Origin of the sequence: Sphingomonas sp. TDK1 (assembly GCF_001650735.1) — a bacterium.
Taxonomy (GTDB): Bacteria; Pseudomonadota; Alphaproteobacteria; order Sphingomonadales; family Sphingomonadaceae; genus Sphingomonas.
The window spans coordinates 54,633-166,182 of sequence record NZ_LXVY01000009.1 but is presented as its reverse complement, the minus strand read 5'-3'; the positions used below and the strand labels follow the sequence as shown (position 1 = coordinate 166,182).

Here is a 111,550-nt window from a genome sequence, read left to right as displayed (position 1 = left end):
CCGCATCTTGCCCGTCGCACGGTCCATCTCCCGCATGTCCTCAAGCATCGCGGCGGAAGGCGACCCGGCTCCGACCGGTCCGGCGGTCGTCTTCCAACCGCGCAGATACTTGTGCATCGACGCATTGTCCTTGCGCTGGTCGGTGACGTCCTGCGCCGCCATCTTGCGCAGCTCGGCATGCTTGCCCAGCCGCGCCTGCGCCTCGGACATCTGGATGCCGGCATCGTGATGCGGGATCATCATGGTCATGAAGTCGCGATCGACGTCACCAGTGGGTCGCGTCTTAGCGGTGACGGGGATCATGCTGCGCATCGCACCCATCATCGCACGGTCACCCGCGGACGGCGCGGGCGGACGGTTCTGGGCGGACGCGCCCGCGGACACGAGCAGGGAAGCGGATACAAGGGCGAGAACCCCCGCTTTCAACGTAGTCATTTCGAATCTCCTTAACAATTTGAAGTTGTGATGCCGGCCGGAACAGGGGGGAAACCGGCCGGCACCACGCGCTGGCTCATTTTTGGGCGGTCTTGGCCAGCGCAGCTCGGTAGGCACGGAGATGCGTGCCCTCATCCTCGGCGATCTGCCGGAACATCGCGGCGACCTTCACGTCGCCGCTCGCCTCCGCCTGCTTGGCGAAGTCGATGTACATCTTCGTGTTCTCGTAATGCTCGCCCGCGATGGCATCCTCAAGATTGACCTTGGCGGTGCTGCCAAGTTCGAGTGCCTGGGCTTCGCGATCGAAATGCTCGTTCGCCTCGACATTGGCCGAGTTGCGGAAAAGCGTGGCGAGCTCGGGATTGCCCGCCGCCTCGGCCTGATCGGCATAGCGCAGATATTTGAGGTTGGCATAGGCTTCGCCCTTCATGGCGGCCTCAAGGTTCTGCCTGGTCTGCGCGGCGAGCGGTTTGCCATCGGGTGCGGCGGTCGCCACGGCGGGAACGAGAGCGGCGAACAAGAGAGCAGCGGATGTGATCGTGCGAATATTCATGATGATATCTCCAGCCGGGTTAATGGAAACGACAATCGGCTTCTGGCCCCTCGAACTGACAAGGTCCTGACCGAAGCAAAGAATCTTTTCTGGGAGAGGCGGAAATATTTTTCCGACCGCCGTCAGCTTCACGTCAGAACGTCGCGCCATCCTTGGGCTTGTCCGACGCCTCGGACCGCACAAGGAGACAGATCATGAAACCGCTCGTTATTAAGACCGCGCTTGCCGCCGTAGCGATCTCGCTCGCCTCCGCAGCGTCGGCCGCGCCCGTTTGCACCACTGCGCCCAAGGCCAAATGGATGTCCCCCGCCCAAATGAAGGCTCGTGTCGCCAAGATGGGCTACAGCAAGGTCAAGGTCTTCCAGCAGGCAGGAAGCTGCTACGAGATCTATGCGCAAACCAAGGACGGTCGCCGCGCAGAGGTCTATTTCAACCCGGTGAACGGCAAGATCGTTCAGAACAACGTCGATTGATCGATGATACCGTCCCGATCGCCCCGCGACGCAGCCGACACGCCTCCTCCTTTGAAAGGCAGGGTCAAGGTCTGGGACCCAGTCGTCCGGCTGTTCCACTGGACGGTCGCGGGCGGCGTGGTCGCGAACCTGACCTTTCTCGAACATTCGCGCACACCACATCGCTATGTCGGCTATGTCGTGGTGGGGGCGGTCGCCGTCCGCATCCTGTGGGGAATAGTCGCGAAGGGTCATGCGCGCCTGGCCAGTTTTGTCCCAGGGCCGCGTGCATTCGCAACCTATGCCCGCTCGCTAGTCGCGCGGCGGGACGCGCGCTACCTCGGCCACAACCCTGCTGGTGCTGCCATGGCGATCCTGCTCGTCCTGCTAATCATCGTTCTTGGTGCCACAGGATACATGATGGGAACCGATCGCTTCTGGGGGGTCGGCTGGGTGGAGCAGGTGCATGAAACCGCCGCGAACGCGGTGCTTGTCGCATCGCTGGTCCATGTCGCGGGGGCGCTCATCGAAAGCGTCCGCCACCGCGAGAACCTCGTGCTGGCGATGATTACGGGCACCAAGCGCGCCGCAACCGGAACGGACATCGATCATGCGCCTACTTCTCGTCGAGGATAATGGGCGGCTCGCCGGACTGATCCGCGAAGGTCTCGACCGGCAGGGCTTCGCCGTCGATTGGTGCGAGACGGCCGAGGGCGCGGAGGCCGCGCGGCAGGTGAGCGGCTATGACCTCGTGCTGCTTGACCTCGGACTGCCCGACGCGGACGGGCTCGATCTGATCCGCGGAATGCGCCGGGCCAGGGATGCGACGCCGATCCTAGTGTTGACCGCGCGCGGCGGGCTCGACGACCGCGTCGCGGGACTCGACGCGGGCGCGGACGATTATCTCGTTAAGCCGTTCCAGATTCCCGAACTCGCGGCGCGCTGCCGCGCGCTGCTGCGGCGGCCTGGCGCGACGCTTGGAACGACGCTGGCGGTCGGCAATGTCGTGATGCACCCGGCGGAACGTACCGTCAGTGTTTGCGGTCGCGTTATCGACGCTACCCCGCGCGAGGTCGATCTGCTCGAACATCTGCTCCGCCGCGCGGGCCGCGTCGTACCCAAGCCGGCGCTCGAAAGCGCGCTGTACTCGATGGACGCCGAAGTCACCGCCAATGCGCTCGAAGCCACCGTGTCGCGGCTGCGCAAGCGCCTGACGCAGGCAGAGGCTGATGTTCTGATCCGTACCGTCCACGGTGTCGGCTACGCACTGTTCGGGCCGCCGGCATGACGAACCCGCGCCGTCTGCCGGTTACCGGCCCGACGCTGTTCAGCCAGATAGCTGTGCGGCTGGGGCTGTTCGCACTCATCTTCGCGCTGCTCGACATAGCCATCGTCGTCGCGACCTATGCGCGCCAGCCCGAAGCGCTGGCGCAGGAGCTGCTGACGCTGGAGGCGGCGCGCATTGCCAATTCGCCCGATAAGACGCCAGGGGCGTTCGCCGGCCCTCCTGGCGCGCGGCAGTGGTCTGCGGGCTATATCAACGCGGCGTCGGCGAGCATTCGAGGTGCCGGTGGCGGTCCCACTACATTGCGCCCGGCAGCATTGGTCGACTGGACACAGCGCGAGCGGGTCGGCGCAGGCTACCGCGTCACCGGGGTGAGGTCGATCCGGGAAGGCGAGGAGACGCGCTGGCTGCTTATGCGTTTCGAAGGCGAGGGACTGCGCCCCTACGTGCCCGTCATCTTGAACGAACTCACCCAGCATGTCGCGCTTCCGCTGATTCCGCTCTCGCTGCTGCTGTTTGCGTTCAACATCGTCGCGGTAAGACGAGTGCTGCAGCCTTTGAAGCGCGCGGAGGACGAGATCGACGCGCTAGAAGCCGAGCATATGAGCGTGCGCGTGTCCGAGCCGCGCGCTCCGCGCGAGGTAGGGACGCTGGTCCGCGCGGTCAATCGCGCGCTCGACCGGCTCGACGAGTCGATGGCGGTGTTGCGGGGCTTCACCGCCAACGCCGCGCACGAGCTGCGCACCCCCTTGTCGATCATGCAGCTATCACTCGACCGCCTGCCGCCGGGCCAAGTCCGGCAGGATCTCGAAGCCGACACCGCCTACATGACGCGCCTGGTCGGGCAGATGCTCGACCTTGCTCAGGCGGACGCGATGTCGATCGATACAGGCGCGACCGTCGATCTCGCCGATATAGGCCGGGCGGTCGTCGCGATGCTCGCGCCCAAGGCATTTGAGGCGAACCGCGAGCTTCGCTTCGAGGATCGCGGCGACACGCGAGTTCGGGGCCATGAGGAAGCGATCTTCCGCGTCGTGCGCAACCTGATCGACAACGCGCTGATACACGCGCCTGGGGACACTCCAATCGAAGTCGCCGCGGGTCCAGGCTCGCAGATCAGCGTCCGCGACCGCGGCCCTGGCGTCCCTCCGGAGGATCGCGAACACATCTTCGAACGCTTCTGGCGCGCCGACCGCCGCGCCAGTGACGGCGCGGGGCTCGGGCTTGGCATCGTCAAGCGTCTCGTGGAGGCCCACGGCGGCAACATCGCGGTCGAGGATGCACCCGGCGGCGGCGCCCTTTTCCGCATTCGGTTCGCGACGGCGGAACCTGTTCATACCGATTGATGACGGCCCACCGCCATAGCGTGCCTGAAACGGAGTATAGAATGACGATCGAAGCGACCCGAGCGGGCGTGGTTTCTCCATTCCCCTCGGAAAGCGCAGCCACCGCTGCTGCCCGCCAGCGCATCCGGCCGGGCTGGTTCGGGGCCTTCGCCTTCGACCGCGGGCGTGTCATCCTGCGAAAGACCGGCAATTCCGCTCCGCTTGACATCACGCTAGCCGACGAAGTGGCGAGATGGCTGCTTTTCCAGATCGTTCTCCAGGTTCTGGCAGCGCTACGCCGCGCAATCAGGCCGGCAGGGCCGGCGATCTGGTTCACCCCGGACCGGCCCGGACCCTGGTACATGGTCCGCGCTGCGGCCGCCTGGGCCGGCGTCCGCATCGCGGCATCCCCCGATCAGGCCGATGCCAGCTTCTTCTTCGAGGATGCGACAACCAGCCGCCCGCAGCGTCTCCAGCACCAACGCAGCTACAATTTCGGCTGTACCGACATTTCCAAGAGCCACGTCGCCGCTGTTTTCGCCGAGGTGTTCGGTTATCCACTCGCGCTCGACCCGCTGGCGGCGACGGGCCGCGCTGTGGAGAAAGGCGAAGTTAACGGTGCCCATGACGGTCGCATCGTCCAGTGTCCCACGCCGCCCCTGGCCGGCAAGACGTACCAGCGCCTGATCGACACGGTCGAGGAGGACGGCTGCGCCCGCGACCTTCGGACGCACTGCATCGACGGCAGGCCCGTGATCGTCTGGGTCAAGCGCCGCGCGGCCGACCAGCGTTTCCTGCCGCCTAACCTGTCGGTCACGATGCATGAACCGGCCAACATCTTCTCGCCCGAAGAGATCGCGTCAATCGGACGCTTCGCGGTTGCGATGCGGCTAGACTGGGGAGGCCTCGACATCCTGCGCGACCGGGCTGACGGCCGCATCTACGTCGTCGACGTCAATAAAACCGACGCGGGGCCGATCACTTCGCTGTCGCTCCGTGACAAGCTCCGCTCGACTGCTGTCCTCGCGAACGCTCTCTTAGCAATGGTGGCAACCCCGACACGGTCGAGGCGCAGGACGACCAAAATGCGCACCACAGAGGGGCAGGCCGAACCGTTGTGACAGGTAAAAACGGCGAAGCGATCTTGGTAACACAGTTAACGCGCCCGCCAACGCCCCGGACTCGTTATAATGATCTGCTATCAGCACAGGACCTGATCATGGCGACAACACAAACCGGCCCTCAATCGTATGACGTGCCGCAGAAAGCGTTTCACTGGCTCACCGCCGCGTTGACCGCGGCGCAGTTCGTGATCGCTTGGACGATGACGGACCCGCCCGAGGGCTCACCCCCGATTGGATTGATGAACCTGCACCTGTCCGTCGGCTCGACGATACTGATGCTCACCATCATGCGCCTGCTGTGGCGGCTTACCCATGCGGTGCCCGCACCACCGCGCGACATCCCGCGATGGCAGCAAGCGGCGTCGCGTGCGACGCACTTGAGCTTCTATGTTATCCTGATTGCGATGCCGATCGCCGGCTGGACCTGGGCCTCGGCCAAGGGGTGGCCCGTGACGCTGTTCGGCATTGTGCGCCTCCCCGCGCTCACGACGCCCGGCAACGGCCTTGGCGAAATTGCGGGTGAGATACACGAACTTCTCGGCATCGCGCTCCTTGCCCTACTGGCCCTGCACGTCGCGGCCGCTCTCCGCCATCACTTCCTCAAGGACGGCATTCTTGCGCGTATGCTGCCCGGCTCATCCACAAGAACGAATGCTGCATGAGGCGCGGGGAGCCTTAAGGCGGCTGCGCTGCCGACGTTCTAGAGTTCGGCCGCGACGGTAGCCATAGCGATAGTTCGGCGCTTCAATTTCGAACACCGGAACACGCGGCCGCGCTTCTCGGCCACTAGGGGGAGGTTGCATTGTTCTCCAAGCAATCGAGCATGGCGGCGGATCAAGCTCCGGCACCGTTGCCGGAAACGAACACCGGGAACGCGAGAGGAGGGTTGTCATGGGCAAGCAGCCATGATCGCGCCTGATCCTCGTCGAAGAAAAACTGTGCTCCTCGACCATGGGCGGCGAGTTGGGCCTGCATGCTCGCCAGATTTGTCACGATGAGGAAGGCGAGGCGCAGCGCGCGCGGTTCGCGCTGCAACAGTAGCTGGCCGAACGCAGCGAAGCCGCTTAACCCTTGAGGCGTCATTTGCCGTATGTCCACGAGCGCGAGGTGGCGATTCTGCTCTGAGGTCAAGGCGTGGAATGCTCGGTCGCGCTCGACGATCAACCGTTCAACGTCCGCGGCCGCGAAAGTGCCGGCAAGTCGGAAGCAGGCGAGATGGAGATCGGGTTCGACATCGATCGTGAAACAGCAGCTCGCCACTTTCGCCCCCGTTGCTTAAGCGTCATGCAAGAGGTCAACGATCGCAGGACCGAACTCAAGAGCGAGTTGGGAGCCTCCCCCGACCGGGCGGGCGTTGAGTCGCACAGGTTCGTGCTTTCGGGTGCGGAACCTACGCGATCTCCCGTCGGGCCGGTTAGAACGATCACCGCATTTTTGCGCGTAGGCGCGCCGCTTGAGAGGAGATCCGTCAACACGCGCGCCTCAGGCTTGGCTGTCCGATTGTCGGCATTCCAAGGCTGTCCGCGACTCCTTGAGCCGGACGAAAGCGATTTCGCCTGCAGCCCTCTCCTTCACGATCGTCGAACCCATCGATCCCGCCGAAAAATGCCGGCGTTGATGTGGTCGAGCAACTTGGTTGTCTCACAAGCGGCAGCCACTATGATTGCATACGATCAACCGGAGAATGCCTCGTATGAACACGTCCGACCTCGCGAAGAAGATCGCTGCCATAACCGACTTCACCGAGGCGCAGGCGAAGGCGACGATACAGGCCGTCTTTATCGAGATCGCTGAGGCGGCCGGACGCGGGGAGGAAGTATCGATTCCTGGCTTCGGCAAGTTCTCGGTGAAGGACCGCCCGGCACGCCAGGGCCGTAACCCCGCGACCGGGAAGCCGATGGACATCGCTGCCTCCAAGAAAGTATCATTTGCGGCTGCCAAAGCCCTTAAAGACAAGCTCTGAGCCTTGTTGGCAGTAGTGGATGTGCCGATACCGCCGAATGGCGATCAACTTAGCTAGTCTTTCGCCACTATCGTCTACACCTTTGCGATCAGATTCGTCAGCCCGCGTGCGCGATCGACTGCTCCGACTTAAAACATCGGTGAGGACGCTGGTGCATCCATCGTGGGGGAACACTGCGTTAGTTTGACCGCAGCGGGGTTAATCGGCACCATGACTGAAGAGGCCGGCGGAGGCGCCGAGGACGGGTCGGTCACCTTGGCATGTGACGGCGACGACGCGTGCAACGCGTCGATCTCACGCTGCCGTTTCCGAAGATAAAAATCGCGACGCGCAACATAGGGATCTGCGCTCGCACGAATGCGCTGCAGGTCTTCATCGAACTCAGCCCGTCGGTCGAGCACGCCCAGCCCTGTTGCTGGCACGACATACGCAGGCTGATTAAATGGCGGTCCGCCGATACCCGGTACGACCGCGCGGTCGATCAACCCGCCGATGGCATCACGCACCGTGGTCGGACCAAAAAAAGGCAAGAATATGAAAGGCCCAGGTTTTACCCCATAATAGCCCAGGGTGTATGCAAATCCGTTCGGCCGCCGAGGTAGATTAAATGGTTTGCGCTTCGCCATATCGACGAAGCCTGCCACGCCGATCGTCGTGTTCACCGCGAAGCGACCAGCAGTCTCGGCGGCCTTGCCGGGTTTAAGCTGCAGAACGTAGTTCACGAAAACGACTGGCTCGCGCAGGTTTTTGAAGAAGTTGCGCAGGCCGCTTCGAACAGGGCTCGGCATGGCCCGCTTGTATGCCAAAGCGACAGGACCGAACACGGCCTTGTCGACGGCCTGCGTCGCCTCAAAGGACCTCGCGTTGATCGCCTCAAGCGGGTCACCTGCCGACCGACGACGACCAGTCACGACAATCTCCCCGGTCGCGTCGGGCTGGGAGGGCCCCGTCGGCACGGTCTGCGCGATGTCGGTCGCGGCGGTCGGCGGCGATGCCGGAGGCAGCGCGGAAGCGGACTGGTCAGTTGCCACGTCCGGGGATAGCGGACCGACAGGCTGAACCATCGCAGAAAGCGGCATCGTTATCAGCATACGGTCGTTCTCCGGCGAGGTGCGCAAGGTATCGCCCGTCGGTTGGCGAACGTCTCCTTCCATGACCTCGCAGCCGGACGGCACGGTGAGTGCCTTGCCGCAGTCGCCCGGTCGAAAAAACGTTCGCAACCGGGTTGTCGGTAGAAACTTTGGCCCATGCTTCGGATGAGGCCCCGACTAATCGAGCCGCGGCCGCCACGTCCAACCTGCTGTGAGACCTAACGGGGCGGACTGCGGTAGCGCCGCACAGCATCGTCTTGCCTTTATGGACCGTTCCTTCATCGCATTCGGGGACAGCGGCGACGTCCGCCAGCTCATCAGAATCATCCGGGCGTTCGCCCTTGCGGGCAAGCTAGGCGAGCGGCTGACGATCGTCGGTTGCGCGCATAAGCGGCGCAAAATGGCGAAATGGGTCGAGGCGCTTCGGGTCGACGGTGTCACCTCGTTCGCCGATGCAGACGACAGAGATTATTGGATTGGCGATCCTCGCGCCGTATTTATTTTCGCGCGGTTGCATGACGGGTATGAACACCGGTTGCTCGATGCCTTGGCTCACGGGGTTCCCATCGTCGCGCTACGTTGCGATCGCCGATCAAATCTTTTCGGAAGTTATGGCCCGATGATCGACGTACCGTCGTCGGACGATGTCATTGGGCTTTCCAATAGCATGTTGACCGTGCGTCGCGACGAACGTCATTTCCTTGTAGCAGGCGCGCCACAAGCGGCGGGTCGGCAAGCATCCACTCAGGTGATCGGATTGCCGTGACACAGCGGAACCGATCGGTCGAACAGCGCCCGTGGATCATCGGGGGTCTGTCCCTTGCCGGTCAATGGTACAAACATCGCCCAACCAAGCGAGCAGCGGCTTAGCGAACCATCGAGTTGCTTCGTAATGACCAGGAGCTGCTCGAAGACCTGCGACTTTCCAATCGGCATGACGAGCCGACCGCCAGGCTTGAGTTGGTCGATCAACGGCTGCGGTACGGTTGCAGAGCCTGCAGCAACGATGATCCCGTCGAAAGGCGCGCTCTCAGGCCATCCGGCGAACCCGTCACCGCTTCTGACGGCGACGTTGCGATAGCCCATTCGTTTCAGGCGTTTCGCCGCTGCCTTGGCGAGTGGATCCACGATCTCGATCGACCAGACCTTGGCAGCCAAGCTCGAAAGGACAGCCGCCTGGTATCCCGAACCGGTCCCAACATCGAGGACATTGGCAGCCGGCGGAAGGTCGAGCGCCGCGGTCATGATCGCGACCACATAGGGGTCGGAGATCGTCTGCTCATATCCGATCTGCTGCGGTGTATCGACATAGGCGAAGCGGCGACCCTCGGGCGCCACGAAGTCCTCGCGGGGCAGCTTACCGATTATTTCCAGCGCGCGGTCAAGCGCGGGCGTGGCGGCGCTTGGGGCGCTCTTACGTACATCGGTGCGGATCCGCTCGACCATTAGCCGGCGTTGCTCGGGAAGCGGGAGCGCGAGGCGCTGCTGAAGCGTCGGTGCCTGGGCCAGCGCCGCGGCAAGGAGGAAGGCGATCATGGGGCGGTGACGGCACCGTTCTTGCGCGACCGCAGTGCAAGGAGCGCCGCCGGCAGGAACAACAGGACGAGCGGTACGGCCGCCGTCAGTCCGAAGATGATCGCGGTCGCGAGCGGCTGCTGAAGACCGGCGCCACGGCTGAGACCCAGCGCCAGCGGGCTGAGTGTCAGGATCGCGATGAGCGCCGACATGACGATCGGTCGAAGCCGTTTGCCGGCGGCTTCACGCAAGCCGGCGGCGTCTAGCGGGTTTGAGGGATCGAGTTCGGCCAAGAGGAAGATCACGAGTTCTGTCACCATCCCGACCACCATCGTGAGGCCCATCAGCGCCGAGATGTTTAGTTCGATCCCGGTAACCCACAGGCCGATCAGGACTGCCGCAGCCGACAGCAACACGGTTCCGACCGCCGCGATCGTCCACATCGGCTGCTCGAACAAGAAGGTGATCAGCAACGCCACGAGCAGCAACGCGGCGACGAACACCAACGTCAGGTCGGCGAAGCTCTGCTTCTGCTGCGTGTAGAGACCGCCATAATCGACCCGAACGTCGGCGGGCAGCTTGAGATTGGCGACGGTCTTGCGGACTTCGGTCATCGCGGAGCCGAGGTCGCGCCCTTCGAGCCGGGCCGTCACCGCTACGAACGGCGCCAGATCCTCGCGCGTCAATTGCTTCTGGCCGCCGACGATGGAAACCGTTGCGACCTGGCCGACGCGAACGAGATGACCATCTGGTGCGACGAGCGGCAGCCGGGCGATCTCGTCTGCGCGCGACCGCAGGGCTTGAGGAGCGCGCACGCGCACCGTCACCAGCTGTTCGCCGATCCGGACCTGCGTCGCCTGCGTGCCGCCGATCAGCGTTTCCAACTGCCCCGCGACGCCGGTCGGGTCGAGACCCTGTTGCAGGGCAAGCTGCGGATTTACCGCGATCGACACGGTGTCGCCGGCGACCCGAAGCCCGTCGACGACTTCAACCACCCCGCTGATGCGGCCGATGGCGTCACCGACCTGCTTTGCCGCCGTCGCCAGCACCGCGGGATCATCCCCGAACAGCTTGACCTCGATCGGCTGCGGAACCGCGGTGAGATCACCGATCAGGTCTTCCATGAGCTGCGCGGTCTCGACCTGGAGACCGGGGACGTCGGTGTCGATCTTCTGGCGGATATCGGCCATCACCGCGTCGATCGGACGCCGCGACCCGCCCTTCAAGCGAACGAAATAGTCTCCTTCGTCGGCTTCGCTGAGCCCGCCGCCCAGCTGGGCGCCGGTTCGCCGCGAGTAACTCGCCACTTCCGGCGTGGCCACGATAATCCGCTCAACCTGGCGCAACAGCCGGTCGGTGTCGCTCAGCGCCGCGCCGGGCTGTGCTTTGTAGTCGAGAATGAAGCCGCCCTCGTCCATTGCAGGCATGAAACCCGACGGAACATGCCGCCAGGCCAGCCAGCCGGCCGCCACGAACACCAGTGCTACGACGGCCGCGAACATCGCCGGACGCCCGAACGCTCGGTCGGCTGACCATTCATAGCTGCGGCCGAGCCGGGCGAGGACGCCACCGGCCCGCTCGGCCGCCTCCGCCTCTCGTGCACCAACCCATCGGGCCGCCGCAATCGGGAGGACGAAGCGCGTGAACAGCAGCGAGAGGCCAAGCGCGGCCACCATCGTCAGCGCGAGGGCCTTGAAAAATCCTCCTGTGACGCCCGTCACGAACGCCAAGGGCAGGAAAACGACCATGGTAGCGGTCGTTGATCCAACGAGCGGGCGAGTCATCTCTGCGGCTGCGTCAAGGATGCTGCGCCGGTCCGAGGCCTGGCCTTCCTGAAGCCGGCGCATGATGTGTTCGAGCATCACCACGGCATCATCGACGACGAGACCGACCGCCGCGGCCAACCCGCCGAGCGTCATCATGTTGAAGCTCATGCCGAGCGCGAGCAGAACGAGGCACGTTCCCGCAAGGACGGCCGGCAGCATCAGCCCCGTGATGAGCATGAGGCGAGCCGAGCGGAGGAAGACGAACAGCACCACTCCGGCGAGCACGGCACCGAGCAGGATCGCATCGCGCACCGCATTGGCAGCCCCCGTCACCAGTTCCGACTGATCATAGAAGGGCGTGACCGTGACGCTCGGCGGAAGCCCCAGCGTCTTGAGCCGGGCCGCGGTTTCCCGAACGATCCCGACCGTGTCCCCCGTCAGAGACTGGCGCACGTTGACCAGCACCGCACTTTTCCCATCCGCGGTGATCCGCGTGTAGCTGGGGGCGACCGATGGCGTGATCGTTGCGATCTGGCCAAGCGTGACGATCCCTGCAGCTGCCGTCTGACCAGCCTTGACCGGCGTGGCGGCGAGGTCGGCGATCGACCCAAGCCGGTTCTCTGCTAGCACCAGATAAAGCCTGTGGCGATCCTCGAGCCGCCCGACGCCTTGAACCGCATTGTCCTTGCCGATCGCGGTCGCCACGTCGGCGAGGCTGAGCCCGAGTGCGGTGGCGTGTGCGGGATCGACATCGACCGCGAACTCGCGCGCGCTTCCGCCCAAAACATCGACCCCGGCCACGCCCGACACGGCGAGCAGGGCGGGGCGAACCTTCAAATCGGCAAGCTGACGCAACGCCTGGGGATCAAGCGAGGATGAAGTGAGTGCGACGCCCAGGACGGGAAACAAAGTCGGATCTGATCGGCGCACTTCGAAGCGCGCGCCCGCCGGAAGATCGGGCAAGACCGTTGCGAGTGCACCCTGGGTCGCCATCGTGGCGCCGGCCATATCCTGACCCCAAGGGAAAGAGAGCGCAACCTCCGCCGAGCCACGACTAGTTGTTGATCGCACATGCGTCACGCCCGGCACGCCGCGCAGTGCGATCTCGATCGGGCGGGTGATCTGCGCCGCCATCTGCGCGGGGTCGCGTTCGCCGGCGTCGACCGCCACCACCACCCGAGGATAGTTGATGAAGGGGAACAGGCTGACCGGGATGCGCAACGCAGCTGCGGCACCCCCGGCAACGATGATGAGGGCAGCCAAAATAAGCGCGTTCGCGTGGCGGGACAGGACGCTCATCGGGTGCGAACCTTCATGCCATCCTCGATCGCCGTGCCGCCTTCGACCACGACCCGCTCGCCGGCCTTGACACCCTCAACAATCGCAACGGTCCGGCGGTCACTCGCCCCGGTCCGCACGTTGCGCCGGTGCGCCGTGCCGTTCGTGACGACAAAGACATAGGGCTGGCCGCCGTCGTCCATCAGTGCGGCATAGGGAATGCTCGGGAGGCCCGAGCCAGCGCTAGTCGTGACGGCGCCTGTGAGGATCTCGCCGGTGCCGATCCGCGCGCCGACCGGAAGTCGCGCAAAAACGGCGGCAAGCCGGGTTTGCGGATCAACGACAGGATCGACCGCATCGATCGGCACCGTGAGCTGGCCGCGGGTTCCGTTACCCTCGATCCTGATTGGCTGCCCGGGTCTCAACGATCGCGCGATCGCCGGGTCGATCCCGAAGCGAGCGCGAACATCGCCATCCCGGACGATGGTTGCAATCGACGCGCCGGGCTGAACGAGATCGCCCGGCGACCCGGTGACCGCTTGGACAATGCCGGCTGATGGGGCGGTCAGGGCGAGCGATGCGGTGCGCTGTGCAAGACTGGACCGGGTTGCGCCGGCGGTCGCGGCGGCTGCGCGAGCCTGTTCGACCTCGGCATTGCCGACCAGGCCGTCCTGGCGCAGGCGTCCAGCCCGCGCATAGGCGGCCTCGGCCGCGCGTGCATCACTGTTCGCCTTGACAAGATCGAGGCTCGCGGTCGGCCCGGGCGCGAGTTGCACGACGAGCTGGCCACCCGAGACCCGCGTCCCAACCGGCGCCACGATCCTGACTATCCGCGCCTCCTCCGAAGCCACCAGCGTTGCGGTGGCACCGGCTCCTGGCTCCGCCGCGCCATAGACCGCGGTCTGTTCTGACACCGCGGCGCTCGTCACGGGTGCGAGCTTGACCAGCGCCACTGGATCCGCGGCCTTCTGGGTGTCAGTGCCAGAACCACTGCAGGAGGCGAGCGCCGTGCCCACCAGCACGATCGCAATCCGGCCGCTCACTTCAGCCACTCCGCGCGGGGCGTGCCAGTCAGGAGTTCGAGTGCGATCATCTGTTCCCCCAGGTCCTGGCTTGTCTGTGTCACCACGAGTTCGCGGTCCCGCGAAGCTTGTTCGGCTGTCTCGGCAGTGGCTGCGGCGAGGTCGCCTCGGTTCGCGGCGCGGCGACTGGCGGCCGCGAAGCGGGTCAGTGCCGGGAGGTCAGCAATTGCCGGGGCGCGCTGACGTTCGGCGACCGCGATGCCGCCGACTGCTGCGGCGATATCCGCCCGCGCCTGGACCAAGCGCGCCTCATATTCCGCCTTCAGCGCCTCGCGCGTCGTGCGCTCAATGGCGATGTTGCCACGGTTGCGATTCCACAGCGGCAGTGTGAAGGCGACTGCGGGACCGGTCAGGACATTGCCAGCGGAATCCCGGTTGGCGTTAACCGTCAAGTCCAACGTCGGGAATTGTTGGATGATGGCGAGCCGGACCGCAGCCTCCTGCGCGGAATAGCCTTGCCGCAGGGCGGCGAGGTCGGTGCGCGCGCTCCGCGCGAGGGCGAAAAGCCGATCGGCGTCCGGCGGAGCGCCAGCATCGCTGGTGATCGCCAGACGAAGGATTGAAGCCGGCGGCAGCCCGAGCAGCTTCGTCAGGGCGAACCGCGCAACGTTCAGGTCGCGTTCGGTGGTTCTTGCCTGCTGCTCGGCGGTGAATGCCGCGACCCGGGCGGCCTGGATCTGATCGCCAGACAGGTCGCCGCGGCCTGCTGCGCGCAGGGTGCGCGTCAGAAGCGACCGCGATGCGTCCCGTGACGCCGCCGTGATCACTTGTGCACGCTGCAGTCCGACAACCCGTACCGCCTGAAGGCGGGCCTCACCGGCGGTCTGCCACTCAGCCCAGGCAAGATCGAGCCGGACCTGACGGGCTTGCGCCTCGGCTTGAGCGATCCGTGCGCCGCGGGTGCGAAGTGACTGGATATCGAACCCGAGCGCGGAAGCAAGGTCAAGCAGGACATCGGGTCCCGACAAGACCTTGTTGGCGCCGATGTTAAAGGTCGGGTCGGGCAGCAGCCGGGCGGCAAATGCCTGCGCATCCGCAACGCCAGCGCGAACCCGCTGCGCCTTCAGATCCGGGTTGGCGATGACGGCGATCGTCGCGATCGCGTTCAAATCCAACGGCTGTGACAGGTCGATCGTCGTCGGCTGGAGATAGGGGCGTTTGAGCTCCGCTGCCGCTGCCGTCAGTCCTTCCGAGGAAGGGACGGAAAGCGGGACGTCCACGCCGTTCTCGAGCGGCAGCGGCGTGTAGTGCGCGCACCCTGTCAGAGCACCTGCGAGGCACAGGAGCGAAAAGCCGGTCTTCATCGAATCAGCTCCGGAAAGACGAGAGTAGCGGCCAGTCCCGGATGCGCATCTTCTAGAACGAGGTGCCCGCCATGCGATTTTGCGACGGCAGCGACGAGGTTCAGTCCGAGTCCGTGACCCGCCGAAGATCGTGCGGGATCGAGGCGCACGAACCGGCGAGTTACCCGCTCGCGATCCTGTTCCATGATACCTGGCCCGTTGTCGGCAACGCGGACGCAGACTTTTCCGCCCGCGCTAGATGCCGTGATGGTGATCGCCGTTCCTACCGGCGTGTGCGCCTGCGCATTGTCGAGGAGGTTGATGATTGCCTGTGCCAGAAGCTCGCGGTCTCCCTTCACGGTCATGCCCGGGGCGGCCTGGCACGACAGCGAGCGGTGGCCATCGTCAACCGCTGGCGTGCATGCCTCGCCGATATCGTCCACCAAGGCGGTCACGTCGACCGGCTCGAACGCTATAAAGGTCGATCCCTCAACCTCGGCGATGCGAAGGATGCCGCCGAACAACGACAGCATCGCATCCCCCTGCGTGACAGCCTCGTCGATCGCCTTTCTCTGGCCGACCGGATCCTTCTCGCGCGCCGCCTCCAGTGTCGTTCGTAGCCTCGACAGAGGCGTGCGGAGATCGTGCGCAATATCCGAGGACACCTGACGGAGGTTCTCCATCAGTTGCTCGATCCGGTCGAGCATCGCGTTGAGCGTCGCGCCAAGCGCGTCAAACTCGTCGCCTCGCTCGGATACCGCCACGCGCCGCGTCAGGTCACCGCCGACTATCGCACGCGCAGCCGCCTCGATTCGCGAAAGACGCCGGCGCAAATAGGCGCCCAATATCAGCGCACCGGCAATGCCGACCATGACCACGATCCCGAATGCGCCTATGAAAAGGCCAAGGATGGTGCGGTCGATCTGCTCCAGTCCCTCGGTATCGATCGCGACGACCAACCGCTCGCCGGAAGGCAGGATAGTGGTCATGGCGCGTGCGGCGTCCTGACCCTCCTCGGGATCGCGAAAGTGGATGTCGTGAAGGCCCGGCGGTGGTGGTCGGGTGTCGAGATCACCGGCGATGCGCCGGCCATCACGATCGAACATGGCGTATCCGAACGCGGCAATGCCCTTGGCGTCGCTACGGGCCGCCAGCGCATCCAGCAGGTCGGACACCCCTTCTGCGCGATAGGCCAACACGAGCTGCTTTGTCTCGTCGGCCAGCGCGACGTCCTGCTGATGTCGGAAGGCGGCATCCGCCGCTACGAACACGATGGCGCCGAGCACCGCGATCGCCAACGCGAATGCGGCCGAATAGATGAAGGCGATACGATAGGCGGCGCTTCGCCAGAGCTCACCCATCCCGGCGCATCCGGTAACCAACCCCGCGCAGCGTCTCGATCGGATCGACAGCGAAACCAGCGTTAAGCTTGGATCTCATCCGGCTCAGATGGCTCTCGACGATGTTGGTCTGCGGATCGAAGTGGAAACCCCAGATCGTCTCCAGCAGCATCGTGCGGGTCACCACTTGCCCCGCGTGCCGCATGAGTTGTTCCAGGATTGCAAACTCGCGCGGCTGAAGGCGGACTTCCCGACCGTCGCGTCTGACATCGCGGGAGAGGAGGTCGAGCATGACGTCTCCTACCTGGAAGCGCGTCGGCTGAGTGGCGAGAGGCGGCCGGCGAAGCAGCGCATCGATCCGGGCGGCCAGTTCCGCCAACGCGAAGGGCTTGACCAGATAATCGTCCGCGCCGGCACCGAGACCAGTCACCCGGTCCGCGATGCCGCCGAGCGCCGTAAGCATCAGCACCGGCAAGCGGATACCCGCAGCTCGCCAAGCACGGACGATTTCGACGCCATCGAGCGACGGTAGCATCCGATCGACGATCGCGATGTCGAACGGCTCCTCGATCGCATAGCTGCGCGCGCTGTCGCCATCGGCGACCATCGTCACGTCATAGCCCCGGCCGGCGAGGTCACCGGCGATGAGCCGTGCAGTGTCGATATCGTCTTCGGCGAGCAGCACGCGCATCATGCAACTCAGTCCTTGTCGCCCAGAGCTTCGAACTTGTCCTCGACGATCTTGCCGGTGTGCCCATCGACACCGATCTCGTGGATGCGGTTGCCCTGGCGGATGTCGAACGAATAGCGCCAGCCGCCGCCTTCCTTCTCATATTCCGCCTTCTGGACGCGGCCAGGCGCTGCCTTCAGCGCGATCGCCCGCGCCTTCGCCATTCCGAGCTTCGCGGTCGGCATGGCGGCGTTGACCGAGACGGTGGCGAGCGCAGCGGTAGCGGCAGCGATCAATGTCTTCCTGATCATGACTTCATCTCCTGCGTGCCGGATCGGGCACGCTTTTCTCTCTACGCCACCCTAGTTTGCATCAAAGTTGGGCGGCAGTTTAGAAATCCCAATGTAGATGAACGAGCGTTCGCCGCTAGCACTATACCTTGAGCGCTGTTCGTGCCTTTCCCTTCGCGAGGTAGAGGAGAGGACTGACGAGCTGACGATCGATCAATCGATCTACGAAGCCTGGTCCGGATCTGATTTCGAACCGCCAGAGTAGACCGGCTGCTCCGCCGCTCAGCAACATCAGCACGCCGCTGGCGAGGACCGGTCGCTGCAACGAAGAGCTTTCTACGAAAGACGCCGCGCGGACGAATCCGACGATCATCAGGATACCCAAGACGAGTCCTGCCCCGGACCTTCCGCGCATGGGCGGTGCTCCCAGTGCGATGCCAAGGATGGGAACGACGAGGGCCATGAGGCTGTAGGTCAGCCGTGACGCGATCGAGGCGAGCGCCGGCATTGAGGTTTGGGATTTCGAGGTCTCGCGCATCGCCAATTCGACGATTTCGTCCAGAGGAAGACGATCGAGCGCGGGCAGACTTACGGTAGACGTCTTCTCGTTTGTGGTTGCGATGCGAACCGTTAGATTTCGAAAGGACAGGACGTTGAACCCGTCACGTCTGCGTGTCAGTCCTCGACCATTCTCCAGCCTAAGCACGATTGTGCCGAACCCATCGTGGGTGGCGCGTGCCCGCGGAGCCGTGAGCGTTACCTCGGGCATGGCAACGAATACCCCGGTCAACATACCCGTCGCGCGATCATGGCCGTCGATCGTGACCGTCACGCCGTTCGGAAAGCTGACGATCGAGCGGATCGCCGCACCGACGCCGTGCCGACCGAGCCGAACCTCGTCCAACAATTGATCGAGCCTGCGCTCTCCGACGGGTCTATAGTGAAAGTTGATGGCGGTCTCTGCGGTCGCGCCGACCGCCCCGAACATCATTGGTATCAGGAGAAGCCGGGTCGGCGACACGCCGGTCGCAGCGAGAATCTGCCATTCTCCCGCGAGGCTCAGCGATCGAACGGCGAGCGCCGTCGAGAGGAATATCGCTACCAGGATGCCAAGCCCAAGATATTCCGGCACGAGCGCGAGCAGGAACTGCAGCAGAAGCGAGATGGGTTCTTCCACGTTCTCCAGCAGATGCAGGAGTCGGGAGAGGTTTTCGAGTAACAAAAAGGCGACGATGATCCCGCATATTGCGGCAAAGTTGCGCCAGGTCTGCGCGAAGATGTATCGGTCGATCAGCTTCACGTCGCTAGGTCGTAATCGAACCACGACATCGTCAGGCGGCCTGCTGCAGGATCGGCGCGCCGCGTCGCGTGGCGCGATAGGTCGCGAGCAACGCATCGAAGTGCGCTTGCATGTCTGTCACGCTGTCAGCGGCGGAGGAGGCGCGCCTCAACATTGTCTCGCCTGCGTCAATCTGCCGCACTATGGCGTCGGCAAGCGATGCAGCCGAGCGCGCCACGTATTTTTCGCCGAAGCCGGGGCGCAGCTGATCCGCAGCCCCGCCAAGATCGGGTACGATAATCGGGATGCCGCTGGCACGAGCTTCCGCGGCTGCCATGCAGAACGTTTCCGCTTCGCAACCATGGACCAGTGCGTCTGCGCTGGCGAGGATCGTGGCGAGGCGCGGTCGGTCAAACACCGGGGCACCGAGGTGAACATGCGGATTGCCCTTCGCCGCACGGACGACGGTCGCCTCGTCCCGTCCGTGCCCTAACAGGAGTAGCCCCACCGGCCGACGGCTCCCGGCGGCCGCGACGGCCTCGATAACCATCGGCCAGCGCTTTTCGGACGCATGTCGGCCCAGGCCGATGAGAAGGGTCGCATCCTCGGGCAAATCGCACCGGGCGAGCAGATGCGCGCGGAGCGCCGGATTGCGCAGGGAGGGAGAGAACAGACCAGGAGTCACGCCCATCGGGATCGTCGTCGCTTTGCTGACCCCGCCCTGGATCATGCGTTCAGTCAGTCCCTCACTGGCGCACACCACCAGATCGAACGCCTCGTTGAGCCTCCGAAGATGGCGCCAGAACATCTCGAAGCGTCGATCGATCGTATCGCGCGCTGCGATCGATCCGAACCACCTGTACGCATAGGCGGAGAGTGGATCCGCATGCATCACCAGCGATCGCAGCGCCGTGCCGCGCCACCGGGCGACCATCGCGGGACTTCCCCAAGGCGACGACACCTCGACGACGTCCGGCATCAGGTCGTCGAGGACGCGATGCATCGCCTCCTCGTCGTTGAAGTAACGGTATCTGGTGTCGAGGGGAAAACGCGGACCCGGTATAGATACGATCGTGCCGCCGTCCGTGACCGCCGTCTCGAGGCGCTCGCCCGGAACGACGACCACGATCTCGTCACCCCTGTGACGGGTCGCTCGCATCTTGCCTTCTATATAGGTCCGGACACCGCCGCCATGAGGAGTCCAGAACGCACAGACATCGACGATGCGCATGGTCAGTCCTTTATAGGTCCGAAGGAGACGAGCCCGCGGCGGTAGTTCATGATGATCCGGATATGCACCGGGCCGTTGCCGACGCTCGCGCTCGCGGTATCCGCGCGAGGCTTCGACCAGCCCAGCTTGGGATTGCCGGCAAAGCCCACGCCATCCTTCGACAATGCGAAGCGTCGGTCCCCGTCGCGGTCGTGAAGAATGCTGATCGCATAGCGACCGGGTCCTGGCGCGCGGATACACATCGCCACCGGACCCGAGCTTGGCACCGGGATTTCCACCCGTCTGAAGGCCTTGCCCGCAGCGAGCAATACATTGTCGTCGGCAAGAAAGTCGCCGTCGCGATCCGGATAAAGCTCGAGTTTCAGCAAGCCCCGGCGATCTTTCAGACCAACGACCTCCACCATAAACGCAGAACCATCTTCCACGGGGCGGCAGCGACCCGCGCTCTTTCCCAAGTCAGGACTTGAGCCCATAGCCTGCGCGGCGAGCAGCAGGAGCACGCTCATCGGGCGAGCGTCCTAGCGAGGCTACTGGTGCCGAGCAGTAGTCCACACAGGATCAACCCGGCGAGCGACGTAGCGGCCACCAGGGTAACGGCGTCGGCGATGGGCGAGGTCGCACCGACCAGAAACGTCGCCACGCCGGCAAAGACGACATCGTGGTTGGGCATGAACGGTAGCCGCGACAGTAGCAGTCGCGTGGCGGCAAGGACGATCCACCATTCGAGCGCGACTGCGGGCAGGAGCAGATGCCACAGCGTTGCCGCAAGAAGTGTCGTGGTCACGATCCGCGCGGTATGGACAAATATCACGAACCGCAGATCGGGCCGGGAAAGGCTGAACAGTCGCCGGCGCAGTACGAGGATAACTGTCGAAGAAGCGATGACGACCGCAATTGAGGCGGCCAGGTGACGTCCATCGGTGCCGAGGGACAGGCCTCGGAACAGCGGCGCGGCAGCAAGCACGAGGATTATCGTGACGACGTTACCGACCAGCGCGCTCAACATGGCGACGTCCTTGATGGCCGCAAACGGCGACGTGGCGAGCTTCAGGTGCCGCCTGGCCCAATCATAGAAGTAAACCTCGCCGGAATAGCTCAGCAGCATCTCGTTGCTGATCAGTTTGCGAAGGAGAGCGGGGAAGCCGATCGCCGGCAAACTCCACAGCCGCCGGTAGATGCACCACTCCAATGCCGGCCCGGCGAGGAAATAGCAGGTGAAGGTCAGCCAGAACGCGCCACTGCTCGGCAGCATCGCGGCCAGATCGGGCAGATTGATCGTGCGCAGCTGCCACGCGACCGCACAAAAGATCAGCAACGACAAGGCGCCCCCGAGAGTCGCGGACCATTGTCGACGTCCTTCCAGGAGAGGCTTGGGTTCGAGCTGCAGAATGGTGCGAGCATCGATGCTCGCGGCAGGGCTCAGGGCGGATACGACCGGTGGCATATTGCTCTCAGGTTGGAGGCTGATCGTCAGGCGATCGTGGGGGCGGTGCCGGTCGGGGCCAGCGTCGTCGCGCCCGCGGACCGTGTCGCTCGCTGGAAGCTGGCGGCGTATAGCTCGGCGGACCGCTCGATCGTGAAGCGCCGCGCCTGATCGAGACTGAGCTGCTCGTTCCGGGGCGGCCATTCGGCGCTAATGGCAGCGGCGAGTGCCGCGGTGTCACCGGTCGGCACCAGGAATCCGAGACGGCCATCAGCGAGTAGTGTCGCCATGCTCCGGCTGCAATCGGTCGCAATCACCGTCAAGTTGGCGGCGAGCGCTTCGAGGACGACCGCCGGCACGCCTTCGTAGTTCGACGAAAGCAGGAGGGCGTCGAAATGGCTGAAGAGGCTCGTCGGATCTGCGACGTAACCGGTAAACGTCACCGCCCGATCGACACCGAGCCGTGCAGCCAGAATTTCGAGCTTCGGACGTTCCGGGCCATCACCGACGATGGTGAGGTGATCGCCGACCTGTGCGCCCCGCTGGAACGCGCGCAGCATGAGCGCGACGTTCTTTTGGGGAACGAGGCGTCCGACGGCGAGAAATCGACGACCTTGCGTGACCGCAGGCGTGCGCGCACACTTTTTGCGCAAATCCCGGATCATGGCGTCGGAGAGGGCTGGATCGGGGACTATGTCGATGCGTGTTCTAGCGATGCGAAGGTATTCTGCGATCTCGCCAACCATCGGTTCGGCCATGGCGACAGCCCGATCGATGAACATCCCCTGGAAGCGGAGCCACAGGCGGTAGCCCATACGACCGGCTCGGGGCTGATCGGCTCGGTCGAGGTCGTTGCTGATCTTCGCGACGATGCGAGGACAGGCGCGGCCCAGCAGCAGTTTCATCGCGACCGCGACCACGACATAGGTGTTGCCCGCACAGAACAGTGCGTCGGGTCGTGTCCGTCGAATGAAGCCGGGTAGCGTGACGATCATCCAGATCGTTTCCCACCACCCCGAACCGATCCGCGGCTGTCGCGGGCTATGATAAGCAAGATCAGCCCCGACATCGTCGCGCATCGCGCCGTCGGTCCGGCCCATGAAGAGCGGCGCGTCATAGCCTGACGCGCGCCACTCGCGCACGAGCCGCAGCGCGATGCGTTCGACGCCACCAGGTTCGAAACTGTGCAGGAAGGTCAGAATCTTCATGGCTCAAGCCTTCACGAGATCGGCGTAGCGCGCGGGTTCATGGGTTCGGGCGAGCCCGGCGACAGCGCGTTCGATGCTGGTCATGATCGCCGGGACACGCGCATCTCCTGGATGCACGCCGATGCGCGCGGTCGGCAGGAAGCGCATTGCCAAGGGAAGGGTGCGCGCCGCCGCCAAGGACGACAGGATGCGGGACCGGCTGCGGCTCGCCCAAGTCAAAACCGGGTCACGCGCCAGCGTCCGGCCCGTGCCGGGTTGCCACACCCTGAAATGGTTCTCCGCGAGGGCAAAATTCATTTGGGTGAGCGCGGCCGAGGTGCCGGGACCATAAAGCCATGCTGGGGCGATGAAGCCTGCGACCGGTGTTCCCGCGATATCTTCCAGCAAGCTCTTGCCCGCCTGCATTTTGGTACGCGCAGCGGTCTCGTCGATGCCTAGGAACTCGCCCTCTCCCGCGGTCATCTGCGTTGCTTTCAGGCGGGCGAGACGACCTTCGTGCTTGCTGTCGTCCTGATGGAAATAGCCGTGCAGGAACAATTCTGCGCCGCGGTGCGCGAGATCGCGTAATTTGGTCGCGAAGGGGCTGCCCGGTGTGATCGGTGACGTGCCCCAGTGGTTCGGGACGACGAGCAGCGCGATGCGATCGACGGGTGCGTAGCGGCTCAACAGGTCGTGCAGGCGGTCGACCTGGGACTCGAAGCGCGGGCTGACGTCATGGATCGAGAGAAGCAGGCGCTTCGATGGTGCGCTCGGCGTCATTCATGCACCGCCGCGCAAGAGGAGGGCGCCAAAGGCGTCATGCGACGCATTCGTCTATAGTTTCGCCCAGCTTTCATCGACCGCCCGTCCCTCGTTGACGGGGTTAAACGGCACCACAGCGGCCCACCGCAGTCAGCGGATCAAAAATTCTTCGGCAATGGTCGACTGCGGCTGCTGCTGCTGCGTGCCGTCCTTCGCTCAGCTGGAGGCAGAAGGCATGATCGGGCGTTTGGGTGCAGCAGCACTGGTCATCACAGCGGCAGTCGCGCTCGCCGGCGCTGCCGGTGGTCGGGCCAGCCCAGCGGCGCGGATACCATCGCGCGCGCCGCGCATCGCTCACGGCGTTTCCCTTTTGACCTACAATGTGAAAGGGTTGCCGTGGCCTGTCGCAGGGGGCCGTGTCGCTGCGCTGCAAAGCATCGCCGCTACCCTGCGATCAATGCACCTGCGCGGAGATGCGCCGGATATCGCTGTCGTCCAAGAGGCATTCACTGAAGGCGCACGCGAGATGATCCGCGCGTCAGGCTATCGATATGCCGCGCTGGGGCCGGGAACCGATTCAACGACGGAAGGCCGGCCATCTACCGACGAGCGGGTTTTCGCCGATGCCGCGCGGTGGTCGGTTGGTGAGACTGAGGGCAAATTTGTCGGCAGTGGACTTGCCATAATGTCGGACTACCCGATCCTCCGCGTCCGTAGCATGACATTCCCGCATTATGACTGCGCCGGCTACGACTGTCTCGCGGCAAAGGGCGCGATGATCGCGACGATCGCAACACCGGACGCCCCCGGCGGGATCGACGTTTTGACCACGCATCTGAACAGCCGCGGTGCGTCGGGCGTGCCAGCCGAACGGGCCGACGCTGCCTGGAAGCGGCAGTTCGCTTACCTGACCGCGTTTATCGCCAGAACGCATGATGAACGCCGCCCCCTGATCGTCGCCGGAGACCTCAACGTCGGGTCGGTGCCGGCTCGCCGGCTCCCGATGCAGGCCGCTGTACAGCGCTGGACGGCACAACCCGTGGTGCGCGATGCCCTGCGGCAGGTGGCGGCAACAGGGGGTGCTCTCGACCGCGATGCACGCTGGTCGCTGCGGCGGGCCCGTGATTGGCAGCTTCACTTCGACGGTGCCGACATGGCGCTCGACGCGGTCCGCATCACGACCCCGTTCGGCCGGGACGCGTCGGGCAGCATGCTGTCGGATCACGTCGGTTACGTTGCGACCTACCGACTGCGTCCGATTACCAGGAGCGTGACACCGACAGCGTGACGGTCCGGGGTCGCAGGGGTGTGAACTGGCGTTCCTTCAAAAACGGATTGCCGAATGCGAACGTATCTGCGGTCGTGTCGAGCAGATTGTCTATTCGGCCAGTGACAGTCCATTGGTCTCTGCTCATCTGCGCGTTGGCCGACAGCAGAGCATATCCTCCCATCGTGCGATCGGCGGCGGGATCGAAGGTCAGATGGGCATGGCCGACGTAATTCGCTTGTCCTCCCAGGGATCCCGACCAGTGTCCGACGTTGATACGCCAGGCGGCGACGAGCCGGGCGCTGAGATCCGGCGTGATCGGCAGCCGACGATCATCGACTTCCACGCCGTCATCGCTTCGCGTCAGCCTGGCGTCGACATAGCTTGCGCCTGCCGAAATGCGCAGCCTTGCGGATGCGTCCCAATCCACGCTGATCTCTGCGCCGAGCACGGCTGCGCTGCCGGCATTGCGTGTCGATACCAGCCCGCTCGGAAGCAGATAATCGCTCTGGATGCCGGACCAGCTCGTATGAAAGGCGCCGACGTCGAAGCGAAGCGTGTCGCCGTGCAGATATCCCCGATAACCCAGTTCGGCAGATCCCAACTCGTCGGCGTCGAAGCGCGTCGCTTGCGTGGTCGCATTGGGCGCGAGGCCGCCTGGGCGCACCGCGCGGGCGTAACGCAGATAGACCAGTCCCCTGCCGGGCGGGCGCCACGATACGGCGAGGCTGGGGGAGAGCGTCGTTTTCCCGATCCGACTGACGGTAGCGCCAGCTTCCTCCGCAGTTTCGTCCTCGTCGCCCGTGTGGGAGACGCGGGCGCCGACAGTCGCCTGAACGCGCGGCGCGACGTTGAGGGTCGCATTACCAAACCCGGCAATCTCCACCACTCGCCGCAACCGGCTTTGCACCTGAGCCGAATTGGCATCGCGGCTGATTGATTCAATCGTTCCGGTTTCATCGCTAACAGCGCGCATGTACGAGGCGCCGATCAACCAGGCGCCCGGCGTCGCCGACGACAGTCGCGCTTCGTGATTGCGGACGGAGTAGCGTCGCGTGTCGCTGAAGCGAAGGGGGCCGACACGGCCGAACGCCGGCGCGGCATCGGTCGCGTCCTGGACATAGTCGACCGCGTGATCGACGTAGCTGGAAGAGACCAGAAGTCTTGCATCCCCGATACGACCTGCGAGCGATCCACTGAGCGCCGAAAAGTCGTTGTCACTGGGTTCGGTGATACCGGCCGGGCGGCGGACCACGTCCTCCTGGACGACATAACGGCTGTCCCGCGTATTCACATTCTGCAGGGTGCCGGCGACGTCCAGTCTCCAGACCGGATCGGGCTGCCAGCGCACCGCCAGCCGTCCCCCGGTCGTTTCTGCGCGATTGGCGTTCCGCTTCTGTCCAACGCGGTCTATCCAACCCGCCTCGCGCGACGCATATCCCACGCCGCGTATGGCCAGGCGATCGTCGGCTAGCGGCAGGTTGACTATTCCCTCGATGCCGGCGCCTACCCCGCCGCTCTGCACGATCTCGGTCGAGACACTCGTGTGGAACTGATGTGCGGCGAGGTCGGGTTTCCTCGTCACCATGTGATAGACGCCGCCCAGCGCACCCGAGCCGTAGAGCGGTCCTTGAGGCCCTTTCAGCAGCTCGATCCGCTCCATATCGACCAGTCGCAAATCGGGGTCGGGCGCGTCGAAGGTGATGCGCGCCTCGTCGAGGACGACCGCGACGGTCGATTGGCTAGGGCCATTGAACGGACTGTCGGCGACCCCGCGGATAAATTGCCGGTTCCGGCCAGGTCCCAGATTCGTCAGTGACAGCCCCTCCAGCCCGAGGGCGACGTCGGTCGACGCGAAACCGAGGCGGCCGCCCGGAAGCCTGGCGCCTTGCAGGACGGCAATCCCGCCCGGAACGCCGCTGACCGGCTCGATGATCTTTCGCGCCGTGACGACGATTTCCTGTTGCTGCAGCTCTTCCGGGACCGCGATGGGCGGCGCAGCGCGGGGCGTGCGCGGCACCGGTTGCGTCCGGGGTCGCAGATTCCCGCGGGATTCGATGCGATATGTTCTCGGCCCCACCTGCGTGACCGTCAGTTTTGTACCGACCAGCAATCGCCGCAGGGCAGCCAGCGGTGTCAGCCGCGCGCGGAGGCGCGAGACCATGGCTTTCGGAAGCGGACTGAGCCACGCGACCGCGATGCCCGCCTGCTGCGCGAGCAGTGCGACGCTTGCTTCAAGCGTGCCTTCCGGCAGGTCAATGATGACGGCGGTAGATTTTCCGGGTCGGACCGATGCTTGTGCAACCGCTTCAGCGCTCGCCGACAGGAACGAAGCGGACACCAGCACCATCAGGGCGGCTTGAGATAGACATGAGCTCTGCAAGATCGCGAAACATCCCCGGACCGTTGGCAATCGCTAGCACTCCCGAGAATTTGCGGTTTCTCAGCCTTGGATCGACGCTCACCCCCTTGCCCGTATAACGAGAGAGGTCGGCAACGACGACATCGAGCGGCGCGTCGGCATATACGAGCCGGCCGCGTCGCCAACTGGCGACGTCGGATGCAACCACCGTCGAAAGACGAGCGCGGCCGCGCCTGCGCTCGGCGAGAAGCTGTTTGCCGGCCGGAACGGCCGCGGAGTTGCCCGTCTGCGGCTGGACGGACACATTCCCCTCCGCCACGGCAACGGTCAGGAAAGACGGCGTGAGATTGACCGAGAATTTCGTACCTATGTCACGAACGTCATAATCACCCGCCCGGATCGACAAGGTGCGACCGGCGACATGAGGCACGGCAAAATAGGCCTCGCCCGCTGCAAGCCGCAGTTTCGTCGGATCGCCAGCCTGAACGACAAGGCTCGAGCGCGGAGCGAGCGTCACGCGGGTGTCGCCGGCGAGCGTGATGCTCCGAGATTGTGCGGCGGCGTGATATACCACGTCGGCCGGGGTCTTCGTCAGCATGGGCAAGGCGATCGCTGCCGCGAGCGCTGCGGCGATCGAGCCTCCGATCCAGAGGGGCTTGCGCGTGTTTCGTGGGGCACGATCGGCGAGGCCCGCGTCCTCTTCGCGCTGCAGCGAAGGAGCATGATCCTCGATCATGCGGTCCAGCAATGCGACCTCATCGAAGGCGACCCGGTGAGCTGGATCCTGGTCGAGCCATGACATGTATGCGTCCCAATCGGCGTCGTCACGCGCGAGGGCGCCGTGCCAGGCAACGGCTTGCTCGAAGACGTCATCGTCACTTTGACGGGGCGCGCTCATTGCGCGGTAACCTTTCCGGAAAATCCTAAGCGCTCAAAGACGACACGCATATCGTTCGCCCTCAGTCGGCCAGCGCGCGACGAAGATATTTCATCGCAACCGCCATGTGCTTTTCGACACCGCTGTGGGAGATCCCCAGCCGGGCGGCAACCTCCGCGTGCGACAGTCCTTTCAACTTGTGCAGATCAAAGACCCGACGCGCCCCGTCGGGAACCGTCTCAATCGCCTGCGACAAGCGAGCGAGCTCCTCGCGGTCGATCAGCGCTTTCTCGGCATCGCGCGAGGGGTCGGCGCGTTCCTCGCCCGCGGCACTGGGTGGCGCCCCGTCGTCGATCCACAGCCGCTCACGCCGCATTCGGCGTTGCCGTTCGCGTGCGCGATCGACGATCAGGTTTTGCGCCATACGGAACAGATAGGCCCGGCCGTTCGCAGTCGGACCAGCACTGCCGCGGCTTGCCTTGAGCCAAAGGTCTTGCACCAGATCCTCCGCTTCGGACGGGTCGCCCGTGCGCGAGATGAGAAAGCGCAGCAGCTCGGCGCGATGAACCCCGTAAAGGACGTCGAGCGGCAGGTCTTCGACGGGCTCGATCATCTCCACCTAACTCGCGCCTCCCGCCGCCGAAAATGGAAAACTTCGAGGACGATGACAATCGAACACTTGGCCACATTGGGGAATCGTAATTTTGGCGGTGATTCTACCATCGCCCTGGTCCGTCAGGCAGGTTTCAGACCGACCTCGACGGTCGGGAAAGTGAGGATCACCGCAAAGCCCGATCCGCTATCGATCCGGGCGTTACCTCCCATCGCGGAAATGATCGCAGCCACCAGTGCCAACCCCAGGCCGTTGCCGGGGGAGGCCCTGGCGTGCTCGACCCTTACGAACCGGCGGAACAACGTGCTGGGGTCTGCGACCGCCGCGCCTGGTCCGTCGTCCCGCACGGTGATGCTCGCAGTCCGGCCGTCGGTTTCGCCGACAAGCCGCACCAGGGTTCCTGCTGGCGTGTGACGCAAGGCATTGTCGAGCAGGTTGGCCACCGCCTGACTGAGGAGCCGCTGATCCCCGTGGATAACGGCGCCGGGGCCTGCATCGACTTCGAAGCGATGTCCGCTCGCCTCAAAATCGGGCGCGTAGGTTTCGCCCATCTGCTCGACCAAGGCCGTCAGGTCCACTGGCTGTCGTCGGGATCGATCCTGCATTCCTTCGATCTCGGCGATGCGCAGCAGCGCCGCAAAAATCTCCAACAATTCGGCCGCTTCGCTCCTCGCCGCCTCGATTGCAGCCCGCTGCGGCTCCGCCTCATGACCCGAGAGCGCGTCACCCAGACGATTGTAGAGGCGCGTGAGCGGCGTCCGCAGGTCGTGTGCGACGTCGCTCGATACCTGCCGCAGATTGTCGAGCAGGGTATTGATCCGCTCGAGCATCGAATTGATGGTCCGGGCGAGGCGATCGAACTCGCTCCCCGAGCCGTCGACCGGCACCCGGCGCGTGAAATCGCCTGCGATGATCGCCTTTGCGGTCGCGTCGATCCGCGCAAGCCGCCGCCGCGTAATCCAGCCGACGAGCAGCGCGGAAACGCTCCCCATGAGCAGCGTCACCGCCAGAGCGCCGGCGAACAGCTGCATGAGCGTTCGATCAATCTCGTCGAGCCCGCTGCGATCCGCCGCGACGATCAACGTGCCGGCCCCAAGAGATGTCGTCAGCGCTTGGGCGACCCCGACGGCCTCTCCGCGTCGATAGTGCAGGAACTCTTCGTATCCGGGAGCGGCGGGATGATCGGTCACGATCGTCGCGGCGATTGCATTCCCCTCGCGATCGAGGAGGGTATAGTCGAGACTGGAGGTCGAATGTGCCGCGCTTCTGCGCTCGATCGCGGCGGTGAGGCCCGGCATCGTACCGCGGCTTTCCGCAATCAGCGAGCGCATCTCCGCCTCGATCCGGTGATCGAGCTGCTGCTCCAGCGCCTCGTGCGTCACTTCGTAGGCGACCGTACCGATGACAGCCGTCGCCATGCCCAGAAGGAGCGCAACGAGGGTGACGAGGCCGGAGGTCGAGCGCCTGAAGCGGTTCAGCATCATTCGGCCCGCAGCACGTAGCCGGCGCCGCGAACGGTCTCGATCGCGTCCCTCTCGAAACCGGCATTCAGCTTCGATCGCAGGCGGGAGAGATGGGTTTCGACGATATTGGTTTGCGGGTCGAAATCGAAATCCCAGACCCGCTCGAGCAGCATGGTACGGGTCATGACGCGGCCAGGGTTGCGCATCAGCTCGGCGAGCAAGGCGAACTCGCGGGGCTGCAGGACGATCCGACGACCGTCGCGCTCGACGGTCCGCCGATGCAGATCAAGCGCGATTCCGCTGACGGTGAGAGTAGGTGACTCCACCCGCGCGGCAGGCCGCCTGCCCAGCGCGTTCAGCCGCGCCGCAAGCTCCGAGAAGGCGAAAGGTTTTACGAGATAGTCGTCGGCGCCGCCCTCAAGCCCCTCCACCCGGTCGGCAATGCCGCCGACCGCGGTCAGCATGATGACCGGCGTCGCGTCGCCGGCTGCCCGCAGCGCCTTGACGACTGCCAGGCCGTCGAGGCCGGGCAGCATCCGGTCAAGCACGATCGCGTCGAAGTCGCCGCCGGTGGCCTGAAACAGTCCATCTCGCCCATCGGCGCACGTACTCACCTGATGGCCGGCCTGGCTCAGACCTTTGGCGACGAATTGATTGGTTTCGAGATCGTCCTCGATGATCAGGATGCGCATGACCATATTCTACTCGGAAGCGGTTCCCGTTCGCCACCCGCCGCCGAGCGCGCGAAACAAGGCGACCTCGCCCTGCGAAACTGCCAGGTCGGACTGAGCCTGCTGGAGCGTGGCGGCCGCGGTCGCGCGCTGCGCGTCGACCTGGAGCAGGCCCGGTGCGTCGCCGAGGCGGACGCGAGCCGCGGCCCGGCGGGCATAGGCCTGTGCTTCGCGTGCGGCCGTTTCCAGATCGCGATTGCGCCGCGTCTCAGCGTCATAGGCGGCCAGCGCTGTCTCCACTTCGCGCAGGGATCGTAGCACGGCGACGTCCCAACCGGCGAGCGCGGCGCGTTCGGTCGCACGGGCCTGCTCGAGCCGGGCACGCGCCGGCGCCTGATTGGGAAAAGCCCATGTCACGAGCGGCGAGGCGACCGCCTTGATCCCACCGGAGAGCAGCCCCAACGCGCCGCCGAGATTGACGCGCGGGTAGAGGTCCGCGCGGGCGACACCGACCCGCGCCGCCGCGGCGGCAAGGCGGCGCTCCGCCTCGCGCACGTCGGGGCGACGCAGCAGCAGGGCAGTCCCATCGCCGACCGGCGCGGCGGTGCGCAAGCGGGGCGCGGCGGTACAGGCGAAGCTGTAGTCGCGTGCTTCAGCGGGTGGCCGCCCCTGAAGCGTTGCGAGGCGGTAGAGCGCGTTGGCACGCTGCGCCTCGAACGGCGCGATTGCGGCGCGGGTCGCGGCGGCGATCGTCGCGACCTGCGACACCTCCAGCGGTGACACCTCACCGGCGCGGAGCTGTTCGCGCACGAGACCGACGGAGCGATCCTGCGCGGTTGCGACCGCGCGCGCGGCGGCGATCGCGCGGGTCGACCCGCACAGGTCGACATAGGCGAGCACCGTATCGGCCACCACTGCGACACGCAGCCCGTCGACGACGGCGGCCTGTGCCCCGGCATCCGCACCCGCCGCGGTCGCGGCCGATCGCAGCCGGCCGAACAGGTCGAGATCCCAGCTTGCCGTCGCGGCGATATCGTAATCGGTCGTCGGCACGTTGCCCGACGCGCTCGGCTGCGAAGCGGGGTTGTCCACCCCCAGCGCGCTCTCGATCGTGGTCTGCGGGAGTCGCGCGGCCCGTGCCTGCCGCAGCGCAGCGCGCGCGGCGTCGAGATTGGCGTAGGCGACGCGCAGATCGGCATTTGCGGCCAGTGCCGATCGCACAAGCCCGTCCAGCACCGGATCGTCGTAGAGCCGCCACCAGTCGTCCGGAACCGGCGCGATGGACGCGACGGGGAGCGTCGCGAACCCGCCCGTGGCGCTCCCCGGTGCGACCATGGGCGGCGACCTCGGCACGCTCATGCACGCCGAAGCGAGCAGTGCGAGGATCGGCGTCAGGCAGCGATGCGTCATGCCAGCGCCTCCTTGCGCTCGGGCGAGGGCGAGGCCGCGCGTTCCTCTCCGTAGCGGGCGTAGAGCGCCGGCAGCAGCAGCAGGTTAAGCGCGGTAGACGAGATGAGGCCGCCGAGGATCACGATCGCCATCGGGTGCTCGATCTCGTGCCCAGGCGCGTTGCCTGCGACGATCAAGGGCACGAGCGCCAGACCGGCGCATGCGGCGGTCATCAGGATCGGCACCAGCCGCTCCTCCGCACCGCGCAGCACCAGTTCGCGCCCGAACGCCACGCCTTCGTGACGTTCCAGATGCTGATAATGCGAGAGCAGCATGATGCCGTTGCGCGCCGCGATGCCGATCACGGTGACGAACCCGACGAGCGAGCCTAGCGACAGCACACCGCCGGTGAGCGCCACCGCCGCCACGCCCCCGACCAGCGCGAACGGCAGGCTGACGCCGACGAGCGCGGTGATGCGGCGTGAGCGGAACTCGATCCACACGAGGAGCAGGATGCCGATCAGGCAGAACCCGCCGGTGGACCAGAGCCGCTGACGCGAATCCTTCAGCGCGGCATATTCGCCCAGCACCTGGGGGTGATAGCCGGTGGCGAACGGCACCTTGGCGACCTCGGCGTCGACCGCCTGCGCCGCCGTTCCCAGGTCTGCGCCCGCGACGTTCATCGTCACGTCCAGCCGGCGCTGGCCGTTCTCGCGCTTCACCTCGTTGGGGGCGGGGACGATCTCAACATCGGCGATATCGCCGAGCCGTACCGGCGCACCGGCGCCCGACCCACTGCCGCTACTCGGCAGCGCGCCACCAAGCGTCGGAGCCTGGATCATCAGATCGCGCAATGCGTGAATGTTGTTGCGGACGGCCGGCTCGCCCCAAACCGCGACGTCGAACGCTTTCTGGTCGCGATAGATTTCGCCGACCTTCTGCTGCGCCACGAGAATCTGAGCTTGCCGCCGGACCTCGCCGGCCGACAGTCCGAGCCGCGCCAGTTCGGCCGGTTTCGGGCGGACACGAATTTGTGGTACGAGCACCTGGCTTTCGAGCTTCAGGTCAGAAATGCCTTGTATGCCCGCGATGGCCGACCGGACCCGCGCGCCCGCCGCGCGCAGCTCGTCCTGATCTGGACCGTAGATGCGAACCACGATCGTGGCCCCGGCGCCGGTCAGCACCTCCTTGATGCGCTCGCGCAGATAGGTCAGCACGTCGCGGAAGAGACCCGGATAGCCCTCGACCACGTCCTTGATGCGCTTCACCGAAGCGTCATAGTCGGCGTTCTCGTCAAGGCTGATCCACAATTCGGTAAAGTTGGGGCCGACTACCTCGTCGGCCTGTTCGGCGCGGCCGATGTGCGCGCCGAAATTGCGCACGCCAGGGATCGCGCGCAGTTCCTTAGAGGCTCGGATCGTGATCCGGTCCATCGCCTCGATCGAGGTGCCGGGCTTCTCGACGAAGTGCATCAGGAAGTCCGTTTCGCGGAAATCCGGGAGAAACTGATCCTTGAACGTCGCATAGCCGACCCCGGCGAGCAGTAGCCCGCCTGCGACGATGCCGACCGCGAGCGACGGCCGCCCGACGACGCGCGGCAGGAAGCCGACGTAGCGACGCTTAAGAGCGGCAACGAACCGGGTGTCGCGCTCCTCCTTGAGCGGCGCATTCGGGAGAAGGAGCAGGCACATCGCCGGCGTGACGGTCAGCGCGACGAGCAGCGACGTGCCGATCGCCAGCACATAGGCGACGGCGAGCGGCTGGAAGAAGGTGCCGGCGACGCCGCCGAGAAAGAAGATCGGCACGAAGACCAGCATCACGATCAGCGAGGCGAACACCACAGCCGAACGCACCTCCAAAGAGGCGGCGAGCACCACGTCGAACGCAGGCTTCGGATCGGCGGATTCGCGGTTCAGCCGCAGGCGGCGCGCGATGTTCTCGACATCGATGATCGCGTCATCGACCACTTCGCCCAGCGCGATGACGAGCCCGGCGATGATCATCACGTTGATCGTCGCTCCAGACCACAGCAATGCTAGGCCCGCGCCGAGCAGCGACAGCGGAATCGCGACGAGGCTGATCGTCGCCTGCCGCCAGTCGCGAGTGAACAGGAACAGCACCACCGCGACCAGCACACAGCCGATCAGGAGGGCGCGGGTGAGGTTGTCGATCGACCGTTCGATGAAGGTCGCGGGGCGGAAGATCGTGGTATCGACCTTCACGTCCTTCAGGCCAGGCTTCAGCTCCGCGAAGGCGACCTCCACCGCGCGGGTCAGTTCCAGCGTGTTCGCGGTCGGCTGCTTCTCGACGATCAGCATGATGCCGGGGCCGTCGTCGATGATGGCGTTGCCGATCGGCGCGGCGAAACCGTCGACCACGCGAGCGACGTCGCCGATGCGGACCGGCGCTTCGCCCGCCTGCTTGACGATCGCCTGCCTCAGGTCGGCCGCAGTCTGGACCGTGCCCGCCTGCTGGACCGCGAGGCGCTGGTTGGGCGTATCGACGAACCCGCCGCCGCCGACCAGCACCGCGTCGCCCACTGCGGCGCGGACCTCGGCCAGCGTCACGCCGGCGGCGCGCAGGCGGTCGGGATCGACCAGCACCTGAAGCTGGCGATCGCGCTGGCCCCATACCGCGACGTTGGCGACGCCGGGGACGGCCATCAGCCGCGGCCGGATCGTCCAGCGCACCAGCTCGGATATCTGCATCTGGTCGAGCTTCTTCGAGGACAGCCCGACCTTCATCGCGCGGCTGGTCGAGGACAGCGGCGGCATCAGCACCGGCTGACGCGCCGCGAGCGGCAGGCGCGGCTGGACCTGCGTGATCCGCTCACCGACCATCTGGCGCGCGCGGACCACGTCGGACCCGCGCTCGAATAATATCTGTACCGACGATAGTCCCAGCACCGACTTGGAGCGCAGCGTCATAAGGCCGGGCACGCCGTTGACCGCCGTCTCGATCGGCACCGTCACCAGGCTCTCGACCTCCTCGGTCGACAGGCCCGGCGCCTCGGTCTGGATTTCGACCATCGGCGGGGCGAATTCGGGGAACACGTCGAGCGGCACGTCTCGCCCGGCGCGGACGCCAAGCACGACCAGCAAGGCGGCGAGCGCGAGGACGAGGACGCGCTGCGCAAGCGCGAAATGGACGAACCGGCCGAGCATCAGTGCGCCGCCCCGAATTCGGTCCCGAACAACTCCGCCGCGCCATCGGTCACGACCTCCGCGCCCGACGCCAGCCCGCGCGCGAGTAACGCCCAACCGCCACTCTCCGATGCGACCTCGACGCGCTGACGGACGAAGGTGTCGGGCGCGGTCTTCCGATAGACCCACTCGCCGCCATAGATATCGCGCAGGATCGCGGCCGACGGCACCGAAAGTCCCTCGATCTGCCCGGCGAGCGGCAAGTCGACCGCAACACGCTGACCGACCCGGAACGCCCGGTCGCGATTGTCGACCGCATAGTAGAGATCGACGGTGCCTGCGTTGGTGTTGGCCGATGGCGGAGCCTGCACCGGTCGTGCGGATCGCGGCGCACCGCCTTCACCCAGGTTGCGAACGGTTGCGGCGCCGTCACGGCGGACATTGCCCACGTCGCTGCCAAACACCGATGCGCGCACCCACAGGGTTGCCTGGGACCCTATCGACGCGACCGCCGGTCCGAGGAGCTGTCGCTGCTGGCGTGCGGCGCCGAGCGCGGCCTGGGCGGCAGCCAGCGCCGCGGCGGCCTCGTCGCGACCGCGCACGCTGCCCGCTTCCTCGCGCACCAGGCTGGCGGCGCGGTCGAGGGCGATCCGCGCCAGCCGCGCCTGTGCGGTCGCGCGCGCCAGTTCGGCGTCCGCCGCGGCCTGCTGGCTGCCGATCTGCTGAAGATTGGTGGTCGAGTTGACGGGCACGCCGTTAGCGCTGGTCGGCGGTACCACGATCTCGCCGGCCACCTGTCGCGCGGCGCTGACCGAACCGCTCGCGACGCGGACGAGAGCGATCCCGAGTCGCTGCTGGGCCTGCGGCGTCAGGGTCAGCTTCAGCAGTTCGGCCTCGTGCGCGACCGGCTCGGCATGGGCCGGCGGACCTGCGGGCGACTTGGACGGTTCGGTGCCGCAGCCGGCGATGATTAACGGGACGAGAAGAAAGGGTGTGCGCATGGCGCCGGCATAGGTGCAGTCGATTGGCTCCGACTTGCCGGAACTATACAATCTCCCAATACACGCCGCAAAAACCGGCACTCGGCCCCTAAGATTGGGAAATCACAATCCTGCGGCCATTCCCTGGCCGCGCCATCGGTCTAATTGGTGAACGATGGACAGCTGGATCCAAGACCTGATCGCGCAGCTCGGATACCTCGGTATCGCGGCTTTGATGTTTGCAGAAACGGTGTTCCCGCCACTGCCTTCCGAGGTGATCATGCCATTTGCGGGCATGGAGGCCGGTCGCGGCGTGATGGCGCTGCCGGGAGTGATCGCCGCAGGAACCGCGGGTGCGATGGCAGGAAACATCGCCTGGTATCTCGTCGCACGCGCGCTTGGCATTACGCGGTTCGACGGTTTGATCGAACGGTATGGCCGATGGCTCACTATAAGCCGGAACGACGTCGACCGCGGGCAACGCCTCTTTGCCAACGGGGGAGCGCTCTTCGTTTGCGTGGGACGTCTCGTGCCGACGATCCGCTCGATCGTATCGATCCCGGCAGGACTTCTGGCGATGCCATTCGGCCAGTTCGTTTTCTGGTCTCTCCTTGGTACCACCGCCTGGACGTCGATCTTAGCCGTCGCCGGCTCTGCCTTGGGGCAGGGCTATGGCGCGGTCGAGCGTTTCGTCGGACCGATCTCGCTTGGAATCATCGTCCTGCTCGTGGTTGCCTATGTCTGGCGGGTAGCGACATGGCGACGTTAACGATGGGGTGGGACCGTTTGCGGCGCCGGCCTGAGCTCCTGTTGATGGTCACGTTGGCCGTGGCTGCGATCGTCGGCTTCGTTGTCTGGAAACTCGGCTCCGAGATCCGGGAAGGCGAAACAAATGCCTTCGATCGTTCAGCCCTTTATTGGGTGCGAGACCATCTGGGTGGCATCGCACCCCTACGTGCCGCGATGCTTGATCTCACCGCATTGGGGGATACCGCAACCCTGACCCTCGTCGTGATGCTCACCGCCGGTTTCGCCGCCGCCAGTAGAAAAACGGCTCTGGGTGCCTTCGTTGTAGCCGAGGCAGGTGTTGGGACGTCGATCACAGCGCTCGTGAAACCCTGGTTCGGCCGGGCGCGTCCCGATGTGGTGGAGCACTGGGCGCCTTTCAGTTCCGCGAGCTTTCCAAGCGGCCATTCGGCGAACTCGGCGATCGTCTATCTATCGATCGCCCTGCTAGCCGCGCAATGGGCACCGACCCGTGGTGGCCGCGTGTTCCTTGTCGGCGCATCGATCGCATTGATCATGGGCATTGGCTTTTCGCGCGTGTTCCTCGGTGTTCATTGGCCAACGGACGTGCTTGCAGGCTGGGCAGTGGGATCGGGTTGGGCACTTGTCTGCCTGACGATCCTCTACGTGTACGGTCAGAAACGCGCTTCAAGGTCGGTCGAGGACGGGTCGCGCTAACTCATTGCTATCAAATACAGGGCCAATCGACGGCTACCGCTGCTTTGCGTGTCTTGGCTGGAGGCTCGGGGAGGCTTAGCGCGGTCCGCGGTCATGCTCCGGGATCGTCAAAATGCACCACATTCAGTTCACGGACCTTGGCCTACATCCGGTAGCGCTTTCGCTCGGAAGCTTGGATCTGCGATGGTATTCGCTTGCCTATATCGCGGGCATCGTTCTTGGTTGGTGGTATTTGCTGAAGCTATTGAAGCAACCTGCGGCACCAATGGTCCGAACCCAAGCGGACGATCTTGTATTCTACGCGACATTGGGTGTCATCCTTGGCGGACGAATCGGCTATGTAATCTTCTACGGTCCAGAGATGGTCCTTCATCCCCTGCAGATATTTAAGCTGTGGGATGGCGGCATGTCATTCCACGGGGGCGCCGCTGGTGTTTCTCTCGCATTGATCCTGTTTGCGCGCCGGCACGGCTTGGCTTGGCTTCGCGTCCACGATTACGTCGCTTGCACAGTGCCGATCGGCCTCTTCTTCGGCCGCCTCGCCAACTTCGTGAACGGCGAATTATGGGGAAAGCCGTCCGATCTGCCGTGGGCAATCGTGTTTCCAGGTAGCCATGACGGCCTCGCGCGTCATCCAAGCCAACTCTATGAGGCCGGGCTTGAAGGCCTCGCGCTGTTCGCGTTGCTCGCGCTCCTGTTCTGGTTCACGGACGCCCGGCGTCGACCTGGTATGCTCGTTGGCGTATTCCTCATCGGCTATGGCCTCGCCCGTTTCACGGTAGAGTTCTTCCGCGAGCCAGATGCCCAGCTTGTCGGCTTCGCGATGCGGACCGGCCTCCACATGGGGCAGTGGCTTACCATACCGATGTTCGTCGGCGGACTCTTCCTGATCGTCACTTCGGCAAGCCGCATGAATCGAACGCATTCACCGATTACCGTCTCACCGCAATGAGGCCCTCGCAGCGCATAGTGCTGGCGCAGATCATCTCGCGCAAACGCGCAACCCTGATGGCACGCGACGCCCGGGGATGGCTTCGCGCCAGCGAAGCATCTTTCATCGTTCTGTCGATTGGCATTGGCGGGGCTGCGGGCCTATTGAGCGTTGTTCTGGGTGCGCTTGCACGCACGCTGCAGCATTTTCTCTTCGCGCTTCCCCCGAACACGCGCTTGAGCGGCGTCGCGGAACTTGGGCTACCGAGCCTGCTCGTGCTGCCCCTGAGTGGCCTGATCTTTACAGCGTTCGGATACGCGGTCAGCGCCCGCAAACGCCGTCTGGTGGATGCAGTCGAGGCGAATGCCCTGCACGGCGGCCGCATGTCGCTGCCAGACAGCCTCGTCATCTCAGGACAAACAGTTCTCTCGAATGGTTTTGGTGCGTCGGTCGGCCTCGAGGCAGCTTATGCGCAGATGGGTGGGGCCGTCGCTTCGGTGCTTGGAGGTTGGCTGAAGCTGCGGCGCGCCGATCAACGAACGCTGGTGGGCGCGGGAACAGGAGCTGCGATCGCTGCTGCGTTCGGCGCTCCCTTGGCAGGGGCATTCTATGCGTTTGAAATCGTCATCGGAGCCTATACGCCCTCGGCAATCGCGCCTGTCGCTGCTGCAGCTCTGGCCGGGGCGCTCGTCGCGCAGACATTCGGGCAGCAGCCCTATCTGATCGATGCTGCGTCAAACGTATCGGTCGAGACGCATCATTACCTGATCTACGCCGGGCTGGGTGCGATCTGTGCGCTCCTGGGCATTGTCCTCATGCGTGCCGTGGCGCTGGTCGAGCGCGGAACGCGGCGAACGGGGGTGCCAGAATGGGCGCGCCCCGCGCTGGGCGGTCTGCTACTCATCCCGATCGCGATACTGTCACCGCAGGTCCTCTCGGCGGGCCACGGCGCGCTACATGCCGATCTAGCGCTCGGCGCGTCGCTTGAATTCATCTTTGTCGTGTTGGTCGCCAAGAGCGCCGCGTCTGTGGTGTCGCTCGGGTTCGGATTTCGGGGCGGCCTGTTCTTCGCGTCGTTGTTCCTCGGAACCCTGCTCGGTCACCTCTTCGCCGGAAGCCTGACCATGATCATCGGGCATCCTGTGATCGATCCGCGCAACGCGGCACTCGTGGGCATGGCGGCGTTCGCTGTGGCGGTTGTGGGTGGCCCGATGACAATGGCGATGCTGGTCCTGCAAGCGACCCATGATTTTCCACTCACGGGGGCGGTCGTCGCCGCGTCGCTGGTGTCATCGACCATCGTACGCGAGCTGTTCGGCTATTCGTTTTCGACGTGGCGCCTTCATTTGCGTGGCGAAACGATCAAGAGTGCGCGCGACGTGGGATGGGTGAAGACGCTCACTGCGGGGCGCATGATGCGAAGGGAAACAAAGCCTACGCCCGCCGCTATGTCGATCGCCGAGTTCCGCCGCATCTTTCCGCTCGGATCGACCAGCAGGGTCGTTCTGGCTGACGCGCAAGACGTTTATGCGGGTATCGTCGTTGTTCCTGCAGCCTATACGGAAGGGCTCGATCCGCATTCAGCCGTCGTGAGCCTTGCCTCAGAGCACGACGTCGTGCTGACGCCCGATATGGACATAGCAGCGGTGATGGCGAGCTTTGATGAAGCCCGTACCGACGAACTCGCCGTGTTGTCCGCCGAGCGGCATGTACTTGGCATCGTATCCGAGAGCTATGTCCGGCGCCGTTACACGGAAGAGCTCGAGAAGGCACAGCGCGAGCTTTTTGGCGAACGGTGATCGCCATGATGGAGCTAAGTCGAAAGTCAGATTGTCACGCGATTACCGATAGGGTAGGGGGGTAGGTTATGTCGCATCTGTCCCATACAAATGCTGATCTGGTCGCACGGGTTCGTCGCATTGCCGGGCAAGTCGGCGCAGTCGAGCGAGCGCTGCAATCCGATTCGTCGTGTGCCCAAGTGCTGCACCTGGTCGCAGCGGTACGTGGGGCCGTGAATGGCCTCATGGACGAGATCATCGCCGAGCATCTTGAGGCGCATGTGTCACGTGTCGGCCTCGACGACGCCGAGCGGGCGGCCGGTGCCGAAGAACTGCTGGCGGTGATCCGCCGCTACGCCAAATAGGACGGCCCCATGGCGACTTTGCCCGAAATCGACGCCTTCACGCACGATCATGTTTTCCTGGGTGCTTCGCATGACGACAATGCCCGCCGGACCCTGTGGGTCGTGGCGCTTACCGCCGGGATGATGGTGGTGGAGATCGTCGCCGGTTATCTGACCGGCTCGATGGCGCTACTCGCCGATGGTTTTCACATGGCGACACACGCGGGCGCGCTCGGGGTCGCCGCGGCCGCTTACGCCTATGCCAAGCGCCATGCCTCCAGCCGGGCCTATAGCTTCGGCATGGGTAAGGTCGGCGATCTGGCCGGGTTCGCGTCGGCGATGGTGCTGGGGCTGATCGCGCTCGGGATCGGCGTCGAGTCCATCCTTCGGCTATTCCAGCCGATCACGGTCGCCTTCGGGGAAGCGACGATCATCGCCGTGGTTGGCCTCGGCGTGAACATCGCCAGCGCCTTCCTGCTCTCGGGCGGGCACCATCACGGCCACGATCATCATCACGGGCATGACCACGGCCATGCTCACGACAAGCATGGCGGCGACAACAACATGCGCTCGGCCTATGTCCACGTCCTCGCCGACGCGCTCACCTCGGTTCTCGCCATCGCCGCGCTGCTCGCCGGCCGCTATCTTGGCTGGGTCTGGATGGACCCGGTGATGGGGATCGTCGGTGCGGTCGTGATCGCGCGCTGGTCATGGTCGCTGATGCGCGACACGGCGTCAGTGCTGCTCGACGCGACCGATCATCATGTCGAGGATGAAGTGCGCGAGCTGGTCGAAACGCCGGGAGACGCGCGCATCACCGACCTTCGCGTCTGGCGCGTTGGTCCGGAAGCGCACGCCGCGATCGTCAGCGTCGTGGGCGGGCAGGGCGTCACCGGCGACGAGATTCGCGCTCGCCTCGCGCCCGTCCACGAACTCGCGCACCTCACGGTCGAGTGTCGCTAGGGCCGCGCGGAACCCGACGAAAGGAAGACACCGTGTTGGACTCGACGAAGCGGGAGTTGGCGAGCAAGGTGCCAGCGGTCACGCTGGGCTTCTGGCTCATCAAGATCCTCGCGACCACGCTGGGCGAGACAGGCGGCGACACCGTCTCGATGACGATGAACCTCGGCTACCTGGTCGGGACCGCGATCTTCTTGACGGTGCTGGTGGCCCTGGTGTGGTGGGAGGTCGCGGCGACGCGCTTCCACCCGTTCCTTTATTGGGCGACAATCATCGCGTCGACGACGGCGGGAACGACGATGGCGGACTTCGCGACGCGCTCGCTCGGCATCGGCTACACCGGAGGGTCGGCGCTGCTGCTCGGCTGCGTGCTGGCTTCGCTGATCGCCTGGCATCGATCGCTCGGATCGATCTCGGTCGATACCGTGCGCGAGCCGAAGGCCGAGCTGTTCTACTGGATCACGATCACCTTCTCGCAGACGCTGGGCACCGCGCTCGGCGACTGGACGGCCGATACCGGCAACCTCGGCTATATCGGAGCGGCGGGCATCTTCGCGGCGCTGTTGGCCGTGCTGGCACTGCTCTACTATCTGACGAACGCGAGCCGCGTGCTGCTGTTCTGGGCGGCTTTTATCCTGACCCGCCCGCTGGGTGCAGCCGTCGGCGACTTCCTCGACAAGCCGCTCGATCATGGTGGCTTGGCATTCAGCCGGCCGCTCGCGTCCGCGGTGCTGGCGGTCGCCATCCTGCTCCTGATCCTGGTTCTGCCCCAACGGGCGGGGGAGCATCCCGGTCAGCGGACCTAAGCCGCTACCCCTCGAAAGCCGTCAGGATCGGACATGGGCCGGCCGATCCCGAGCCGCACTCCCGCGCGAGCCGGCGAAGCGAGGCCCGCACCCGCTCAAGCTCCTCGATTTTGGCGTCCAGCGCGGCGATGCGCTCATTAGCGAGCTGGCGCGCGCGAGCGCGATCGTCTGTCGCGTCCAGCGCCAGCAATTCGCCGATCTGCTCAAGCGTGAAGCCCGCTGCCTGGGCGGACCGGATGAAACGCAGCCGGCGTGCGTCGTCGGTGCCGTAGCGCCGGATGCTGCCTCCCACGCCACCTCCGCTCGGCCGGTCGGGCTCGTGTAGCAAGCCGCGGCGCTGATAGTAGCGCACCGTTTCAACGCCCACGCCCCCTTCGCGCGCGAGTCCAGCGATCGTCATGCCCGCCATGCCTTGACTCCGGACTATGGTACGGACCCTATATAGGCGGGGCGAACAAATCGGAGAAGCGACATGGCGACCGCCCCCGCCAAGCAGGCGACGATCTACCGGATGGTGATGCCGGAACATACCTGCCCCTATGGGCTGAAGGCGAAAGACCTGTTGCGCCGGGAAGGCTACGCGGTCGATGACCACTGGTTGACGACGCGGGAGGAAACCGATGCCTTCAAGGCGAAGCACAACGTCAAGACCACACCGCAGACCTTCATCGCGGGGGAGTGGGTAGGCGGCTATGACGATCTGCGCCGGTTCTTCGGCAAGACGGTGCGCGATCCCAAGGCCGTCACCTATCGGCCGGTAATTGCGGTCTTCGCGATGACGGCGCTGATGGCGCTCGCTGTCAGCTATGCCGTGCTGGGGACGCCGTTCACGGTGCGCGCGGGCGAATGGTTCATCGCGTTTTCGATGTGCGTGCTGGCGATGCTCAAGCTCCAGAACGTCGAGAGCTTTTCGAGCATGTTCCTCAACTACGATCTGCTCGCGAAACGCTGGGTGCCCTATTCCTACATCTACCCGTTCGCGGAAGGCGGCGCGGGCGTGCTGATGGCCGCGGGCGCGTTGACGTGGCTGTCGGTGCCGGTCGCGCTCGTCATCGGCACGATTGGGGCGGTGTCGGTGTTCAACGCGGTCTATGTCGACAAGCGCGAGCTGAAGTGCGCGTGCGTGGGCGGCGACAGCAACGTGCCGCTCGGCTTCATCTCGCTGACCGAGAACGTGATGATGGTGGCGATGGCGCTCTGGATGCTGCTCGCCCCGGCCTGGCTGTCGATGGCGCACTAGGCTTTCGTTGACATTCGGGCGGGGACGGTGCGGATAGCAGGCGTGAAACGCGGATCGCGACCTCTTGCCAGCCTGTTCCGCGTCGCCCTCCTGGGCGTGTTTGCGGCGCTGCTGCTCGTGCGCCTCGGGCCGTTCTGCGAGGCTGCGGCGCAAGCCGCGCCGATCGCGACGGCAATGACCGGGTGCGAGGGGAAGGGGGTGCCGGCGAAGAAGGCTCCCGCGTCCGCATGCGCCACCCCTTGCGCGGCTGTCCAAGGCGAAACGATCGCCCGTGTCGAGCCGCTGCGCTTCCCCACGATTGCCCCCATGCCGGCGACGGCTCCGGGTCTTGCGGGTCAGCCGGTTCCTCCGGCGACGCCCCCTCCGCGAAGCGTGTGACGCTCAACGATCACACAATTGAATCACGGAGACACCGATGACCAAGTTCAAGATGATTGCGGCTGCGCTGGCGCTGCTCGTTCCGGCTGCGGCGTTCGCCGCTGATGCGGGCTGCTGCTGTGGCGCCGACAAGACGTGCTGCAAGGATGGCGCGGATTGCTGCGACAAGATGAAGGCGAAGCCGGGCGATCCCAAGCCCGCGCCGATGCCCGGCATGAATCACTGATCTGGGACGGGGGCGGGCAACCGCCTCCGTTTCTCGAGAGTCGTCCGTTAACTGCCGTGGTGCGCATAGACGCGCTGGCCGCTCGGGCCGAACGCGATCACGTCGTAGGCGTGGGGCTTCATCCCGGCGACCTCCATGCCGGGGGAACCCATCGGCATCCCGGCGACCGCCAACCCGCGCACCCCTTTCGGATGCTGCGCAAGGGCACGCTTCATGTCCGCGATGGGAACGTGTCCCTCAAAGGCCATGCCGTCGATGATAGCGGTGTGGCAGGAAGCGAGCGCGGCCGGCACGCCGACGCGGCGCTGCAAGGCGGCGCGATTGGCGTCGTCGACGATCTGAACCTTGCGGCCGAACTGCTGGCGCACCTGGGCCGCCCATCTCTCGCAACAGCCGCAACCCGGATCGCGGTGCATGGTGATGTCGGCCGCGGCCGATGCGACCGCTGGGATGGTCATTAGCAAGGCGGCGACGACGCCACGAACACCAGTCTTCATCGGATCAGCTCCTAAATGGGAATCCCCGCCCTGCCGGGGGGTAGGGGGATCGACAGGGCGGGGGCAGCGCTCCCTTACTGCGGGCGCTTGCCATGCTTGCGGAGCCACGCCTGTAGCTCGGCAATATCCTTTTCCTGCTTTGTGATCGTCATCTGCGCCATGCGCTTCGTCTCGGCGTCGCGCGCGTCGCGCACCGCAACGCGCGACATGGCGATGGCGCCGCGATGATGCTCAATCATCTTGCGCGTCCACATTTCGGCCGCGTCGCCCTGCTTGGCCGCCATCATCTTCTGATGCATGTCCATCTCGGCTTGGCCGTAGGGATTGCCGGCCATCATGCCCGCCATGTCGTCGTGGTTCATGCCGGCCATCTGACCGTGGTTCATGCCCTGCATTCCGCCGCTCTGCTGCGCGAGGGCGGGCGTGGCGAGCAGCGCCAAAGCTGCGAATGTTGGTGCGAAGCGCATTATTGATCTCCCTGGGTTCTAAGACTTCTACGCGTGCGAGGCGGCTATCCCTCACCCGGGGTGCTAGAACGCGCGAGAAATTGTCAGGAAACAGGACTTTATTTCCGAGGGCTACGCTCCTGAGCCGCGTATATTATGCCTCGATCACGATGTTGCGACGCCGCGTTTTGGGCCATCGCATGTAGAGAAGCACTGCCCCCCCTAACCAAAGCGCAAGCCCACCGATCGCGAAGGCGAGCAGCCAGGGCGTGTTGAAGTTCTCGTGATTCGTCCAATCCATGATGTGAAGGCCCCAGAAGAAGTCGTAGAGCCGCCAAGTGCCGGTTCGGACAGCCGAGATCCGACCGGTGTCGGCCGCGACAAAGACGCGGGTGGAATCGAGGTCGGCGAACGCGACGCGCCAGGCGGGGAGCGTGCCGCGATATTCGGGGCTGGCGCGCTCGATCCGCTCTACCTTCGCCGCTGGTCGAGCACCGCCACGCCATGCCAAACGCGCGATCTCCTCGGCCTCACGAGCCGTTGGTGCTGGCAGCGCTTGGCCCGTCGCGGCGTCGAACAGGCGCGTTCCCTTGGCTGTCGCGACCTCGGCGACCGGGCGGCCAAGCCACATGCGATAGGTGATGGCCTCGATGGGCGCATCTGCTGCGCCTACGATCGCCGATGGTGGGGCGAACGTGCTGCCGCGGGGAAGGGGCGCCGCGGCTTTGCGGTCAACGAGGTGATCGCCATGCACCCGATCGATCGGCAGGAAGCTCATCAGGGCGCCGCTTGCGAACCATAGCAGGAGCTGCGCGCCGATGATGATCGCGAGCCATTTGTGCGTGCGGCTCGCGAGTAGATGCAGCCTCAGTTTCGCGCTTTTCAGAACCACTCCTCCCTCAACCTCGTCGCCGGGGTCACTTCATACCCGGCATGTCCTTCATCATCTCGTCGTGATCGGCCGGGGCGCTCGCGACCAGTGCCTTATACTGTTCGGGCGTCATGCCGGGGAGCTTGCGGACGAACGCGACCATGTCCCAAATCAGCGGATCGGGATGCGTCTTGCCCCACGCCGGCATGGCGCTGAGCTTCACCCCGTGCTTGATGATCCAGAATTGCTGGGCGGGGGTGAGGTCCTGGGCGCGGACAAGTTCCGGCGCTTGCGGATAGAGGCCCTGGCTCATCTCGGATTTCTCGACGCCGGGGCCGAGATGGCAACCGGAACACATTTCTCCGTAAAGGCCCGCGCCGACTGACACGCGCTGCGCCGATGCCAGATCGGCCGGGGGTGTTATGCCGCGCGCGCGTGCCTCAATCGACCGATCGCGCAGGCGTTCGAGCATTGAATAGACCGCCGGCGTGTGCGGTTCGTCGGCCGCGATGTTATACACGCCAAGGTAGATAAACGCGGCTGCGCCCAGCGCCAGGACGATCGCCAGGGCGCCTACGAACGGCAGGCTCGGGAAGTGCTGCCTTATCGAGCGCCTGCCGTCTTGAGCCATCTGTTCCTCCATCGATCAGAACCAGACACGAACGCCGGCGACGATGCTCTTGGACGTTGCGCGATCCCCATCGGCGCGCGCGTAGCGGGCGGTGTCGCCGAAGCGGCGATCCCATGACACGCCGACATAGGGGGCGAACTCGCGCCGGATCTCATAACGCAGCCGCAATCCAAGCTCGGCGTTGGATAGGCCCGATCCGATCCGGTTTTCCGGCACGTCCTGCGCAGCGAAATTGAGCTCGGCGCGCGGTTGCAGGATCAGCCGCTGGGTGATGCGCTGGTCGTAATAGCCCTCAAGCCGCCCTAGCAGGTCGCCCTTGTTGGACAGGAATACCGCGCCCTCTAGCTCGAAGAAGCCCGGTGCCAGCCCCTCCAGCCCGACGGTCGCATAGGTGCGTTTCGGGGACGGCCCCAAATCCTGGCGGACACCCGCTTGTAGATTGAAATAAGGGCCAATGGTCCGGCTATAGAGCGCCTGCACCTCGGCGCTCTCGATGCCCTCGCGGAAGGCTCCCTCGCCCTCAGACTTGATGAAGAGGCGGTTGATGTCACCCCCGAACCACGCCTCGCCATCCCAGCGATAGCCGTCACGACCGTTGCGGAATTGATACTCAGCGAGGTTCAATAGCACCTGGCTGAAGTTTTGACCGCCGTGATGCTGCTGAAGGTGATGGCGACCCATCGCCATCGCGTCCGCGCCGTAAACGCTGTCGGCCGCATGGTCGGTCGGCAGGGGCGGGGCGGGGGCGTTTCCTGCGGGAAGCGCGGTGCCAGTCTGCTGCACCCCATCGGCCGCCATGCCTGGCATTCCGGCCATTCCCGACATGCCCTGCATGTCGTGGCCGCTGTGCTGGTCGGCTGGCATGGTCATCCCCGGCATCGCCGAATGGTCCATGCCCTGCATCGGCTGCTGGGAGCCCTGAGGGACCGTTTGGCCGTTTCCGGGCATCTGCATCCCCGGCATGGCTTCCATGCCCTGCTGTGAGCCCTGCGGAGCCGCATGGTCCATGCCGGGCATAGACGAGTGATCCATGCCCGGCATGGTCCCGTGATCCATACCATTCATGCCGGCCGTTGGCGCGGCGCGGCGTTTCGTCGTCGAAGCTGATGGTCGCCTCGCAGGAGCTGACCTAGTCTTGGCCGGCTTGCCTTTGGCCGTGGGCTTCACCACCGGCTTCTTTTTCGCAGGCATCGGCATGGTCATGCCCGGCATTGCCGAATGATCCATGCCCTGCATCGACTGAGCGGCGACAGGACCGGCGATGCCGAGCATGGTGGTGGCGGCGAGCGCCGCGGTCAGCCGGTTCATGCCGCCTCTCCCGCGAACGGGCGAACGGTGACGACGCGCATCATGCCTGCGGTCATGTGGTAGAGATTGTGACAGTGGAACGCCCAATCGCCGGGTGCATCGGCGGTCAGATCAAAGGTCATCTTGCCTCCAGGCGGCACGTTGACGGTGTGCTTGCGCGGCGCATGATTGCCGTGCCCCGTCACCAGCTCGAAGAAATGGCCGTGGAGATGGATGGGGTGCGGCATCATCGTATCGTTGACCAACGTCACCCGCGCCCGCTCGCCTTTGCGGAACGGGATGGGGTCGGCGGGATCGCTCAGCTTCTGCCCGTCGAAGCCCCACATGTAGCGCTCCATGTTACCGGTCAGATGGATCTCGAACTGACGCGACGGCGCGCGCACGTCGGGGTTGGGCGCGAGCGAAACGAGGTCGCGATAGGTGAGGACGCGGTGATCCAGGCCCTCCAGACCCTGGGGCGGTTCACCGCTACGGTCCTTCGGCATCGGGGAGATGGTCTGCACGCCCGGCCCCATCTTCACGCCCGGCGCATTCTTCGGGTCGCGCATGTTCATGTTCATGCCGCCACCCGACCCGTGGTCCATCCCGGCCATGCCGCCAGCCTGGCCCGATCCGCCCGACATGGCACTATGGTCCATGCCGGCCATGCCAGCACCGCCCGCTGCCATTTGGCTATGGTCCATCCCGGGCATTACAGCGCCGCCCATCTGGCTGTGGTCCATGCCCGACATGCCGGACATGCCCGCCATCGCTGCGCCTGCCGCGACCGTCCCGTGATCGGTCGGCCCCTTCCAGCCCGTCAGCTTCCAAAGATTGCGCGAGGCGTTCTGCATCAAGGTGGGGTCCGGCCCGCGCGTGGCGACCGGGCTCTCGTCCTTCATGCCGGACATGCCCTGCATCCCGCCCATGCTCCCCATGTCCATGCCCATATCGGTCATGGTCAGCAGCGTGCGCGGACGAAGCGGCGGGACCGGGGCGACCATCCCCTCACGCGGGGCGAGCGTCGCCCGGCCCATGCCGGAGCGATCGATAGCCTCGGAGACGAAGCTGTAGGCCCGGTCCTCGGGCGTCACGATCACGTCGAACGTCTCGGCAACGCCGATCTGGAACTCGTCGATCTTCACCGGACGGACATTCTGCCCATCGGCCTGCACGACGGTCATCGGCAGGTCGGGGATGCGGACGTTGAAGTTGGTCTGCGCCGCGGCGTTGATGATCCGCAAGCGGACCCGCTCGCCCGGCTTGAACAGCCCCGTCCAGTTGTCATACGGCCCGTAGCCGTTGACCAGGAAGGTATAGGTCGAGCCGGTGACGTCGGCGATGTCGGCGGGGTCCATTCGCATCTTTCCCCACTCGATCCGGTCCTTGAGCGGCATTTCCCGACCCGCGAGCAAGCCCGCGAGGGTCGGCCGCTGATAGTTGAAATAGGCGCCGCCCATCTGCTTCAGCTTCCGGAAAATCTGCTCGCCGGTCATCTGGCTGTGGTCGGACAGCACGATCACATGCTCGCGGTCGAACGCGATCGGATCGGCACCGGCCGGGTCGATCACGATCGGCCCGTAAAGTCCGCCCTGCTCCTGCTCGCCGGAATGGCTGTGATACCAGTAGGTGCCCGACTGGATGATCGGGAACTCGTAGATGAAGGTCGAGCGCGCCTTGATGCCGGGGAAGCTGATGCCGGGCACGCCGTCCATCGCGAACGGCACGAGCAGCCCATGCCAGTGGATCGAACTGTCCTCGTCGAGATTGTTGGTGACGGAGAGGCGGACCTTTTGCCCCTCCTTCAAGCGAATGAGAGGGGCCGGCACCGTGCCGTTGACGCCGATTGCGGGCGTCGACTTGCCGTCGACGGGAAGTCTGAAACTGTCGATCGTCAGCGCGATGTCAGTGCCCGAGACGGTCGGCAGCGGTTTGACGATCCCGCCCGAGACAGGCTGCGCCCACGCGGGCATATAGGCGGTCAGCGCCATGCCACCGCCAGCAAGGGCGGCGCCGCGAAGCATCTGGCGGCGATCGATAGTGCGGCTCATACGGTCCTCAAGGCTCTCGAACGGGAGTGTCCCTCTAGCCTTGATACGCAGCTCAGGGCGCTATCCCTCAGCGCCCGCCCAATCGCTCCAGCAACTTCGATCGCGCGCGATAGAGGCGGGTTTCTACCGCCTTTTCGCTGATCGACAACACTGCCGCGGTTTCAGCCTGGCTCAACCCCTCGATCGTGCGCAGCACCAAGGATTCCTTCAATGCGGTCGGCAAGCCCGCAATGGCGCGCGTCACGCGGTCGAGTTCCTGTCGGTCGCCCGTCGCGTCGTCGATCGCCACCTGGTCGTCTGCAATGGCTTCGGCTTCCGGGCCGATCGGTGCGGCGAACGCCAGAAAGCGCCGCACGGTGCGCTTGCGCCCCCAATCGCGGCACTTGTTGATCGCGATCGTCGATAGCCACGCGCGCATCGATCGATCGCCGTCGTAGCGGGGCAGGGCCTGATGCGCCGCGACGAAGGTCTCCTGCAGAAGGTCCAGCGCCTCGTCGGCCTCGCCGACGCACGCGCGCACCATGCGGAAGATTGACTGCCGATGGCGGCGCATGATCTCGGCGAAGGCGGCTTCGCGCCCGGCGATGCTGAGGGTCGCCAGCTCGCCGTCCGTAAGCGTGGTCCAGTCGAGGCTCACGCGCCGAACCTCAACGTGCGTCGTCGGTGAGCGCCTTCACCACGGCCTGATCGAACTGGCCGGTCTGATTGGGCCGCAAGAGCTGGCGCATGGCGAAGATGTGCGCCAGCGTCGCTTTCTGGAGCTCGCCCATGACGGCGTGGCTCTGGTCGACCGCTGCGGCGACGCGCGGCCCGTTGCCATGCTCGGCCTCGATCGCTTCAGCGAGCCGGGCATTGTTCGCCCGCAATTCCAGCTCGAATGCGCGCCGCTGCACGGCGAAACGCTGCTCCAGCACTTCAAGTCGCGCTTCCTGGTTGGCGTCCAGCGCCAGCTTATGATGCAGCACGTCGTGCAGCTCCGAGCCGGGCTGGGCACGTGGCGGAAGTAGCGCCCGCCCCACGAACACACCGATGATCGCGGCGATGAAGCACGCGACAATGCCAAGCAGAAGGCGGATGCGGCCGCTCATTGCACGCCGACGAGCAGCGTGGAGGGCGCGAGCGGCGACACCGGCCCCAAGGGCGATAGCGAAGCCGCGCTGGCTTCCTTCGCGGGCACACCGGCACCGAAGATGCCCATGACGAGCGCCGCAGCGATCGTCATTGCCCCAACGCCTAAGCCGGCGCGCGCCGCTGGACGTGCGGCGACCCGCGCCAGCACGCGATCTTCCATGCCATCAAGGCTCGCGGGCACGGGTGCTTGCGCCAGCCTCATCAATACTGCGTCGAGGTCCATGTCGTTCACTCCACCCCTCTAGCATGGATTACGCAAGCGACGCGCCCATCCCTCAAATCCATCCGTGAGGGGTGGTCGATCGGGGCGCGTAATGAAGGACAGGAACCCTCCTGTCGAAAGGCCCCCTATGCGCCGCCTATCCGTTCTGACTGCTGCTGCCGCTCTCGTCATGTTCGCCGGAACGGCGAACGCCCATCCTAAGCTGGTGTCGGCATCGCCGGCCGCCAATGCGACGGTCGCGAAGCCCGCTCGTATCGAACTTCATTTCAGCGAGAAGCTGATGCCAGCCTTCTCCAAGGCCGATCTCACGATGGCAGCGATGCCCGGCATGGCAGCCATGAAGATGGCCAGCGCCTCCGCGCTCTCGTCCGATGGCCGGACCCTCGTCATCACCCCGAAATCGCCGCTCCCATCGGGTCGGTATAGCGTCGCGTGGAATGTCGTCTCGACCGACACCCACAAGGTCGCAGGAACCTACGTCTTCGCGGTGAAGTGAGGCGATGGGGGACTGGTCGCTTATCGGCGTCCGCTTCGCGCTCTACGTGACGCTGGCTGCGCTGTTCGGCCTTGCCGCATTCAGCCTTTATGGGCTGCGGGCGCGCGAGCGCGGCGACGCGCTCGCGCTGCGTCCCTGGTTCATCGCCAGCGCTGGCCTGAGCCTGTTGTTTTCAGGCGCCTGGGTCGTGCTGATGGCCTCCTCAATGGCCGGAACGCCGGCCTGGCCGATCGACCGTGAAGCAGTCGGCGCGCTGCTCACCGGCTCTGCGATCGGAGCAGCATGGAAGCTGCGAATGGTCATGGTGGCCCTCGCGGCGCTGGCAGCGCTGGTCGCGGGCGGGCGCGGCATCTGGCTGAGCATCGTCGCGCTCTGCTCGGCCGTGGCACTCGCAACGCTGGCGTGGACCGGACACGGCGCGATGGACGAAGCCGTGATGGGCTGGGTCCACCTCATCGTCGACATTCTCCATCTGATCGCCTCGGGCGCTTGGGTTGGCGCACTACTGGGGCTGCTCCTGCTCGTCTCCCGACCCGCGGCGCGCGTAGACGCGGCGCATCTGGGGCTGACGCACCGCGCGCTGCACGGGTTCGGCGCGATCGGGACGGTTGTGGTCGGCACGATCCTCGTCACCGGCCTGGTCAACGGCTGGATGCTGGTCGGGATCGGCAACCTCGCCACGCTTCCTGCGACGCTCTATGGTCAGCTCCTGATCGCAAAGCTGGCGCTGTTCGTCGCCATGCTAGGGCTCGCCTCGCTCAACCGCTTCCGGCTCACGCCGGCATTCGAGCGGTCGATCGCAGCGGACGATCACAAGGGCGCCCTCGGCGCGCTGCGGACAAGTCTGGCGATCGAAACCGCCTGTGTCATCGCGGTTCTCGGGCTGATCGCCTGGCTCGGGACGCTCGCGCCGCCTGCATCGGCGATGTGATGCGCGGCCGGGGAGCCCTCGCGGTCCCCGGCCGTTCACGGGGCCGCGCCTGATGGATCAGTCGATCCTGCTCGACGAGACGGGGAGGATGCTGGCCGTGGCCGGCCTGATCTGCGTGGTGCTGCTCGTGCCGATGATGATCGTCGGGCTGATAATCAGCATCATCCAGGCGGCGACGTCGATTAGCGAACAGACGCTGAGCTTCGTGCCTAAGCTGATCGCGCTAGGCGTATGTTTGGTGATTTTCGGGAGCGCAGCGACCGAGCTCCTGACCAAGTTCACGGCCGAGCTGTTCGCTGTGATCGCGAGCATGGGCCGTTGATATGCAGATAGCTGCGCGGGCGGGCGACCGCCCGCGCAAGCCCCGCTATGCCGCCATCCGATCGCAGGAATCGGCGCACTTCCGGCACGCTGCCACGCAATCCTCCATGCCGCCCAGGGCCTCGCAGCTCGCTGCGCAAGCCCGGCAGATCTCGGCACACTCGCGGCAGATATGCTGATGGTGGGCGGACTTGCGCGCCATGAAGTCGATCGCAACCGCGCAAATTTGCGCGCAGTCGGCCATGATCTTCATATGCTCGGGCGCGGCGTGCTGGCCGCCCATTTCGAGGCAATGGTTCATCGCCATGTGAAGACAGGTCACATGGCATTCGTGGCAGGCGTCCATGCACGCCTTCATGCCGGGGTCGATCTGGTGCATCGCATTATCTCCGTATGAGCCCCCGCCTGTTCCTAGATACGCGCGCCGCGCGATCACCCCTTGCCGCGATCTCCGTCGTTCGCGGCAAGTTACATGGCCCACCGACCGAACAGCGTCGCAACGATGATGCCCGCGCCAAGCATGATGAGCGTCAACACTGTCATCGCGGCGATCTGAGGTCCGGTCACGCGCGCGCCGGCCGCCATGCCGCTCATCCCTGCCATTGCGTCGTGTCCCATGTCCGGCATCGGCGTGGCCGATTGCCGGTCCGCGCCGACTTCGTGTCCGCCATGCCCCAGCGCGCGCACCGTGCCCATGCCGTGCTTCAAGCGCACGCCAACCAGCCAAAGGTTGATCGGATAGGCGACTGCGAACCCGACGAGTGTCGCCAGCGACATGACGCCCCAAAAGCGGAGCGAGCTGGCGTGCATCGCGGCCATGTCGCGGCTCATCAACACCACCATCGTCGGGATCATGCCGGCCATGACGGCATTCATCGACAGCCATTCGGGGATGAACGACATGCGAAGCGCGCCCCAATAGGAACCGCCCGCCATGTCGCGCATGAAAAGCGCCTGGAAAATCAGCAGTCCGAACGCGAAGCCGAACACATATTCCGCGATCACGTCCTGCCACATCGGCAGGCCGAGCGCCGTGGTGATCGCGGCTGCGGCGATGACGCCGGTTGCATCGCCCGCCATGCAATGGATGGCCGAGCCGAACGCCTGCTTCCAGAGCGGTCGAACGAAATCCTCGTGCCGCTCGTTCGCCGGCTCCTGGCAGGACAGGACATAGGCCGCGGCCATGATCGGGCCACCATAGAGCGTGACCAACAGCCACCCCCATTTCATCACGCGCAGCTCGGGGTTGCGGGTGAAGGCATCCCACGCGACGTAAGCGACCGAAAGGGCGGTCAGCACGAACCACCCGATCAGCACGGCGTCGAGCCAGGGGGCCGGGGATGGCATCGTCACGGCAGCACTCCTCTACATGCTAGAGGATACGCGGCTCTCCGGATCATCCCTTGCGCGGAGCGGGCTAGGCGAGCTTGCTGGAAACGGCCTTGATCGCTTTCAGTCCCGATCCGAACCGCGCGATGGCCTCCCGGTTCTTCTCCAGCTCGCCATAGGGCAGGTAGGATATGTCGAGGTCGGCTACGCGGCTGAACGCGGGCCGCTGCAACTGCGCGCGAACGTCCGTCTCGCGCGCGTCGGGCGCGACAAGGAACAGCCCCGCGGTCGCGTGAAGGTCGCCACCGCTCAAGGCCAGGTCGAGCATCCTGACGATGCCCGAATAGATCGAGGTCGAATGCTCCACCTCGAACGCCGCGGCGACATGATCGCCGGCCTTCTCAAGCCACAGCACGTCGATCAGCCGGATCGAGTCAGCGCCCTTCGACGTCGCGATCGTGTCGGGCAGGCGCTCAAGGCATCCTGCGCCCAAGGGTGATCCGTCGAAGGCGCGGCTGCGGTCGTTCGCGGCGATCCATACGTCATAGCCGAGCGCCAACCCTAGATCGCGAAGCCATGCCTGGATTTCGGTATGGGTGCGCTCGTTCTCGCCCTCGCGCTGAGCGGCCTTGCTGAGCGTGCGCGCTTCCTCGCGCGCCGCCTCAAGCCGCTGCCCCCAGCTCGCCAGCGTCGCGCCGCTCACGTCGAGGGGCGGAGCCGGATAGCGATCGGAGCCGATGTCGAACAACAGACCGCCGATCGCGCCTAAATCATTCGATAGCAGCTCGCGGAAGCGGTCGTTGAGATCGAGGATGCCGGTCCGCATCGCCAGAAAATGCTCCCAGCTCCCGAGCTTCACATTCGCCCCCGTCAGCGCGTTGTAGCCCTTAACGATTGCGGTGTTGAAGGGCGGCACCAGCGTCGGGTGAAGGAAGTAGAGGAGGTTGGCGACCGCCGGACCCAGCCCCTTGATCTTCAAACGGTCGATCGCGTGGATATGGCTGATGATCTCCTCGGCCGTGTCGCAACAGGAACAGGCGTCGAGCAAGCGGCCGAACGCGCGCTGATTGTCGGGGCTCTCGTAAATGTCGGGGATGCGGAGCTTCGGCTTCCAGAGGAACGCATGGTCCGCGCCCTTGAAGATTTGCCGCTGCTCGGCGACGGAATGGACGACGGTTTCGAGCGACGATCCGCGGTAGGCGACGCCGAACGTGCCGCGCTCGATCTCGCCGACAACCTGGGTGATGCCGCGCCGGATTGATCGGAAGTTCTTCAACCGCTCGTCCCAAAGAAACCAGCTCCGATAGGTCGCGCCCTGATCGTCACGCCAGCGGGCAATTAAGCGGCGCACCAGGCCGTCATGGTCGGTGCCAGTAGAAAGACTGTCGATCTGCGCTGCCATATGTCCCCGATTGCCCCCGGCCCGCGTTTGGCGAGCTAGTAATAGACCTAAGCTGCGGCCCTTATGGCGTCGAGGGTGTAGAGCTGGCCCCCGCAATATGAGGGCAACGCCGCTCCCGCGCGTAGATTCAACATACACGCCAGCGGTGCCGACAGGGCCTTGACCCTAACACGGTGTCATACCCTACATGCTCTCGGGTCGAAGGAGTCTTGCCATGAACGACCCTCATTCCCATTCCCAAGCCGGGGGTTGCGGCTGTTCGAAGCCTGCGCCTGAATCGGTCTCCACGCCCTCATCCTGTTGCGGGGGCGGCTCGGCCGCTCCCGCAAAGATCGAGCACGAACATCATCACACCGAAGCGGGCGGCTGCTGCTCGGGCAGTAAGGACAACGATGCCGCAGCAGCAGTGATCGACGCGGTGTGCGGCATGACGGTCGATCCCGCAAAAACGACACACCATGCCGAGCACGCTGGTCATGCCTATCATTTCTGTAGCGCAGGGTGCCGGAGCAAGTTTGTCGCCAATCCTGACGCCTATCTGAGCGATAAGCCGAAACCGGAGCCGATGGCGACGCCGGGGGCGATGTGGACGTGCCCGATGCACCCGCAAATTCGCCAGGAAGGGCCGGGAACTTGCCCAATCTGCGGCATGGCGCTCGAACCCGAAGAACCGTCGCTCGACGATACTCCCAACCCTGAGCTGGTCGACTTCACGCGCCGACTGTGGGTGGCGGGCGCGCTCACGATCCCGCTGCTCGTCGTCTCGATGTTCGCGGAAATGTTAGGCCTGCATGTGGTTAGCCCTGCGGCCTCGCCTTGGGTCCAGCTCGCACTCACCGCGCCGATCGTGCTGTGGGCGGGCTGGCCGTTTTTCGAGCGGGGGTGGACATCGCTTCGTACCCGCCATCTCAATATGTTCACACTGATCGCGATCGGCGTAGGTGCCGCCTTCCTCTATAGCGTGGTCGCGACGCTCGCGCCGGGCATCTTCCCAGCGACCTTCCGCACGCATGGGAGCATGGTTCCCGTCTATTACGAGGCGGCCGGCGTCGTGGTGACACTGGTGCTGCTCGGGCAAGTGCTCGAACTGCGCGCTAGGGCGGCGACAGGGCGCGCGATCCGCGCTCTCATGGATCTCGCCCCCAAGACGGCGCGACGCTTGCAGCCTGACGGTTCTGAAGAAGAAGTCGGGCTTGCCGACGTGGCAACCGGTGACCGGCTGCGGGTCCGCCCCGGTGAAGCCATCCCGGTCGATGGCGTCGTGGTCGAGGGTCGTTCGTCGGTCGACGAAGCCATGCTCACCGGCGAACCCGCGCCGGTCCTCAAGGAAGTCGAGGCGATCGTTACCGGGGGCACCGTCAACGGGACGGGCAGCCTGGTGATGGAAGCCCGCGCGGTTGGTTCGGACACGATGCTCGCGCGTATCGTCCGCATGGTCGCGGAAGCGCAGCGAAGCCGCGCCCCGATACAGGCGGTCGCCGATCGGGTTTCAGGATGGTTCGTGCCGCTCGTCGTGCTGATCTCGATTGCGACCTTCATCACTTGGTCGCTGGTCGGCCCTGAGCCGCGCATGGGCCATGCCCTGCTTAACGCCATCGCAGTGCTGGTGATCGCCTGCCCGTGCGCGCTCGGGCTCGCCACGCCCATGTCGATCATGGTCGGCACGGGACGCGGCGCTCAGGCCGGCGTGCTGGTGAAGAACGCGGAAGCCTTACAGGGGCTGGAAAAGGTCGATACCCTTGTCATCGACAAGACGGGTACGCTCACGGAAGGCAAGCCCAAGCTGATCGCGGTCGAGACGGTCAGCGCGGTCGGAGAGAACGACATGCTCGCGCTTGCCGCGGCCGTCGAAGGCCAATCCGAACATCCGCTCGCGCACGCAATCGTCGTTGCCGCCAAAGAACGAGGATTGCAGCTCGGCACAGTCGCGGACTTTGCCTCGCAAACCGGGCTGGGTGTCAGCGCCACGGTGGGCGGCCGCTCGGTCGTGATTGGCAATGCGGTGCAAATGAGCCGGATCGGCGCTGATCTCAAGCCGGTCGACGCCGCGGCCGATCGTCACCGTGGCGAAGGCGCGGGCATCATCCTCGTCGCGATCGACGGGGCGCTCGCCGGTCTGCTCGCAGTCGCCGATCCGGTGCGCGCATCGGCGCGCGACGCTATTGCCGCGCTTCGCAAGGAGGGCCTGCGGGTCGTCATGCTCACCGGCGACAATCGTGGGACGGCCGATGCTGTCGCGCGCGCCGTGGGCGGTCTTGATGACGTGCGCGCCGATCTGCTGCCGGAAGACAAGGCGCGTATCATCGGCGAGCTGAAAGCGAGCGGCGCAAGGGTCGCAATGGCGGGCGATGGGATCAACGACGCCCCGGCGCTCGCCGCCGCGGATGTCGGCTTGGCGATGGGAACGGGAACAGACGTGGCGATCGAAAGCGCCGGCATGACGCTCACGCGCGGCGATCTCTCGGCGATCGTGCGCGCCCGCAAGCTCGCTCGCGCGACGATGCGAAATATCCGCCAAAACCTGTTCTTCTCGTTCTTGTTCAACGGAATCGGCGTGCCGGTTGCGGCCGGCGTGCTTTACCCGGTTGCCGGTATCCTGCTGTCGCCGATGCTGGCCGGTGCAGCGATGGCGCTCTCGTCCTTCACCGTGGTCCTGAACGCACTGCGGCTCAACGCGGTAAAGCTGTGAACATCGGAGCGGCGTCGGACGCCAGCGGCGTCTCCCAACGCATGATCCGCCACTATGAAAAGATTGGTTTGGTGCCCGCGCCGCCACGGCGCGGGAACTACCGGGACTACGCCGACGCTGACGTTCATCGGCTGCGATTTATCGCCAACGCGCGCGACCTGGGGTTCCCGATCGAGGAAATCCGCACGCTGCTGGGGCTGTGGTCGGATCGCGATCGGTCGAGCGCGGAAGTGAAGACGCTGGCGGAAGCCCGCGCTGCCGAACTGGGCCGCAAGGTCCGCGTCTTGGACGCCATGCGCCGCTCGCTTACCGGGCTCGCCCAAGCCTGTCATGGCGATGATCGGCCTGATTGTCCGATCATCGAACGCTTGGCTGAATAACTTGCGCGGCTAACTTTTACTCCACTTGAGCGTGATCGTGCGTCGCACCGTTTCACGCGTTTCGCGCTGCGGCTTTGCCGCACCCCTCGATCGCCGCGCGGTTGGCCGTCACGATCCTGTCGGCCCCGACGATGGCGCGGAACGCGGTGGGACTGGCGCTCTGGATCATACGCTGCCCGGCTTCCCAGCGGGGCAAGTCGAGCGTCCGCGCCGCCATGCGCTCGGGCCATTGCCAGCTCGCCGGTGCGATCTCGCGCGCGACCAGGCCCGGCACGATCGCCCATGCGAGGATGCCGGCCGCCACCCCACCCAGGGCAAACCATAGCTGCCGATTCTTCTGGTCGGCGCGTGTCCATGCGGACCCGGCGATGGCGCGAAGATCGGCCATGATGCGGGCCTTGTCCTCGCCCGCCTTGGCGAGCGCCGCCTGATCCTCGCGCCGGGCGGCGCTGCCCGCCGCGGCGATGCGCTGCGCCATCTGCTCCGGCGTCATCGCCAGCGCCGGGGCCGCTTTCAGGAATTGGCCGATGCGCGCGACGTTCTCGCCTGCCGTGTTCACGTTCTGCTGGAGCACGCCAAGCGTCTCGGTATGGTCGGGTATGTCGATCGCCGCGCTCGGCCGCCAAGCCCTCCACGGCGCAGCGCCAGCTCGCCGCGCATGGCCTCGAACGCCTCGGCCGCGCCTGCTCCGCCCTGATCGTCCTCGTTCGTCACCTGTCGTGAGCCTGCAACCCGTGATATTCCTCCGAGTTAATCAAAGGAGACCCAACAATCACCGGACCGGTCATGCCTAAGACACCACACACGAAAGGCCCGGACGAAACCCTTTCTCTCCTCGCCGATCCCTATCGGTTCATCTCCAGGCAGTGCCAGCGCCTAGGCGCAAACGCTTTTGAATCCCGTTTCCTGCTGAAAAAGACCAACTGCCTTAAGGGGGCCAAGGCCGCCGAAATCTTCTACGATACGACCCGCTTCGAGCGCGAAGGTGCCATGCCGGTCGCTATTCAGAAGACACTGCTGGGCCAAGGCGGCGTTCAGGGTCTGGACGGCGAGACCCATCGGCACCGCAAGCAGATGTTCATGGGCCTGATGACACCAGAGCGCGTGCGGGCGCTGGCGCAATTGTTCGAGGCCGAGTGGCGCAGGGCGGTGCCGGGCTGGACGCGCAAAGGAGAGATCGTCTTCTATGACGAGTTGCATGAGCCGCTGACGCGAGCGGTATGCGCTTGGGCGGGAGTTCCTCTTCCGGACGATGAAGCCGGCAACCGCGCGGGCGAGCTGCGGGCGCTGTTCGACGCCGCCGGCTCGGCGAGCCCAAGGCATCTTTGGTCACGGCTGGCCCGTCGTCGCGTCGACGCATGGGCGAAGCGGATCATTGAAGGCATTCGGGCCGGGAGCATCGGCTCGGGCTCGGGGACCGCGGCTTACGCGATAGCCTGGCATCGCGACCGGCACGACGATCTTCTTTCGCCGCACGTCGCAGCGGTCGAACTGGTAAATGTCCTTCGCCCGACCGTCGCGATCGCAGTGTACATCACCTTCGTCGCCCACGCGCTGCAAACCTGTTCAGGGATCAGGGCGGCCTTGGTTCAGCAGCCGGACTATGCCGAGCTCTTCGTCCAAGAGGTCCGCCGATTCTATCCCTTCTTTCCCGCTGTGGTGGCGCGCGCGAGCCAAGATTTCGAGTGGGAGGGGATGGCCTTTCCGGAAGGGCGTCAAGTGGTGCTAGACCTTTATGGGAGCAATCACGACGCAGCGACCTGGGCCGACCCCCAGGAGTTTCGCCCTGAGCGTTTCAGGGCTTGGGACGAAGACTCCTTCAACTTCATTCCGCAGGGCGGCGGCGATCACTATCTCGGCCATCGCTGTCCCGGCGAATGGATCGTCCTCGCGATCATGAAGGTGGCGGCACACCTCCTCGTCAACGCGATGCGCTATGACGTACCGGACCAAGACCTGAGCATCGATTTCGCCAGGCTGCCAGCGCTTCCGAAAAGCGGCTTCGTGATGCGCAACGTCCACATAGGTGGCTAGGGCCGCGTGCCGTGGTGATGGTGATCGGCTCCGTTATCGACCGTTTGCGCGAGTACGGGGTGCGATGCGACATCTACGCAGTCGAATGTTGGTTCAGCAAGTCGATCACGGCGCACCTCGCCGCCCCGTCGCCTTCGCAACGGTCGATGGTCGCAGCCAGCAGGCTTTCTAGTTGCGCCAGATCCTCCATCTTAGCGCGCACACGCTCTAGATGGTGAGCCGCGATCTCGCGGACCTCACTGCATGACGCCTGCGCAGAACCGCCAAGAGACAGGATCGCGCGCACCTCGGCCGGGGAGAAGCCGAGTTCGCGCGCGCGACGGACGAACCCAAGTGCGCGGACGTGACCGGTCCCATATACCCGCCGCCCGCCGCTTGTGCGGGGTGGCGTTGCGAGAACACCAACGCGCTCGAAGTACCGGATCGTCTCGATATTCACGCCAGTCCGGCGAGACAGCTCGCCGATCGTGATGCTTTCCTCAACGCGCATATATTGCTTGCTCCTGTAGTCACTACAGGATGCATAACGGGCTAACCCGCTAGAGGCGATAGATGAACCAAGAGACCATCCCGCGTGAACCCCTAGGCGCACCAACGTCACGACGTCGCGCCGACACGGGGCTATCCGCCCTCGGCGCGCTTGCGAGCTTAGCCGCTGTTCTAGCTGCGGCGTCATGCTGCGTCCTGCCCCTCGCACTCGCGGCGCTCGGCCTGGGGGCGGGCCTGTCCAGCAACTTCGCCGCGCTGATACCACTACGGTGGCCGCTAACGGCGACCTCCCTCATCGGCTTGGCTGCTGGGTGGTGGGCCTACGCGCAGCGGCGGAGGTCCTGTGCTGGGGACCGGTCCTGCACAATGCCGCTGCCCTCGCGCGCGACACCTATCCTGCTCGCGATTGGAACGGTTCTGACGCTTATCGCGTTCGCCTGGGACCTCCTAGAAGCGCCGCTGATGAACGCGCTTTCCTGATGCAGCTCACCTCAACCCTGACCTGTCCCAAATGCGGCGGGGTGGCCACCGAAAGGATGCCCACCAACGCCTGCCAATTCTTCTATGATTGCCGGCATTGCGCGGTGGTGCTGCGGCCCCTGGCTGGCGACTGCTGCGTGTTCTGCTCATTTGGCGATGTCCCATGCCCTCCGATCCAGGAAGCGAAAGCAAACGGGACTGTGGCGGGCTGCTGCGGGTGAGGCGATAGCTTCACGTTTCTTCGTGAACTGGGGTCCTGCTCGCCAAGGTCGCGCAAGCGAAATTGCCTACTTCGGTCTTATTCGACCGGTTCCTGACCTGCCTCAACTGCTCATTTTCGAGAGGGCATTTGAACAGGATAGCATTTCGGGCGCTTCAAAAACCCTTGCTCCTCCAGTTGCTAGAGCATGTAACCGCAATTTGCTCTCCTGCGGACGGGGGGCTGGAGGTGGCTTTTTGACGGCCCGTGTTGAAGCAATCGGTATGTCTCGACGCTCATTAGTGGCGCGGCTGGTGGCCTGTGGAACCGGCTTGGTGCTCGGTTCTCCAACGCTCGCGCGACAGACTTCCCGGTCTGCGGCCTCGTGGAACTTCGGCGCGGCTCACCTCGAATGGGAGCCGCTGGAAGTCGGCACGGGTGATACCCTCCTTGTTTCGGCACAAGTGCGCGGAGTGCCGGCGCGGGCGGTGCTCGACAGTGGCAGCGGCGCGTCGATCATGAGCACGGCGCTCGCGGCGAAGCTCGGCTTGAACAATGGTGAGCGGCGCATGATTAGCGGGCTGAGCGCCAAGGCCCCGGTGCTGCTGGTCCGCGACATCGACGTACAGCTCGCCCGCGAAACCCGTCGCTTACCCTTTGCCGTTGTTGGTGATCTGAGTTCAGTGTCGGCGGCCTTCGGACGACCGATCGACGTTCTCCTCGGTGCCGATATGTTCACGGGCAGCTGCATCGCGCTCGATTTCGCGAACAGGCGTATGGCGGTCGTCAAGTCAGGCACGTTTCTCGCCGGCCCCGACTGGCGCGCTGTCGCGCTCGGACGCGGTGCCAAGCAGGAGCTGTTCATCCGGGCCTCCGTCGAGGGCCTGTCTCCCGTGCCCTTGATGATCGATCTTGGCAGCTCGGCCGCGCTGATGCTCTCGTCGGCCTATGCCCGCGATCAAGGGCTGTTGAACGGGAAGCTCGTCTCGACCGCGGCGATCGGCGGCGTCGATGGCGTGCGAGTCAACGATGCTTTCACAACCCAGAACATCAACATTGAAGGGCTTGGCGTCTCGAACGTCCCCACACTCGGGATGAGAGCTTGGCTCTCCACCAGCACGGTTGGCAATGTCGGCCTACCGCTGATCGCTCAATTCGACGTGGTGTTCGACGTGACCGCCGGATTCGTGTGGCTCCGGCCACTCGGTCCTCGTCGTCGCCTGCCGATGCTGAAGGACCGTAGCGGCCTTGGCCTCGCAGCCTCACCAACGGCGCTCACCGTCGTTCATGTGGCGGCGAACAGTCCCGCGGAAAAGGCTGGCTGGGCGGTCGGCGACCGGATCGTGGCGGTGAACGGCCATTCGATCGATGCGAACTATACGCGTGGGGAGCTCTGGCAAGTGCGCTCCCGGCCTGCTGGCACCCTCGTAAAGCTGACGATGGCCTCGGGTGATGTGCGCGACCTCAGGCTAGCCGACTATTACTGATCGGCTTGAGGGTGGCCTTTGCCGATCGCCTTCATGATCCGACAATCGGCCATGCGCGCCTTGGTGCAGCTCTGGCTGAGCATTGCCAACTCATCCCGCAACACCGCGAGTTGCGCCAGCCTCTCCTCAACATCCTTGAGGTGCTGAGCAGCGATAGCTGAGGCGGCACCACAATCCTGGTCCGGGTTCTGCGCCAGCCCCATCAACGATCGTATTTCGTCGACCGAAAAGCCGAGCCGGCGACCGTTGCGGATGAAGTGCAAACGCTCGATGTCGCTGGCATCATAGGTTCTACGGCCCGACGCCGTGCGCGGGGCGGAGCGCAGCAACCCGATCGACTCATAAAACCGGATCGTCGTCACTTTTGTCGACGTCTCGCTGGCGAGCTGCCCAATCATCACCGGCTTCATCATGCCATCCTTGCTAATGCGAACGTGTCGCACATTTCGCTTGCTTCTACAGCGACTGGAGGTGGTAAGGAAGGCCGCATGAATGCTTCTACCGAAAGCTGCGGGTGCCACGGGACGCCCGCGCGCGCGCAAACCGATCCGGCCTATCGCCGTGCGCTGCTGACCGTCGTGGTGCTCAACCTCGGCTTCGGAGTCGCCGAGCTGTTCGGCGGGTTCATCGCCGATAGCCAAGCGCTGAAAGCGGATTCCCTCGATTTTCTCGGGGACGGGTCGATCAGCCTTATCGGTCTTCTCGCGCTTGCCTGGTCCGCACGGGCGAGGGCAAAGGTCGCGCTGACGCAGGGGTTGTTTCTCGGTGCGCTTGGCGTGGGCGTAATCGGTTTCGCGATTTGGCGCGCCCTGAACGCAACCGCGCCGGATGCCGAACTGATGGGCACAATCGGCGTTGTCGCGCTCGCGATCAATGTCGTGTCCGCCTTGGTGCTTGCGCGTTTCCGGGAAGGGGACGCCAATGTTCGCGCGATCTGGCTGTTCAGCCGCAACGACGCGCTCGCCAATGTCGCGGTGATCGCCGCGGCCGGTCTGGTGGCGTGGACAGGAAGCGCCTGGCCGGACCTCGCCGTCGCCGGCCTCATCGCCCTCCTGTTCCTCCACTCCGCTTATGAAATCGTCACTGGCGCTCGGCGCGAACTGGGAGAGCGGTAGTGCGTCTGCTCACCTTGATCCGGGCAATGCTCTCGCTGCGGCTGCTCGCCGCGCTCGCTGCGCTGCTGATCCCTGCTGCGGCATTCGCCGAACCCGGCGACGTGCAAACCGCATGGCGGCTGCTCGACTATATGGCCGTCGATTATGGAGGCGCGGTCGCGAACGGTCGGATCAAGAGCGCGTCGGAATACGCCGAAATGAATGAGTTTGCCGCGTCGGTCTCGACACGGCTTCAAGGCCTGCCGGCGAAGCCGGAGCGCCAAGCCCTCATTCAGCGGGCCGCCAACCTCCAAGCGGTAATCGCGGAAAAGGGATCGACTGAACAGGTGGCAACACTGGCGCACGGGCTCGCGGCCGATCTGCTGCGCGCCTACCCGGTGCCGCTCGCGCCCGATAAGGCTCCGAACCTCGTCTCCGGCCATGCCCTGTTCCAACAATCCTGCGCGTCCTGTCACGGCATGACGGGCAACGGCCGTGGCCCCGACGCCGCCAAGCTCGCGACACCCCCGATCGCCTTTACCGATGCCGAACGTGCGCGCCAGCGCAGCGTCTTCGCGCTCTATCAGGTGGTGACGCAGGGCATCGACGGGACGGCGATGCAGAGCTTCGCCGATCTGCCGAACGATCAGCGCTGGGCGGTAGCATTCCGAGCCGGGAGCTTCGCCTTCACGGACGCGCAGGCGCGCGAAGGCGAGCGGCTGTGGAAATCCGATCCGACCCTTCGCCGTCGCATCCCGGACCTGAAAACCCTGGTCGCACTCACCCCGGCCGCGCTCGGCGCGGCGATCGGCGACGCCAAGGCTGACGCCGTGCTCGCGTTCCTGCGTCGCCACCCTGAACAGGTGATGCAACAGGCTCCCGGCTCGCTCGCGGTCGCCCGCGCCAAACTCGCCGAAAGCGTGGCCGCTGCCCGGCGTGGCGATGCGCGGATGGCAAAAGAGCTGGCGCTGTCAGCCTATCTCGATGGGTTCGAGCCGATCGAACCAACGCTCACCGCGCGCGACGCGACGCTGATGGGCCGAATCGAGGGCGCCATGGGGGAGTTCCGCGCCGCGATCGACCGGGGCGCATCGCCCGATGATCTCGCGGAGAAGGTCACGGTGCTGGGCGGCTTTTTCGATGATGCAGAAGCGGCGCTCGCGCCCGATGCCGCCACCGAGGCGTCCACGTTCCTGGGCGCGTTCACGATCCTGCTGCGTGAAGGGCTCGAAGCCCTGCTCATCGTCGTCGCCATGATCGCATTCCTGCGTAAAGCCGACCGCGGCGAGGCGCTGCGCTACGTTCATGGCGGCTGGGTCAGCGCGATCATCGCGGGCGGAATCACCTGGGCGGTCGCCACCTATGCAATCGGGATCAGCGGCGCGAGCCGGGAGCTGACCGAAGGGTTCGGCTCGCTGTTCGCCGCGTTCGTGCTGCTCTCGGTCGGGATTTGGATGCACGGTAAGGCGCAAGCCGATCAGTGGCAGCGCTATATTCGCGAGAAGATGTCGCGGGCGCTCTCGGGCGGGTCGGGCTGGTTCCTGTTCGGACTCGCCTTCGTGGTCGTCTATCGCGAGGTTTTCGAGACGATCCTGTTCTACGCCGCTCTCTCCGCGCAAGGTGACAACGGGATGCTGCTCGCCGGCGCCGGATCGGCCATTGGACTGCTTGGTGTGATCGCCTGGGCAATGCTCCGCTACAGCCGCAAGCTGCCGATCGCGCAGTTCTTCCGCTATAGCTCCTGGCTCATGGCCGTTCTGACCGTCGTGCTTGCGGGCAAGGGCGTCGCCGCTCTCCAGGAGGCCGGCCTTATCAACATCGCACCGCTCGCGGACGTGCCGCGGCTGTCGATGCTAGGGTTATTCCCCACCTGGCAATCGGTGCTGGCGCAACTCCTGATGGCGGTCGCCATCGCAGTGGGGTTTGCCTGGAATCGGCGCAACCGATCTCGCTCGGGTTCCGGCCCGGCGACGGCTCACTAGGCGAGGCTCGCATTTGCCCCCGCTTCGCTCGCGCACACTGGCCGGCATGTCGCGCATCCGCGACGGGCGCCAGGACCTCGCGGGTACGCAGCGGACATGAAAGCGGGCACGGCCACGCTGCTGATCGCCACGGGGGCCGCGCTAGACCTGGCGACCAAGGCATGGGCGCGGGCTGCGCTCGAACCCTATGGGCCGGCGGGCGATTTCCTGCCCTTCGTCTCGCTGCGCCTGACCTTTAACGAGGGCGTGTCGTTCAGCCTGCTCGCCTCTGATGGCGACGTCGGGCGCGCCCTCCTGATCGGGCTCACGGCAATCCTGACCCTCGGCCTTGTCGCGTGGGCCTACCGCTCGCAGGGCTGGCAGCGCACGGCCTTAGCGGTCGCCGCGGCCGGCGCCGTGGGCAATCTGATCGACCGCGCCGCACGCTGGTCTGTAACCGACTTCCTCGGGCTGCACTTCGGGAGCTGGCACCCCTTCGTTTTCAACCTCGCCGACGTGTGGATTTCGCTCGGGGTCGGGCTACTGCTGCTCGGGCCATACTTACCCGCAAGAGGATCGACGGCAGAAGCGTTTCGCCGGAATGGCGCTGAACGCCCGGCAGCTACGGACGGAGGGCCGTGATGACAGAGAGTTCTCGCGACAGGCGCCCTTGATGGAGGCAACCGTCCGCCCCCGCCTTTTCGGCTGATACCGAGCTAAGGCTTGTGTGCCGAGTAGATAGAAATGGAGCCGGTCGGCGTTGATATCGACTGGCGCTCGATCACGCGATCGAACCCCGCCGCGGCGAACATGCGGGGTAGCACGCCATCAGCGTTCGGCTGGGTGTTCGCGAACCCGTCGAGGCGCTGAATCTGCCGAAACAGAGCCCGCATCGTCCGGCTGCGCTGCTCGCCATAGTCGGCAACGAAACGCGCGCCGCTTGGCCGCAGAACGTCAAATATCGCGTCAAGGATCGCCCGTTTTATGACAAGCGGGCATTGATGGAATATCAATCTCGACACGACCTTATCGACCGGCTCGATCCCGGTCCTCGCCAGCTCGTCACCCATCGCCTCGGTCCATTCGATCGCGGCGCGCGTTTTGGCTGCCTTCGCGTGGGCGATCTTCAACACGGACGGGTCGGGGTCCACCCCGATAACGCGCGCGGCCGGGCATTGCCGCTTCACCATGATTGCGAAGCTGCCCGTCCCGCATCCTACATCTAGAATCGTTTCGCTCGGGCTGGGGGCCGCCAATTGCAGCAGCGCGGTTCGCCATCGGCGCTCGCGCGTCAGCAACGCTATCGCATGATCGTATAGACCGGTCAGCTCGGGGCGGCCCAGCGCGGCACGTAATCGCGATCGAGGACGACGGGGTGCCGCTGTTTCATCCTGCCAACGGTTCCATCGTCATTGCCGAAACATCATGCATTTTCTCCCCGATGCCTTTGAGGTCGAATGGCACCCACGAGTCCCGCCAGATACTTGGCGTTCAAAGCAAAGAGCCCGCCGGCGAGCACGATGTAAAACCAGCCGAGTGCGGTCAAGCTGGCGACAGTGCGTGCCTCATCACCCTGCCAGGCTACAGCGAGCACGACCTGAACGATGAATAGCCCGGCAAGCGCTGCCGCCCCAAGCAAGCTCAGCCCGAGGCGAAGTAGGAGGGCGATGCCGAACAGCGACTGCGCCGCGGTCAGGAAGAACTCCTCATGCTGGCGCGCGTCGAGTGGTAAACTCGAAAGCTGGCCCGCACCTAGACTGACGGCGAGGGGCAACATGCCGACCAGCAAGGTCCACTGGTTGATCTTGTCGGAAATCATCGTCGCTAAGCCCTGTTCGGACCGCCTCGCCAACACGAAGAGAATGGCGACTGTGACCGCGGGGGCTTCGCTGGCGAGCGGCGCGAGCCATTGGATCAGCAGGAACTCGTCGAACCCGAGCTGACGGCCGGAGTCGACCATCGCTTCGGCGAACGGCTCCGCCGACGCGAGGATTACCGCGGCTGCCACCAAGGTCAGTCCGCCCATGACAAGCCATTGGCGCGTCGGAGAGAGCAGGGTGAGCGCAGCCGCAGGACCGGGCTCGTCATCATCGTCGTCGTCGCTGCCCGCGCCTTCACCCTTGTCGCTCGCTCGCCACATATACAGGCCGAACAAAGCAATGAGCAGGACCGTATCGACGATGCTGATTGCGTCCTTCAAGAGGACGCTGAACGCATAAAGGCTGGGCACGAGGAGGAAGAGGATCTCGACCCGGTTGGCGCTAGAAAGCGAAATTGCGCGTTCGCCTGTCTTGCGCCAATGAAGCAGCACCAGAAGCGGCCAGGCGATGCCGACCAGCAGCCGGTTCGCACCGGTCATATTTGCTGCCGCATAGTGGACGTAATTGGACCCTGGATTAGCCCCAGCCGAGTAGGCGTAGTAGAAGTCCACGGCATATTCCGGGAGCACGGTGATCAGCGCCACGATGGCGACGATCAGGCCCGCGGAGATGCGCGACTCCGCGGCTTCCGCTCCCCATGACAGGTAGAAGCCGGCTGCCAGGATGGCAGCGCCGAACAGCATGGCGTCGAGCAGAGGGTTTGGCCGCCACCCCTCGATCCTCAGAATAATGGCTGGGATCATGGCAAGCGCGGTTAGCGCGACCAGCATGACGAAGCGGCGCAACGATGCTGGATGCGCCTCCGAAGGGAAGAGATCGACTTGCCTCATCATCGTTTCGCCCCTCCGTTGTGGTCAGCGTCGGCCGTCGGGGTAATGATCTCGACCGCCTCCAAGGTAATCAGTCCGATCTCCGGAACGTCGGCGAGCTGGGTCGCAAACGAACGCAGCCTAGGGTCTTCGTCGACGATCTCGACGACCACGGCGCGGTCGCTTTCGAGCACATGGCGACGGTGGACGTGCGCCGATCGGCCGAATCCGATGAGCGCCTCCAGGACCGTCACTCCGGCAAGCCCGGCGTCTCGCGCCCGAGAGGCGACAACCTCATAGACCTTGCGATCTCCGACATAGGCGGCCTCGTCGGTGTAGATGCGGAGCAGTCTGGCTTGCTGGTTCATGCTTGGCTCCATTTTCATATCGTGCCCGGTCCAGGGAGCTGGTGCGCTCCCCCGCCGTCGTGCGGTTCGGGATCATGCCGTGCGGGATCACCGCGCTTGCTCGCCCGCTCGCCCCAGCCGAGCACCACCCGCGCAATGGCGGGAAGGACGAGCAGCGTCAGGATGGTGGCGGCGATTAGGCCGCCGATCACCGTCGTCGCCAAAGGCTTTTGCACCTCGGCGCCGGTGCCGTGCGCGAGTGCCATCGGCACGAAGCCGATCGCCGGCACGAACCCGGTCATGACAACCGCGCGCATCTTGTCCGCCATGCCGTTGCGGATCGCCTCGGCGATCGGCGCGCCGTTCTCGATACGCTCCCGGATCGCGGTCATCACGACCAGTCCGTTCAGCACGGCAACGCCGGCAAGGCAGATGAACCCGACCGCGGCCGACACCGAAAAGGCGATGCCGGTCAGCGCGAGCGTGAACACACCGCCCGCCAGCCCTAAGGGCACGGCCAAGAATACCGCCCCGGCGCGCGCGAACCCGCCCAACGCCATGTAAAGCAACCCGAAGATGGCAAGGAAGCACAAGGGCACCACGACCGCGAGCCTGCGGCTCGCATCCTGGAGGCTCTGGAACTGTCCGCCCCATTCAAGATAATAACCGGCAGGCAGCTTCACCCGCGCGATCTTGGCTTGTGCCTCTGTGACGAACGACCCGGCATCGCGACCTAAGAGGTTGACCTGGATGGCGAGGCGACGTTTGCCGTTCTCGCGCCTGATCTCATTCAGCCCCTCGGTGACGCGTATCTGCGCCACCTGGGCAAGCGGCACCTGCTGGCGCGCTTGGCCGGCTTCGCTGGGCAGCAACACCGGTAGCGCCTGAATTTCATCGAGGTTGATTCGTGTAGCCTCGGGCACCCGCACGGTGATGTCGAACCGCCGGTCGCCCTCGTAGAGCAACCCGGATTCGCGACCGCCCAACGCCGCGGAGACGGTATCGGCGACTTCCCTAACCGTCAGGCCGTAGCGCGCGATGGCGGCGCGATCGAGCTTGACGTCGAGCGTGGGCGCACCGCCAACCTGGTCGGCCTTGACGCTGCCCGCTCCGGGGATCGACTGTAGAATGCGGACCATCTCGCCAGCGGTCTGCGCCATCTTGTCGAGATCGTCGCCGTAGAGCTTGATCGCGACGTCTCCGCGCACGCCGGCGATCAGCTCGTTGAAGCGGAGCTGGATCGGCTGGCTCATCTCGTAGAGCTGACCGAGCTGACCCCGAGACGCTTTCTCAATCCGCTCGATCACGTCCGCTTTGGTATGGACGCCTGCCGGCCACTGATCCTGCGGCTTAAGAATTACATACCCGTCCGACATATTCTGCGGCATGGGGTCGGTCGCGACCTCGGCCGTGCCGGTTTTCGAGAACATCAATTCGACCTCGGGCAGCTTGGTGACGGCCGCTTCAACCTCGCGCTGCATCACCAACGACTGTTCCAGGCTGACGGATGGCACGCGTGTGGACGCGAGCGCGATGTTCTTCTCGTCGAGCTGGGGGATGAACTCGCTTCCCAGAAGCCCGAACGCGGGGATCGCCGCCAGAAAGAATGCCAGGCCGCCAAGGATGAACGGCCACGGGCGCGCAATTGCCTTGTCGAGGAGCGGTAGATAGCGTGCCTTGGTCTTGGCGATCAGCCACACTTCCTTCTCGGCGACGCGGCCCCGGATCAGCAGCGCGACCATCGCGGGCACGAAGGTCAGCGCGAGGATGAACGCGGCGACAAGCGCGAGCATGATCGTGATCGCCATCGGCGAGAAGGTCTTGCCCTCAACGCCGGTGAACATGAGCAGCGGCGCGAACGCGAGCAGGATGATTGCCTGCCCGAACACGGTGGGCTTAATCATCTCCTGGGAGGCCCGCATGGTCTCCTCAAGCCGCTCGCGAAGGGTGAGGAGCCGCCCCTCATGCTCCTGCCGGTGCGCGAGCCTCGCCAGGCAGTTTTCGATGATGATGACCGCGCCATCGACGATCAGGCCGAAGTCGAGCGCGCCCAGGCTCATCAGGTTTCCGGGGACGCGAAAGGCGTTCATCCCCATCGCCATCATCAGGAACGAGAACGGGATCACGAGCACCGCGATCAGCGCCGCGCGCCAATTGCCGAGCAACAGAAATAGCGCCGCGGCAACAAGGATCGCGCCCTCGGTCAGGTTACGTTCGACCGTCGCGACCGTGGCACTGACGAGCTTGGCGCGATCGAGCACGATCTCGACTTCGACGCCCGGCGGCAATGTTTTCCCGATCTGATCCAGCTTCGCGGCCACGTCCTGCGCGACGATCCGACTGTTTTGGCCGATCAACATCAAAACGGTGCCGATCACGGCTTCCTTGCCGTTCACGCTGCCCCCGCCGGTGCGAAGATCGCCCCCGCTCTCAACGTTGGCGATCTGTCCCACCGTGATCGGCACGCCGCCTCGGGTGGCAGCGACGGCGTTCTTGATCTCGTCCACCGAGCGCACCCGCGCGTCGAGGCGCACGAGATAGCCTTCACCGCCGCGATTATAGTAGTTAGCGCCTACCGCCAGATTGGCGTTCTCCAGAGCCTCACCAAGCTCGCTGTAGGAGATGCCGTAGGTGGAGAGCTTCACCGGATCGGGTTCGACCACGAACGTCTTGGCATATCCGCCGATCGAGTCGACGCCGGCCACGCCGGGAACAGAACGTAGCTGCGGCCGGACGATCCAGTCCTGCACGGTGCGCAGGTATCCGGCTTGTTCAACCTCGTTGGTCAGCCGCTCGCCTTCCGGCGTCAGATAGCTCCCGTCAGACTGCCAGCCGGGCTGGCCGTTCGCGCTCCTGGCTCCTTTTCCTCCCGGATTGGCGAAGCGGACCGTATACATCACGATTTCGCCGAGCCCGGTGGTCACGGGGCCGATCTGCGGCTGGACACCATCGGGAAGCGTGTCGCGCGCCTGGGTCAGCCGCTCGCCTACCTGCTGCCGCGCGAAATAGAGGTCAGTGCCTTCGGAGAAGATCGCACTGACCTGGCTGAAACCGTTGCGCGAAATCGATCGGGTCGTCTCTAGGCCGGGGATGCCGGCAAGCGCGGTCTCGATCGGATAAGTGACGAGCTTTTCCATTTCGACCGGCGAAAGACGCCGATCGACCGTGTTGATCTGCACCTGGTTGTTGGTGATGTCGGGCACGGCGTCGATCGGCAGCTTGGTGAGCTGCCAAACACCGATGCCGGCGATCCCCAAAATTATGAACAGAACCGCCCAACGCGCGCGGACAGCCAGCGCAATGAGATTGACGATCATCTGTTATTCTTCCTCGCCCGCGCCCTTGCCGAGTTCGGCCTTGAGCAGGAATGCGTTCTTGGTGGCGATGGTCTGACCCGATGCGAGACCGGACACGATCTCGATGCGGCCGGCGCTGCGCTGCCCGGTGGTGACGGGGACGGCTTTGAACCCCTTGGGCGTGCGGACGAACACCACGTCGCGAGCATTGAGCGATTGCACCGCCTCCTCGGGCACCACGATCGCGGTCGATGCACCGCTGCGGCTCGGAAACAGCCGCACGCGCACGGCCAAGCCCGGCTGAAGCCGACCGCCGATCACGTCGAGCACCGCGGTCGCAGCGCGAGTTTCGCCGCTCAAGGTCGGCGTCACGGCGCGAACACGGGCGCTGGTCGTGGATCCGTCTGGCAGGTCGATGATCGCCCTGTCACCAGGCGCGAGCCGCTGCGCGTCCGCAGGTCCAACCGCCGCCTCGATCTGTATCTGACTGGAATCGGCGACGCGGAACAACTCGGTCTCCGGTTGCACGAACGCGCCCAGGCTGACATTTTCCGATGTCACGCGTCCCGCGATTGGAGAGGCGACGACGACGCCGCGCCCGTCGCTGGTGACATTGGCCGCTCCTGCCGCGACGCTCGCACGCCGCGCCTCGGCCGCCGCTGATGCGGCTTCCGCCTGCGCCGTTTCGAGGTCAACACGCGGCGAGACCTTTTGGCCGTAAAGATAGCGTTCGCGCGCAAGGTTGCGTTGGGCAAGAGTCGCTTTCGCCGCGGCCGCTGTCCGGTCGGCCGCGATCTGGGCGGCGTCGCGGCTTTCGACGATCGCCAGCGCCTCGCCGCGTCTGACAGGATCGCCCAATCGTTTGAATACCCGCGTCACCGCGCCCCCCGCGCGCGCCGTCACGATCGCCTCGCCCGTGGGCGACGGTGCGACCGTCGCCTGGGCCACGATCTCGGCCGCCAACCCGCCTGGATTGACGGTTTCGGTGGTGACGCCCGTTCTCTTCATCATCTCGGCGCTCATCGGGAGCGTATCGCTCGGCGCCGCCTCCGCTTCGGCCGCCTCGGACTTGCCACCCTCGGGCGCGGGCGCGGCCGGGGTGTCGGCCGTCCATCGTGCGACGGTGAACCCGCCCGCCGCCGCAACGAGCACCGCCGCTGCCACGCCGCCCAACAAACGCTTGTCAGATAAGATCATCGAATATCTCCGGGGATGGCGGGGCGCGCACTCGAGGGCGTCTGCTCGGCCGATAGGGTGGCTGGCGCGGTGAGCCGCGCCAGGCGGGCCTCCGCGTCGCGGTATGTGGCAAGGGCGTCGATCGCTGCGGCGCGCGTTTCGCGAAGCGTCCGCTCGGCCTCCAAAAGATCGAGTTGGCTGAACTTGCCCGCCGCGTAGCCGAGGCGTGCGATGCGGGCGGCCTCCGCGGCTGCGGTCAGCGCCGGTCCTCCCGCCGTGCGCGCGGTCGTCGCGGCATTGGCAAGCTCGGCCTGCGCGCTCGCGATCGACCGATCGGCCTCTAGCAACGCCACCCGGCGTAGCGCCTCCGCCTGGGTTGCCTGTGCCTGGGCCTGGGCAATGGCCGCGCGACCATTGTTGAACACCGGAAAGGGGACCGACACGCCGAATACCGCCGCCACATCGTTCGTTGCCTCAAGTCGGCGCGCGCTCGCGCTCACCGTCACGTCGGGGATGCGCTGCGCCCGCGCGAGCCGGACCTGGGCGCTCGCGGTGCGCGCGTCAGCATTGGCCGCTGCCAGCGCCAGCGTGCCCTCGGCCGAGATAAGCTGGGTGGGTCCGTAGCCGCCGATCCGCTCGAACCAAGCCGTATCCAGCGGCCCGGTCACGGGCTGGCCGATCAGCCTCGCCAGGTTCGCGCGCGCCACCTCGGCAGTGCGCGCGGCCCGTTCCACCGCGGTCTCCGCGTTGATGCGAAGCACCTCGGCGCGCTGTTGCTCGATCGGCGACGCCGCGCCTGCTGTCACACGCACCCGTGCCGCCCGCGCGCCCTCAGCCGCAAGGCCGGCTTGCTCGCGTGCGACAATCAACCGCCGCTCGGCCGCCGCAGCCTCGATGTAGCTCTGCGTGATTGAGAGTGTGAGGTCGGCGATCGCGATGGCCGCGCCGATCCGCGCCCGGTCGATCTGCGCGTCCGCGACCGCGACTCGCGCCGATCGCTTGCCGCCAAGCTCGATCGGAAGCGCCAAGCCCGCGGTAGTTTCCGCGCTGCGGAGTCCGCGATATTCGCCGCTGCCGGCGACGTTCTCGGTTTCGACGACGATCTCGGGGTTGGGGCGAAGCGCCGCCACGCGGCGACCAGCCGTCGCGGCCTGTACGCCTGCAGTTCCGGCCGCAATCGAAGGAGAAACGGCGCCGCCAAGCGCCAGAGCGCGCTCAAGGGTGAAGGGAGGCTCCGAAGGCACGGCCGATGACGGTGCGGACGTCTGCGCCAGTGATCCCGACACGGGGAATGCGAGGAGCAGAACTGCGACTAGGCTCTTCCTCTTCCAGCTTTTCTGTCGAACTTGGTGCTTGCTCATCCGATTTCCCGCGATTCATGTCGCAGGTTGCGCTCATGCAACCTACAGTCTCTAGAGGAGCAAGCCCTAATTTCGCTGCTGTGCTTTCCCATCTCGAAACTGGGGCGAAGGGCGACGACGACCCGGCGTGCGGTCACGGCCTGCACGCCGGCATTGCTGACCACCAGCGGATGGAATGCAGCGCCGCCCGGTGCGAGCGCGCGTTCAAGGATGAAGGGCGGATCGGTAGCGGCCTGGGATGGCCGCGCGGCCGTTTGCGCCTGCGCTATCGAAGCGCCTGACGCGATGGCCATAAGGGCCGCGATGACACGGGACATGAATGATCGTCTCCTGACAAACCTGGAAGCCCGTGCGCGCGCACAGGTGCTAGGGGTTCGTCAGGCTTGTGGAGGCCGTAAAGCCGGGTCGCTCGTCGCGGGCGTGATCGACCCTTGATCCCACGACAGCGGGCACACGCGCATTGCGCTCGCCGAGAACACGGGGGCGGGCGTCACCGGCACGCCGATGTGGTCGCCATGGCAAGTCACATGATGGTGCGGATAACCCTTGTCGGAATCGGCTGGCACCGGCAAAGGCGTCGCCGCGCTCCAGGAAGCCGGCCTTATTAACATCGCGCCGCTCACGGACGTGCCACGGCTGTCGGTTCTAGGCGTGTTCCCCACCTGGCAATCGGTGCTGGCGCAACTTCTGATGGCTGAGCTGCCCCCTTCTGAGTGGTCCATCGACTATGACAGTCTGGATCATGGTGAGCCTCACCCCGTCTTAGGTCCGGTCTTTATGAGAAAACCGGCTCTCTTTTCGTCAGGGCAGGCATGCCTGCCCTGACGAAAAAGCGCGCTCCATCGGGGTCTGGTTGCCGAGGGAGCTATGCGGACGGTGCTCGTTGTAATCGCGCCGCCACGCCTCACATTCTACCCGTGCGTCGTCCAAGCTCAAGAACCAGTATGCGTTGAGGCATTCGGCCCGAACGCGGCCATTGAACGCCTCCGCGAACGCATTGTCGGTCGGCTTGCCGGGGCGGCTGAAGTCCAGCACTACATCATGCTGATAGGCCCATAGATCGAGATCCTTCGAGATGAATTCCGGCCCATTATCCAGACGTATGCGCTTGGGGCGACCGTGTGCTGCGGCAATGCGGTCGAGCGTCTCGACCACGTCAGAGCCACGATAGCTCGTCCGTACATCGAGCGCTGGCGACACGCGCGTGAAGTTGTCGACGATCGACAGCACCCGGATCTTGCGCCCGTCGAACAGCTGGTCCGACAGGAAATCCATCGACCAGCACTCGTTGGGCGCCGTCGCCGGCGTCCGGTCATCGCGCAGCTTCGCCTTCACCTTGCGCTTGGGCGTCTTGTTGCGCAGCTGCAGCCCGAGTTCGCGATACAGCCGATGAGTGCGCTTGTGGTTGATCTCCCAGCCTTCCCGCCGGAGCAGCACATGGATGCGTCGATACCCGTAGCGAACACGGGTCGCAGCCAACTCCTTGATCCGCATCTTGAGGCCGGCCTGATCGAGGCGGCGGGACTGATAGCGCTGGGTCGATCGATTGATCGGAAACGCGCCGCAGGCTCGCCGTTCGCTGACCTGGTAGCTCGCCTGCAAATAGCCGACGATCTCCCGGGCTCGACCAGGCCCTACATTTTTCGGCGGATGACGTCCTGCAGCATCTCCTTGTCCAGGCTGAGGTTCGCCACCAGCCGCTTCAGCCGGACATTTTCCTCCTCCAGCACCTTCAGGCGCTTCATCTCCGACGGCATCAGACCTCCGTATTTGCTGCGCCATCGATAGTACGTCTGGATCGAGATGCCGGCTTTCCGACACACCTCCTCCACGGTCGTTCCATCCTCGGCCTGCTTGAGGATGAACGCGATCTGCTGCTCGCTGAACCTCAACTTCTTCATTGACGGATTCCCTCGTCCGGCATCTGCCAAACCTAACCGGGAATTTCTCACAAAGAACGGACCAATCTGGAGGGCTCAGGTCAGCCCCGGACTTGGAGGTCATCTCCATGTCACCGCATTCATCAAGGACTTGGCTAACCCATACAGCGTCGACACACGTTGGAACGGCACTCTTTCAACAAGGGTAAGGCGTTTAGTGCCGTTCAGCGCGTCGATCGCCGATGTGCCTATTGAGAGAGTGGAACACATCGACGTCGAGTATCGCTCTGGTCATGATTATCGAACCCGGAGCGTTACAACGTGAGGGTTTATCGTAACTCAATCTGCGCACCCCTTCTCGAACGGGTTGTGGGGCCGTTCATTTCTGAAACTTGGGAAACTTCCTGATGCCGCACGATCATGGCGCAGCCGGCCATAGCCACGACCATACGGCGGGCGCCAACGCGAAGATGCTCACCTGGGCGCTGGGGCTGACCGCCACCTATCTCGTCGCCGAAGTAATCGGCGGGTTCGTTTTCAACAGTCTCGCGCTGCTCTCCGACGCCGCGCACATGATGACCGATGTCGCGGCGCTCGTGATCGCGCTGATGGCGATCAAGCTCGGCGGCAAGTCAGCCGACGAAAAGCGGACGTTCGGCTACCGGCGGTTCGAGATATTGGCGGCGGCGTTCAACGCCGTGCTGCTGTTCGTCATCGCTATCTATGTGTTCGTGGAGGCGATCAAACGCTTCAATGCGCCGCAGGAAGTCCAGTCCTGGGGCATGATGGCGGTCGCGGCGATCGGTCTCGTCGTGAACCTGATTTCGATGCGGCTGCTGACAGCGGGCAAGGACGCCAGCTTCAACGTGAAGGGCGCCTATCTGGAGGTGTGGGCCGACATGATCGGCTCGATCGGCGTGATTCTTGGCGCGCTCGCCATCAAGTTCACCGGTTTTACCTGGATCGATCCCATCGTCGCAGTAGCGATCGGGCTGTGGGTGCTGCCGCGGACGTGGATATTGCTCCGCGATACGACCAACGTGCTGCTCGAAGGCGTGCCGGGTGGACTGAAGCTCGGCGAGGTCCGCACGGCAATCGCCGGCGTTCCCGGCGTCGCCGGCCTCCACGATCTTCACGTCTGGTCGATGAGCAACGACGATGTGAGTTGCACGGTCCATGTCGTGCTGAAGGAGGGCGCGGACGTCGATGCCACTCGCACCGCTGTCCAGGCCGTCCTTCTGGAAAAATACGAGATCGAGCATAGCACGATCCAGACCGAAGGGTCAGATCGTCAATGCGGGGACGAGGACCATCTTCATCGTTAGTCGGTGAAGGATGGGAGGCGTCGCGGAACAGAACCGCAACGCCTCCCACTCTCGCGACTGTCAGGCCGAGGATAAGGCCGTGTCCGTCCGGCGTCGCGGCCTCAACCGCGACACCCAGGCGGTGATCGCCGGCAGCACCAGCAGGGTCAGCACGGTCGATGTGATTAGACCGCCGATCACGACGATCGCCAAGGGCCGCTGCACCGCGGCGCCAGTTCCAGTGGCAAGCGCCATCGGCAACAACCCGAGCGACGCCACCATCGCGGTCATCAGGACCGGACGCACCCGTTCCATCGCGCCATCGGCGATGGCCTGTTCCTCGTCCTGACCATCTTCCAGATGCTTCCCGATCGCGCTCATCATTACGAGATCATCGCCAGCGCCAAGCAAGCGTTTATCAACGATCATATCGATCATTGCCCTGTTCATGCCGAAGAAGGTGAGGGCACGAAAGTCGCGGTGGAGCAATTCCGCGCAATCTCAAAATACTGGTAGCCGCAACAGGGTCGCTGCTTGTCGCATCAACCAAGCCCTGGCCCCAACCATCCCGGCCAACGACCGGTAAGGCAGGGTATACGGGGCTGGACACACCAAGCATATCCATTATGCTGGATATATGGAAAACGAGGATGCCATCTCGGCGCTGGGTGCTCTTGCACAAGGAACGCGCCTTGACACGTTCCGCCTCTTGGTACGGCACGAACCGGATGGTTTGGCTGCCGGCGATATCGCGCGTCAGCTCGACGTGCCGCAGAACACCCTGTCGGCGCACCTCGGCATCCTCGCCCGCGCTGGCCTGGTCCGCTCCGCACGGCATAGCCGCTCGATCATCTACCGTGTCGATCTGGACGGCCTGCGCGCGCTGACGCTGTTCCTCGTCAAGGACTGCTGCGCCGGCAATGCGGAGCTGTGCGCGCCGCTCGTCGCCGAACTCACCCCCTGCTGCTGAAAGGACGCCCTGTGGCCGTCGATGTCGTCGTCTATCACAACCCCGAGTGCGGCACGTCGCGCAACACGCTCGGCCTTATTCGCAACGCCGGCATCGAGCCGCACGTGGTCGAGTATCTGAAAACCCCTCCAGCCCGCGCGTTGCTGGTCGAGCTGATCGATCGCGCCTGCATGACACCCCGCGAACTGCTGCGCGAGAAGGGGGCGCCCTATGCGGAGTTGGGCTTGGGCGACACGTCGCTATCCGACGACGCGCTGGTGGACGCGATGATGGCGCATCCGATCCTCATCAACCGGCCGCTGGTCGTATCGCCGCTCGGCGTGAAGCTCTGCCGGCCCTCCGAAGCCGTGCTCGACCTGCTGCCGACCAATCAGCTCGGAGCGTTCGCAAAGGAAGACGGCGAGCAAGTGGTGGACGCATCGGGCCAGCGCGTCGCCTGATGCTCCTTGCTGTCCTGATCTTCGTTGCGACGATCGCGCTCGTCATCTGGCAACCCAAAGGCCTCGGGATCGGGTGGAGCGCGATGGGCGGGGCCGTCGTGGCGCTGCTTGCAGGCGTCGTCACGCTGTCCGACGTGCCGGTGGTGTGGGGCATCGTCTGGAACGCGACAGCCGCGTTCGTCGCGATCATCGTTATCAGCCTACTCCTCGATGAAACCGGATTCTTCGAATGGGCGGCGCTCCATGTCGCGCGCTGGGGGAGGGGGCATGGTCGCCGGCTGTTCGTTCTGATCGTGCTGCTCGGTGCGGCGGTGTCCGCGCTGTTCGCCAACGACGGCGCGGCGCTGATCCTGACGCCGATCGTCATCGCCATGCTGCGGGCGCTGGGCTTCAACGACAAGGCGACGCTGGCGTTCGTCATGGCGGCGGGGTTCATCGCCGACACCGCCAGCCTACCGCTGGTCGTGTCGAACCTCGTCAACATCGTGTCGGCCGACTTCTTCCGGATCGGGTTCGGCGACTATGCGTCCGTGATGGTGCCGGTCGACCTGGTGTCGATCGCAGCGACGCTTGGCGCGCTGCTGCTGTTCTTCCGGCGCGACATACCGGCGGATTATGACGTAGGCGCGCTGCGCGCGCCGCGTGACGCGATCCGCGATGCCGCGACATTCCGCGCGGGCTGGATCGTTCTTGCACTGCTGCTCGCCGGCTTCTTCCTGCTCGAACCGCTCGGCGTCCCTGTCAGCGCCGTCGCCGCTGCCGGCGCGATCCTGCTGCTGGTGATCGCGGGGCGAGGCCATGTGATCCCAACGGCCAAGGTGCTGCGCGGCGCACCCTGGCAGGTCGTGATCTTCTCGCTCGGCATGTACCTGGTCGTCTATGGCCTGCGAAACGCCGGCCTGACCGACCATCTGGCAGCACTGCTGGATCGCACCGCGCAAGGCGGCGTGTGGGGCGCGGCGCTAGGAACGGGCGTCATCGCAGCGGTCCTGTCGTCGGTTATGAACAATATGCCGACGGTGCTGGTGGGCGCGCTCTCGATCGACGCCACGCACGCGAGCGGCGCGATCAAGGAAGCGATGATCTACGCCAATGTGATCGGCTGCGATCTCGGCCCCAAGCTGACGCCGATCGGCTCACTCGCGACGCTGCTCTGGCTCCATGTCCTCGGGCAAAAGGGCGTGCGGATCGGATGGGGCTATTACTTCCGTGTCGGCGTCACGCTCACCGTACCGGTGCTGCTCATCACGCTCGCGGCGCTTGCAATCAGGATTAGCATCGCATGACCAGAACGGTCGCCACGTTGCTCGAACCTGCCGGTCTGGCTGGCTTGGCACAATTGCTCGATGCCGCGGACCTGCCGAGTGCCGATATCGCCGATCCCGGCCGCCTGATCATCCGGATTGAGGCCGATAGCCTCGTCGGTTTCGGTGGGCTCGAGGGAGAAGGGTCCGACCGCTTGCTCCGCTCGATCGTCGTCGTCCCCGATCGACGTCGACATGGCCTCGGGCGGGTGTTGGTCGCCGCCCTCGAACGACAGGCACACGACCTCGGGGTGGAGCGCCTGCACCTCCTGACGACCACGGCCGCACCATTCTTCCGGGCGCTCGGCTATGCCGATGCCGATCGCGGCGCTGCTCCCTCGGCCATCGCCGCATCGCGCGAATTCACCGCACTGTGCCCCGCGTCGGCCGCCTACCTCGTGAAAGCCCTCTGATGCCGCTCCGCACGCTCGCCGATCCCAATATCATGCCGGCGCTCGATCCGGCCTATGCCATCCAGCGACCCGCCGTGAGGCTCGGCCCGCTCGATCCCGCGCCGCGTATCCTTCTGCTCTACGGTTCGCTGCGCGAACGGTCCTTCTCCCGGCTGTGCGTTGAGGAAGCGGCACGCCTGCTCCGGTTCTTCGGCTGCGAGACGCGCATCTTTGATCCATCGACCCTGCCGCTGCCTGACCAACATGCTGGCGACGACCATCCGGCCGTCCACGAGCTGCGCGAGCTGTCCTTATGGTCGGAAGGGCAGGTGTGGTGCAGCCCGGAGCGGCATGGCCAGATCACGAGCATTATGAAGCTTCAAATCGATCATCTGCCGCTTTCTATGGGCGGGATGCGTCCGACACAGGGGCGCACGCTGGCGGTCATGCAGGTGTCGGCCGGATCGCAATCGTTCAACAGCGTCAACACGCTGCGCGTGCTGGGTCGCTGGATGCGAATGATCACGATCCCGAACCAATCGAGCGTTGCCAAGGCGTTCAACGAGTTTGATGACGCGGGGCGCATGAAGGCGTCCAGCTACTATGACCGGATCGTGGATATGATGGAGGAACTGGTGCGGTTCACGGTGCTGCTGCGCCCGCACGCGGTTCAGCTTGTTGATCGCTACTCAGAGCGGAAAGCGGCGGGCGTGCCAATCGACCGCGCGACCGATCTGTCGAGCATAGCGATTGCGGCCAAACCGCGTGGCCGGCACGCCGTCAAGGCAGGCGGCTGATGCGACGTTTGCCGAAGCGAGCCACGCTAATGTGGTCCCGCCGGCTAATCCGGCTTGTGCTCTGCGCTTTGAGAAACCTACGGGTTTCAACCTGCGTGGCCGGCCTCCCCAGGCGTCAGCTGGATCGTCGAGCGCTACCTGTCTTGCGCTGACGCGATTATCGCTTCAGGTCGCTACAGCGACAGATGAAGGGGAGCGTGCTTGACGATGAACACCAAGGATCTGGCCAAGGACGTTGCCGCCAAGCGGGGCGTCACCGAGAAGCAGGCCCTCGAGGTCATGGCTGGGCTCCTCGAGGGTATCGCGGAGGCGGCCGCCAAGGGTGAGGAGATATCGCTTCCCGGCTTCGGCAAATTCAAGGTGAAGGACACGCCCGAGCGCTCCGGGCGCAATCCGTCGACCGGCGAGGCGATCACGATCGCGGCGTCGAAGAAAATCACATTCACGCCGGCCAAGGCGCTTAAGGACCGACTGTAGGCTCGACAGCACCGGCCGGCGTCGCCCGGCCACGTGTTGGATGTTCACGAATTATTCGCTATCTAAGGCGTTGGAGAATGACAGGCGCGTGAACACTGCCAAATCTATGCGGCTGGCCCGGCAGGTGAAGGGGAGGTTCGGCACGTGGGCGGCCGTGCGTCAGGCCTCGCGCGTCGAGAACGGCGTATATGTGGTCGATCCAAGCGCTGGCGGTGACCGCGACAGCAAGGATGTAGCGGTTCCCGCCACGGCGTAACGGCCGTGACGTTCAGCTACTCGCTGTTCCTCGCACTGCTGCTGCTTTTCCTGGGGCTCTGCTTCTGGGCAGGGTGGCGCGTCGGCGAGCGCACCGATTTCCTCAGCCCAACCCCGGACCGGCCGAACTCTACGGTGACGCTGTTCATCGTGGTGTTCGGCACCATCGCAGGGCACCTTCTGGGAACCGGCTTCTTCGCCGCCCAGGCGGCATGGTGCCGGGCGACAAGCGTCTGTTTCGACCCCGGCTTCGATCCAAATATCTATCGCGCGCTCGCCCGCGGCGGCGCTGGGGCACGCGATGCGTCCGACCTCGCGCTGGAAATGTGGCTTTTCGCGATGCTCCTCATCGGAGCCGCGACGGGCTCGATCGCGCACTGGTTGGTGCAGCGGGAAGCAGTTAGCGGGAAGACCGACGCGATCGCGTTCGGCTGGCTCAACCCGGCCGTCCAAGCGGTCAAGAAGGGAGACTCGTTTGTCGTCGCCTATGTGCTGACAAAGACGAGCCACGAGTGCTTCACGATCGCATACGAGGGCACCGTCCAGCAGCTCGCGCTGGACGAGGAACAATCGATCAGGTTCGTCGTCCTGAACGACGTCGACCGATTCCTCGTCAAGATATCTGAGAACGGCCTCGAGCGTGTGGACGCGCCGTCGACGCCGATCACGCAGCTTCAGATCACCGCGGTCGAGATCGCCAACGTCGCGCTTGAGGTAGTACGGGCGCCAGACATGGATGTTGCGGCAATCGAGGCTGAAGACGCGGGTTCATAACGCGGCGTTCGAGATCGTCAGACGTCCGTCAGACCTGTCTCCATCCATAAAGTCTAAATCCAAAAAGCTCTGCATTTAACATAATCTATGTTATCGAACTGGCAGATTTGCTCTACAGGTTAGGTGTTTAGGAGCTTGTTGCGCCCTTACCCGATCAGCGATGTTCGTTCACGCAAGCGCTGCTCCCGCTCAACAAGCCACGCGCGAAACTGCTCCAGAATGTCCTCGACGTCCAGGCCCGCCAGCCGATGATGCGCCAAGACCCGCGCGCGGAGCGGTGCCGGCCAGCGGATGCTTTCGCGGGCCAGCGTGGCCTGTATCCATTTGGGCGTGCTGGCGAGCAGTCAAACGAGCGAATGCCGTTCGTAAGCGGGCCTCAGGCCCGAAATTAAGATTGTCGCCGATCTGCCTCGCCGCATGAGAAGCCGATCGCGTCCGCAGGCGTTCGGTTGTTCGACCGGATGGAGGAAGAGAATGTGTGTCGGCGCTGATGAGACGTACATGCGCGTGGCGCTTGAGGTCGCGCGCTCCAAGGGGTCGGATCCGTCGACCTCGCCGCTCGGCTGCGTGATCGTCCTGGATGGCGAAGTCATCGCGGCCGAGCGCAATCAGACCCAAGAGCTCCCGGATGCCACGGCTCATGCGGAGATGATGGCGATCCGCCGCGCGTGCGAGACCACCGGCGAGATGGAGCTGAGAGGCGCCACGCTCTACTCGACGCTCCAGCCCTGCGGCATGTGCACCATGGCATCCATCTGGTCGAAGGTAGGCCGAGTCGTCTATGGCGCGGGGCGCGAGGACGTGCACCCCATGTACTTTGAGGCGAAGCACGTCGACACGCTGGCCTTCATCGGCGATGCCTATCGGGACGACATCGAAATCGAGGGCGGTTGCCTCGCTGAGGAATGTGCGTCGCTCTATTACAGCCCGGACGCGGATCTGTCGGCCGACGAGCAAGCGAATTTATGATCCCACCCTTGGATTCCCGGACACGACAGCTTCGACGCCATCGACCGCTTGCCGCGCGGTAGAGGCTGTGATGCGTTCGGGCCTACCGGCGAAGGTGGTCAAGTTCCACTCAGGTGTGCGTATCGTATGGTACCACAGGAATGGCTACCTTGTGGTACCTTCCCACCGGTTCGACGCTGATGGGGTAGTGCCGAGTTGCATTCCATGTACGGCCTGTCCGCAAATGCGCACTGCTCCTCGAGGCTTAGGTATGCGCGCAGGCTACCGGCCTGACGCCTGCGCCAGGAACGTCGCCACGCTGGAACCTATCCCGAGCGCGAGGCTCTCGGCGATCCGCGCCGCATTGTCCTGCAGCGCTGATTCCTGCTCAGGTGCGAGCATCTCGTTGGTGTCTCCTCCCACAGTCGCAGCCAGGCGTGCAAATGCGGACGTCGCCATGGCCTCAGCGTGCCGGAGGTGCACAGCCCTGGGATGCCCTTTGGAGCGACCGGCTTGTCAGCATCACCGATGACCAGAAGTCGCAAAGCTCCTTGAAAATGTCGGATCAGTCGCCGATGGCTCCATTGAAGACGCGTTGCAGCTGGGAGTCCGTTCGCACTTGCGCGTAAAACGCGTGAACGACACGCTGAAGGTCGTCTTCTTGAAGATCGAGTTCGACCATGATGGTCTTCGAAGGTTTGGGTAAGAGAGGGCGCATCAGCCGCTTCCTCTCGCCTCCTGTTCGAACAGCCTGATCCGATTAATCACCGAAACGAAGAAGGCGGTCGACCAGCCCAACAAGATGATGCCGTTGGCGCTCTCAATCGCACCGACGAGCCTCCAGGCGCTCGGAAGCGCAAGATCAGCCGTCCCGAGCGTGGTGTAGGTGGCGGTCGAAAAGTACAGAGCATCATCAAAGTTGATCAACCCGGCATAGCGTGCATACAGGAGAGCGTAGGCCCAGATCTCCGCGGTGTGCAGCGCGAAAAGCCCAAAGGCGGCACCCAAGATCGCCGCCAATTGCGACCACTCGCGGAAGCGCTCGCCGAAGCGGCGCCGATGTCCACGCAGCAGCGCGACGAGGAGGGCAAGGCCCGCGAGGTGCATGACGACTGTGATGGCGACCATCGCCGTTGCAATCCCCAGCTGAACCACGCGCTCCTCCTCGTTGACGATTGCCGCGCGAGCTGCGTTCTCCAGGTCGGCCATTGCTCACGCGAGGCGATCATAGCACCAGCTGACCGCCTGTGCTGCGAGGGACATCGAAGCGGGCACGGCAGAAGGTCACCCGCCGATGCCCGGTCCTGGGAACTGTCAGGCGGCCTGAAGCATCGCCTCCAGGTCCTGCTGTGCGTCGCCGGTGGGACGGATGTCGAACTTTTCGATCAGCACGTTCAATACGTCGGGCGTAAGGAATTGCGGCAAGGTCGGTCCGAGGTGGATGCGGCGAAGACCCAGATGCAGCATCGTCAGCAGGACCGCGGTCGCCTTCTGCTCGAACCAGCTGATCGCATAGTGCAGCGGAAGGTCGTTGACACCGCAGCCGAGCGCATCGGCGACAGCGGTCGCGATGCGGATCGCGCTATAGGCATCGTTGCACTGCCCAACGTCGAGCACCCGCGGCACGCCGTTGATGGTGCCGAGGTCCTCGCCGTTGAACCGGAACTTCCCGCAACCCAGAGTGAGGATCAGGCTGTCCTGTGGAGTGTGGACGGCGAGATCATGGAAGTAGTTGCGACCGGGCCGGGCCCCATCGCAACCGCCGATCAGGAACAGATTGCGGACATCGCCCTTCCGGATCATGCCGAGCAGCGTATCGGCGACACCCATCACGGTGTTGCGCGCGAAGCCGATCGGGATCGTCCGCTCGACCGCATTCTCCAGAAAGCCGGGAAGCGCCAGCGCACGGGTAATGGCAGGGCTGAAATCGTGATCGCTTACGTGTGCGATACCGTTCCAGCCCACCGGCCCCGCCGTGAACAGCCGATCCGCATAGCCCTTGAGGTTCGGGTTGATCAGGCAGTTGGACGTCATCACGATCGCGCCCGGGAAAGCGGCGAAGTCCTTCTGCTGGTCCTGCCAGGCGCCGCCATAGTTGCCGGCGAGATGCGGGAACCTCTTGAGCCTTGGATATGCGTTTGCCGGCAGAAGCTCCCCGTGCGTATAGACGTTGACGCCCGTGCCCTCGGTCTGCAGCAGAATGGTCTCGAGGTCCCCCATGTCGTGGCCGGATACGAGCAACGCCTTGCCCGCCTTGGGTGTCATGCGCACCATGGTGACTTCGGGGTGCCCGAACCGCCCGGTGTTGGCCGCATCGAGCAGTTCCATCACCTTGAGATTGAGCGCTCCAAGCGCCAACGCTTCGCGCAGGAGCGCATCCATGTCGGTCGGGTCGGAAGCGAGAAACGCGCTGATCCGGTGAAACTCGGCGCTGACTGCCTGCTCTTCGGTGCCGAGCACGCGCGCATGCTCGCTATAGGCAGCGGTACCCTTGAGCCCGTAAAGGATAAGGTTACGCAGGCCGACGATGCTGGGCCCATCGCGGTCCATGAACCGCTGGATCGCGGCGAACGGAGCCGCCGCCGCCAGCTCGGAAGCTGTGGTGCCGGGCTGCCACGTGGCGGGCTCGGGCAGGTCCGTGAGGTCAGCGCCCATGCGGGTTGCAAGGTCTCGCGCCGAGTTACGCATCCGCAAAGCCTCCGCGATCAACGCGACGAAGCGGTTGTCGTCGAAATTGACGTTCGTGAGCGTGGTGAACCAGGCGTGTGGCGTGAACGCGTTGACCCGGCGATCATAGCCGCCGACGCGCGCTGCACGATCCGCGTAGACGGAGACACCCTGCATAAGGCGGAGCAGGACGTCCTGCAGGTCGGCGACGGTCGCGCTCTTGCCGCAGGATCCTACCTTGGCCGCACATCCGCCTTTGTTCGATTGTTCGCATTGCACGCAGTACATGGCACGGCCCTTCGCCAAAGATGAACTCTGAACTCCACTTTAAGCGCCGCTGCAGACGGCACTTTGACCGGCGTCAAACTCGTGCCTGGAGGCGGTTGCATGAGGTAGTGCAGGCAAGGAGATCGTCGCGCGGTGCAACTGACCAAGCAGACCGACTATGCATTGCGCCTGCTCATCTATCTCGCCGCGGTCGGTCGCCGGGTGTCGATCGCGGAGGTGGCAGAAGCGCAGGGCATATCGCGCACCCACCTGATGAAGATCGCGAACCTGCTGACGGTCCGCGGGTTCATCGCAGCTGCACGTGGCCGCGGCGGCGGGATCTCGCTTGCGCGGACCGCTGAAACAATCAAGCTCAAGGATGTGATCCGCGCCACGGAGCCCTCGTGTCCGCTGGTCGATTGTTTAGGCTGCCGACTGATCGCCCGCTGCCGCCTCGAGCCGATCCTCGACGAGGCGATGGCGGCGTTCTGGAGCGTCCTCGGCGACTACTCGCTGGCGGACCTCGTGCACAGGAAAGTCGGCCGTCAACCGCGCAATGCGGCAGCTGGAAAGGCGCTTCCCTACGCTGACGTCAACGACAATCGCGCCTTCACCGACGTGAGCTCGAGAGAGCGTTTTGGCGCAGCCTAGACGGCCTGCCGCAGCCCCGCTGCTTGAGCCCGCGGAAACCGCGCGATCAGGGGCGCAAGACTGCCCTGCCCTCGATCCGGCCCTGACGTAAGCGGTCGAACACGTCGTTCACGGCCGCGAGCGGCTCCTCGATTACGGACGTACGGACCTTCCCATCGGCCACGAAAGATAGCGCCTCTGCCAGATCGCGGCGGGTGCCGACGATCGATCCTCTCACGGTGATCCGCTTCAGCACGACATCGAAGATCGGGGTCGGGAAGTCGCCCGGCGGCAGCCCCACCAAAGCGATCGTTCCGCGGCGGCGGGTGCACGCGATCGCCTGGCTGAACGCGGCTGGCGAGACTGCGGTCACGAGCACGCCGTGGGCGCCGCCTCCCGTTGCGCGCAACAGCTTTTCAACGCCGTCGCCTTCGGAGCAGTCGAACGCCAGATCGGCACCGAGCTCCCGCGCAAGCGCGAGCTTGTCGGCGGAGACATCGAGGGCCGCGACGTGAAACCCCATCGCCTTGGCATATTGCACGGCGACATGCCCGAGCCCGCCGACGCCCGAAATCACGACCCATTCCCCGGGTCGCGCCTCCGTCTCCTTGAGCCCTTTGTACGTCGTCACGCCCGCACACAAGATCGGCGCCAATGCGGCGAAATCCGGATCAGGCGGGAGGTGGCCGACGTACGGTGCGCTGGCGAGAGCATATTCGGCGTAGGTGCCATTCACGCTGTAGCCGCTGTTATGCTGGTGTTCGCACAACGTCTCCCAGCCGGTCTGACAATATTCGCACTGACCGCAGGCATCGTGTAGCCAAGGTATCCCGACAGCATCTCCTTCCTTGATGTCGGCGACGCCGGTGCCGACCGCGGCGACGTAGCCGACGCCTTCATGGCCAGGGATTAAAGGGAGGGTCGGCTTCACCGGCCAGTCGCCATCGACGGCATGGAGGTCGGTGTGGCAGACACCGGTCGCCTCAATCTTGACGAGCAGTTCACCGGGTCCGGGCGCCGGCACATCGACCTCTTCGATCAGGAGAGGCGCCTTGAAGGCGCGCGCTACGGCAGCTTTCATCTTGGTCATGAAAAACCTCTCATCGCGATCTCACTCGCAAGGTTAACGGTGGAGAAGACCTCCTAGTGGCTGAACAGGAGGTACCTCGAGAAACGGTCGATGAGACCCTGCGTGACGCCGCCCAAGACCCACTCGCGCAACCTGCTATGACCATAGGCGCCGAGGACGAGAAGATCAGCCGCATGCTCGTGCGCGACCTCTTCCAGGTCATCAGCCACGGTCCTTTGTCTGCGCGGCACCAGCTTCCCTTCCGCGCGCACCCCGTGTCGCTCGAGACGCCCGACGATCTCCTCCAGACCGGTGGCCTCGTCCGACCGGCCTTCCCTGCAGATCGCCGCCACGATGACCTGGTCTGCCGCAAGCAGGAACGGCAGCGCGTCGGTGACCGCACGACGTGTCTCGCGCGTGTCTTTCCACCCGACGATGATACGCTGGGCTTTGAGCTCCCGATGGTCATGACTCGGCGTGACCAGAACCGGCGTCGCCGTATCGAGGACCAAGGATGCGATCGACGGGAGTAGCGACGATCCGAAGCCGTCCGCAGGACGACTGGCGACGATGATGTCGGCGCCGCGCGCATGAAGCGCCATGACTCGGTCCGGCGCGCTGGGGATGGCAAGCCACTTCGTCTGCAACCCGCTCTCGGCGACGGCATCCTGGAAGCGTTGACCGGCGGTCGCGAGATCCGCTTCGACCTGTTCTCGAAGCGTCTGCAGGAGCAGACCGTCCTCGAACCCCGTCGCCGGCGGTTCGAGCGCTTCAGCCGCAACGCCGATAAGGGTCGCATCGAATTGTCGGGCAAGCTGCTCGGCTGCAGCAAGCGACGCCGCGCTCGGTGGCTCGGGACCCACGTGGACCAGGACGGACTTGTAGCTCATGCAGACCTCCGTGTCGTGTGGGGGCGAGCGACCGCCCATACCTCTTGCCCGACCTTGCTCAGCCGGCACGGGCCGACTCCCTCCTTGCGCGCTCAGGCCTCAGTCACGCGGCTCAGTTCCTCTTCCGCGGATGGCCCGTCGCGACTCCTCCGGAGAGCTCTGCCACTTTCGGGTGGATCGCTGCGACTTCCGCGGTGTAGCCGAGGTTAAAGACGGTCGGACTCTTTGCCGCGCGGTCAGCGCGCGTGTACAGCGTTCCGAACAGACGATCCCAAACGAAATTCGTGATGCCGAAGTTGCCGGTCTCGTCATGGAAATGATGTTCCATGTGCCGCACCTTCATTGTCGCCAGCCATTGCAGACGGGGCTTGTAGGCAAGATGCTGGATGCAGTGGAAGAATTCGTAGAAACAGGTGCACAGCAGACCCGTAGCAAACCCGGCAGCCGCACCGCCGGTACCGCCGATCAGCCATCCGGGAAGTGCCGACACGATCAGCAAAGTCGGCAGTGTCGTGTATAGCGCGCCGAACAGCACTTCGAGGTGGTTCGGATCCTGGTGGTGATCATAATGAATGCGCTTCCAGACCGCGGCCAGCGCCGGCACCTTGAACATCCAGTGGCAGTGCAGTACCCAACGATGGAGCCCGTACCACACCAGCGGATAGGCCAACGCGATCAGCACGACGATGCCCGCGGCCTGGATCGCTGACGCTGGATGCAGCACGAAAAGCATGATCGACCCGGCCAGGAGCGCCAGATAGGAAAGGATCGTGTAGTGCTGGAAGTATGCAGCCACGAGCTCGCGCAACGTCATGCGATCGAGATGGTGTGAACGCTTCCAGAATGACGGCTGTGCCGCTGCCGCTTTGCTCATTCTCGTTTGTCCGTCCAATTCGCAGCAAGTTCTAGCTGAGAAGACGGCCCGGTCGTTTGACGCCGGTCAAACCGGCACTTGCTGGCGAAAGCAGGGTATCAGCGCGGAATCATCGCGCCGGCCATTCGGAGAAAGGCTTGCTGCATCTGCGTACCGAGGGCGGGCTCGATCCGCGCTTCCGCCATCGCACGGCTCATCGCCTGAACCCACTGGGCCGCCGTCGTCTTCGACACGGCGATGTTACGATGCATAGACATGATGCAGGTGCCTGGGCGAGATTCGAACCAGGTGCGAGGGCCGCCGAGCCATGCCGACAGAAACTCGGTCAGCGAGATGCGCATGGGTAGCAGGTCCGCCTCGTGCATCGCACGCAGTTCGTCATAGGCCGGCTCATGCTCCATCAGATCGTAGAAGCGCTCCACGACGGCGCGCACGCCGTCCTCGCCGCCGATACGGTCGAAGAGCGAGGCCTTGTTCGCCTCGCCCGAGCCGGTTTCTTCGTCGCTCATGGCAGCATGGACCCCGTCTCGATGAACCGCTGATGCCAGCTCAGCGCCTCGCCCGGCAGCGAGGGCGATTGCTGGCCATAGGAGCCGGCCCGCGCCCGCGCATAATAATCCTCCAGCATCGGCCGGTAGCTTGGGTGGGCGCAGCGCTCGATGATCAGCTTCGCCCGCTGCTTGGGGCTGAGACCGCGCAGGTCGGCCAGGCCCTGCTCCGTCACGATCACCTGCACGTCCTGCGCGATATGATCGACATGCGCCGCCTGGGGCACGATGGCGGAGATCCTGCCCCCTTTCGCGGTGGACGGGGTCATGAAGATCGAAACATAGGCGTTGCGCGCGAAATCGCCCGAGCCCCCGATCCCGTTCTGAATTCGCGATCCCATGACGTGGGTCGAGTTCACATTGCCGTAGATGTCTGCCTCGATCAGCCCGTTCATGGCGATGCAGCCCAGCCGCCGGATCAGTTCGGGGTGGTTGCTGATCTCCTGCGGGCGCAGGATCATACGGCTGCGATAAGCGCCCATGTTCGCGTTGATCCGCGCGGCGGCTTCGGGCGACAGGGAGAAGGCGGTAGCCGAGGCCATGCGCAGCTTGCCCGCGTCGAGCAGGTCCAGCATCCCGTCCTGGATCACCTCGGTATAGGCGGTCAGGTCCTCGAACGGGCTGTCGACCAGCCCGGTCAGCACCGCGTTGGCGATGTTGCCGACACCCGACTGGATCGGCAGCAGCGAGGCCGGCAGCCGCCCGATGGCCACCTCATGGCGGAAGAACTCCATCAGGTGCCCCGCGATCGCCTGTGCGGACTCATCGGGCGCGGCAAAGGGCAGGTTCCGGTCCGGCGCGTCCGTCTCCACGATCGCGACGATCTTGTCGGGGTCGCAGGCGAGGTAAGACTGGCCGATCCGGTCATCCGGCCGAACCAGCGGGATCGGCACGCGATGGGGCGGCAGGCGGGTGCCATAATAGATGTCGTGCATCCCCTCCAGCGCCGCATTCTGCCAGCGGTTCACCTCCAGGATGACCTTGCTCGCCCGGTCCAGCCACGTCTTGTTGTTGCCGACCGACGAGGAGGGGATAAGCGATCCGTCCTCACGAACACCCGTCACTTCGATCACGGCCGTGTCGAGCGGCCCTAGGAACCCCTGCCACGCCATGGGCGCGACCTGGCTGAGGTGCATGTCGAAATATTCCATCTCGCCGCGATTGATCTTCTCGCGGGCGAGCGGATCGGAGTTGTAGGGAAGCCGGAACTCGATCCCGTCCGCCTTGGCCAGCGCCCCGTCCAGCTCGGGCCCGGTGGAGGCACCGGTCCAGACGCGGACGCGAAAGGCGCGGCCTGCGGCATGCTCCGCCTCGATCCGGGCAGCGAGCGCGAGCGGTACCGCCTTGGGATAGCCGGAGCCGATGAAGCCGCTCATCCCCACCGTGCTGCCCGACGTGATGAGCGCCGCGGCGTCCTCGGCGCTCATGATTCGGGAGCGAAGGGCAGCGGCGGCAATACGGCTGGTCGTCATGAAAGGTCTCGTCTCGTGGTCAGTGCTGCATCAGGAAGCGGCTGATGGTCTGGCGGACCATCGGCAAGCGGGCACCCGCCCTCAGCGTGGCGCGGCGTGCGATCCGCGCGGCGGGGCGTTCATCGGTGTAGAGGCCGACGAGCAGATTGGTCGCAGCGTAGATGGGCCGGCTCGCGAGCCGGTGCGTCGCTTCGAACCGCCGCAGCAGCAGCGAGGAGGCAATGTCGCCGCCCCTGGCCGCCGCGTCAGCTACCAGTCCCGCCAACGTCGTCGCGCCTTGCAGCCCCAGGTTGAAACCGTGCGCGGTGACCGGGTGCATGCCGACGGCCGCGTCACCGATCAGCGCGGCGCGGGTCGCGGCGAAGTGCCGGGCATAGGTGGTCGCGAGCGGATAGACATGCGGCCCCTCCACCACCTGCATCTCTCCCAGACGCGCATCGTAGCGGCGCGTAATTTCGGCCCCGAGCGCTCCGGGGTTCAGCGCCGCCAGCTGCTCGATCTGGCCTGAACTCAGGGTCAGCACGGCCGAGGACTGCCGGCCATTGAGCGGCAGCATGGCGATCGTCTGGCCATGGTCGAACCACTCGGTCGCAATGCTCCGGTGATCGCCCTCATGCGCGACGCGGCAGACCATCATCGACCGCCCGAGCCGATTGACCTCCGCGGCGATGCCGAGTTGCTCTCGGACCGCCGAGAAGCGCGAATCTGCCGCGACCAGCAGCCGCGCGTCGAGCACGCGCCCGTCAGCGAGCCTCACCCGTGCGCCGGCCCGATCCGTGCCGACTGACGCCACGCCCGTTCCGGTGATCAGGTCCAGCCCCGGCTGGCCGCCAATCGCGCGAAACAGCGCCTGACGGATGCGGTGGTTCGGAACCAGTTGGCCGAGCCGATCTTCTCCCGTCCCCGCCGTGTTGAAGGCGAGCGTAAAGCGCGATGCGCCGTTCAGCACCTGCGCCTCGCGCAAGGGGGAGATATCCTCGGGTCCGAGATGCGCCCAGGCGCCAAGCCGGGTCAGGGTCGCCACGGACCGATGCGTCAGCGCAATCTCCCGCCCGTCGACCGGCGGCGAGGCGAGCAGATCCGCCGGCTGCCGCTCGACCAGGCCGATGCTGAGCCCGGTGCCATCCAGCGCCCGCGCAAAGGCAAGTCCGGCAGGGCCGCCGCCCACGATCAGAATGTCATGAATCACGTGTTACAATCCTTAAACGAAGCAGATCGCACGGCTCCGCCACCCTCGAATTGACGCCCGTCAAAGTCATAGCCCTCCGGTCGGGCCATCAAGAGGGCGTTCGGATCTCGCGATCACGGACGTCGCCTGTATATCGGTGCTCGGTGTGCCTACCTGGCAAGCCGCTCGATGATCGGACATTCGGGCCGATCATCTCCGTGGCAGGTTCCCGCCAGATCGGTCAGCGTGCGCCGCATGGCTTCTAGGGCGCGCACTTTACGGCCGAGTTCAGCCGCCCGCGCTTCCGCCAGTGCCTTTACTTCGGCGCTGGACCGCTCCCGATCGGACCAGAGGCCAAGCAGCGTTCGAATTTCCTCGATCGGAAATCCGAGATCGCGCGCGTTAGCGATAAATCGCAGCCGGTGAACGTCACCGCCGCTATAGTCGCGGTAGCTCCCGCGTCGGGGCGGCGCGGGCACCAGGCCGATCTTCTCATAGTGCCGGATCATGCGTTGCGATACGCCGCTCGCATCCGAGGCCGCCCCGATGTTCACAGCTTCACGCCGTTGAGCCGCAGCGCGTTCAGGACGACGGTGAACGACGAGAGCGCCATCGCCGCGCCGGCGATCATCGGTGAGAGCAGGATGCCCGCTACGGGGTAGAGAACCCCCGCCGCGATCGGTACTCCGATCCCGTTGAACAGGAACGAGAAGAACAGATTCTGGCGGATGTTACGCATCGTGGCGTGCGCCAAGCGCCGCGCCCGCACGATCGCCGACAGATCGCCCCGCGTAAGCGTCATGCCAGCGCTCTCGATCGCCACGTCGGTTCCCGTGCCCATCGCCAAGCCTACGTCGGCAGCAGCGAGAGCAGGGGCATCGTTGATCCCGTCGCCGGCCATCGCGACCCGAGCGCCCTTCGCCTTCAGCTCCGCCACGATCCGGGCCTTGTCCTCTGGCCTCAGATCGGCGCGCACATCGTCCAAGCCGCCCACGGCGCGCGCGACCGCATCGGCCGTAGTGACATTGTCGCCGGTGAGCATGACGACCCGCAGCCCTTCGCGCCGGAGCGCCGCAATCGCGTCGCGGGCGGAAGGCCGCACCGGATCGGCCACCGCGATGAGACCGGCGAGCGTGCTGTCGATCGCCACCAGCATGACTCCGGCGCCTTCGCGCCGGCGACGATCGGCCAAGGCTTCGATCGGTACGGGATTGGCCCCTACTCGTCGCATTTGCGCGGCGTTGCCAATCACGACCTGGCGGCCGTTCACCGTGGCGCTGACACCAAGGCCGGTTTGCGAAGCGAAGCCCTCGACCCGGCCGAGCTGCAATCCCTTCGCGCTCGCGCCGGTCACGATCGCGTGGGCGAGCGGATGTTCCGATTGCGCCTCGACTGCGGCCGCGAGCGCCAGCAGCTCGCGTTCGTCGGCGCCGTTGACTACCTCGATCGCTACCAGCTTGGGCTTGCCTTCGGTGAGCGTGCCCGTCTTGTCGATCACCAGCGTCTCGACCTTCTCGAAAGCCTGTAAAGCTTCCGCGCTCTTGACCAGAACGCCGGCGTGCGCGCCGCGGCCCGTCGCCACCATGATCGACATGGGCGTGGCGAGCCCGAGCGCGCAGGGGCAGGCGATCACTAGGACCGCAATTGCATTGAGGAGGGCATGGCCCAGGCGGGGCTCGGGGCCGACAAGCATCCACACGAGGAAAGTGACGGCCGAGATCAGCAGCACCAGCGGCACGAACCAGCCCGAGACGCGATCCGCGAGCGCCTGAATAGGCGCGCGGCTACGCTGCGCTTCCGCCACCATGCGGACGATGCGCGCGAGCATCGTGTCGGAGCCGACTGCGTAGGCTTCCATGACCAGGCTTCCTGTGCCGTTGACGGTTCCCCCGGTGACGGCCGCACCGGTTTCCTTGGGGATCGGCGCGGGCTCCCCGGTGAGCATGGACTCATCGACCGAGGAGCGGCCCTCGACCACGACGCCATCAACCGGCAGCGCTTCGCCGGGGTGAACGCGCAGTCGATCGCCCACGGCCACATCGGCCAGCGGAACCTCTTCTTCCGAGCCGTCCGGGCGGAGGCGGCACGCGGTTTTGGGCGCGAGGTCCATTAGCGCGCGAATGGCGCGGCCTGTCGCAGCTCGGGCGCGCAGCTCCAAGACCTGCCCCACAAGCACAAGCCCAACGACGACGCCGGCCGCCTCATAATAGACCGGCACCATCCCGCCATGCGTGCGGAAGGCGGTGGGGAAGATACCCGGCGCGACCGTCGCGACCAAGCTGTAGAGGAAACCCGCGCCCACACCGATAGCGATGAGGGTGAACATATTGAGGTGGCGGGTGCGGATCGACTGCCACCCCCGGACGAAGAACGGCGATCCCGCCCACAGCACGATCGGCGCGGTGAGCGCGAACTGGACCCAGGGGGAAGCCGTGGCGCTGACGACGTGAACCCCGAGCATTTCGGCGAGCATCGAGACGACGAGCAGCGGGATCGTGAGCACGCCGGCGACCCACAGCCGGCGCGTGAAATCGACCAGCTCGGGGTTGGGAGCATCATCGAGCGACGGCTCTTCAGGTTCGAGCGCCATGCCGCAGATAGGACAGGTTCCCGGACCATCCTGGCGGATGTGCGGGTGCATCGGACACGTCCAGATCGCACCCGGCGTCACGTTCGGCTTAGGGGGCTCTGTGTCGCCGAGATAGGCTTGTGGGTTAGCGATGAACTTGGTCCGGCATCCGGCGCTGCAGAAGTGATAGGCGTGCCGTCCATGCTCGGCATGGTGGCGCGTCGTTGCGGGGTCGACCGTCATGCCGCAGACAAGATCTTTCGCTTTATCGCCGACCTCGGCAGCGGTGTCGCCGCTTCCGCAGCACGCATCACCCTTGACGTGTTGGTGACCGCGACGATCAGCAAGGGTCGTCTGTGCAGCCAGAAATGCCGAGCAGCAGGACGGAGTACCGAGCGCGACAGCGGGCTTGCCTGAGCAACCGCAGCCGCCCTCCGAGGTGTCAGAATGCGGGTCGTTCATCACGTGGCTCCATCGACCCGAGGACATGTAAGGTCTGACATTGTGTCAGGGTCAAGCTCTTACTGCGGTGTTCGCTCCCGGTCAGGAAAAGGATGAACGACTTCGCTGATGTGACACGGCCGGAACGCAGGACCAGCGTCGCATGCGTGGCGTTCTGGTGAGCCGGTGGGGCGCGCATTCCGGCAACGCACCCGACCTGCACCGGTTGATGCCCTTGTTCAGCGCTTGCCGAGGTTCGTCAGGCCATCCAACCCGCGGCCCGTCGCCTCCGCTTAATCACCCCTTCGGCAGGTATCTGTAAACCATCGTGGCCTAGTTTCTGGTCATGTCACGGTTCAGGGATCTTCTTCATCACTGGCGTATCGAGTTCCCCCAGGCCTTGCTGCTGGGACTGAGCTACTTCGCTGCCGCTCTGCTCGCCGTCCGCTATACGCGCCTCGATGGCGGGGTCGCCCTTCTATGGATCGCCACGCCGATTCTGGCGGTCGATCTTCGTTATCGACCGGAACGCTCCTGGACCCTGAGAATGGTTGTTTGCGCCGCAGCGAGCGCGCTTGCCACCTCGCTCCAGGGGCTGGGCGCTGCCGTGGCGCTGCCGATGGCCGCGATCAATGTTTTCGAGGGCAGCGCGATCGCATGGCTCATGCGGCGCCTCGAACCGGAGCCGGGTCATCTGACATCGGTGCGAGAGCTCGGCACGCTGATCGTGGTCGCAGGGATCCTCGTTCCCGGCCTGACGGCACTCCCCGCAGGCGCCCTGGCACACTACGCCGCTGGTGTTCCGATCACCCATAACATGATCGGCTGGTTCTGCGCCCATGCGCTCGGGACCTTGACCGTTATGCCGATCGTGAAGCTGGCGGTCGGAGGCGATATCAGCGGATGGGTACGCAAGGTTGATCGGCGCGAGTTGATCGAAGCGGGTGCGCTGACAGCTTTGATGGTCGCCGTCACGAGCTTCGTTTTTGCGAGCCGTTACCCTCTTTTGTACGTGCCGTTCGTTCCCCTGCTGCTGATGGTCTTTCGGATCGGTCGCCTCGGCGCGGCTATCTCTCTGCTGGTGTTGACGGTGGTCGGCACTGCCTGCACGGCGGAAGGGCTCGGGCCCATAACCCCGCCAGGCACCGGGATCGGAACCAAGCTCCAGCTCTTCCAACTCTATCTGGTTTTTGCGACGCTGATCGCTCTCCCGGTCGCCACCGAGTTGAAGCGGCGCAAGCTCCTTTTTTCTGCCGTGCAGGAGGGCGCAGCGCTGCATCGCATCATCGCGGACCGTAGCGGCGATATCATCATGGCCGTCGACGCCGATGGTACGATCCGTTTCGCCTCGCCGTCTCTCTCGGTGATCGCCGGCTTCTCTCCTGCAGCGGTGACCGGTCGTCTCGCGCGTGACGTGGTGGCGTTCGAGGATATCGACCGCGTTATCCGTGCGCACAGAAACGCCATGGCCGATCCGGCGGCGACGGTGATGTTCGAGTTCCGAGCCCACAAGGCGTCGGGCGAGCTCGCCTGGTTCGAAAGCCATGCCCGCGCCATCAGCGCCGAGGACGGCGAGGTCACCGGCACGGTCAACGTCGTGCGAGAGGTGTCCAGGCGCAAAGCGCGTGAGCTCAACCTGGCGCGTGCCGCGGCAACGGATCCGCTCACCGGCCTCTCGAATCGTCGTATCTTCACAGCCGCCTATGAGGACGCCATTGCCGACGTTACTGCATGCCATGGGCGAAGCTATCTCGCGCTGTTCGATCTTGATTTTTTCAAGAGAGTCAACGACCGCTTCGGCCACGCGACCGGCGACGATGTGCTCCGGGCATTCGCAGCCATTCTCAAGGCGAACGTGCGGTCCGCTGACACCGTCGCCAGATTGGGCGGAGAGGAGTTCGGCGTGCTCTTCGACGGCCTGAGCCAGGTCGAGGCCCAGGAGGCTTGCGAGCGTGTGAGAGCACAGTTCGCCGCCGCAACCGTCACCGCGCCCGACGGGAGCTCGGTGGCAACGACGGTAAGCGTCGGGCTCGCAGCCCTGCGTGAGGACCGAAGCCTCGCAGAGGCGCTGCGGGCGGCGGATGCGGCCCTCTACGCATCGAAAGGTGCGGGCCGCAATCGTCTCTCGATCGCCGCTTGAAGTCCGCGTTCGAGAGACACCTCAGCAATCGGTAGTGCGGCAAAGCCGTGCGCCCGCAGGCTTCGCGTTCAGGGCGTCGGGATTACAGGGTGGCCGCAGCGACAACGATCGACTGCCCTCCCTCTCGAAAGCTCAGTGGTGTTGCCCTTCATCCCTGCCCTACTGCTCGCAGCCGCACACCCCCTCCAGAACGTGGCTCCGGCACCGGTCGCCGGGCCTATCGAGAAGCTGAAGCCCGGCGAATACTTCTGGGCACCGCAGATTGCGCCTGACGGCCCTGTCACGATGATCGTCAGCCTCAAGGCACAGCGCGCGTTCGTCTATCGCAACGGCGTTCCAATCGGGGTGTCCACGATCTCATCAGGCATGCCCGGCCATGAAACGCCGACCGGAGTCTTCACGATCCTCCAGAAGGAAGTGGACCACAAATCCAACCTCTACAACGGCGCCCCGATGCCGTTCATGCAGAGGTTGACCTGGGATGGCGTCGCTCTCCACGCCGGCGCCCTGCCTGGCTATCCAGCGAGCCATGGGTGTGTGCGGCTTCCGCTCGCCTTTGCAAGCTCCTGTACGGTGCCACCAAGCCCGGTCTGACGGTCGTGATCACCGACGATGCTCTCGTGCCGGAAGTTGCACCCGCGGACATGCTCGCCGAGGTGCCGGAGGACGGTCATGCCGCGCCCAAGAGCTATCGCTGGATGCCCGAACGTTCTCCCACAGGCCCGCTTTCGATCGTCGTGAGCGGTCGCGACCGGCGGCTCGTCGTGTTGCGCAACGGCGTGGAAATCGGGTCGGCCACCATCCAGCTCGACGCGCCCGTCTCCAGGACAGAGGCGTTCACCCTGCGATCCGTTGATCAGGCAGGCCCGCATTGGCTTCGCCTGCCGCTGCCCGGCCAGGCGCTGGGGGAGGCTGGCGAGCTGACGGACTCGGAGCGTAGCCGCGGTCACCTTCCCGATGCGTTCCGCATCAAGCTCGAGGGGATCGTCCAGCCGGGAGCGACGTTGCTGGTCACGCGCGAGTCTTTAGCAAGCAGCGGGACCGGTACGCGCCTGTCGGTCTTGATCGCCGAGCCCTAGCTGAGGCTCTTTCGCACCAGGATCAGTGTCGGCTCGCCGTCGACGGGCTCGGTGACGAATCCCATCTCCTGCTCCAGCGCAATCGCGGCGCGGTTCTGTCGGTCTTCGATCGACTCGATGCTCGCGTAGCCCCGAGCACGAGCCGTGTCGACCAGATAGTCTAACAGCGTCCACCCGATCCCGCGGCCCTTGTGGTCGCTGCGGATGCTGACGGCGACCTCACCGCGGTCGCCGGCCTGATCGCCCGCCAGTATGGCGGTTGCGACGATCTCACCGTCCTCATTCTCGGCGATGACGCTGTCGGTCCGACCATCAGGATCGACCATCGTGACAAGCCGATCGTGAGAGACGTTCCGAACCGTGCTGAGGAAGCGAAACCGCAGATCCTCCGGGCCGACTTGCTGGAAAAAGTCCGCGAGCCTTGTTTCATCTTCGGCTGACGCCGTCCGCACGCTGAGGCGAAAGCCGGACCGTGTCTGTAGATGGGCGATCTCGTCAGAGGTCATGCAGCTGCTCCTGAGGGATGGCGGAAGGTGATGCCGGCAACGGCTTCGAGACCGCTTCGATTCAGCAGACGGACATGGCGGCGACGCGGAAGCGCAATCAGCCCCGCTTTCGCCAAAGCGTGGATCTGACGGCTGACCGTTTCGAGCGAGAGGCCGAGAAGCTCACCGATCCGGCCACGACTGAGCACGAGATCGAAGGTGTCGTGGCCGGAGGTTGGGAATCTTCCCGCAACCGAGACAAGAAAGGCGGCGACCCGTTCGCGCGCCCGCGGGCGGCTGATCACGAGCATCCACCGCCGCGTTTCGGCAAGGGTCTGAAATGCGCTGCGCAGGAGCAACCGCCTGATGCTCGGATAGTGCTCGGTGACGTGTTGCAGATCGCCGCGTGCATGAAGGCAGATGTTCGAGCGCGTCACGGCAACAACTGCCGTGCCGCACGGGTCGGCGTCGAAGGGATGAGCGACGATCTGTCCTGGGAAGATCAGCCCGACCGTTCGCGGCGCCGCGCCTTGCGACGCGTCGATGCGCAGGACACCGGTCGCTAAGCTGGCGCACCAGCTGTCGGTAGCCGCGATATCGCCGATGGCCTGACCCCTGCGCACCGCATAGCGCCGGCCGGCATCGCGCCGATCCTCACCGTTCTCAGGCTGGAAAGAAGCGCATAGGTCGCACGGCATGTTCTCGAACGCTCCTCCCACATCCTTCGCAGGGAGCGTTTCGCGGAAAGCTGGGGCAGCGTTAGATGGCATTGCTGAAGCGACCGGTGCTTTGGTCACGATAAGCGTCGATACGCGCCGCGACCGCTCGAGCATAGGGGAGCGCTCCGTCCGTCAGGACGATCCGGGCCCCTTCCCAGGCGAGCAGGCCGCGTCGCTCGAAGTCGAGCAGGGGCGCTCGGTAGCAGGCGCGGTCCAGCAAGGGCGTGAGGTCCGCCGATCCGCGCGTGAGGATCTGCTCGATAATGAGGCCACGGGCCTGATCGTCCGGGCTACGGTAGCTACCCCGCTCGACCGGCAGCCGTCCGGCCCCGACCGCCAGATGCCAACGCCCCGTGTTCTTTTCGTTCTGGAGAAGCCGGTCGGGAAGAGCGCTGATCGCGCTCGAGCCGAGGCCGAGCACATAATCCGCAGCGTCGTCCGTGAAGCCCTGAAAGTTCCGGCGCAGCCGCCCTTCTGCCGACGCTAGCGCGAGCGGATCCTCGGCGCGTGCGAAATGGTCGAAGCCCACAGCCCGGTAGTCGCGACCGAGCAGCAGCTCATAGGCGTACGCTGCTTGCTGGAACCGCTGTTCGGGTCCGGGCAGGCGCGAGGCGTCGATGCGGCGCTGACGGGGGATGAGTTGCGGCACATGCGCATAGCCGAACACGGCCAGTCGGTCGGGAGCGAACGCGAGCGCAGCCTCCAGCGTCCCGGCCAAGCTTGCGACATCCTGGCCGGGCAATCCGTACATGAGGTCGAAGTTGAGGCTGTCGATACCGGCCTGCCGCAGAAGCTCCACTGTCCGCCCGATATGTTCGTGGGGCTGCACGCGGCCGATCGCGGCCTGGATCGCCGGGTCGAATGTCTGAACGCCAAGGCTGGCCCGACGGACCCCGGCATCAGCCAGCGTCGACGCCCATCCCTCATCGAAACCGCGCGGATCGAGCTCTACCGAGACGATCGGCTCGAAACAATCGAAGGCGCGCTTGACGTGCTGGAGCAGAGCCGAAAACGCTTGCTGTGCTATGGCGTTAGGGCTCCCGCCGCCGAACGCGATACGCCGCACCTGTCCGCGTCCGCCGAGATGGGCAGCAACAAGGTCGACCTCGTCGTGCAAGCGGTCGATGTAGGCGGTCAGCCGCGCTTCTTTCGTCGCGGCTCCCGTATTGCACCCGCAATACCAGCAGATTTCCCGGCAGTATGGAATGTGCAGGTAAAGCGAGATGTCCTCATTCGGCCGCACGCCCGAAAGACCGCTCGCCAGATCCGAACCGTCGACGGTGCTGGTGAACTCGGCAGCCGTCGGATAGCTGGTATAGCGAGGCACCGGACGAGCCAGAAGATCGGGATGATAGGTCCACATACATGCCCGAGTGCAATGAACGCCCGCGATCGTCTTTGACGGTGGTCAAAGCTCGCCCGCTCAACCCTTCCTAGCCGTGGGTCATCACCACGGAGGTTTGTATGAAGCGAACAGTGTTCATCGGCGCAGCGGGCGCCCTCGCCCTTTCAGCGGTAGCCACTCCCGCGGCTGCGCAGACGAATGCGGACCAGCAGACCGGCGTGAGGTCGGGCGACGTCCTGTTGCGTGTGCGAGCCATCATGGTCGCACCCAACGAGCGCTCCGGAAGCGTGCTCCCCGCCTTCCCGGGCGAGAAGGTCCGGGTGGACAACAGCTTCATGCCCGAGGTGGATGCGACCTACATGGCGTCGGATCATGTCGGCTTCGAACTCATCGCCTCGACGACGAAGCACCACGCGGACGGTCGCACCGGAACGACAGGATCCATCGGTCGGCTCGCCTCGACCTGGGTGCTTCCGCCGACGCTGACGGCTCAGTACCATTTTGCGCCGGCAAGCCACGTCCGACCCTATGTCGGTGCCGGCCTCAACTACACGATCTTCTGGAACGAGAAGGCCTCTGCAGGGCTCGAGAAGGCGGTAGGAACCACCCGCGTTCACATGAATGACAGCTTCGGCTGGGCCGCGCAGGCGGGCGTGGATGTCGATCTCACCCGCAAGGTCTTCCTCAACCTCGACGTCAAATATATCGACATCGACACCACCGCCCGGCTGCAGACCACGGCCGTCGGAACGCAGCAGGTAAAGCTCCATCTCGATCCGTTCGTGGTCGGCGTCGGCCTCGGGTTCAGGCTCTAGGAGCGAGCGGGCCTGAGAGGAACTCCCCTCTCAGGCCTTCGGGCTCGCCTCTTTGTCCGTCGAACGGTAGCTTACCGGGTTTCTGGGAGGACAACGGGGAGAGTGATCGCTATATCGTTCCTATGGCAAGCTCGAACATTTGCTTGGATTGCGCGGTTCGCGACGCCGCTTTGTGCGGCAGCCTCGACGACGGTGAACTGCGGGCGCTCAATTCGATCGGGGAGCGGCGCCGCTACCCCCGCGGGTCCACCATCATCTGGGCCGGCGATGAAAGCGTCATCTGCGCCAACCTCCTGAGCGGCATGCTGAAGCTCGCGACCTCGACGCCGGATGGCCGCGAGCAGATCGTCGGGCTGCTCTATCCGGCCGACTTCGTCGGGCAGCCTTACGCCGACGAGGCCGATAATACGGTCGAGGCTCTGACCGACGTCGAGCTGTGTGTCTTTCCGCGACGACAGTTCGAGCACGTGCTCGAAGATCATGCCCGCATGGAGCGCTTGCTGCTCCAGCGAACCCTGACCGCGCTTCAGGAGGCGCGTTCGCGCATGCTGATGCTGGCACGCAAGTCGGCGAGCGAGAAGGTGGCGGACTTTCTTCTCGAAATGGCTGCGAAGGTCGGAGCGGGCGGTTGTCGCCCTGCGCCTGGCGGCCCCCTCACCTTCGATCTACCGCTCACCCGTGGCCAGATGGCCGATGTGCTCGGTCTTACGATCGAGACCGTGAGCCGGCAACTGACGCGCCTGAAAGCCTCGGGCATCATCACCTTGCCGGGCACGCGCGCGGTGACGATCTCCGACCGGGCAGCGCTCGAGGCGATTGCAGCAGCGGCCTAGGCAGCTGCGCCCGCGGCAGAAGTGTCCAGGACATGTTCCAGCGCTTCACGAGCGTCGCGCGACAGGCGCGGTCCGCCCAGCGACAGCAGCGCGAGTTCCTCGAAGTCCAGCGCACGCCGGCAACTATCGAACAGACAACGAAGCATGTAGCCGAGCGTCTCGACGCTTCCCGGATCGAGAACGTCGACGCGCAACGCCTCGATCACGTCCTCGGCGTGCACCCCGTCGGCGATCTGGTCGAGCAATATGCGGGTCAACAGCCCCCCGCCGAAGGCGAGGTCCTGGCCGGCGAACATGCGCTCGAGGAACGCGCTGGTGATGGTCACGTGATCGCGGATGCATCGCTCGATCTGGTCAGCGACGGCATACCGCTCCTCGGGCCCGGGCACGTCCGCAAGGCGATCGGCCAAAGCTTCGACCGAGCGACACATCCGCCTGACCGCCGCATGGTCGGCCAGGAGCGGTGCCAGATCGACTTCGGCGATGACGTGCCAGCGTCTGCGAAACGGAAGCACCTGTCGATCGATGGGCTTGTTGTCCACGGGGCGATCCTCCAGCCTGCTCCTTCCCACGGTTTTCCTCCGCTGCATTTGACGGGAATCAAAGTTGGTCGGAAGGTGAGCACTACGCTACCGGTTAACGCCACGCGCCTTGCTCTAAGTGTGCGTGGACCGGCAAGCGAGGAGAACGATGATCGGCCAGGATGGAGAAAAGGCGGCTGTAGAACTTGCGCGCCGGGCACTTGCGCTTCTCGACAAAGCACAAGTCGGCGACAGCGCCTTTGCGGCTCGTCTCTCGAGCGCGCTGGATGTGGTCGGAGTGAAGCCGCTCTCTTCAAATCGAGACGGCGTTGCCATCGAGCATCACGGCAAGCCTAGTTCAGCTTCTGCATCGGCCGGACAGGAGACGCCGGACCTACATGTGTTCACGACGCCGGACGGGCGCGCGCTCAGCGTCGCCCCGGCTGCAGTGTCGCACATCATCGCCGATGGCGACCAAACCGTTCTGCTGCTGCTCGACGGCACGGAAGAACGTCTCTGCGATCCGTTTCCCCTCGCCGCGGAGAAGCTCAGATTGAGCCGAGGGGACGCTCTTGCCGGCGCGACCGACGGGATTATCTCTATCGGTGCGGCGCGCCATCAGCTTCGCAATCTTCTCGCCATCGTATCGGCGTTGATCAGCCAAGCACTCGACGGCGATCGCCCGGCGCTTGAAGCAGGACGGGAGATCGCGGCACGGGTCGCTATGCTGACCCGGATTGCCGACCTGATGCTGCAACCGCATGCGCAGTTCAGCGACCTCGACACTCTGGTGCGCGTCGCGCTCGCAGAGGGCGGGACCGGTCGGATCCGGATCAAGGGCCCTCCCCTTCCGATCGCCTCGGCGAACGGCGCCGCCCTGGCGCTCGCCCTGCATGAACTTGAAGTCCATGCCCTCAGTTCGGGCGCGCTGACAGTTCGGGAGGGCTATGTAGAAGTACGCTGGGAGGTGAGCGCGCTGGATGAGCCTTACCTATGGCTGCAATGGGCTGAGCGCGACGGTCCGCGGCATCGGTCGCCCCTGCCCGACGGTCTCGGCAAGCGTCTGCTGCTCACCGCCACACCGCGCCGGCTGCGGGGTCAAGCCGACATCCAGGAATTGCCGTCCGGCCTGATCTGGTCGCTTCATGCACCCGTAGCGGCGCTGCGCGCCTGATTGCTCAGTGCGAGTCCTTGGCGTTCCGGCCGCTCTCACCGATCAGCGCTTCGACAGCCGCTGAACTGATCCGCTCGGCAGAGCGAAGCGCCGCCGCGGGCGTCATCGCGACATCAACCGAGTCGGGGCCGGTCACAACGACAACGCCCTGAACCTCTTCCGCCTTGGATGCCTCGTCGAAGACTTCTTTCATAGGATTCGCTCCTCACCGACAGAACGTCTTTCCGACCGGTCAGTTCAAAGCGCTTTGTCTCAAGCCTTCGCTCAGGACGCGTGATCCTGCTCCGAGGCGGCGCGGCGTCGAACCGCGGCCTCAGCCTGTTCGCGATACCGGCCCGAGGCGAGATTGGCGCAGGCTTTCTCGGCTGCTGCCCGGACACGCTCAAGCTGCTCGGCGGCATAGGCGGCGTTCATGCCGGGCACCACCGAGTCGATCCGCACATGGTCTGCCTGGCTCATGCCGAGCCCGCGCCAGAGATAGACGTCGAAGATGTCCTTGAGAGAGAGAACCTGCCCTTGCTCGTCGAGCCACGGCAACGATGCTCCCGACGTGCTGAACGACAGGAGGGGCTTGCCCGCCACAGGCGGCTGGCCCGCCGCGACCTGAAGATCGCGGAAGCTGTAGCCGGCACCGAGTACCCGTTCGACATAGCCCTTGAGCATGGCCGGAGGCAGGCCGAACCAGATCGGGTAGATGAAGACCACAATATCACACCGGCGGACCAGCTCGAGTTCTGCCGCCACGTCTGGCGATGGCGACCATCCGGGCTCAGTCGGCCGTTCATCCGCGCGCAGCACCGGATCGAAGCCGAGCGCGTAAAGGTCACGGACATGCACCGACTGGTGAAGTCGTTCGACCTCCTGCGAATAGGCGGTCGCGATCGCGTGGTCGAAGCCGTCAGCAGCCGGATTGGCAAGGATGACCAGATGATTGAACCCGGTGTCCGCTCGGCCGCGGGTTGTGCTTTCCATGGCATTTGCTCCGGTCATGCGCTTCGACGTCCCCACTCACGGTTCAGCGCGAGCGCACCCAGCGTGCAGGCGGCGCCGGAAAGGAGATAGGCACCTACGGAGATCAGGCCGAAGTTGCTGGCGAGCAGGAGGGCCGCCAAGGGCGCGAAGGCGGCGCCGATGAACCAGGAGGCCGTCGCCGTGGTCCCGGCGCCCGTATAGCGGTGCCGCGCCGAGAAGCTGCTGTTGGTCGCGCCCGACGACTGACCGAAGGATAGCCCCAGCAGAACGAAGCCGAGCAGCATATACACCCACTCGCCGGCGGGCCCGCGCCCGAGCAGTTGCGGCGCGAACCCGCTATAGGCGCCGATCATCGCCGCCGAGATGCCCAGAAGCGTTCGCCGGCCGATGCGATCGGCGACGATCCCCGAGGCTGCGACCGCCACGAGACCGACAGCTGCGCCGACCATCTCGATCACGAGAAAGTGTGTCGCCGTCTCGCCGGACGTGAGCACGACCCAGGAAAGCGGAAACACCGTAACCAGGTGAAAGAGCGCGAAGCTCGCAAGCGGCGCGAACGCGCCCAGGATGACCGTGCGTCCTTCCTCGCGGAACATCTGACCCACCGGCGAGGGCTGCAGCTCTCGGCTGTCGAAGAGCTCCTCGAACTCCGGCGTCGAAATTAGACGCAGCCTGGCGAACAGTGCGACGACGTTGATGACGAAGGCGACGAAGAACGGATAGCGCCAACCCCAATCGAGGAAGTCGGCAGGCTTGAGCGTCGTCAGCAGGAACGCGAACACCGCAGCCGCCACAAACAGCCCGATCGGCGCGCCGAGCTGCGGGATCATCGCAAACCAGCCACGACGATTGGCCGGCGCGTTGAGAGACAGGAGAGCGGGCAGGCCGTCCCAGGTGCCGCCCTGCGCGACGCCTTGTCCGATCCGGAAGAGGGCGAGGAGGACGGCAGCCATCCCTCCGACCTGTCCATAGCTCGGCAGGAAGGCCATGGCGGCGGTCGAGCCGCCGAGCAGGAACATCGCGATGGTCAGCTTCACACCGCGTCCGTGGCGCCGGTCAAGCCAGAGGAAGGCGAACGCGCCGAAGGGCCGGGCCACGAACGCAAGCGCGAAAATGGCGAAGGAGTAGATCGTCCCCTGGAGCGCGCTGACGTTGGGGAAGATCAGGCTCGGGAACACGAGTACCGAGGCGATGGCATAGACGAAGAAGTCGAAGAACTCCGTCGAGCGCCCGATGATCACGCCCACGGCAATATCCGCCGGCCGTACCTCGTGCTCGCGGGCGTTGATCAGGCGAGCGTCACGCTCCAGCGGCGTCGAATTCGCCCTGTCGAGAGTATTGGCTACCATCCGTCAACGTCCTCCATCCAGCCGCCCGCGGAGCGTTGCGCACGTGGCGCGCACCGATCCTGGTTGGTATAGCCTCCCCGTAACTGTAAGCAATCGACGGACCTTTGACCCCGGTCAAAGTCGGTCGAGGTGTGGAGGATTAGCGGGGACGCATGCTGAGACCAGGACCGAACCTCATCCGCTGGGCCAAGCGCCTGCCTATGCTCGCGCTGCCTGCGCTGCTCGGCGGCTGCGACATGGTCGTCATGAACCCGGCCGGCGACATCGCCGTCCAGCAGCGCGATCTTATCCTGTTCTCGACAGGCGTCATGCTGCTCATCATCGTGCCGGTCATGGTGCTGACGGTGGTGTTCGCCCGCAAGTACCGGCGCGGCAACACCAACAAGACATATGATCCCAAGTTCGACCACTCGACGACGCTCGAACTCGTGATCTGGGCCTGCCCGCTTCTGATCATCATCGCGCTGAGCGCGGTCACCTGGACCAGCACGCACCTGCTTGACCCGTTCCGGCCGCTCGAGCGGCTCGGTCCGGGACGCCCTGTTCCCGCCGGCACCAAGCCGCTCGAGGTTCAGGCGATCGCACTCGACTGGAAATGGCTGTTCATCTACCCAGACCTCGGCATCGCCACGGTGAACGAGCTGGCGCTCCCCGTCGACGTTCCGGTGCATTTCTCGATCACCTCGACCGACCAGTTCAACACGCTCTATGTGCCGACGCTGGCGGGCATGATCTATGCCATGCCGACGATGAAGTCCGAGCTGAACGCCGTCATCAACAAGCCGGTCACCAGCGAGGGATACTCCGGCAATTATACCGGGCGCGGCTATTCGGACATGCGATTCAAGTTCTACGGACGGAGTCCCGACGATTTCGCCCGCTGGGTGTCCGGCATCAAGGCAGGCGGCGGCGCGCTCCAGACGGCCAACTACATCGACCTGGCCAAGCCGAGTGAGAAGGTGCCCGTGATGCGCTTCGCCTCGGTCCAGTCCGGCCTCTTCGATCGGATTGTCAACCGCTGCGTCGAGCCGGGCAAGCCGTGCATGGTCGACGTGATGGCGCGCGACATGGCCCGCGCGGGCGGCAACCCCAACGATCATCGAATGGGAGCGGGCATGGCGCCTGGCCGTGGTGCAGCACCGATCATCGGCGAGAAGCCGGTTCCGGCGCTTCAGAAGGCTCCTGAGGACAAGGGCTCCGGTCCGAACGTGACCAAGCCCGAAAAACCCGGCGCGCCGGGCCAGACCAAACCAGGCGACCAGCGCAACCGCGACATGTCTGCGGTCTCTCCCATCCTCGTCCCCGGCGCCGCGCGCGCCGTGCGGGCCTGACCCCCCGCGAACGGAAGCACGATGTCTGAATCCATCCTCAAATCCGTCTTAGGTCGGCTGACCTGGGAATCCTTCCCGATCCATGAGCCGATCCTGCTCACCACCTTCATCGTCGTGTCCCTGCTCGGGCTCGGCATCGTCGGGGCCGTCACGAAGTTCCGCCTCTGGGGCTATCTTTGGTCGGAATGGTTCACGAGCGTCGATCACAAGAAGATCGGTATCATGTACATCATTCTCGGCATCATCATGCTGCTGCGGGGGTTCTCCGACGCCATCATGATGCGGCTGCAGCAGGCGATCGCCTTCGGGCCGAACGAGGGCTATCTCAACGCTCACCACTATGATCAGATCTTCACCGCGCACGGTACGATCATGATCTTCTTCGTCGCGATCCCGCTAGTCGTGGGGATCATCAACTACGTCATGCCGCTCCAAATCGGCGCGCGCGACGTCGCGTTCCCGTTCCTCAACAACCTGAGCTTCTGGCTTACCGCAGCAGGCGCGGTGCTGGTGATGATCTCGCTATTCGTCGGTGAGTTCGCCCGGACCGGGTGGTTGTCCTATGCGCCGCTGGCCGGGCTCGCCTACAGTCCCGACACCGGCGTCGACTATTACCTATGGTCGCTCCAGATAGCGGGTGTCGGCACAACCTTATCGGCCATCAACATGGTCGCGACAGTCATCAAGATGCGTGCCCCGGGCATGACGATGATGAAGATGCCGGTCTTCTGCTGGACGGCGCTGTGCAGCAACGTGCTCGCCATCGCCATCTTCCCAGCGCTGACCGCCGCCTTCTTCCTGCTGATGCTCGACCGTTACGTCGGGACGAACTTCTTCACCAACGAGCTCGGCGGCGCGCCGATGATGTACTGGAACATGGTCTGGATCTGGGGTCACCCGGAGGTCTATGTTCTCGTTCTTCCGGCTTTCGGCATTTACTCGGAGATCACCGCGACCTTCTCGGGCAAGCCGCTCTTCGGCTACTCGTCGATGGTCTACGCGACGGTGGTCATCACCATCCTGTCCTATCTGGTCTGGCTGCACCACTTCTTCACCATGGGCGCTGGCCCCACGGTCAACAGCTTCTTCGGTATCGCCACGATGGTGATCTCGATCCCCACGGGGGC

At 65.0% G+C, this 111,550-nt stretch carries 117 protein-coding genes and 2 pseudogenes (2 of these 119 only partly in view); 50 read left to right on the top strand and 69 right to left on the bottom strand.

Features of this window, described 5'->3' with window-relative positions:
- Together A7X12_RS09020 and A7X12_RS26190 are read right to left on the bottom strand one after the other, a co-directional pair.
- On the bottom strand, positions 1-435 hold the 5' portion of the coding sequence (locus tag A7X12_RS09020) for a DUF305 domain-containing protein (RefSeq protein WP_170172247.1). Its footprint begins 207 nt before the window's first position; only the first 435 of its 642 coding nucleotides appear in the window; the start codon lies at positions 433-435; its stop codon lies beyond the left edge, outside the window.
- Between the two features lie 76 nt (positions 436-511).
- Entirely contained in the window at positions 512-1,120 is a 609-nt protein-coding gene (locus A7X12_RS26190; RefSeq protein WP_232318430.1) for a rubrerythrin family protein, read from the bottom strand.
- A 62-nt stretch (positions 1,121-1,182) separates the two neighbouring features.
- On the opposite strand from A7X12_RS26190, the gene A7X12_RS09010 reads away from it, so the two are divergent.
- The 6 genes from A7X12_RS09010 to A7X12_RS08985 all read left to right on the top strand — a co-directional run bounded on the left by A7X12_RS09010 (position 1,183) and on the right by A7X12_RS08985 (position 5,836).
- Positions 1,183-1,461: a PepSY domain-containing protein gene (locus tag A7X12_RS09010; RefSeq protein WP_064311300.1), complete on the top strand. Its 279-nt coding sequence runs from the start codon at positions 1,183-1,185 to the stop codon at positions 1,459-1,461.
- 51 nt (positions 1,462-1,512) lie between these two features.
- Complete coding sequence (locus A7X12_RS09005; protein WP_232318429.1) at positions 1,513-2,076, top strand: cytochrome b/b6 domain-containing protein; 564 nt, start codon at positions 1,513-1,515, stop codon at positions 2,074-2,076.
- A complete protein-coding gene (locus A7X12_RS09000; protein WP_064311298.1) occupies positions 2,051-2,728 on the top strand; it encodes a response regulator transcription factor in 678 nt (225 codons plus the stop codon). The genes A7X12_RS09005 and A7X12_RS09000 overlap by 26 nt, the downstream gene beginning before the upstream one ends.
- Positions 2,725-4,071 (top strand): sensor histidine kinase, encoded by a 1,347-nt coding sequence (locus tag A7X12_RS08995; protein ID WP_064311297.1) that lies wholly within the window; start codon positions 2,725-2,727, stop codon positions 4,069-4,071. The genes A7X12_RS09000 and A7X12_RS08995 overlap by 4 nt, the downstream gene beginning before the upstream one ends.
- Before the next feature lie 41 nt (positions 4,072-4,112).
- A complete protein-coding gene (locus A7X12_RS08990; protein ID WP_198161972.1) occupies positions 4,113-5,171 on the top strand; it encodes a hypothetical protein in 1,059 nt (352 codons plus the stop codon).
- Positions 5,172-5,269: 98 nt separating this feature from the next.
- Positions 5,270-5,836, top strand: coding sequence for a cytochrome b (locus A7X12_RS08985; protein ID WP_064311296.1), 567 nt, complete (start codon positions 5,270-5,272; stop codon positions 5,834-5,836).
- 172 nt (positions 5,837-6,008) lie between these two features.
- Here the strand turns inward: A7X12_RS08985 and A7X12_RS08980 are convergent, their stop codons facing one another.
- Positions 6,009-6,434, bottom strand: a complete 426-nt coding sequence (locus A7X12_RS08980) for a hypothetical protein (protein ID WP_064311295.1) — start codon at positions 6,432-6,434, stop codon at positions 6,009-6,011.
- 433 nt (positions 6,435-6,867) lie between these two features.
- Between A7X12_RS08980 and A7X12_RS08975 the strand changes: the two genes are divergently transcribed.
- Positions 6,868-7,137, top strand: coding sequence for an HU family DNA-binding protein (locus A7X12_RS08975; protein WP_064311294.1), 270 nt, complete (start codon positions 6,868-6,870; stop codon positions 7,135-7,137).
- Between the two features lie 128 nt (positions 7,138-7,265).
- Here A7X12_RS08975 and A7X12_RS08970 read toward each other — a convergent pair whose 3' ends face one another.
- Positions 7,266-8,291: an MlaA family lipoprotein gene (locus A7X12_RS08970; RefSeq protein ID WP_232318428.1), complete on the bottom strand. Its 1,026-nt coding sequence runs from the start codon at positions 8,289-8,291 to the stop codon at positions 7,266-7,268.
- Between the two features lie 202 nt (positions 8,292-8,493).
- On the opposite strand from A7X12_RS08970, the gene A7X12_RS08965 reads away from it, so the two are divergent.
- Positions 8,494-8,994, top strand: coding sequence for a hypothetical protein (locus A7X12_RS08965; protein ID WP_064311292.1), 501 nt, complete (start codon positions 8,494-8,496; stop codon positions 8,992-8,994).
- Here the strand turns inward: A7X12_RS08965 and A7X12_RS08960 are convergent.
- From A7X12_RS08960 to A7X12_RS08900, 13 genes are all read right to left on the bottom strand, one after another.
- Positions 8,973-9,674, bottom strand: coding sequence for a protein-L-isoaspartate(D-aspartate) O-methyltransferase (locus A7X12_RS08960; RefSeq protein WP_232318427.1), 702 nt, complete (start codon positions 9,672-9,674; stop codon positions 8,973-8,975). The genes A7X12_RS08965 and A7X12_RS08960 overlap by 22 nt on opposite strands.
- 86 nt (positions 9,675-9,760) lie before the next feature.
- Positions 9,761-12,808: an efflux RND transporter permease subunit gene (locus A7X12_RS08955; RefSeq protein ID WP_064311290.1), complete on the bottom strand. Its 3,048-nt coding sequence runs from the start codon at positions 12,806-12,808 to the stop codon at positions 9,761-9,763.
- Positions 12,805-13,830: an efflux RND transporter periplasmic adaptor subunit gene (locus A7X12_RS08950; RefSeq protein WP_232318426.1), complete on the bottom strand. Its 1,026-nt coding sequence runs from the start codon at positions 13,828-13,830 to the stop codon at positions 12,805-12,807. Before A7X12_RS08950 ends, A7X12_RS08955 begins: the two co-directional genes overlap by 4 nt.
- Positions 13,827-15,173: a TolC family protein gene (locus A7X12_RS08945; protein ID WP_064311288.1), complete on the bottom strand. Its 1,347-nt coding sequence runs from the start codon at positions 15,171-15,173 to the stop codon at positions 13,827-13,829. Before A7X12_RS08945 ends, A7X12_RS08950 begins: the two co-directional genes overlap by 4 nt.
- The gene (locus A7X12_RS08940) at positions 15,170-16,450 is read right to left on the bottom strand and encodes a sensor histidine kinase (protein WP_232318425.1); all 1,281 of its coding nucleotides are present in this window, start codon (positions 16,448-16,450) and stop codon (positions 15,170-15,172) included. The genes A7X12_RS08945 and A7X12_RS08940 overlap by 4 nt, the downstream gene beginning before the upstream one ends.
- A gap of 55 nt (positions 16,451-16,505) precedes the next feature.
- Positions 16,506-17,183, bottom strand: a complete 678-nt coding sequence (locus A7X12_RS08935; RefSeq protein WP_064311325.1) for a response regulator transcription factor — start codon at positions 17,181-17,183, stop codon at positions 16,506-16,508.
- A gap of 8 nt (positions 17,184-17,191) precedes the next feature.
- Positions 17,192-17,473 carry a PepSY domain-containing protein gene (locus A7X12_RS08930; RefSeq protein ID WP_064311286.1) on the bottom strand — a complete coding sequence of 94 codons (282 nt, stop codon included), beginning with the start codon at positions 17,471-17,473 and terminating at the stop codon, positions 17,192-17,194.
- 121 nt (positions 17,474-17,594) lie between these two features.
- The gene (locus tag A7X12_RS08925; RefSeq protein ID WP_064311285.1) at positions 17,595-18,752 is read right to left on the bottom strand and encodes an LptF/LptG family permease; all 1,158 of its coding nucleotides are present in this window, start codon (positions 18,750-18,752) and stop codon (positions 17,595-17,597) included.
- Between the two features lie 31 nt (positions 18,753-18,783).
- A complete protein-coding gene (locus A7X12_RS08920) occupies positions 18,784-19,962 on the bottom strand; it encodes a glycosyltransferase (RefSeq protein ID WP_064311284.1) in 1,179 nt (392 codons plus the stop codon).
- 2 nt (positions 19,963-19,964) lie between these two features.
- On the bottom strand, positions 19,965-20,468 hold the full coding sequence (locus tag A7X12_RS08915) for a DUF2141 domain-containing protein (RefSeq protein WP_064311283.1): 504 nt from the start codon (positions 20,466-20,468) through the stop codon (positions 19,965-19,967).
- A complete protein-coding gene (locus A7X12_RS08910; protein WP_157105541.1) occupies positions 20,465-21,283 on the bottom strand; it encodes a hypothetical protein in 819 nt (272 codons plus the stop codon). Before A7X12_RS08910 ends, A7X12_RS08915 begins: the two co-directional genes overlap by 4 nt.
- 149 nt (positions 21,284-21,432) lie before the next feature.
- Positions 21,433-22,593: a glycosyltransferase gene (locus A7X12_RS08905; protein WP_064311281.1), complete on the bottom strand. Its 1,161-nt coding sequence runs from the start codon at positions 22,591-22,593 to the stop codon at positions 21,433-21,435.
- A gap of 3 nt (positions 22,594-22,596) precedes the next feature.
- A complete protein-coding gene (locus A7X12_RS08900; RefSeq protein WP_064311280.1) occupies positions 22,597-23,352 on the bottom strand; it encodes a DUF2334 domain-containing protein in 756 nt (251 codons plus the stop codon).
- A gap of 217 nt (positions 23,353-23,569) precedes the next feature.
- Between A7X12_RS08900 and A7X12_RS08895 the strand changes: the two genes are divergently transcribed.
- Positions 23,570-24,622, top strand: a complete 1,053-nt coding sequence (locus A7X12_RS08895; protein WP_157105540.1) for an endonuclease/exonuclease/phosphatase family protein — start codon at positions 23,570-23,572, stop codon at positions 24,620-24,622.
- Here the strand turns inward: A7X12_RS08895 and A7X12_RS08890 are convergent.
- The 8 genes from A7X12_RS08890 to A7X12_RS08855 form a co-directional block, all read right to left on the bottom strand.
- Positions 24,594-26,951: a TonB-dependent receptor gene (locus A7X12_RS08890; protein ID WP_084445256.1), complete on the bottom strand. Its 2,358-nt coding sequence runs from the start codon at positions 26,949-26,951 to the stop codon at positions 24,594-24,596. The genes A7X12_RS08895 and A7X12_RS08890 overlap by 29 nt on opposite strands.
- Positions 26,911-27,861, bottom strand: a complete 951-nt coding sequence (locus A7X12_RS08885) for a FecR family protein (RefSeq protein WP_064311278.1) — start codon at positions 27,859-27,861, stop codon at positions 26,911-26,913. Before A7X12_RS08885 ends, A7X12_RS08890 begins: the two co-directional genes overlap by 41 nt.
- A gap of 61 nt (positions 27,862-27,922) precedes the next feature.
- Positions 27,923-28,453 carry an RNA polymerase sigma factor gene (locus A7X12_RS08880; protein WP_064311277.1) on the bottom strand — a complete coding sequence of 177 codons (531 nt, stop codon included), beginning with the start codon at positions 28,451-28,453 and terminating at the stop codon, positions 27,923-27,925.
- 122 nt (positions 28,454-28,575) lie between these two features.
- Entirely contained in the window at positions 28,576-29,937 is a 1,362-nt protein-coding gene (locus tag A7X12_RS08875) for a sensor histidine kinase (RefSeq protein ID WP_232318424.1), read from the bottom strand.
- The gene (locus A7X12_RS08870; RefSeq protein WP_064311321.1) at positions 29,934-30,608 is read right to left on the bottom strand and encodes a response regulator transcription factor; all 675 of its coding nucleotides are present in this window, start codon (positions 30,606-30,608) and stop codon (positions 29,934-29,936) included. The genes A7X12_RS08875 and A7X12_RS08870 overlap by 4 nt, the downstream gene beginning before the upstream one ends.
- Before the next feature lie 9 nt (positions 30,609-30,617).
- Complete coding sequence (locus A7X12_RS08865; protein WP_064311276.1) at positions 30,618-31,997, bottom strand: efflux transporter outer membrane subunit; 1,380 nt, start codon at positions 31,995-31,997, stop codon at positions 30,618-30,620.
- On the bottom strand, positions 31,994-35,140 hold the full coding sequence (locus A7X12_RS08860; RefSeq protein WP_064311275.1) for an efflux RND transporter permease subunit: 3,147 nt from the start codon (positions 35,138-35,140) through the stop codon (positions 31,994-31,996). Before A7X12_RS08860 ends, A7X12_RS08865 begins: the two co-directional genes overlap by 4 nt.
- On the bottom strand, positions 35,140-36,171 hold the full coding sequence (locus A7X12_RS08855; protein WP_232318423.1) for an efflux RND transporter periplasmic adaptor subunit: 1,032 nt from the start codon (positions 36,169-36,171) through the stop codon (positions 35,140-35,142). Before A7X12_RS08855 ends, A7X12_RS08860 begins: the two co-directional genes overlap by 1 nt.
- Before the next feature lie 103 nt (positions 36,172-36,274).
- On the opposite strand from A7X12_RS08855, the gene A7X12_RS08850 reads away from it, so the two are divergent.
- The 7 genes from A7X12_RS08850 to A7X12_RS08820 all read left to right on the top strand — a co-directional run bounded on the left by A7X12_RS08850 (position 36,275) and on the right by A7X12_RS08820 (position 42,382).
- Complete coding sequence (locus A7X12_RS08850) at positions 36,275-36,868, top strand: DedA family protein (RefSeq protein ID WP_064311274.1); 594 nt, start codon at positions 36,275-36,277, stop codon at positions 36,866-36,868.
- Positions 36,856-37,563 carry a phosphatase PAP2 family protein gene (locus A7X12_RS08845; protein ID WP_084445254.1) on the top strand — a complete coding sequence of 236 codons (708 nt, stop codon included), beginning with the start codon at positions 36,856-36,858 and terminating at the stop codon, positions 37,561-37,563. Before A7X12_RS08850 ends, A7X12_RS08845 begins: the two co-directional genes overlap by 13 nt.
- A 112-nt stretch (positions 37,564-37,675) precedes the next feature.
- Positions 37,676-38,515, top strand: a complete 840-nt coding sequence (gene lgt / locus A7X12_RS08840; protein WP_064311272.1) for a prolipoprotein diacylglyceryl transferase — start codon at positions 37,676-37,678, stop codon at positions 38,513-38,515.
- A gap of 56 nt (positions 38,516-38,571) precedes the next feature.
- Positions 38,572-40,293, top strand: coding sequence for a chloride channel protein (locus tag A7X12_RS08835; RefSeq protein WP_064311320.1), 1,722 nt, complete (start codon positions 38,572-38,574; stop codon positions 40,291-40,293).
- Positions 40,294-40,361: 68 nt separating this feature from the next.
- On the top strand, positions 40,362-40,637 hold the full coding sequence (locus A7X12_RS08830) for a metal/formaldehyde-sensitive transcriptional repressor (protein ID WP_064311271.1): 276 nt from the start codon (positions 40,362-40,364) through the stop codon (positions 40,635-40,637).
- A gap of 9 nt (positions 40,638-40,646) precedes the next feature.
- Entirely contained in the window at positions 40,647-41,579 is a 933-nt protein-coding gene (gene dmeF / locus A7X12_RS08825; RefSeq protein WP_064311270.1) for a CDF family Co(II)/Ni(II) efflux transporter DmeF, read from the top strand.
- Positions 41,580-41,611: 32 nt separating this feature from the next.
- Positions 41,612-42,382 (top strand): COG4705 family protein, encoded by a 771-nt coding sequence (locus tag A7X12_RS08820; protein WP_269747811.1) that lies wholly within the window; start codon positions 41,612-41,614, stop codon positions 42,380-42,382.
- Positions 42,383-42,386: 4 nt separating this feature from the next.
- Here A7X12_RS08820 and A7X12_RS08815 read toward each other — a convergent pair whose 3' ends face one another.
- Positions 42,387-42,791, bottom strand: coding sequence for a MerR family transcriptional regulator (locus A7X12_RS08815; protein ID WP_064311268.1), 405 nt, complete (start codon positions 42,789-42,791; stop codon positions 42,387-42,389).
- A gap of 63 nt (positions 42,792-42,854) precedes the next feature.
- Here A7X12_RS08815 and A7X12_RS08810 point away from each other — a divergent pair, with 63 nt between their 5' ends.
- Both A7X12_RS08810 and A7X12_RS08800 read left to right on the top strand, forming a co-directional pair.
- Positions 42,855-43,622 (top strand): glutaredoxin family protein, encoded by a 768-nt coding sequence (locus tag A7X12_RS08810; RefSeq protein WP_064311267.1) that lies wholly within the window; start codon positions 42,855-42,857, stop codon positions 43,620-43,622.
- Between the two features lie 415 nt (positions 43,623-44,037).
- On the top strand, positions 44,038-44,226 hold the full coding sequence (locus tag A7X12_RS08800) for a hypothetical protein (RefSeq protein ID WP_064311265.1): 189 nt from the start codon (positions 44,038-44,040) through the stop codon (positions 44,224-44,226).
- Positions 44,227-44,273: 47 nt separating this feature from the next.
- On the opposite strand, the gene A7X12_RS08795 is transcribed toward A7X12_RS08800, so the two are convergent.
- The 9 genes from A7X12_RS08795 to A7X12_RS08755 form a co-directional block, all read right to left on the bottom strand.
- A complete protein-coding gene (locus tag A7X12_RS08795; RefSeq protein WP_084445268.1) occupies positions 44,274-44,684 on the bottom strand; it encodes a DUF411 domain-containing protein in 411 nt (136 codons plus the stop codon).
- A 113-nt stretch (positions 44,685-44,797) separates the two neighbouring features.
- Positions 44,798-45,163 carry a DUF305 domain-containing protein gene (locus A7X12_RS08790; RefSeq protein WP_232318422.1) on the bottom strand — a complete coding sequence of 122 codons (366 nt, stop codon included), beginning with the start codon at positions 45,161-45,163 and terminating at the stop codon, positions 44,798-44,800.
- Between the two features lie 160 nt (positions 45,164-45,323).
- Positions 45,324-46,061: a PepSY domain-containing protein gene (locus A7X12_RS08785; RefSeq protein WP_017980780.1), complete on the bottom strand. Its 738-nt coding sequence runs from the start codon at positions 46,059-46,061 to the stop codon at positions 45,324-45,326.
- A 25-nt stretch (positions 46,062-46,086) separates the two neighbouring features.
- The gene (locus A7X12_RS08780; RefSeq protein ID WP_232318421.1) at positions 46,087-46,671 is read right to left on the bottom strand and encodes a c-type cytochrome; all 585 of its coding nucleotides are present in this window, start codon (positions 46,669-46,671) and stop codon (positions 46,087-46,089) included.
- Between the two features lie 15 nt (positions 46,672-46,686).
- The gene (locus A7X12_RS08775; RefSeq protein WP_024310688.1) at positions 46,687-47,979 is read right to left on the bottom strand and encodes a copper resistance protein B; all 1,293 of its coding nucleotides are present in this window, start codon (positions 47,977-47,979) and stop codon (positions 46,687-46,689) included.
- On the bottom strand, positions 47,976-50,009 hold the full coding sequence (locus A7X12_RS08770) for a copper resistance system multicopper oxidase (RefSeq protein WP_018251213.1): 2,034 nt from the start codon (positions 50,007-50,009) through the stop codon (positions 47,976-47,978). The genes A7X12_RS08775 and A7X12_RS08770 overlap by 4 nt, the downstream gene beginning before the upstream one ends.
- Positions 50,010-50,076: 67 nt before the next feature.
- Positions 50,077-50,646 (bottom strand): RNA polymerase sigma factor, encoded by a 570-nt coding sequence (locus A7X12_RS08765; protein WP_018251214.1) that lies wholly within the window; start codon positions 50,644-50,646, stop codon positions 50,077-50,079.
- Positions 50,647-50,656: 10 nt separating this feature from the next.
- The gene (locus tag A7X12_RS08760; protein WP_017980786.1) at positions 50,657-51,097 is read right to left on the bottom strand and encodes a periplasmic heavy metal sensor; all 441 of its coding nucleotides are present in this window, start codon (positions 51,095-51,097) and stop codon (positions 50,657-50,659) included.
- Positions 51,094-51,363 carry a hypothetical protein gene (locus A7X12_RS08755; RefSeq protein ID WP_020486670.1) on the bottom strand — a complete coding sequence of 90 codons (270 nt, stop codon included), beginning with the start codon at positions 51,361-51,363 and terminating at the stop codon, positions 51,094-51,096. The genes A7X12_RS08760 and A7X12_RS08755 overlap by 4 nt, the downstream gene beginning before the upstream one ends.
- Before the next feature lie 127 nt (positions 51,364-51,490).
- Here A7X12_RS08755 and copC point away from each other — a divergent pair, with 127 nt between their 5' ends.
- Genes copC through A7X12_RS08740 form a run of 3 tightly spaced genes read left to right on the top strand, consistent with a single transcriptional unit; the run spans position 51,491 to position 53,112 of the window.
- Positions 51,491-51,859, top strand: coding sequence for a copper homeostasis periplasmic binding protein CopC (copC, locus tag A7X12_RS08750; protein ID WP_020486671.1), 369 nt, complete (start codon positions 51,491-51,493; stop codon positions 51,857-51,859).
- A 4-nt stretch (positions 51,860-51,863) separates the two neighbouring features.
- Positions 51,864-52,790, top strand: a complete 927-nt coding sequence (gene copD / locus A7X12_RS08745; protein WP_017980789.1) for a copper homeostasis membrane protein CopD — start codon at positions 51,864-51,866, stop codon at positions 52,788-52,790.
- A 52-nt stretch (positions 52,791-52,842) separates the two neighbouring features.
- Positions 52,843-53,112: a flagellar biosynthetic protein FliQ gene (locus tag A7X12_RS08740; RefSeq protein WP_017980790.1), complete on the top strand. Its 270-nt coding sequence runs from the start codon at positions 52,843-52,845 to the stop codon at positions 53,110-53,112.
- A 45-nt stretch (positions 53,113-53,157) separates the two neighbouring features.
- On the opposite strand, the gene A7X12_RS08735 is transcribed toward A7X12_RS08740, so the two are convergent.
- The 4 genes from A7X12_RS08735 to A7X12_RS25915 form a co-directional block, all read right to left on the bottom strand.
- Complete coding sequence (locus A7X12_RS08735; protein WP_017980791.1) at positions 53,158-53,490, bottom strand: four-helix bundle copper-binding protein; 333 nt, start codon at positions 53,488-53,490, stop codon at positions 53,158-53,160.
- 89 nt (positions 53,491-53,579) lie between these two features.
- The gene (locus tag A7X12_RS08730) at positions 53,580-54,458 is read right to left on the bottom strand and encodes a DUF4396 domain-containing protein (protein WP_017980792.1); all 879 of its coding nucleotides are present in this window, start codon (positions 54,456-54,458) and stop codon (positions 53,580-53,582) included.
- Between the two features lie 70 nt (positions 54,459-54,528).
- Positions 54,529-55,842, bottom strand: coding sequence for a hypothetical protein (locus A7X12_RS08725; RefSeq protein WP_017980793.1), 1,314 nt, complete (start codon positions 55,840-55,842; stop codon positions 54,529-54,531).
- 292 nt (positions 55,843-56,134) lie between these two features.
- A complete protein-coding gene (locus A7X12_RS25915) occupies positions 56,135-56,320 on the bottom strand; it encodes a hypothetical protein (RefSeq protein ID WP_177179223.1) in 186 nt (61 codons plus the stop codon).
- On the opposite strand from A7X12_RS25915, the gene A7X12_RS08720 reads away from it, so the two are divergent.
- Together A7X12_RS08720 and cueR are read left to right on the top strand one after the other, a co-directional pair.
- A complete protein-coding gene (locus A7X12_RS08720) occupies positions 56,270-58,531 on the top strand; it encodes a heavy metal translocating P-type ATPase (RefSeq protein WP_026151875.1) in 2,262 nt (753 codons plus the stop codon). The two genes, A7X12_RS25915 and A7X12_RS08720, sit on opposite strands and share 51 nt — an antisense overlap.
- Positions 58,528-58,911 carry a Cu(I)-responsive transcriptional regulator gene (gene cueR, locus A7X12_RS08715; RefSeq protein WP_017980795.1) on the top strand — a complete coding sequence of 128 codons (384 nt, stop codon included), beginning with the start codon at positions 58,528-58,530 and terminating at the stop codon, positions 58,909-58,911. Before A7X12_RS08720 ends, cueR begins: the two co-directional genes overlap by 4 nt.
- Before the next feature lie 52 nt (positions 58,912-58,963).
- Here cueR and A7X12_RS08710 read toward each other — a convergent pair whose 3' ends face one another.
- On the bottom strand, positions 58,964-59,485 hold the full coding sequence (locus A7X12_RS08710; RefSeq protein ID WP_017980796.1) for a DUF6118 family protein: 522 nt from the start codon (positions 59,483-59,485) through the stop codon (positions 58,964-58,966).
- Between the two features lie 212 nt (positions 59,486-59,697).
- Here A7X12_RS08710 and A7X12_RS08705 point away from each other — a divergent pair, with 212 nt between their 5' ends.
- Positions 59,698-60,945: a cytochrome P450 gene (locus tag A7X12_RS08705; protein WP_017980797.1), complete on the top strand. Its 1,248-nt coding sequence runs from the start codon at positions 59,698-59,700 to the stop codon at positions 60,943-60,945.
- Positions 60,946-61,018: 73 nt separating this feature from the next.
- On the opposite strand, the gene A7X12_RS08700 is transcribed toward A7X12_RS08705, so the two are convergent.
- Entirely contained in the window at positions 61,019-61,435 is a 417-nt protein-coding gene (locus A7X12_RS08700) for a MerR family transcriptional regulator (RefSeq protein ID WP_017980798.1), read from the bottom strand.
- A gap of 62 nt (positions 61,436-61,497) precedes the next feature.
- Between A7X12_RS08700 and A7X12_RS08695 the strand changes: the two genes are divergently transcribed.
- The 3 genes from A7X12_RS08695 to A7X12_RS08690 all read left to right on the top strand — a co-directional run bounded on the left by A7X12_RS08695 (position 61,498) and on the right by A7X12_RS08690 (position 63,600).
- Entirely contained in the window at positions 61,498-61,914 is a 417-nt protein-coding gene (locus tag A7X12_RS08695; RefSeq protein WP_017980799.1) for a mercuric transporter MerT family protein, read from the top strand.
- Complete coding sequence (locus A7X12_RS26580) at positions 61,914-62,135, top strand: GDCCVxC domain-containing (seleno)protein (RefSeq protein ID WP_081609171.1); 222 nt, start codon at positions 61,914-61,916, stop codon at positions 62,133-62,135. Before A7X12_RS08695 ends, A7X12_RS26580 begins: the two co-directional genes overlap by 1 nt.
- A gap of 262 nt (positions 62,136-62,397) precedes the next feature.
- Positions 62,398-63,600, top strand: a complete 1,203-nt coding sequence (locus A7X12_RS08690) for an aspartyl protease family protein (RefSeq protein ID WP_082795033.1) — start codon at positions 62,398-62,400, stop codon at positions 63,598-63,600.
- Here A7X12_RS08690 and A7X12_RS08685 read toward each other — a convergent pair.
- Positions 63,594-64,010, bottom strand: coding sequence for a MerR family transcriptional regulator (locus tag A7X12_RS08685; RefSeq protein WP_004212867.1), 417 nt, complete (start codon positions 64,008-64,010; stop codon positions 63,594-63,596). The two genes, A7X12_RS08690 and A7X12_RS08685, sit on opposite strands and share 7 nt — an antisense overlap.
- Positions 64,011-64,088: 78 nt before the next feature.
- On the opposite strand from A7X12_RS08685, the gene A7X12_RS08680 reads away from it, so the two are divergent.
- The 3 genes from A7X12_RS08680 to lspA all read left to right on the top strand — a co-directional run bounded on the left by A7X12_RS08680 (position 64,089) and on the right by lspA (position 67,297).
- The gene (locus A7X12_RS08680) at positions 64,089-64,715 is read left to right on the top strand and encodes a cation transporter (RefSeq protein ID WP_064311261.1); all 627 of its coding nucleotides are present in this window, start codon (positions 64,089-64,091) and stop codon (positions 64,713-64,715) included.
- Positions 64,715-66,676: a cytochrome c/FTR1 family iron permease gene (locus A7X12_RS08675; RefSeq protein WP_064311260.1), complete on the top strand. Its 1,962-nt coding sequence runs from the start codon at positions 64,715-64,717 to the stop codon at positions 66,674-66,676. The genes A7X12_RS08680 and A7X12_RS08675 overlap by 1 nt, the downstream gene beginning before the upstream one ends.
- 96 nt (positions 66,677-66,772) lie before the next feature.
- Positions 66,773-67,297 (top strand): signal peptidase II, encoded by a 525-nt coding sequence (lspA, locus tag A7X12_RS08670; protein WP_064311259.1) that lies wholly within the window; start codon positions 66,773-66,775, stop codon positions 67,295-67,297.
- A gap of 74 nt (positions 67,298-67,371) precedes the next feature.
- Here lspA and A7X12_RS08665 read toward each other — a convergent pair whose 3' ends face one another.
- The 7 genes from A7X12_RS08665 to A7X12_RS25470 all read right to left on the bottom strand — a co-directional run bounded on the left by A7X12_RS08665 (position 67,372) and on the right by A7X12_RS25470 (position 75,841).
- Positions 67,372-67,953, bottom strand: coding sequence for a class I SAM-dependent methyltransferase (locus tag A7X12_RS08665; protein ID WP_232318420.1), 582 nt, complete (start codon positions 67,951-67,953; stop codon positions 67,372-67,374).
- Positions 67,954-68,078: 125 nt separating this feature from the next.
- Positions 68,079-69,368 (bottom strand): sodium:proton exchanger, encoded by a 1,290-nt coding sequence (locus tag A7X12_RS08660; protein WP_198161971.1) that lies wholly within the window; start codon positions 69,366-69,368, stop codon positions 68,079-68,081.
- The gene (locus tag A7X12_RS08655; protein WP_064311318.1) at positions 69,365-69,712 is read right to left on the bottom strand and encodes a DUF190 domain-containing protein; all 348 of its coding nucleotides are present in this window, start codon (positions 69,710-69,712) and stop codon (positions 69,365-69,367) included. Before A7X12_RS08655 ends, A7X12_RS08660 begins: the two co-directional genes overlap by 4 nt.
- Before the next feature lie 14 nt (positions 69,713-69,726).
- Positions 69,727-73,008 carry an efflux RND transporter permease subunit gene (locus tag A7X12_RS08650; RefSeq protein ID WP_084445250.1) on the bottom strand — a complete coding sequence of 1,094 codons (3,282 nt, stop codon included), beginning with the start codon at positions 73,006-73,008 and terminating at the stop codon, positions 69,727-69,729.
- Positions 73,009-73,011: 3 nt separating this feature from the next.
- Positions 73,012-74,184 carry an efflux RND transporter periplasmic adaptor subunit gene (locus tag A7X12_RS08645; protein ID WP_064311257.1) on the bottom strand — a complete coding sequence of 391 codons (1,173 nt, stop codon included), beginning with the start codon at positions 74,182-74,184 and terminating at the stop codon, positions 73,012-73,014.
- Positions 74,181-75,524, bottom strand: a complete 1,344-nt coding sequence (locus tag A7X12_RS08640) for a TolC family protein (protein WP_064311256.1) — start codon at positions 75,522-75,524, stop codon at positions 74,181-74,183. Before A7X12_RS08640 ends, A7X12_RS08645 begins: the two co-directional genes overlap by 4 nt.
- Complete coding sequence (locus A7X12_RS25470) at positions 75,521-75,841, bottom strand: hypothetical protein (protein WP_147036290.1); 321 nt, start codon at positions 75,839-75,841, stop codon at positions 75,521-75,523. The genes A7X12_RS08640 and A7X12_RS25470 overlap by 4 nt, the downstream gene beginning before the upstream one ends.
- A gap of 250 nt (positions 75,842-76,091) precedes the next feature.
- Here A7X12_RS25470 and A7X12_RS26760 point away from each other — a divergent pair.
- Positions 76,092-76,349, top strand: a pseudogene (locus tag A7X12_RS26760) (hypothetical protein); the annotation flags it as partial.
- Here A7X12_RS26760 and A7X12_RS08635 read toward each other — a convergent pair.
- Positions 76,326-77,425 (bottom strand): IS3 family transposase gene (locus A7X12_RS08635; protein ID WP_147036294.1). Its coding sequence is split into 2 segments (ribosomal slippage): positions 76,326-77,164 and positions 77,164-77,425, totalling 1,101 coding nucleotides; the frame shifts between segments, so codons are not numbered across the junction. The pseudogene A7X12_RS26760 and the gene A7X12_RS08635 overlap by 24 nt on opposite strands.
- Positions 77,426-77,811: 386 nt before the next feature.
- Between A7X12_RS08635 and A7X12_RS08625 the strand changes: the two genes are divergently transcribed.
- Positions 77,812-78,729, top strand: a complete 918-nt coding sequence (locus A7X12_RS08625) for a cation diffusion facilitator family transporter (protein ID WP_064311253.1) — start codon at positions 77,812-77,814, stop codon at positions 78,727-78,729.
- 60 nt (positions 78,730-78,789) lie between these two features.
- On the opposite strand, the pseudogene A7X12_RS08620 reads toward A7X12_RS08625, so the two are convergent.
- A pseudogene (locus tag A7X12_RS08620) lies at positions 78,790-79,098 on the bottom strand (efflux RND transporter permease subunit); the annotation flags it as partial.
- Positions 79,099-79,345: 247 nt separating this feature from the next.
- Between A7X12_RS08620 and A7X12_RS08615 the strand changes: the two are divergent.
- The 8 genes from A7X12_RS08615 to A7X12_RS08580 all read left to right on the top strand — a co-directional run bounded on the left by A7X12_RS08615 (position 79,346) and on the right by A7X12_RS08580 (position 85,086).
- On the top strand, positions 79,346-79,678 hold the full coding sequence (locus tag A7X12_RS08615; RefSeq protein WP_042469209.1) for an ArsR/SmtB family transcription factor: 333 nt from the start codon (positions 79,346-79,348) through the stop codon (positions 79,676-79,678).
- Between the two features lie 11 nt (positions 79,679-79,689).
- Complete coding sequence (gene arsC / locus A7X12_RS08610) at positions 79,690-80,118, top strand: arsenate reductase (glutaredoxin) (protein WP_064311251.1); 429 nt, start codon at positions 79,690-79,692, stop codon at positions 80,116-80,118.
- Entirely contained in the window at positions 80,118-81,404 is a 1,287-nt protein-coding gene (locus tag A7X12_RS08605) for an arsenic transporter (RefSeq protein WP_042469213.1), read from the top strand. The genes arsC and A7X12_RS08605 overlap by 1 nt, the downstream gene beginning before the upstream one ends.
- Positions 81,401-81,835 (top strand): arsenic resistance N-acetyltransferase ArsN2, encoded by a 435-nt coding sequence (gene arsN2, locus A7X12_RS08600; protein WP_042469214.1) that lies wholly within the window; start codon positions 81,401-81,403, stop codon positions 81,833-81,835. The genes A7X12_RS08605 and arsN2 overlap by 4 nt, the downstream gene beginning before the upstream one ends.
- Positions 81,835-82,611 carry an arsenical resistance protein ArsH gene (arsH, locus tag A7X12_RS08595; protein WP_042469215.1) on the top strand — a complete coding sequence of 259 codons (777 nt, stop codon included), beginning with the start codon at positions 81,835-81,837 and terminating at the stop codon, positions 82,609-82,611. The genes arsN2 and arsH overlap by 1 nt, the downstream gene beginning before the upstream one ends.
- 207 nt (positions 82,612-82,818) lie before the next feature.
- Positions 82,819-83,088 (top strand): HU family DNA-binding protein, encoded by a 270-nt coding sequence (locus tag A7X12_RS08590; protein ID WP_042469217.1) that lies wholly within the window; start codon positions 82,819-82,821, stop codon positions 83,086-83,088.
- 390 nt (positions 83,089-83,478) lie between these two features.
- Positions 83,479-84,117: a hypothetical protein gene (locus tag A7X12_RS08585; RefSeq protein WP_232318418.1), complete on the top strand. Its 639-nt coding sequence runs from the start codon at positions 83,479-83,481 to the stop codon at positions 84,115-84,117.
- A gap of 474 nt (positions 84,118-84,591) precedes the next feature.
- Entirely contained in the window at positions 84,592-85,086 is a 495-nt protein-coding gene (locus A7X12_RS08580; RefSeq protein WP_064311250.1) for a nucleoside deaminase, read from the top strand.
- Positions 85,087-85,347: 261 nt separating this feature from the next.
- Here the strand turns inward: A7X12_RS08580 and A7X12_RS26185 are convergent, their stop codons facing one another.
- The 3 genes from A7X12_RS26185 to hcp form a co-directional block, all read right to left on the bottom strand.
- Positions 85,348-85,524, bottom strand: a complete 177-nt coding sequence (locus A7X12_RS26185) for a hypothetical protein (RefSeq protein WP_232318417.1) — start codon at positions 85,522-85,524, stop codon at positions 85,348-85,350.
- A 258-nt stretch (positions 85,525-85,782) separates the two neighbouring features.
- Positions 85,783-86,274 carry an ion channel gene (locus tag A7X12_RS08575; RefSeq protein ID WP_084445248.1) on the bottom strand — a complete coding sequence of 164 codons (492 nt, stop codon included), beginning with the start codon at positions 86,272-86,274 and terminating at the stop codon, positions 85,783-85,785.
- A gap of 105 nt (positions 86,275-86,379) precedes the next feature.
- Entirely contained in the window at positions 86,380-88,020 is a 1,641-nt protein-coding gene (gene hcp, locus A7X12_RS08570; RefSeq protein ID WP_064311249.1) for a hydroxylamine reductase, read from the bottom strand.
- Between the two features lie 132 nt (positions 88,021-88,152).
- Here hcp and A7X12_RS08565 point away from each other — a divergent pair, with 132 nt between their 5' ends.
- Complete coding sequence (locus A7X12_RS08565) at positions 88,153-88,650, top strand: RrF2 family transcriptional regulator (RefSeq protein ID WP_064311248.1); 498 nt, start codon at positions 88,153-88,155, stop codon at positions 88,648-88,650.
- 46 nt (positions 88,651-88,696) lie between these two features.
- Here the strand turns inward: A7X12_RS08565 and adhP are convergent, their stop codons facing one another.
- The 8 genes from adhP to A7X12_RS08525 all read right to left on the bottom strand — a co-directional run bounded on the left by adhP (position 88,697) and on the right by A7X12_RS08525 (position 97,462).
- Entirely contained in the window at positions 88,697-89,719 is a 1,023-nt protein-coding gene (gene adhP, locus A7X12_RS08560) for an alcohol dehydrogenase AdhP (RefSeq protein WP_064311247.1), read from the bottom strand.
- Positions 89,720-89,772: 53 nt separating this feature from the next.
- Positions 89,773-90,588: a universal stress protein gene (locus tag A7X12_RS08555; RefSeq protein WP_064311316.1), complete on the bottom strand. Its 816-nt coding sequence runs from the start codon at positions 90,586-90,588 to the stop codon at positions 89,773-89,775.
- 112 nt (positions 90,589-90,700) lie between these two features.
- Positions 90,701-91,462: a sterol desaturase family protein gene (locus A7X12_RS08550; RefSeq protein WP_064311246.1), complete on the bottom strand. Its 762-nt coding sequence runs from the start codon at positions 91,460-91,462 to the stop codon at positions 90,701-90,703.
- A gap of 98 nt (positions 91,463-91,560) precedes the next feature.
- Complete coding sequence (locus tag A7X12_RS08545) at positions 91,561-91,971, bottom strand: group II truncated hemoglobin (RefSeq protein ID WP_064311245.1); 411 nt, start codon at positions 91,969-91,971, stop codon at positions 91,561-91,563.
- Complete coding sequence (locus A7X12_RS08540) at positions 91,968-93,482, bottom strand: acetyl-CoA hydrolase/transferase family protein (RefSeq protein ID WP_064311244.1); 1,515 nt, start codon at positions 93,480-93,482, stop codon at positions 91,968-91,970. The genes A7X12_RS08545 and A7X12_RS08540 overlap by 4 nt, the downstream gene beginning before the upstream one ends.
- A 19-nt stretch (positions 93,483-93,501) precedes the next feature.
- A complete protein-coding gene (ubiM, locus tag A7X12_RS08535) occupies positions 93,502-94,671 on the bottom strand; it encodes a 5-demethoxyubiquinol-8 5-hydroxylase UbiM (RefSeq protein ID WP_064311243.1) in 1,170 nt (389 codons plus the stop codon).
- Positions 94,672-94,820: 149 nt separating this feature from the next.
- Positions 94,821-95,204, bottom strand: a complete 384-nt coding sequence (locus tag A7X12_RS08530; protein ID WP_064311242.1) for a MerR family DNA-binding protein — start codon at positions 95,202-95,204, stop codon at positions 94,821-94,823.
- Positions 95,201-97,462 carry a heavy metal translocating P-type ATPase gene (locus A7X12_RS08525; protein ID WP_232318416.1) on the bottom strand — a complete coding sequence of 754 codons (2,262 nt, stop codon included), beginning with the start codon at positions 97,460-97,462 and terminating at the stop codon, positions 95,201-95,203. The genes A7X12_RS08530 and A7X12_RS08525 overlap by 4 nt, the downstream gene beginning before the upstream one ends.
- Here A7X12_RS08525 and A7X12_RS26180 point away from each other — a divergent pair.
- The 4 genes from A7X12_RS26180 to A7X12_RS26695 all read left to right on the top strand — a co-directional run bounded on the left by A7X12_RS26180 (position 97,421) and on the right by A7X12_RS26695 (position 100,879).
- Positions 97,421-97,636 carry a hypothetical protein gene (locus tag A7X12_RS26180; RefSeq protein WP_064311240.1) on the top strand — a complete coding sequence of 72 codons (216 nt, stop codon included), beginning with the start codon at positions 97,421-97,423 and terminating at the stop codon, positions 97,634-97,636. The two genes, A7X12_RS08525 and A7X12_RS26180, sit on opposite strands and share 42 nt — an antisense overlap.
- A 424-nt stretch (positions 97,637-98,060) precedes the next feature.
- Complete coding sequence (locus A7X12_RS08515; protein ID WP_064311239.1) at positions 98,061-99,800, top strand: sensor domain-containing diguanylate cyclase; 1,740 nt, start codon at positions 98,061-98,063, stop codon at positions 99,798-99,800.
- Positions 99,801-99,935: 135 nt separating this feature from the next.
- The gene (locus tag A7X12_RS26700; RefSeq protein WP_332308529.1) at positions 99,936-100,394 is read left to right on the top strand and encodes a L,D-transpeptidase family protein; all 459 of its coding nucleotides are present in this window, start codon (positions 99,936-99,938) and stop codon (positions 100,392-100,394) included.
- A gap of 5 nt (positions 100,395-100,399) precedes the next feature.
- A complete protein-coding gene (locus A7X12_RS26695) occupies positions 100,400-100,879 on the top strand; it encodes a hypothetical protein (protein ID WP_332308528.1) in 480 nt (159 codons plus the stop codon).
- Here A7X12_RS26695 and A7X12_RS08505 read toward each other — a convergent pair.
- The 3 genes from A7X12_RS08505 to hemN form a co-directional block, all read right to left on the bottom strand.
- The gene (locus A7X12_RS08505) at positions 100,876-101,385 is read right to left on the bottom strand and encodes a GNAT family N-acetyltransferase (RefSeq protein ID WP_064311238.1); all 510 of its coding nucleotides are present in this window, start codon (positions 101,383-101,385) and stop codon (positions 100,876-100,878) included. The two genes, A7X12_RS26695 and A7X12_RS08505, sit on opposite strands and share 4 nt — an antisense overlap.
- Positions 101,382-102,062, bottom strand: a complete 681-nt coding sequence (locus tag A7X12_RS08500; RefSeq protein ID WP_064311237.1) for a Crp/Fnr family transcriptional regulator — start codon at positions 102,060-102,062, stop codon at positions 101,382-101,384. The genes A7X12_RS08505 and A7X12_RS08500 overlap by 4 nt, the downstream gene beginning before the upstream one ends.
- A gap of 61 nt (positions 102,063-102,123) precedes the next feature.
- On the bottom strand, positions 102,124-103,446 hold the full coding sequence (gene hemN / locus A7X12_RS08495; RefSeq protein ID WP_064311236.1) for an oxygen-independent coproporphyrinogen III oxidase: 1,323 nt from the start codon (positions 103,444-103,446) through the stop codon (positions 102,124-102,126).
- A gap of 101 nt (positions 103,447-103,547) precedes the next feature.
- Between hemN and A7X12_RS08490 the strand changes: the two genes are divergently transcribed.
- Together A7X12_RS08490 and A7X12_RS08485 are read left to right on the top strand one after the other, a co-directional pair.
- Positions 103,548-104,243, top strand: coding sequence for an OmpW/AlkL family protein (locus A7X12_RS08490; protein ID WP_064311235.1), 696 nt, complete (start codon positions 103,548-103,550; stop codon positions 104,241-104,243).
- A 122-nt stretch (positions 104,244-104,365) separates the two neighbouring features.
- Positions 104,366-105,076, top strand: a complete 711-nt coding sequence (locus A7X12_RS08485) for a Crp/Fnr family transcriptional regulator (RefSeq protein ID WP_064311234.1) — start codon at positions 104,366-104,368, stop codon at positions 105,074-105,076.
- Here A7X12_RS08485 and A7X12_RS08480 read toward each other — a convergent pair.
- Entirely contained in the window at positions 105,073-105,618 is a 546-nt protein-coding gene (locus A7X12_RS08480) for a hypothetical protein (protein WP_064311233.1), read from the bottom strand. The two genes, A7X12_RS08485 and A7X12_RS08480, sit on opposite strands and share 4 nt — an antisense overlap.
- A 148-nt stretch (positions 105,619-105,766) precedes the next feature.
- Here A7X12_RS08480 and A7X12_RS08475 point away from each other — a divergent pair, with 148 nt between their 5' ends.
- Positions 105,767-106,771, top strand: coding sequence for an HWE histidine kinase domain-containing protein (locus tag A7X12_RS08475; RefSeq protein ID WP_084445238.1), 1,005 nt, complete (start codon positions 105,767-105,769; stop codon positions 106,769-106,771).
- A gap of 4 nt (positions 106,772-106,775) precedes the next feature.
- Here A7X12_RS08475 and A7X12_RS08470 read toward each other — a convergent pair whose 3' ends face one another.
- From A7X12_RS08470 to A7X12_RS08460, 3 genes are all read right to left on the bottom strand, one after another.
- Positions 106,776-106,964, bottom strand: a complete 189-nt coding sequence (locus A7X12_RS08470; RefSeq protein WP_064311231.1) for a hypothetical protein — start codon at positions 106,962-106,964, stop codon at positions 106,776-106,778.
- A 71-nt stretch (positions 106,965-107,035) separates the two neighbouring features.
- Positions 107,036-107,743, bottom strand: coding sequence for an NAD(P)H-dependent oxidoreductase (locus A7X12_RS08465; RefSeq protein WP_064311230.1), 708 nt, complete (start codon positions 107,741-107,743; stop codon positions 107,036-107,038).
- Positions 107,744-107,757: 14 nt separating this feature from the next.
- The gene (locus A7X12_RS08460; protein ID WP_064311229.1) at positions 107,758-109,092 is read right to left on the bottom strand and encodes an MFS transporter; all 1,335 of its coding nucleotides are present in this window, start codon (positions 109,090-109,092) and stop codon (positions 107,758-107,760) included.
- Positions 109,093-109,244: 152 nt separating this feature from the next.
- On the opposite strand from A7X12_RS08460, the gene cyoA reads away from it, so the two are divergent.
- Together cyoA and cyoB are read left to right on the top strand one after the other, a co-directional pair.
- Entirely contained in the window at positions 109,245-110,423 is a 1,179-nt protein-coding gene (gene cyoA, locus A7X12_RS08455) for a ubiquinol oxidase subunit II (protein WP_443029299.1), read from the top strand.
- A gap of 21 nt (positions 110,424-110,444) precedes the next feature.
- A protein-coding gene (cyoB, locus tag A7X12_RS08450; RefSeq protein WP_064311227.1) for a cytochrome o ubiquinol oxidase subunit I crosses the window boundary here: on the top strand, positions 110,445-111,550 show its 5' portion. It continues 892 nt past the right edge of the window; 1,106 of the gene's 1,998 nt are visible here — the first part of the coding sequence; its start codon is at positions 110,445-110,447; its stop codon lies beyond the right edge, outside the window.

Coding starts and splice junctions, on each gene's coding strand:
- A7X12_RS08505 (WP_064311238.1), bottom strand. CDS start 101,385: ATGACCTCTGACGAGATCGCCCATCTACAGACACGGTCCGGCTTTCGC.
- A7X12_RS08460 (WP_064311229.1), bottom strand. CDS start 109,092: ATGGTAGCCAATACTCTCGACAGGGCGAATTCGACGCCGCTGGAGCGT.
- A7X12_RS08645 (WP_064311257.1), bottom strand. CDS start 74,184: ATGATCTTATCTGACAAGCGTTTGTTGGGCGGCGTGGCAGCGGCGGTG.
- A7X12_RS08850 (WP_064311274.1), top strand. CDS start 36,275: ATGGACAGCTGGATCCAAGACCTGATCGCGCAGCTCGGATACCTCGGT.
- A7X12_RS08605 (WP_042469213.1), top strand. CDS start 80,118: ATGCTCCTTGCTGTCCTGATCTTCGTTGCGACGATCGCGCTCGTCATC.
- A7X12_RS08800 (WP_064311265.1), top strand. CDS start 44,038: ATGACCAAGTTCAAGATGATTGCGGCTGCGCTGGCGCTGCTCGTTCCG.
- A7X12_RS08990 (WP_198161972.1), top strand. CDS start 4,113: ATGACGATCGAAGCGACCCGAGCGGGCGTGGTTTCTCCATTCCCCTCG.
- arsN2 (WP_042469214.1), top strand. CDS start 81,401: ATGACCAGAACGGTCGCCACGTTGCTCGAACCTGCCGGTCTGGCTGGC.
- copD (WP_017980789.1), top strand. CDS start 51,864: ATGGGGGACTGGTCGCTTATCGGCGTCCGCTTCGCGCTCTACGTGACG.
- A7X12_RS08920 (WP_064311284.1), bottom strand. CDS start 19,962: ATGCGCATCGTCGATGTCTGTGCGTTCTGGACTCCTCATGGCGGCGGT.
- A7X12_RS08705 (WP_017980797.1), top strand. CDS start 59,698: ATGCCTAAGACACCACACACGAAAGGCCCGGACGAAACCCTTTCTCTC.
- A7X12_RS08655 (WP_064311318.1), bottom strand. CDS start 69,712: ATGAACCAGCAAGCCAGACTGCTCCGCATCTACACCGACGAGGCCGCC.
- A7X12_RS25915 (WP_177179223.1), bottom strand. CDS start 56,320: ATGACCAGCGTGCTCGGCATGGTGTGTCGTTTTTGCGGGATCGACCGT.
- A7X12_RS08525 (WP_232318416.1), bottom strand. CDS start 97,462: ATGACGGTCGACCCCGCAACGACGCGCCACCATGCCGAGCATGGACGG.
- A7X12_RS08575 (WP_084445248.1), bottom strand. CDS start 86,274: ATGGCCGACCTGGAGAACGCAGCTCGCGCGGCAATCGTCAACGAGGAG.
- A7X12_RS08995 (WP_064311297.1), top strand. CDS start 2,725: ATGACGAACCCGCGCCGTCTGCCGGTTACCGGCCCGACGCTGTTCAGC.
- A7X12_RS08580 (WP_064311250.1), top strand. CDS start 84,592: ATGTGTGTCGGCGCTGATGAGACGTACATGCGCGTGGCGCTTGAGGTC.
- lgt (WP_064311272.1), top strand. CDS start 37,676: ATGCACCACATTCAGTTCACGGACCTTGGCCTACATCCGGTAGCGCTT.
- A7X12_RS08615 (WP_042469209.1), top strand. CDS start 79,346: ATGGAAAACGAGGATGCCATCTCGGCGCTGGGTGCTCTTGCACAAGGA.
- A7X12_RS08780 (WP_232318421.1), bottom strand. CDS start 46,671: ATGGCTCAAGACGGCAGGCGCTCGATAAGGCAGCACTTCCCGAGCCTG.
- A7X12_RS08700 (WP_017980798.1), bottom strand. CDS start 61,435: ATGCGCGTTGAGGAAAGCATCACGATCGGCGAGCTGTCTCGCCGGACT.
- A7X12_RS08830 (WP_064311271.1), top strand. CDS start 40,362: ATGTCGCATCTGTCCCATACAAATGCTGATCTGGTCGCACGGGTTCGT.
- cyoA (WP_443029299.1), top strand. CDS start 109,245: ATGCTGAGACCAGGACCGAACCTCATCCGCTGGGCCAAGCGCCTGCCT.
- A7X12_RS08640 (WP_064311256.1), bottom strand. CDS start 75,524: ATGAGCAAGCACCAAGTTCGACAGAAAAGCTGGAAGAGGAAGAGCCTA.
- adhP (WP_064311247.1), bottom strand. CDS start 89,719: ATGACCAAGATGAAAGCTGCCGTAGCGCGCGCCTTCAAGGCGCCTCTC.
- A7X12_RS08870 (WP_064311321.1), bottom strand. CDS start 30,608: ATGCGCATCCTGATCATCGAGGACGATCTCGAAACCAATCAATTCGTC.
- A7X12_RS08970 (WP_232318428.1), bottom strand. CDS start 8,291: ATGGAAGGAGACGTTCGCCAACCGACGGGCGATACCTTGCGCACCTCG.
- A7X12_RS08955 (WP_064311290.1), bottom strand. CDS start 12,808: ATGAGCGTCCTGTCCCGCCACGCGAACGCGCTTATTTTGGCTGCCCTC.
- A7X12_RS08500 (WP_064311237.1), bottom strand. CDS start 102,062: ATGCCGTGCGACCTATGCGCTTCTTTCCAGCCTGAGAACGGTGAGGAT.
- A7X12_RS09000 (WP_064311298.1), top strand. CDS start 2,051: ATGCGCCTACTTCTCGTCGAGGATAATGGGCGGCTCGCCGGACTGATC.
- A7X12_RS08725 (WP_017980793.1), bottom strand. CDS start 55,842: ATGGCAGCGCAGATCGACAGTCTTTCTACTGGCACCGACCATGACGGC.
- A7X12_RS08965 (WP_064311292.1), top strand. CDS start 8,494: ATGGACCGTTCCTTCATCGCATTCGGGGACAGCGGCGACGTCCGCCAG.
- A7X12_RS08960 (WP_232318427.1), bottom strand. CDS start 9,674: ATGGTCGAGCGGATCCGCACCGATGTACGTAAGAGCGCCCCAAGCGCC.
- A7X12_RS26580 (WP_081609171.1), top strand. CDS start 61,914: ATGCAGCTCACCTCAACCCTGACCTGTCCCAAATGCGGCGGGGTGGCC.
- A7X12_RS08545 (WP_064311245.1), bottom strand. CDS start 91,971: ATGAGCGACGAAGAAACCGGCTCGGGCGAGGCGAACAAGGCCTCGCTC.
- A7X12_RS08930 (WP_064311286.1), bottom strand. CDS start 17,473: ATGATCAGGAAGACATTGATCGCTGCCGCTACCGCTGCGCTCGCCACC.
- A7X12_RS08935 (WP_064311325.1), bottom strand. CDS start 17,183: ATGCGCGTGCTGCTCGCCGAAGACGATATCGACACTGCACGGCTCATC.
- A7X12_RS08845 (WP_084445254.1), top strand. CDS start 36,856: ATGGCGACGTTAACGATGGGGTGGGACCGTTTGCGGCGCCGGCCTGAG.
- A7X12_RS08795 (WP_084445268.1), bottom strand. CDS start 44,684: ATGACCATCCCAGCGGTCGCATCGGCCGCGGCCGACATCACCATGCAC.
- A7X12_RS08755 (WP_020486670.1), bottom strand. CDS start 51,363: ATGGACCTCGACGCAGTATTGATGAGGCTGGCGCAAGCACCCGTGCCC.
- A7X12_RS08690 (WP_082795033.1), top strand. CDS start 62,398: ATGTCTCGACGCTCATTAGTGGCGCGGCTGGTGGCCTGTGGAACCGGC.
- A7X12_RS08625 (WP_064311253.1), top strand. CDS start 77,812: ATGCCGCACGATCATGGCGCAGCCGGCCATAGCCACGACCATACGGCG.
- A7X12_RS08815 (WP_064311268.1), bottom strand. CDS start 42,791: ATGGCGGGCATGACGATCGCTGGACTCGCGCGCGAAGGGGGCGTGGGC.
- A7X12_RS08810 (WP_064311267.1), top strand. CDS start 42,855: ATGGCGACCGCCCCCGCCAAGCAGGCGACGATCTACCGGATGGTGATG.
- A7X12_RS08740 (WP_017980790.1), top strand. CDS start 52,843: ATGGATCAGTCGATCCTGCTCGACGAGACGGGGAGGATGCTGGCCGTG.
- dmeF (WP_064311270.1), top strand. CDS start 40,647: ATGGCGACTTTGCCCGAAATCGACGCCTTCACGCACGATCATGTTTTC.
- lspA (WP_064311259.1), top strand. CDS start 66,773: ATGAAAGCGGGCACGGCCACGCTGCTGATCGCCACGGGGGCCGCGCTA.
- A7X12_RS08730 (WP_017980792.1), bottom strand. CDS start 54,458: ATGCCATCCCCGGCCCCCTGGCTCGACGCCGTGCTGATCGGGTGGTTC.
- A7X12_RS25470 (WP_147036290.1), bottom strand. CDS start 75,841: ATGTCCCGTGTCATCGCGGCCCTTATGGCCATCGCGTCAGGCGCTTCG.
- A7X12_RS08465 (WP_064311230.1), bottom strand. CDS start 107,743: ATGGAAAGCACAACCCGCGGCCGAGCGGACACCGGGTTCAATCATCTG.
- A7X12_RS08470 (WP_064311231.1), bottom strand. CDS start 106,964: ATGAAAGAAGTCTTCGACGAGGCATCCAAGGCGGAAGAGGTTCAGGGC.
- A7X12_RS08485 (WP_064311234.1), top strand. CDS start 104,366: ATGGCAAGCTCGAACATTTGCTTGGATTGCGCGGTTCGCGACGCCGCT.
- A7X12_RS08695 (WP_017980799.1), top strand. CDS start 61,498: ATGAACCAAGAGACCATCCCGCGTGAACCCCTAGGCGCACCAACGTCA.
- A7X12_RS26180 (WP_064311240.1), top strand. CDS start 97,421: ATGCTCGGCATGGTGGCGCGTCGTTGCGGGGTCGACCGTCATGCCGCA.
- A7X12_RS08770 (WP_018251213.1), bottom strand. CDS start 50,009: ATGAGCCGCACTATCGATCGCCGCCAGATGCTTCGCGGCGCCGCCCTT.
- A7X12_RS08945 (WP_064311288.1), bottom strand. CDS start 15,173: ATGAAGACCGGCTTTTCGCTCCTGTGCCTCGCAGGTGCTCTGACAGGG.
- A7X12_RS08555 (WP_064311316.1), bottom strand. CDS start 90,588: ATGAGCTACAAGTCCGTCCTGGTCCACGTGGGTCCCGAGCCACCGAGC.
- A7X12_RS08875 (WP_232318424.1), bottom strand. CDS start 29,937: ATGATGCTGAACCGCTTCAGGCGCTCGACCTCCGGCCTCGTCACCCTC.
- A7X12_RS08975 (WP_064311294.1), top strand. CDS start 6,868: ATGAACACGTCCGACCTCGCGAAGAAGATCGCTGCCATAACCGACTTC.
- A7X12_RS08905 (WP_064311281.1), bottom strand. CDS start 22,593: ATGAAGATTCTGACCTTCCTGCACAGTTTCGAACCTGGTGGCGTCGAA.
- A7X12_RS08860 (WP_064311275.1), bottom strand. CDS start 35,140: ATGCTCGGCCGGTTCGTCCATTTCGCGCTTGCGCAGCGCGTCCTCGTC.
- A7X12_RS08865 (WP_064311276.1), bottom strand. CDS start 31,997: ATGACGCATCGCTGCCTGACGCCGATCCTCGCACTGCTCGCTTCGGCG.
- A7X12_RS08490 (WP_064311235.1), top strand. CDS start 103,548: ATGAAGCGAACAGTGTTCATCGGCGCAGCGGGCGCCCTCGCCCTTTCA.
- A7X12_RS08735 (WP_017980791.1), bottom strand. CDS start 53,490: ATGCACCAGATCGACCCCGGCATGAAGGCGTGCATGGACGCCTGCCAC.
- A7X12_RS08650 (WP_084445250.1), bottom strand. CDS start 73,008: ATGATCGTCAATCTCATTGCGCTGGCTGTCCGCGCGCGTTGGGCGGTT.
- A7X12_RS08720 (WP_026151875.1), top strand. CDS start 56,270: ATGACGGTCGATCCCGCAAAAACGACACACCATGCCGAGCACGCTGGT.
- copC (WP_020486671.1), top strand. CDS start 51,491: ATGCGCCGCCTATCCGTTCTGACTGCTGCTGCCGCTCTCGTCATGTTC.
- arsH (WP_042469215.1), top strand. CDS start 81,835: ATGCCGCTCCGCACGCTCGCCGATCCCAATATCATGCCGGCGCTCGAT.
- hemN (WP_064311236.1), bottom strand. CDS start 103,446: ATGTGGACCTATCATCCCGATCTTCTGGCTCGTCCGGTGCCTCGCTAT.
- A7X12_RS08540 (WP_064311244.1), bottom strand. CDS start 93,482: ATGACGACCAGCCGTATTGCCGCCGCTGCCCTTCGCTCCCGAATCATG.
- A7X12_RS08915 (WP_064311283.1), bottom strand. CDS start 20,468: ATGAGCGTGCTCCTGCTGCTCGCCGCGCAGGCTATGGGCTCAAGTCCT.
- A7X12_RS08550 (WP_064311246.1), bottom strand. CDS start 91,462: ATGAGCAAAGCGGCAGCGGCACAGCCGTCATTCTGGAAGCGTTCACAC.
- A7X12_RS08590 (WP_042469217.1), top strand. CDS start 82,819: ATGAACACCAAGGATCTGGCCAAGGACGTTGCCGCCAAGCGGGGCGTC.
- A7X12_RS08880 (WP_064311277.1), bottom strand. CDS start 28,453: ATGATCGAGCCCGTCGAAGACCTGCCGCTCGACGTCCTTTACGGGGTT.
- A7X12_RS09010 (WP_064311300.1), top strand. CDS start 1,183: ATGAAACCGCTCGTTATTAAGACCGCGCTTGCCGCCGTAGCGATCTCG.
- A7X12_RS08760 (WP_017980786.1), bottom strand. CDS start 51,097: ATGAGCGGCCGCATCCGCCTTCTGCTTGGCATTGTCGCGTGCTTCATC.
- A7X12_RS08475 (WP_084445238.1), top strand. CDS start 105,767: ATGATCGGCCAGGATGGAGAAAAGGCGGCTGTAGAACTTGCGCGCCGG.
- A7X12_RS08985 (WP_064311296.1), top strand. CDS start 5,270: ATGGCGACAACACAAACCGGCCCTCAATCGTATGACGTGCCGCAGAAA.
- A7X12_RS08775 (WP_024310688.1), bottom strand. CDS start 47,979: ATGAACCGGCTGACCGCGGCGCTCGCCGCCACCACCATGCTCGGCATC.
- A7X12_RS08685 (WP_004212867.1), bottom strand. CDS start 64,010: ATGAAGCCGGTGATGATTGGGCAGCTCGCCAGCGAGACGTCGACAAAA.
- A7X12_RS26185 (WP_232318417.1), bottom strand. CDS start 85,524: ATGGCGACGTCCGCATTTGCACGCCTGGCTGCGACTGTGGGAGGAGAC.
- A7X12_RS08660 (WP_198161971.1), bottom strand. CDS start 69,368: ATGATGAGGCAAGTCGATCTCTTCCCTTCGGAGGCGCATCCAGCATCG.
- A7X12_RS08885 (WP_064311278.1), bottom strand. CDS start 27,861: ATGAGCGCGCCCCGTCAAAGTGACGATGACGTCTTCGAGCAAGCCGTT.
- A7X12_RS08895 (WP_157105540.1), top strand. CDS start 23,570: ATGATCGGGCGTTTGGGTGCAGCAGCACTGGTCATCACAGCGGCAGTC.
- A7X12_RS08900 (WP_064311280.1), bottom strand. CDS start 23,352: ATGACGCCGAGCGCACCATCGAAGCGCCTGCTTCTCTCGATCCATGAC.
- A7X12_RS08835 (WP_064311320.1), top strand. CDS start 38,572: ATGGCACGCGACGCCCGGGGATGGCTTCGCGCCAGCGAAGCATCTTTC.
- hcp (WP_064311249.1), bottom strand. CDS start 88,020: ATGTACTGCGTGCAATGCGAACAATCGAACAAAGGCGGATGTGCGGCC.
- A7X12_RS08890 (WP_084445256.1), bottom strand. CDS start 26,951: ATGGTGCTGGTGTCCGCTTCGTTCCTGTCGGCGAGCGCTGAAGCGGTT.
- A7X12_RS08680 (WP_064311261.1), top strand. CDS start 64,089: ATGAATGCTTCTACCGAAAGCTGCGGGTGCCACGGGACGCCCGCGCGC.